Origin of the sequence: Rhizobium sp. WW22, assembly GCF_047041135.1 — a bacterium.
In the GTDB taxonomy this organism is placed as follows: Bacteria; Pseudomonadota; Alphaproteobacteria; order Rhizobiales; family Rhizobiaceae; genus Rhizobium.
In genome coordinates this window covers 1,014,977-1,127,133 of record NZ_CP178198.1, presented here as the reverse complement: position 1 = coordinate 1,127,133, position 112,157 = coordinate 1,014,977, and the positions used below count along the sequence as shown (strand labels likewise).

General features: G+C 59.3%; 115 protein-coding genes, 4 tRNA genes and 3 pseudogenes (2 of these 122 running past the window's edge). 33 read left to right on the top strand and 89 right to left on the bottom strand.

Going from position 1 to position 112,157, the window contains the following annotated elements; genetic code table 11:
• Positions 1–539, bottom strand: the beginning of a protein-coding gene (gene ilvD / locus ACK83U_RS05675; protein ID WP_112415942.1) for a dihydroxy-acid dehydratase. It extends 1,300 nt beyond the left edge of the window; 539 of the gene's 1,839 nt are visible here — the first part of the coding sequence; the start codon lies at positions 537–539; the stop codon falls past the left edge of the window.
• 339 nt (positions 540–878) lie between these two features.
• On the opposite strand from ilvD, the gene msrP reads away from it, so the two are divergent.
• Positions 879–1,829: a protein-methionine-sulfoxide reductase catalytic subunit MsrP gene (msrP, locus tag ACK83U_RS05670; RefSeq protein ID WP_112610051.1), complete on the top strand. Its 951-nt coding sequence runs from the start codon at positions 879–881 to the stop codon at positions 1,827–1,829.
• Positions 1,829–2,482 carry a protein-methionine-sulfoxide reductase heme-binding subunit MsrQ gene (gene msrQ, locus ACK83U_RS05665; RefSeq protein ID WP_112610049.1) on the top strand — a complete coding sequence of 218 codons (654 nt, stop codon included), beginning with the start codon at positions 1,829–1,831 and terminating at the stop codon, positions 2,480–2,482. The genes msrP and msrQ overlap by 1 nt, the downstream gene beginning before the upstream one ends.
• 29 nt (positions 2,483–2,511) lie before the next feature.
• Here the strand turns inward: msrQ and ACK83U_RS05660 are convergent, their stop codons facing one another.
• Genes ACK83U_RS05660 through ACK83U_RS05645 form a run of 4 tightly spaced genes read right to left on the bottom strand, consistent with a single transcriptional unit; the run spans position 2,512 to position 6,152 of the window.
• On the bottom strand, positions 2,512–3,402 hold the full coding sequence (locus tag ACK83U_RS05660) for an HlyD family secretion protein (protein WP_112610047.1): 891 nt from the start codon (positions 3,400–3,402) through the stop codon (positions 2,512–2,514).
• On the bottom strand, positions 3,399–3,608 hold the full coding sequence (locus ACK83U_RS05655; protein ID WP_112610045.1) for a DUF1656 domain-containing protein: 210 nt from the start codon (positions 3,606–3,608) through the stop codon (positions 3,399–3,401). Before ACK83U_RS05655 ends, ACK83U_RS05660 begins: the two co-directional genes overlap by 4 nt.
• Before the next feature lie 4 nt (positions 3,609–3,612).
• Entirely contained in the window at positions 3,613–5,685 is a 2,073-nt protein-coding gene (locus ACK83U_RS05650) for an FUSC family protein (RefSeq protein ID WP_112610043.1), read from the bottom strand.
• A complete protein-coding gene (locus ACK83U_RS05645; protein ID WP_112399790.1) occupies positions 5,682–6,152 on the bottom strand; it encodes a MarR family winged helix-turn-helix transcriptional regulator in 471 nt (156 codons plus the stop codon). The genes ACK83U_RS05650 and ACK83U_RS05645 overlap by 4 nt, the downstream gene beginning before the upstream one ends.
• 178 nt (positions 6,153–6,330) lie before the next feature.
• Between ACK83U_RS05645 and ACK83U_RS05640 the strand changes: the two are divergent.
• A pseudogene (locus tag ACK83U_RS05640) lies at positions 6,331–6,534 on the top strand (DinB family protein); the annotation flags it as partial.
• 26 nt (positions 6,535–6,560) lie between these two features.
• On the opposite strand, the gene ACK83U_RS05635 reads toward ACK83U_RS05640, so the two are convergent.
• The 32 genes from ACK83U_RS05635 to rpsL form a co-directional block, all read right to left on the bottom strand.
• Positions 6,561–6,968 (bottom strand): DUF2809 domain-containing protein, encoded by a 408-nt coding sequence (locus ACK83U_RS05635; protein WP_183710271.1) that lies wholly within the window; start codon positions 6,966–6,968, stop codon positions 6,561–6,563.
• A 170-nt stretch (positions 6,969–7,138) separates the two neighbouring features.
• Positions 7,139–7,561: a 50S ribosomal protein L17 gene (rplQ, locus tag ACK83U_RS05630; protein ID WP_015339614.1), complete on the bottom strand. Its 423-nt coding sequence runs from the start codon at positions 7,559–7,561 to the stop codon at positions 7,139–7,141.
• 47 nt (positions 7,562–7,608) lie between these two features.
• Positions 7,609–8,619: a DNA-directed RNA polymerase subunit alpha gene (locus ACK83U_RS05625; protein WP_112337464.1), complete on the bottom strand. Its 1,011-nt coding sequence runs from the start codon at positions 8,617–8,619 to the stop codon at positions 7,609–7,611.
• Positions 8,620–8,722: 103 nt separating this feature from the next.
• Entirely contained in the window at positions 8,723–9,112 is a 390-nt protein-coding gene (gene rpsK, locus ACK83U_RS05620) for a 30S ribosomal protein S11 (protein ID WP_004118426.1), read from the bottom strand.
• A 131-nt stretch (positions 9,113–9,243) separates the two neighbouring features.
• Positions 9,244–9,612 carry a 30S ribosomal protein S13 gene (gene rpsM / locus ACK83U_RS05615; RefSeq protein ID WP_004118424.1) on the bottom strand — a complete coding sequence of 123 codons (369 nt, stop codon included), beginning with the start codon at positions 9,610–9,612 and terminating at the stop codon, positions 9,244–9,246.
• Between the two features lie 217 nt (positions 9,613–9,829).
• The gene (locus tag ACK83U_RS05610) at positions 9,830–10,480 is read right to left on the bottom strand and encodes an adenylate kinase (RefSeq protein ID WP_112610041.1); all 651 of its coding nucleotides are present in this window, start codon (positions 10,478–10,480) and stop codon (positions 9,830–9,832) included.
• On the bottom strand, positions 10,477–11,817 hold the full coding sequence (gene secY / locus ACK83U_RS05605) for a preprotein translocase subunit SecY (RefSeq protein ID WP_015339610.1): 1,341 nt from the start codon (positions 11,815–11,817) through the stop codon (positions 10,477–10,479). The genes ACK83U_RS05610 and secY overlap by 4 nt, the downstream gene beginning before the upstream one ends.
• A gap of 226 nt (positions 11,818–12,043) precedes the next feature.
• A complete protein-coding gene (gene rplO / locus ACK83U_RS05600; RefSeq protein ID WP_095434669.1) occupies positions 12,044–12,514 on the bottom strand; it encodes a 50S ribosomal protein L15 in 471 nt (156 codons plus the stop codon).
• A 17-nt stretch (positions 12,515–12,531) separates the two neighbouring features.
• A complete protein-coding gene (gene rpmD / locus ACK83U_RS05595) occupies positions 12,532–12,744 on the bottom strand; it encodes a 50S ribosomal protein L30 (RefSeq protein ID WP_007690786.1) in 213 nt (70 codons plus the stop codon).
• Positions 12,745–12,757: 13 nt separating this feature from the next.
• Positions 12,758–13,327 (bottom strand): 30S ribosomal protein S5, encoded by a 570-nt coding sequence (gene rpsE, locus ACK83U_RS05590; protein WP_004118414.1) that lies wholly within the window; start codon positions 13,325–13,327, stop codon positions 12,758–12,760.
• 129 nt (positions 13,328–13,456) lie between these two features.
• Positions 13,457–13,819, bottom strand: coding sequence for a 50S ribosomal protein L18 (gene rplR / locus ACK83U_RS05585; RefSeq protein WP_004118412.1), 363 nt, complete (start codon positions 13,817–13,819; stop codon positions 13,457–13,459).
• A 12-nt stretch (positions 13,820–13,831) separates the two neighbouring features.
• Positions 13,832–14,365: a 50S ribosomal protein L6 gene (gene rplF / locus ACK83U_RS05580; protein WP_015339608.1), complete on the bottom strand. Its 534-nt coding sequence runs from the start codon at positions 14,363–14,365 to the stop codon at positions 13,832–13,834.
• A 41-nt stretch (positions 14,366–14,406) separates the two neighbouring features.
• A complete protein-coding gene (gene rpsH / locus ACK83U_RS05575) occupies positions 14,407–14,805 on the bottom strand; it encodes a 30S ribosomal protein S8 (protein WP_015339607.1) in 399 nt (132 codons plus the stop codon).
• A 12-nt stretch (positions 14,806–14,817) separates the two neighbouring features.
• Positions 14,818–15,123, bottom strand: a complete 306-nt coding sequence (gene rpsN, locus ACK83U_RS05570; RefSeq protein WP_004118406.1) for a 30S ribosomal protein S14 — start codon at positions 15,121–15,123, stop codon at positions 14,818–14,820.
• Between the two features lie 33 nt (positions 15,124–15,156).
• Complete coding sequence (gene rplE, locus ACK83U_RS05565) at positions 15,157–15,714, bottom strand: 50S ribosomal protein L5 (RefSeq protein WP_015339606.1); 558 nt, start codon at positions 15,712–15,714, stop codon at positions 15,157–15,159.
• Complete coding sequence (gene rplX, locus ACK83U_RS05560; RefSeq protein ID WP_015339605.1) at positions 15,707–16,015, bottom strand: 50S ribosomal protein L24; 309 nt, start codon at positions 16,013–16,015, stop codon at positions 15,707–15,709. The genes rplE and rplX overlap by 8 nt, the downstream gene beginning before the upstream one ends.
• Positions 16,016–16,026: 11 nt before the next feature.
• Positions 16,027–16,395, bottom strand: a complete 369-nt coding sequence (gene rplN, locus ACK83U_RS05555) for a 50S ribosomal protein L14 (RefSeq protein WP_003573790.1) — start codon at positions 16,393–16,395, stop codon at positions 16,027–16,029.
• A 225-nt stretch (positions 16,396–16,620) separates the two neighbouring features.
• Positions 16,621–16,860: a 30S ribosomal protein S17 gene (gene rpsQ, locus ACK83U_RS05550; RefSeq protein ID WP_015339604.1), complete on the bottom strand. Its 240-nt coding sequence runs from the start codon at positions 16,858–16,860 to the stop codon at positions 16,621–16,623.
• 12 nt (positions 16,861–16,872) lie between these two features.
• The gene (gene rpmC, locus ACK83U_RS05545) at positions 16,873–17,073 is read right to left on the bottom strand and encodes a 50S ribosomal protein L29 (RefSeq protein WP_007690763.1); all 201 of its coding nucleotides are present in this window, start codon (positions 17,071–17,073) and stop codon (positions 16,873–16,875) included.
• Positions 17,074–17,084: 11 nt separating this feature from the next.
• Positions 17,085–17,498 (bottom strand): 50S ribosomal protein L16, encoded by a 414-nt coding sequence (gene rplP, locus ACK83U_RS05540; RefSeq protein WP_004118395.1) that lies wholly within the window; start codon positions 17,496–17,498, stop codon positions 17,085–17,087.
• Between the two features lie 36 nt (positions 17,499–17,534).
• Positions 17,535–18,260: a 30S ribosomal protein S3 gene (gene rpsC, locus ACK83U_RS05535; RefSeq protein WP_004118393.1), complete on the bottom strand. Its 726-nt coding sequence runs from the start codon at positions 18,258–18,260 to the stop codon at positions 17,535–17,537.
• Entirely contained in the window at positions 18,260–18,649 is a 390-nt protein-coding gene (rplV, locus tag ACK83U_RS05530; protein ID WP_015339603.1) for a 50S ribosomal protein L22, read from the bottom strand. The genes rpsC and rplV overlap by 1 nt, the downstream gene beginning before the upstream one ends.
• 2 nt (positions 18,650–18,651) lie before the next feature.
• On the bottom strand, positions 18,652–18,930 hold the full coding sequence (rpsS, locus tag ACK83U_RS05525; RefSeq protein ID WP_015339602.1) for a 30S ribosomal protein S19: 279 nt from the start codon (positions 18,928–18,930) through the stop codon (positions 18,652–18,654).
• A 15-nt stretch (positions 18,931–18,945) separates the two neighbouring features.
• The gene (rplB, locus tag ACK83U_RS05520; protein ID WP_015339601.1) at positions 18,946–19,782 is read right to left on the bottom strand and encodes a 50S ribosomal protein L2; all 837 of its coding nucleotides are present in this window, start codon (positions 19,780–19,782) and stop codon (positions 18,946–18,948) included.
• Positions 19,783–19,793: 11 nt separating this feature from the next.
• The gene (locus ACK83U_RS05515; RefSeq protein WP_015339600.1) at positions 19,794–20,087 is read right to left on the bottom strand and encodes a 50S ribosomal protein L23; all 294 of its coding nucleotides are present in this window, start codon (positions 20,085–20,087) and stop codon (positions 19,794–19,796) included.
• Positions 20,084–20,704, bottom strand: a complete 621-nt coding sequence (gene rplD, locus ACK83U_RS05510) for a 50S ribosomal protein L4 (protein ID WP_015339599.1) — start codon at positions 20,702–20,704, stop codon at positions 20,084–20,086. The genes ACK83U_RS05515 and rplD overlap by 4 nt, the downstream gene beginning before the upstream one ends.
• A gap of 13 nt (positions 20,705–20,717) precedes the next feature.
• A complete protein-coding gene (rplC, locus tag ACK83U_RS05505) occupies positions 20,718–21,359 on the bottom strand; it encodes a 50S ribosomal protein L3 (RefSeq protein ID WP_015339598.1) in 642 nt (213 codons plus the stop codon).
• A 39-nt stretch (positions 21,360–21,398) separates the two neighbouring features.
• A complete protein-coding gene (gene rpsJ, locus ACK83U_RS05500) occupies positions 21,399–21,707 on the bottom strand; it encodes a 30S ribosomal protein S10 (protein ID WP_003547547.1) in 309 nt (102 codons plus the stop codon).
• Between the two features lie 308 nt (positions 21,708–22,015).
• A complete protein-coding gene (gene tuf / locus ACK83U_RS05495) occupies positions 22,016–23,191 on the bottom strand; it encodes an elongation factor Tu (RefSeq protein WP_015339584.1) in 1,176 nt (391 codons plus the stop codon).
• A 66-nt stretch (positions 23,192–23,257) separates the two neighbouring features.
• A complete protein-coding gene (gene fusA / locus ACK83U_RS05490; RefSeq protein ID WP_112337467.1) occupies positions 23,258–25,357 on the bottom strand; it encodes an elongation factor G in 2,100 nt (699 codons plus the stop codon).
• Positions 25,358–25,387: 30 nt separating this feature from the next.
• The gene (gene rpsG / locus ACK83U_RS05485) at positions 25,388–25,858 is read right to left on the bottom strand and encodes a 30S ribosomal protein S7 (RefSeq protein WP_015339596.1); all 471 of its coding nucleotides are present in this window, start codon (positions 25,856–25,858) and stop codon (positions 25,388–25,390) included.
• 81 nt (positions 25,859–25,939) lie between these two features.
• Positions 25,940–26,311, bottom strand: a complete 372-nt coding sequence (gene rpsL / locus ACK83U_RS05480; RefSeq protein ID WP_003507760.1) for a 30S ribosomal protein S12 — start codon at positions 26,309–26,311, stop codon at positions 25,940–25,942.
• 509 nt (positions 26,312–26,820) lie between these two features.
• Between rpsL and ACK83U_RS05475 the strand changes: the two genes are divergently transcribed.
• The gene (locus tag ACK83U_RS05475) at positions 26,821–27,114 is read left to right on the top strand and encodes a hypothetical protein (protein ID WP_004123433.1); all 294 of its coding nucleotides are present in this window, start codon (positions 26,821–26,823) and stop codon (positions 27,112–27,114) included.
• 115 nt (positions 27,115–27,229) lie between these two features.
• Here the strand turns inward: ACK83U_RS05475 and rpoC are convergent, their stop codons facing one another.
• From rpoC to ACK83U_RS05390, 17 genes are all read right to left on the bottom strand, one after another.
• Complete coding sequence (rpoC, locus tag ACK83U_RS05470) at positions 27,230–31,438, bottom strand: DNA-directed RNA polymerase subunit beta' (RefSeq protein WP_015339595.1); 4,209 nt, start codon at positions 31,436–31,438, stop codon at positions 27,230–27,232.
• Between the two features lie 174 nt (positions 31,439–31,612).
• The gene (gene rpoB, locus ACK83U_RS05465) at positions 31,613–35,755 is read right to left on the bottom strand and encodes a DNA-directed RNA polymerase subunit beta (protein WP_112610986.1); all 4,143 of its coding nucleotides are present in this window, start codon (positions 35,753–35,755) and stop codon (positions 31,613–31,615) included.
• 262 nt (positions 35,756–36,017) lie between these two features.
• Positions 36,018–36,401 (bottom strand): 50S ribosomal protein L7/L12, encoded by a 384-nt coding sequence (gene rplL / locus ACK83U_RS05460; protein WP_112337470.1) that lies wholly within the window; start codon positions 36,399–36,401, stop codon positions 36,018–36,020.
• 58 nt (positions 36,402–36,459) lie between these two features.
• Positions 36,460–36,978, bottom strand: coding sequence for a 50S ribosomal protein L10 (gene rplJ, locus ACK83U_RS05455; protein WP_004123444.1), 519 nt, complete (start codon positions 36,976–36,978; stop codon positions 36,460–36,462).
• Positions 36,979–37,307: 329 nt separating this feature from the next.
• Positions 37,308–38,006: a 50S ribosomal protein L1 gene (gene rplA, locus ACK83U_RS05450; RefSeq protein ID WP_069614843.1), complete on the bottom strand. Its 699-nt coding sequence runs from the start codon at positions 38,004–38,006 to the stop codon at positions 37,308–37,310.
• Between the two features lie 4 nt (positions 38,007–38,010).
• Complete coding sequence (gene rplK, locus ACK83U_RS05445; RefSeq protein ID WP_112337471.1) at positions 38,011–38,442, bottom strand: 50S ribosomal protein L11; 432 nt, start codon at positions 38,440–38,442, stop codon at positions 38,011–38,013.
• Between the two features lie 213 nt (positions 38,443–38,655).
• Complete coding sequence (gene nusG / locus ACK83U_RS05440) at positions 38,656–39,186, bottom strand: transcription termination/antitermination protein NusG (RefSeq protein WP_004123460.1); 531 nt, start codon at positions 39,184–39,186, stop codon at positions 38,656–38,658.
• An 18-nt stretch (positions 39,187–39,204) separates the two neighbouring features.
• Positions 39,205–39,405 carry a preprotein translocase subunit SecE gene (gene secE / locus ACK83U_RS05435; RefSeq protein ID WP_069614841.1) on the bottom strand — a complete coding sequence of 67 codons (201 nt, stop codon included), beginning with the start codon at positions 39,403–39,405 and terminating at the stop codon, positions 39,205–39,207.
• 195 nt (positions 39,406–39,600) lie between these two features.
• Positions 39,601–39,676: transfer RNA gene (locus tag ACK83U_RS05430), tRNA-Trp, on the bottom strand.
• A gap of 213 nt (positions 39,677–39,889) precedes the next feature.
• Positions 39,890–40,735: a 3-deoxy-manno-octulosonate cytidylyltransferase gene (locus ACK83U_RS05425; RefSeq protein WP_412474802.1), complete on the bottom strand. Its 846-nt coding sequence runs from the start codon at positions 40,733–40,735 to the stop codon at positions 39,890–39,892.
• 35 nt (positions 40,736–40,770) lie between these two features.
• The gene (locus ACK83U_RS05420; RefSeq protein WP_112337473.1) at positions 40,771–41,457 is read right to left on the bottom strand and encodes a glycosyltransferase; all 687 of its coding nucleotides are present in this window, start codon (positions 41,455–41,457) and stop codon (positions 40,771–40,773) included.
• 322 nt (positions 41,458–41,779) lie between these two features.
• The gene (locus ACK83U_RS05415) at positions 41,780–42,673 is read right to left on the bottom strand and encodes an NAD-dependent epimerase/dehydratase family protein (protein WP_112610990.1); all 894 of its coding nucleotides are present in this window, start codon (positions 42,671–42,673) and stop codon (positions 41,780–41,782) included.
• Between the two features lie 187 nt (positions 42,674–42,860).
• Positions 42,861–43,358, bottom strand: a complete 498-nt coding sequence (locus ACK83U_RS05410) for an AAA family ATPase (protein WP_112610992.1) — start codon at positions 43,356–43,358, stop codon at positions 42,861–42,863.
• 70 nt (positions 43,359–43,428) lie between these two features.
• On the bottom strand, positions 43,429–44,604 hold the full coding sequence (tuf, locus tag ACK83U_RS05405) for an elongation factor Tu (protein WP_015339584.1): 1,176 nt from the start codon (positions 44,602–44,604) through the stop codon (positions 43,429–43,431).
• Positions 44,605–45,006: 402 nt separating this feature from the next.
• The gene (locus ACK83U_RS05400; RefSeq protein WP_112607070.1) at positions 45,007–45,435 is read right to left on the bottom strand and encodes a DUF3597 domain-containing protein; all 429 of its coding nucleotides are present in this window, start codon (positions 45,433–45,435) and stop codon (positions 45,007–45,009) included.
• Positions 45,436–45,631: 196 nt separating this feature from the next.
• Positions 45,632–45,705: transfer RNA gene (locus ACK83U_RS05395), tRNA-Gly, on the bottom strand.
• A 25-nt stretch (positions 45,706–45,730) separates the two neighbouring features.
• Positions 45,731–45,815 (bottom strand) — tRNA-Tyr (locus ACK83U_RS05390).
• A gap of 198 nt (positions 45,816–46,013) precedes the next feature.
• Between ACK83U_RS05390 and rlmB the strand changes: the two are divergent.
• Positions 46,014–46,921, top strand: a pseudogene (rlmB, locus tag ACK83U_RS05385) (23S rRNA (guanosine(2251)-2'-O)-methyltransferase RlmB).
• 40 nt (positions 46,922–46,961) lie between these two features.
• On the top strand, positions 46,962–47,651 hold the full coding sequence (locus ACK83U_RS05380) for a protease inhibitor Inh/omp19 family protein (RefSeq protein WP_112607074.1): 690 nt from the start codon (positions 46,962–46,964) through the stop codon (positions 47,649–47,651).
• A 58-nt stretch (positions 47,652–47,709) separates the two neighbouring features.
• On the opposite strand, the gene ACK83U_RS05375 is transcribed toward ACK83U_RS05380, so the two are convergent.
• The 3 genes from ACK83U_RS05375 to ACK83U_RS05365 form a co-directional block, all read right to left on the bottom strand.
• Positions 47,710–48,003, bottom strand: a complete 294-nt coding sequence (locus tag ACK83U_RS05375; RefSeq protein ID WP_112607076.1) for a hypothetical protein — start codon at positions 48,001–48,003, stop codon at positions 47,710–47,712.
• 145 nt (positions 48,004–48,148) lie between these two features.
• Entirely contained in the window at positions 48,149–48,418 is a 270-nt protein-coding gene (locus ACK83U_RS05370; RefSeq protein WP_069614918.1) for a hypothetical protein, read from the bottom strand.
• Between the two features lie 133 nt (positions 48,419–48,551).
• Positions 48,552–48,627: transfer RNA gene (locus ACK83U_RS05365), tRNA-Thr, on the bottom strand.
• A gap of 158 nt (positions 48,628–48,785) precedes the next feature.
• Between ACK83U_RS05365 and ACK83U_RS05360 the strand changes: the two genes are divergently transcribed.
• Complete coding sequence (locus ACK83U_RS05360; protein WP_112410567.1) at positions 48,786–49,559, top strand: NAD kinase; 774 nt, start codon at positions 48,786–48,788, stop codon at positions 49,557–49,559.
• A 105-nt stretch (positions 49,560–49,664) separates the two neighbouring features.
• Here ACK83U_RS05360 and prfB read toward each other — a convergent pair.
• The 3 genes from prfB to ACK83U_RS05345 all read right to left on the bottom strand — a co-directional run bounded on the left by prfB (position 49,665) and on the right by ACK83U_RS05345 (position 54,893).
• A protein-coding gene (prfB, locus tag ACK83U_RS05355) for a peptide chain release factor 2 (protein ID WP_112607078.1) occupies positions 49,665–50,796 on the bottom strand; the annotation gives its coding sequence in 2 pieces (ribosomal slippage) (positions 49,665–50,726 and positions 50,728–50,796; 1,131 coding nt in all).
• Between the two features lie 125 nt (positions 50,797–50,921).
• Positions 50,922–53,384: a penicillin-binding protein 1A gene (locus ACK83U_RS05350; RefSeq protein WP_112607080.1), complete on the bottom strand. Its 2,463-nt coding sequence runs from the start codon at positions 53,382–53,384 to the stop codon at positions 50,922–50,924.
• Positions 53,385–53,642: 258 nt separating this feature from the next.
• Positions 53,643–54,893, bottom strand: a complete 1,251-nt coding sequence (locus ACK83U_RS05345; protein WP_412474835.1) for an N-acetylmuramoyl-L-alanine amidase — start codon at positions 54,891–54,893, stop codon at positions 53,643–53,645.
• 642 nt (positions 54,894–55,535) lie between these two features.
• Between ACK83U_RS05345 and ACK83U_RS05340 the strand changes: the two genes are divergently transcribed.
• Positions 55,536–58,421 carry an Rne/Rng family ribonuclease gene (locus ACK83U_RS05340; RefSeq protein ID WP_112607084.1) on the top strand — a complete coding sequence of 962 codons (2,886 nt, stop codon included), beginning with the start codon at positions 55,536–55,538 and terminating at the stop codon, positions 58,419–58,421.
• 184 nt (positions 58,422–58,605) lie between these two features.
• Here the strand turns inward: ACK83U_RS05340 and ACK83U_RS05335 are convergent, their stop codons facing one another.
• A complete protein-coding gene (locus ACK83U_RS05335) occupies positions 58,606–59,763 on the bottom strand; it encodes a pyridoxal phosphate-dependent aminotransferase (RefSeq protein ID WP_112607596.1) in 1,158 nt (385 codons plus the stop codon).
• A 211-nt stretch (positions 59,764–59,974) separates the two neighbouring features.
• Between ACK83U_RS05335 and ACK83U_RS05330 the strand changes: the two genes are divergently transcribed.
• The 6 genes from ACK83U_RS05330 (at position 59,975) to ACK83U_RS05305 (ending at position 64,755) form a co-directional block, all read left to right on the top strand.
• Complete coding sequence (locus ACK83U_RS05330; protein WP_112607086.1) at positions 59,975–60,742, top strand: DsbA family protein; 768 nt, start codon at positions 59,975–59,977, stop codon at positions 60,740–60,742.
• Between the two features lie 122 nt (positions 60,743–60,864).
• Positions 60,865–61,302 carry a type II 3-dehydroquinate dehydratase gene (gene aroQ, locus ACK83U_RS05325; RefSeq protein ID WP_015339571.1) on the top strand — a complete coding sequence of 146 codons (438 nt, stop codon included), beginning with the start codon at positions 60,865–60,867 and terminating at the stop codon, positions 61,300–61,302.
• Positions 61,303–61,326: 24 nt separating this feature from the next.
• Positions 61,327–61,800: an acetyl-CoA carboxylase biotin carboxyl carrier protein gene (accB, locus tag ACK83U_RS05320; RefSeq protein WP_112607088.1), complete on the top strand. Its 474-nt coding sequence runs from the start codon at positions 61,327–61,329 to the stop codon at positions 61,798–61,800.
• Positions 61,801–61,809: 9 nt separating this feature from the next.
• On the top strand, positions 61,810–63,162 hold the full coding sequence (gene accC / locus ACK83U_RS05315) for an acetyl-CoA carboxylase biotin carboxylase subunit (RefSeq protein WP_112337486.1): 1,353 nt from the start codon (positions 61,810–61,812) through the stop codon (positions 63,160–63,162).
• Positions 63,163–63,165: 3 nt separating this feature from the next.
• On the top strand, positions 63,166–63,795 hold the full coding sequence (gene aat / locus ACK83U_RS05310) for a leucyl/phenylalanyl-tRNA--protein transferase (protein ID WP_112607090.1): 630 nt from the start codon (positions 63,166–63,168) through the stop codon (positions 63,793–63,795).
• Between the two features lie 135 nt (positions 63,796–63,930).
• A complete protein-coding gene (locus ACK83U_RS05305) occupies positions 63,931–64,755 on the top strand; it encodes a DUF1062 domain-containing protein (protein ID WP_412474801.1) in 825 nt (274 codons plus the stop codon).
• Positions 64,756–64,821: 66 nt separating this feature from the next.
• On the opposite strand, the gene ACK83U_RS05300 is transcribed toward ACK83U_RS05305, so the two are convergent.
• The 6 genes from ACK83U_RS05300 to ACK83U_RS05275 form a co-directional block, all read right to left on the bottom strand.
• On the bottom strand, positions 64,822–65,262 hold the full coding sequence (locus ACK83U_RS05300; RefSeq protein WP_112607094.1) for a DUF2155 domain-containing protein: 441 nt from the start codon (positions 65,260–65,262) through the stop codon (positions 64,822–64,824).
• 102 nt (positions 65,263–65,364) lie between these two features.
• Positions 65,365–65,763, bottom strand: a complete 399-nt coding sequence (locus ACK83U_RS05295) for an NADH:ubiquinone oxidoreductase subunit NDUFA12 (protein WP_095434555.1) — start codon at positions 65,761–65,763, stop codon at positions 65,365–65,367.
• Positions 65,764–65,869: 106 nt separating this feature from the next.
• On the bottom strand, positions 65,870–66,337 hold the full coding sequence (locus ACK83U_RS05290) for a GNAT family N-acetyltransferase (RefSeq protein ID WP_112607096.1): 468 nt from the start codon (positions 66,335–66,337) through the stop codon (positions 65,870–65,872).
• Between the two features lie 20 nt (positions 66,338–66,357).
• On the bottom strand, positions 66,358–66,861 hold the full coding sequence (locus tag ACK83U_RS05285) for a GNAT family N-acetyltransferase (protein WP_112607098.1): 504 nt from the start codon (positions 66,859–66,861) through the stop codon (positions 66,358–66,360).
• A 3-nt stretch (positions 66,862–66,864) separates the two neighbouring features.
• A complete protein-coding gene (gene gatB / locus ACK83U_RS05280; protein ID WP_112607100.1) occupies positions 66,865–68,370 on the bottom strand; it encodes an Asp-tRNA(Asn)/Glu-tRNA(Gln) amidotransferase subunit GatB in 1,506 nt (501 codons plus the stop codon).
• An 87-nt stretch (positions 68,371–68,457) separates the two neighbouring features.
• Complete coding sequence (locus tag ACK83U_RS05275; RefSeq protein ID WP_015339561.1) at positions 68,458–68,967, bottom strand: GNAT family N-acetyltransferase; 510 nt, start codon at positions 68,965–68,967, stop codon at positions 68,458–68,460.
• A 298-nt stretch (positions 68,968–69,265) separates the two neighbouring features.
• On the opposite strand from ACK83U_RS05275, the gene ACK83U_RS05270 reads away from it, so the two are divergent.
• The gene (locus ACK83U_RS05270; protein WP_015339560.1) at positions 69,266–69,523 is read left to right on the top strand and encodes a YjhX family toxin; all 258 of its coding nucleotides are present in this window, start codon (positions 69,266–69,268) and stop codon (positions 69,521–69,523) included.
• Positions 69,524–69,596: 73 nt separating this feature from the next.
• On the opposite strand, the gene ACK83U_RS05265 is transcribed toward ACK83U_RS05270, so the two are convergent.
• From ACK83U_RS05265 to ACK83U_RS05250, 4 genes are all read right to left on the bottom strand, one after another.
• Positions 69,597–71,606: a DUF4139 domain-containing protein gene (locus tag ACK83U_RS05265; protein WP_112607102.1), complete on the bottom strand. Its 2,010-nt coding sequence runs from the start codon at positions 71,604–71,606 to the stop codon at positions 69,597–69,599.
• 215 nt (positions 71,607–71,821) lie between these two features.
• Positions 71,822–73,303 carry an Asp-tRNA(Asn)/Glu-tRNA(Gln) amidotransferase subunit GatA gene (gene gatA / locus ACK83U_RS05260; protein WP_112607104.1) on the bottom strand — a complete coding sequence of 494 codons (1,482 nt, stop codon included), beginning with the start codon at positions 73,301–73,303 and terminating at the stop codon, positions 71,822–71,824.
• Positions 73,304–73,361: 58 nt separating this feature from the next.
• Positions 73,362–73,649, bottom strand: a complete 288-nt coding sequence (gatC, locus tag ACK83U_RS05255) for an Asp-tRNA(Asn)/Glu-tRNA(Gln) amidotransferase subunit GatC (protein WP_037194314.1) — start codon at positions 73,647–73,649, stop codon at positions 73,362–73,364.
• Positions 73,650–73,735: 86 nt separating this feature from the next.
• A complete protein-coding gene (locus ACK83U_RS05250) occupies positions 73,736–74,446 on the bottom strand; it encodes a metal-dependent hydrolase (protein WP_112607106.1) in 711 nt (236 codons plus the stop codon).
• Positions 74,447–74,651: 205 nt separating this feature from the next.
• On the opposite strand from ACK83U_RS05250, the gene ruvX reads away from it, so the two are divergent.
• Positions 74,652–75,146 (top strand): Holliday junction resolvase RuvX, encoded by a 495-nt coding sequence (gene ruvX, locus ACK83U_RS05245; protein ID WP_041677359.1) that lies wholly within the window; start codon positions 74,652–74,654, stop codon positions 75,144–75,146.
• Here ruvX and ACK83U_RS05240 read toward each other — a convergent pair.
• From ACK83U_RS05240 to ACK83U_RS05215, 6 genes are all read right to left on the bottom strand, one after another.
• Positions 75,083–75,415: a DUF6105 family protein gene (locus ACK83U_RS05240; RefSeq protein WP_041677358.1), complete on the bottom strand. Its 333-nt coding sequence runs from the start codon at positions 75,413–75,415 to the stop codon at positions 75,083–75,085. The genes ruvX and ACK83U_RS05240 overlap by 64 nt on opposite strands.
• Positions 75,412–75,579, bottom strand: a complete 168-nt coding sequence (locus ACK83U_RS05235) for a hypothetical protein (protein ID WP_162531105.1) — start codon at positions 75,577–75,579, stop codon at positions 75,412–75,414. Before ACK83U_RS05235 ends, ACK83U_RS05240 begins: the two co-directional genes overlap by 4 nt.
• 136 nt (positions 75,580–75,715) lie before the next feature.
• Positions 75,716–76,372, bottom strand: a complete 657-nt coding sequence (locus ACK83U_RS05230; protein WP_112607108.1) for a TetR/AcrR family transcriptional regulator — start codon at positions 76,370–76,372, stop codon at positions 75,716–75,718.
• A 153-nt stretch (positions 76,373–76,525) separates the two neighbouring features.
• Positions 76,526–76,825 (bottom strand): type II toxin-antitoxin system RelE/ParE family toxin, encoded by a 300-nt coding sequence (locus ACK83U_RS05225; RefSeq protein WP_112607110.1) that lies wholly within the window; start codon positions 76,823–76,825, stop codon positions 76,526–76,528.
• Complete coding sequence (locus ACK83U_RS05220) at positions 76,815–77,060, bottom strand: type II toxin-antitoxin system ParD family antitoxin (protein ID WP_112607112.1); 246 nt, start codon at positions 77,058–77,060, stop codon at positions 76,815–76,817. Before ACK83U_RS05220 ends, ACK83U_RS05225 begins: the two co-directional genes overlap by 11 nt.
• Positions 77,061–77,145: 85 nt before the next feature.
• Positions 77,146–78,804, bottom strand: coding sequence for an acyl-CoA dehydrogenase family protein (locus tag ACK83U_RS05215; protein ID WP_112607598.1), 1,659 nt, complete (start codon positions 78,802–78,804; stop codon positions 77,146–77,148).
• A 183-nt stretch (positions 78,805–78,987) separates the two neighbouring features.
• On the opposite strand from ACK83U_RS05215, the gene ACK83U_RS05210 reads away from it, so the two are divergent.
• From ACK83U_RS05210 to rpmG, 9 genes are all read left to right on the top strand, one after another.
• Entirely contained in the window at positions 78,988–79,944 is a 957-nt protein-coding gene (locus ACK83U_RS05210) for an aspartate carbamoyltransferase catalytic subunit (protein ID WP_069614943.1), read from the top strand.
• On the top strand, positions 79,941–81,230 hold the full coding sequence (locus ACK83U_RS05205; protein ID WP_112607114.1) for a dihydroorotase: 1,290 nt from the start codon (positions 79,941–79,943) through the stop codon (positions 81,228–81,230). Before ACK83U_RS05210 ends, ACK83U_RS05205 begins: the two co-directional genes overlap by 4 nt.
• A 34-nt stretch (positions 81,231–81,264) precedes the next feature.
• Entirely contained in the window at positions 81,265–81,882 is a 618-nt protein-coding gene (gene plsY, locus ACK83U_RS05200) for a glycerol-3-phosphate 1-O-acyltransferase PlsY (protein ID WP_112414706.1), read from the top strand.
• Positions 81,882–83,030, top strand: coding sequence for a DNA-processing protein DprA (gene dprA / locus ACK83U_RS05195; RefSeq protein WP_112607116.1), 1,149 nt, complete (start codon positions 81,882–81,884; stop codon positions 83,028–83,030). The genes plsY and dprA overlap by 1 nt, the downstream gene beginning before the upstream one ends.
• Before the next feature lie 279 nt (positions 83,031–83,309).
• A complete protein-coding gene (gene topA / locus ACK83U_RS05190) occupies positions 83,310–85,979 on the top strand; it encodes a type I DNA topoisomerase (RefSeq protein WP_112607600.1) in 2,670 nt (889 codons plus the stop codon).
• Positions 85,976–88,354, top strand: a complete 2,379-nt coding sequence (gene rnr / locus ACK83U_RS05185) for a ribonuclease R (protein ID WP_112607118.1) — start codon at positions 85,976–85,978, stop codon at positions 88,352–88,354. The genes topA and rnr overlap by 4 nt, the downstream gene beginning before the upstream one ends.
• 32 nt (positions 88,355–88,386) lie before the next feature.
• On the top strand, positions 88,387–88,842 hold the full coding sequence (locus tag ACK83U_RS05180; protein WP_015339543.1) for a DUF983 domain-containing protein: 456 nt from the start codon (positions 88,387–88,389) through the stop codon (positions 88,840–88,842).
• 306 nt (positions 88,843–89,148) lie between these two features.
• The gene (locus ACK83U_RS05175; RefSeq protein WP_112410585.1) at positions 89,149–90,333 is read left to right on the top strand and encodes an MFS transporter; all 1,185 of its coding nucleotides are present in this window, start codon (positions 89,149–89,151) and stop codon (positions 90,331–90,333) included.
• A 96-nt stretch (positions 90,334–90,429) separates the two neighbouring features.
• On the top strand, positions 90,430–90,597 hold the full coding sequence (gene rpmG, locus ACK83U_RS05170) for a 50S ribosomal protein L33 (protein WP_003547442.1): 168 nt from the start codon (positions 90,430–90,432) through the stop codon (positions 90,595–90,597).
• 816 nt (positions 90,598–91,413) lie between these two features.
• Here the strand turns inward: rpmG and ACK83U_RS05165 are convergent.
• Together ACK83U_RS05165 and ACK83U_RS05160 are read right to left on the bottom strand one after the other, a co-directional pair.
• Positions 91,414–92,787 (bottom strand): PleD family two-component system response regulator, encoded by a 1,374-nt coding sequence (locus ACK83U_RS05165; protein ID WP_412474800.1) that lies wholly within the window; start codon positions 92,785–92,787, stop codon positions 91,414–91,416.
• A 16-nt stretch (positions 92,788–92,803) separates the two neighbouring features.
• Entirely contained in the window at positions 92,804–93,175 is a 372-nt protein-coding gene (locus tag ACK83U_RS05160; protein ID WP_041677854.1) for a response regulator, read from the bottom strand.
• Between the two features lie 131 nt (positions 93,176–93,306).
• Here ACK83U_RS05160 and ACK83U_RS05155 point away from each other — a divergent pair, with 131 nt between their 5' ends.
• A complete protein-coding gene (locus ACK83U_RS05155) occupies positions 93,307–93,615 on the top strand; it encodes a DUF3572 domain-containing protein (RefSeq protein WP_112337507.1) in 309 nt (102 codons plus the stop codon).
• 2 nt (positions 93,616–93,617) lie between these two features.
• Entirely contained in the window at positions 93,618–94,265 is a 648-nt protein-coding gene (locus tag ACK83U_RS05150) for a hypothetical protein (RefSeq protein WP_112607124.1), read from the top strand.
• Positions 94,266–94,282: 17 nt separating this feature from the next.
• Here ACK83U_RS05150 and ACK83U_RS05145 read toward each other — a convergent pair whose 3' ends face one another.
• Positions 94,283–94,861, bottom strand: coding sequence for a GNAT family N-acetyltransferase (locus ACK83U_RS05145; RefSeq protein WP_112607126.1), 579 nt, complete (start codon positions 94,859–94,861; stop codon positions 94,283–94,285).
• A gap of 83 nt (positions 94,862–94,944) precedes the next feature.
• Here ACK83U_RS05145 and ACK83U_RS05140 point away from each other — a divergent pair, with 83 nt between their 5' ends.
• The 3 genes from ACK83U_RS05140 (at position 94,945) to ACK83U_RS05130 (ending at position 98,930) form a co-directional block, all read left to right on the top strand.
• On the top strand, positions 94,945–96,234 hold the full coding sequence (locus tag ACK83U_RS05140; RefSeq protein ID WP_112337598.1) for a DNA polymerase IV: 1,290 nt from the start codon (positions 94,945–94,947) through the stop codon (positions 96,232–96,234).
• A gap of 190 nt (positions 96,235–96,424) precedes the next feature.
• The gene (locus ACK83U_RS05135) at positions 96,425–97,468 is read left to right on the top strand and encodes a GH25 family lysozyme (protein WP_112607133.1); all 1,044 of its coding nucleotides are present in this window, start codon (positions 96,425–96,427) and stop codon (positions 97,466–97,468) included.
• Between the two features lie 190 nt (positions 97,469–97,658).
• Positions 97,659–98,930 (top strand): L,D-transpeptidase family protein, encoded by a 1,272-nt coding sequence (locus ACK83U_RS05130; protein WP_112607135.1) that lies wholly within the window; start codon positions 97,659–97,661, stop codon positions 98,928–98,930.
• A gap of 62 nt (positions 98,931–98,992) precedes the next feature.
• Here the strand turns inward: ACK83U_RS05130 and dnaE are convergent, their stop codons facing one another.
• A complete protein-coding gene (dnaE, locus tag ACK83U_RS05125) occupies positions 98,993–102,487 on the bottom strand; it encodes a DNA polymerase III subunit alpha (RefSeq protein WP_112607602.1) in 3,495 nt (1,164 codons plus the stop codon).
• A gap of 353 nt (positions 102,488–102,840) precedes the next feature.
• Between dnaE and ACK83U_RS05120 the strand changes: the two genes are divergently transcribed.
• Complete coding sequence (locus ACK83U_RS05120) at positions 102,841–103,437, top strand: hypothetical protein (protein ID WP_112607137.1); 597 nt, start codon at positions 102,841–102,843, stop codon at positions 103,435–103,437.
• Positions 103,438–103,513: 76 nt separating this feature from the next.
• Positions 103,514–103,981 (top strand): DUF5680 domain-containing protein, encoded by a 468-nt coding sequence (locus ACK83U_RS05115; protein WP_112607139.1) that lies wholly within the window; start codon positions 103,514–103,516, stop codon positions 103,979–103,981.
• 5 nt (positions 103,982–103,986) lie between these two features.
• Here ACK83U_RS05115 and ACK83U_RS05110 read toward each other — a convergent pair whose 3' ends face one another.
• From ACK83U_RS05110 to proS, 3 genes are read right to left on the bottom strand one after another with little or no spacing between them, the layout of a single operon-like run.
• Positions 103,987–104,670 (bottom strand): ABC transporter ATP-binding protein, encoded by a 684-nt coding sequence (locus ACK83U_RS05110; RefSeq protein WP_112337514.1) that lies wholly within the window; start codon positions 104,668–104,670, stop codon positions 103,987–103,989.
• A 14-nt stretch (positions 104,671–104,684) separates the two neighbouring features.
• Positions 104,685–105,995, bottom strand: coding sequence for a lipoprotein-releasing ABC transporter permease subunit (locus ACK83U_RS05105; protein WP_112337515.1), 1,311 nt, complete (start codon positions 105,993–105,995; stop codon positions 104,685–104,687).
• Positions 105,996–106,021: 26 nt separating this feature from the next.
• Entirely contained in the window at positions 106,022–107,344 is a 1,323-nt protein-coding gene (gene proS, locus ACK83U_RS05100) for a proline--tRNA ligase (protein WP_112607141.1), read from the bottom strand.
• Here proS and ACK83U_RS05095 point away from each other — a divergent pair.
• Positions 107,343–107,606, top strand: a complete 264-nt coding sequence (locus tag ACK83U_RS05095; RefSeq protein WP_146746692.1) for a hypothetical protein — start codon at positions 107,343–107,345, stop codon at positions 107,604–107,606. The genes proS and ACK83U_RS05095 overlap by 2 nt on opposite strands.
• A 375-nt stretch (positions 107,607–107,981) precedes the next feature.
• On the opposite strand, the gene ACK83U_RS05090 is transcribed toward ACK83U_RS05095, so the two are convergent.
• The 5 genes and pseudogenes from ACK83U_RS05090 to nuoN form a co-directional block, all read right to left on the bottom strand.
• Positions 107,982–108,257 carry a DUF1467 family protein gene (locus tag ACK83U_RS05090; RefSeq protein WP_112607143.1) on the bottom strand — a complete coding sequence of 92 codons (276 nt, stop codon included), beginning with the start codon at positions 108,255–108,257 and terminating at the stop codon, positions 107,982–107,984.
• A gap of 149 nt (positions 108,258–108,406) precedes the next feature.
• On the bottom strand, positions 108,407–108,811 hold the full coding sequence (gene mce / locus ACK83U_RS05085; protein WP_112607145.1) for a methylmalonyl-CoA epimerase: 405 nt from the start codon (positions 108,809–108,811) through the stop codon (positions 108,407–108,409).
• A 30-nt stretch (positions 108,812–108,841) separates the two neighbouring features.
• Positions 108,842–110,515: a ribonuclease J gene (locus ACK83U_RS05080; RefSeq protein ID WP_112607604.1), complete on the bottom strand. Its 1,674-nt coding sequence runs from the start codon at positions 110,513–110,515 to the stop codon at positions 108,842–108,844.
• Positions 110,516–110,529: 14 nt separating this feature from the next.
• Positions 110,530–111,294, bottom strand: coding sequence for a biotin--[acetyl-CoA-carboxylase] ligase (locus tag ACK83U_RS05075; protein WP_112607147.1), 765 nt, complete (start codon positions 111,292–111,294; stop codon positions 110,530–110,532).
• Positions 111,294–112,157 (bottom strand): annotated as a pseudogene (gene nuoN, locus ACK83U_RS05070) (NADH-quinone oxidoreductase subunit NuoN) (it continues 578 nt past the right edge of the window). Before nuoN ends, ACK83U_RS05075 begins: the two are co-directional and overlap by 1 nt.

The window sequence follows — 112,157 nt, the reverse complement described above, 5'->3', positions numbered from 1 at the left end:
TCCTCATCGCTGATCTTGTCGTCGGCCGCGGCAACCATGGCGTCGACGAGGTCAAGCGCGACCTTCTTGCCATGGAGAACGACCTTGCCGGCTTCCATCGGGCCACCGGACACGAAGACCGTCGGGATATTGAGGCGCAGCGAGGCCATCAGCATGCCGGGGGTGATCTTGTCGCAGTTGGAAATGCAGACCATGGCATCGGCGCAATGGGCGTTGACCATGTATTCGACGCTATCGGCAATCAGCTCGCGCGACGGCAGCGAATAGAGCATGCCATCATGGCCCATGGCGATACCGTCGTCGACGGCGATGGTGTTGAATTCCTTGGCAACGCCGCCGGCCGCCTCGATTTCACGCGCGACGAGCTGGCCGAGATCCTTGAGGTGAACGTGGCCGGGCACGAACTGGGTGAAGGAGTTGACCACCGCAATAATAGGCTTGCCGAAATCGCTGTCCTTCATACCCGTCGCGCGCCAAAGGCCGCGCGCGCCGGCCATGTTGCGGCCGTGGGTGGTTGTTCTGGAACGATAAGCTGGCATGGTGTCTTCCTCGTCATCCTGGAATTTGCGCGGCGTCGGGCATGGGCCAAAGGTTTCAGGCCAAAGGGGCGCCGGCAACTCCGCTTTTTGGAATTGTCCTAATCCAATCATGCAGTACTGTCACTATCAACTCGGGCGAATCCGGTACGCTGCCGGGCAAAGGCCGCGTCCAGGCAAACAAGTCGCTCGACCAAAGTTGGGAACGGAACAGGCCGATCACAAGCGCACACAAAAAGTTGCTTTCACTTCCGAAGAAATGCCTGCCTAAGAGTGTAACAAAACCTGTGTCCATTGCGTATCGCTCATATCGAAGCTGCTATCGCATAAAGGAATCGTTCCATGGCCGCCTATCGCCCGCCGAAAATCGCATCCTCCGAGATTACACCCCGCTCGATCTATCTGAAGCGCCGCGACTTCCTAACGGCAGCAGGGGCCGGCATCGGCATGGCGGCTATCGGCGGCAAGGCGGCGCTGGCCGAGGCACTGACGGCGACCAAGAGCAATTATACGGTCAATGAGAAGCTGACGCCGATCAAGGATGTCACCACCTACAATAATTTCTATGAGTTCGGCCTCGACAAGGCCGATCCGGCCAACCTCTCGGGCAAATTCAAGCCACGTCCCTGGACAATCAAGGTCGACGGCATGGTCAACAAGCCCGGCACGTTCGATGTCGATGCCTTGATCAAGGAATTTCCCCCGGAAGAGCGCGTCTATCGCATGCGCTGCGTCGAGGCCTGGTCGATGGTCATTCCATGGGACGGCTTCCAGCTCTCCGCCCTGCTCGACAAGGTGGAGCCACAGGGCAGCGCCAAATATGTAGCCTTCGAGACGGTGGTGCGACCTGAAGAAATGCCGGGGCAGTCGGGCCTCCTGCAATCCCTGAACTGGCCCTATGTCGAGGGCCTGCGTCTGGATGAGGCGCGCAACCCGCTGACGCTGCTTGCCGTCGGCCTCTATGGCGAGACCCTGCCCAACCAGAACGGCGCGCCTATCCGGCTCGTCGTGCCCTGGAAATATGGCTTCAAGGGCATCAAGTCGATCGTCCGCATCACGCTCACCGACAAGCAGCCGATCAATACCTGGCAGGCGACGAACAGCCAGGAATATGGCTTCTATGCCAATGTCAATCCAGCCGTCGATCATCCGCGCTGGAGCCAGGCGACCGAACGCCGCATCGGCGAAGGCGGCTTCTTCGGCTCCAACCGCCACCCCACCCTGCCCTTCAATGGCTATGCCGATCAGGTCGCCAGCCTCTATAGCGGCATGGATCTCAGGGTGAATTTCTAATGGCCCTCTCCTTCGCTCTTCCCAAGCGCTGGCAACCCGCCTCCGTCTGGGCGCTCTACTTTGTCGGGCTTTTACCGGCGGCCTGGGAATTCTATCTTGGCGCTACCGATCAGCTCGGCGCCGATGCGGTGAAAACCTTCGAGCTCTTCCTGGGCCTGTGGGCGATCCGCTTCCTACTGCTGACGCTTGCGGTGACGCCGCTTCGCGATCTCTTCGGCTGGAACTATCTGCGCTATCGCCGCGCGCTCGGCCTGCTCTGTTTCTATTACGCCCTGATGCACCTGACCGTCTATATGGTCCTCGACCAGGCGCTCGACGTACATGCCGTCATCGACGACGTGCTGAAGCGGCCCTTCATCATGTTCGGCATGGCGGGCCTCCTCATGCTGTTGGCCTTGGCTGTCACCTCGAACAATTTCTCGATCAAGCGTCTCGGCAAGAAATGGATCTGGCTGCATCGCCTCATCTATATCATCGCCGCCTGCGGTGCTCTGCACTTTGCGCTATCGACCAAGGTGCTGTCGCTGGAGCAGTTCATCTATATCGGCCTGCTGATCGCCATGATCCTCTACAGGTCCTACCGGCCGATCATGATGGAGAGGCGCCGCGCGGGGCGCAAGCCGGCTGCGGCGTCGAGTTCCAGAGCGGCTTGAGACGGCCGCCGTGCCTGTTCCAGTGATGGTTATTCGGCGGCGCTGGCGATCTTTGCCTGGCTCTGTTCCTGCACCTCGACGGTTGCCGTCAGGCCGGCGATCAGTTTCGTGCCGTCGGGAACCTTGTCGAGCGCGATGCGCACCGGCACGCGCTGCGCCAGGCGTACCCAGCTGAAGGTCGGGGTAATATTGGCAAGCAGGCTGCCGGAGGTGCGCTCGCGGTCCTCGATGCCGTAGGCGATGCTCTCGACGTGGCCCGTCAGCTTCTCGGCCTGGCCCATCAGATGGATATGGACCTCATCGCCAATCTGGATGCGCGGCAGCTTGGTTTCCTCAAAATAGCCCTCGACACGAAGGGAATCGCTGTCTATGAGCGCCACCTTCGCAGTGCCCGCAGAGACATAATCGCCCGGACGCAGGCTGAGGTTCGAGATCGTGCCGTTGACGGTGGCGCGAACCTCGGAGCGGTCGAGATTGAGCTGGGCGAGTTCGCGATTGGCGGTCGCCTGACGAACGGCGGCTTCATCCTGCTGCACGGTGGTCAGCGCCTGTTCCTTCTGCTGTAGAGAGGCGGCATCGCCGAGGCGCGCCTGCCGCGCGCTTTCACGCTGGGCCTGATCGAGAGCCGCCTTGCTGCTGGCAAGCGCCGCATCCGCCTGTTCGAGAGCGATGGCAAAGCGATCGCGATCGACGCGGAAGAGGACATCGCCCTTCTTGACGGTCTGGTTGTCCTTGACGAGGACCTCGCTCACCAGGCCGGAGACGTCAGGCGCAATGCCGACGACATCGGCCCTGAGGCGCGCATCGCGCGTCCACGGCTCGTCCATGTAATGGCCCCAGAGCTGGCGGCCGACATAGACGGCGGCAACGACGAAGATGAGAGTGACAGCCACACGGCCGATGAGTTTTAACGCGTTCATGTGAAGTACCAACGGGAGACTGAGGAGACGGCGCCGAGCAGCAGGACATAAAGCGCGAGATCGAAAAGACCGCGATGCCAGACCAGAGTGTAGACTCCGATCCATGCGAGCAGACGTCGAAGGATGATGACGATGAACAAGGTCAAGAGCATGAGAACGAGAAGGCGCGGGATATAGACGCCATAAAGATCGAATTCTGCGGGCATGATATTACTCGGCGGCAATGGGATGTGGTGGGGTTATGTCCGCTACGGGCGGTCGCCAGCTCGCCGGCGGTTCGGAATGCGGGAAGAGCGCCCGGCGAAGGCCGACCAGTGCATCGAGGCTCGCCCGAGCGGATTCTCGCTTTTCCTGCGCAACGGCTTCTAGGCTATGGTCGATCGAGGCGCGCAGGTCATCGGCCGGATCTACGGCCCGTTTTGCCTTCAGCCGCGAACGATAGAAATCCGATACGCCGATGAGCACTTCGCTGACGGATGCAGCGGCAGCCGGTTTCAGCTGGCCACGCTCTTTCTGCAGCATCAGCACGTTGAAGCCGAGACGGACATCGGCATAGCCATCGACCTTCTTCAGCTCTCGGTCCTCAATGCCTGCAAGGCGGGGCACGAGCTGGCCCAGGCGGTCGAGGATGCGGCCGGAGAGCCGTTCATGATCGGCGCGGCGGATACCGGCAGCAGTTTCGGCCAGATCTCTCCAGCCGGCCCGGACCAACCGCCAAGCGGCAAGCTCAGAACCGAAGGGACGGGTAAGCAAGGTCCAGACCAAGGCGAAGCCAACACCGGCCAGAGCGGCGATCGCACTGTTGGTGAAGCTGGCGAAATCGGCGGTGTAACGATCCTGCAGTGCAATGAAACTTGCACCGTTTACCGCCAGCAGCATGCCGAGCATGTTGGTTTGCGGGCGGGTAATCAGCAGCCCCATCACCAGGAAGGGCGGTGCAAAGACCAGCACCAGCATCTCGAAACCGGAAATCGACGGCAGCACCATGAAGATATAGACGGAGGCGATAACCAGGCTCACCGCAGTCCAGATGAACATGGTGGTGATGAAGGGGGCGGGACGATCGAGCGCGGCGAAAAACGAGCAGGCAACGGCCACCATGGCGATGAAGCCGGCACCATCCGCCCAGCCGGAATAGATCCAGAAGAAGCAGGCGACGGCAATCCCGGCGATGACGCTACCGGCAGAGAAGGCAAGTAGGGCGTAATCATAATGCCTGCTGCGACCGACGACATTGCGGTAGCGGAAGGCGGGGCGCCAGGTGCCGACCTGCTGCCCCGAGACGATCTCAGCGCGCAGCGTCAGGCAATCCTGCCACAAGTCGACAATTTCCTTGAGGCGAGCAAGCGCGCTCGACCGGACGAGATCGTCCCAACCGATATCGAGGTCGTGCTCCTGCAACTCCTCGATCTTCCGCGACAAGGTCTCAGCGGTCTCATCGGCCTTGCCACGACCACCCTGCCTCAGCCAGTCGGCCACCTCGTTCAAAACACCGACCAATTCCTGCGGTAACGGCTTGCCACCGGCCTTCAAGGCGTGCAGGCGGTCGGCAAGGGAGGAAAAGAGCGGCAGCAGCATCAGCAGGCGGCCGCGCAGCTCGCGCGAATGTCTCACGATGTCACGGCTGCCGGCATCATAGCGCAACTGGCTGATGACGAGATCCAGGCCGGAAACGTCGGCGGCAAGCTTCTGCCGCTTCAAGGGAGTTGCGGGCGAAGCGCCCTCGCCGCGCAGGATCTCATCCGCCCAGGTGCCTGCGTCATCCAGCCAGGAACCTATGCGCTGACCGAGCACGGTGCCGACGCTGCTCGGAAAGACGACGGCGCTTACCACGCTAGCGCAGACGATGCCGATAATAATCTCCTCGGAGCGGGCAAGCGCCACATCGAAAATGGTTTCGGGCGAGCCGACGGTCGGCAGCGCGATCAGCGGCAAGGTATAGCCGGCCAGCATGAAGACATAGCTGCGAGAGGTGCGATCGAGCATCGAGATGAACAGCAAAGTGCCGGTCCAGAGCGCTACCACGATCGAAAGCAGTTCAGGCGCATTGACGAAGAGTGGGATGAGAATGACCGACGCGGTAGCACCGATAAGCGTGCCGAGCGCGCGGTAAAGTCCCTTGGAACTGGTTGCGCCGGCAAGAGGATTGGCAACCACATAGACAGCGGCCATCGCCCAATAGGGACGCGGCAGATCGAGCGACAAGGCGATGAACAGCGCCATGATCGCAGCAATGAAGGCTTTGACGGAAAATAACCACTCACGCCAGGATGGAACGCTCATGAGACCTTCTCCGGCTCCGGTTCGACGGCCTTGGATGCCTCAAACTCCTCGAAAGCCTTCAGGACGCGAACCGCGGCTTCGATATCCGCAGGGTCGACATTGGCAAGGATCTTGCCACGCAGCTCATCAAGTACGTCTTCCATACGGGAAGCCAGCTTTTCGCCCTCAGGCGTCAGCCACAGGCCCTTCGCGCGCCGATCCGTGGGATCATCCTTGCGGATGACAAGTTCCATGCCTTCGAGCTGATCGATCAGCCGAACCAGAGACGGGCCCTCGATGCCGACACAGGTGGCGAGCACCACCTGCCGCACTCCTCCCCCCAGGCGGCCGATCCAAAGCAGCGGCGCGGCCACCGCCTCGGATATGCCATGGGAGCTCAGCGCAAGATCGACAGCCCGGCGCCATTGGCGGCCGGTGGTCAGCAGATTGGCGGTGAATATACGTTGCAGGGCGTTTGACGAGTTCATGAGAACCTATTAGCACTAAACTAATTAGGATTCAAATTATTATCATCGAAAGCGCTATTCTAAATGGGAAATGCAGCTATGCGCTCAACGATAGCCAAGACAGTAATGAGGTCGAGATTGCAGGCGTGGAGATCGGCCCAGCCACTCGACCCGTCTTTCATCGATCGGCGTTGCTCAGATACCATTCGTCTTCACGGATGGCGACAGAGGCTGCATGACGCGCCAGGAGATGCTCCTTCATGTCGTCACGCATGGAGGCTACCACAGAGGCGAGATCGGTCGACTTCTAGCGCAGCTCTCCATTACACCGCCCTGGGACACGCTTGCCGTTCATCTTCATCGTAGCGAACCCGCGCGCAGGCTGGCTGCGGCGGCTGAATGAGCTCGCGCCCTAGCGGTTTTGGCTTTTCACACCGGTTTGGGTTTCGACAGCGCGCAATCGACCGCCAGCGCCAGCGCAATGCCGGCGGCATAGGCGACGATATTCCACGGCGAGAATACCCTGCCCAGCAACAGGGCTCCGGCGGCAGTCAATCGAAAAGCATCGAGATCAGGCGTGTGCCAAAGCCGGAAAAACTCTACGGCGACCGCGATGAGCAATGCTGCCGCGGCAATCCCAAAACGCACTGGCGACACGAAGATTGCCGCCAGGAGCCAATAGACCATCGCTCCCCATAGGAGCGAGCCGCCATATTTGACGACCACGAAGGGCAGATTGATCGCATAACCATAGCGCCGCAACGCAAGACCGCTGGCGATGGTGACCAGCAGCGCCACGACCAGAAGCAGTCTCCCACGCTTCAATTTTCGCTGCATGTCCCACAACGCTCCCTGCCCTGATGCACCCGAGTCGCCTGCGACTCAGCAAGGCTGCTTACGATACTCCAAAGCATTCAGAGGGATTGAAAGGCCGCTCCCGTAGCACAAACGACAAAAGGCCGGATGATCGCTCATCCGGCCTTTTATATTTAATCCGAAGCTTAGCCTTAAGCGGCTGCGGCTTCTTCTTCAGCAGCAACGCGAGCCTTGTCGGCTGCGCCCTTGGCATTGACGTCACGATCCACGAACTCGACGACTGCGAGAGCGGCATTGTCGCCCTGGCGGAAGCCGGCCTTCATGATACGCAGGTAGCCGCCGTTGCGGGTGGCGTAGCGGGTTGCGATCGCGTCGAACAGCTTCGAAACGACAGCTGCGTCGCGGATCTGCGAGATGGCCTGACGACGAGCGTGCAGGTCGCCGCGCTTGCCGAGGGTTACCAGCTTCTCGACGATCGGACGAATTTCCTTCGCCTTCGGGAGCGTGGTGACGATCTGCTCATGGGTGATGAGCGAAGCCGCCATGTTGGCGAACATCGCCTTGCGGTGGCTAGCGGTTCTATTCAGCTTGCGGCCGGCTTTACCGTGGCGCATGGCTATTCTCCTTCACTTGCAGGCATCGTTCGCCTGCAGTTTGTTGGTTAGTATTGGTCTTCGTAACGCTTGGCGAGATCTTCGATGTTCTCGGGCGGCCATGCCGGCACTTCCATGCCGAGGTGCAGGCCCATGGAAGCGAGAACTTCCTTGATTTCGTTCAGCGACTTGCGACCAAAATTCGGCGTGCGGAGCATTTCTGCTTCGGTCTTCTGAATGAGGTCGCCGATGTAGACGATGTTGTCGTTCTTCAGGCAGTTTGCCGAACGAACGGACAGTTCGAGTTCGTCCACCTTCTTGAGGAGCGCCGGATTGAAAGCGAGTTCGGTAACTGCTTCCTCTTCGGTTTCCTTCTGCGGCTCGTCGAAGTTGACGAACACGCCAAGCTGATCCTGAAGGATGCGAGCCGCGAACGCGACGGCATCTTCACCGCTGATCGAACCATCGGTTTCGATCGACATGCTCAGCTTGTCGTAGTCGAGAACCTGTCCTTCGCGGGTATTTTCAACCTTGTAGGACACCTTCTTGACCGGCGAATAGAGGCTGTCGACCGGGATGAGGCCGATCGGAGCATCTTCCGCACGATTACGCTCGGCGGGCACATAGCCCTTGCCGTTATTGACGGTGAATTCCATGCGGATTTCGGCACCCTCGTCGAGCGTGCAGATGACATGCTCAGGGTTGAGGATTTCGATATCGCCGACCGTCTGGATGTCGCCAGCCGTTACTACGCCTGGGCCCTGCTTGCGGACGACCATGCGCTTGGCATCATCGCCGTCCATCTTGATGGCGATTTCCTTGATGTTCAGCACGATGTCCGTCACGTCTTCCCGGACGCCCGGGATAGAGGAGAACTCATGCAGCACGCCGTCGATCTGCACAGCCGTTACAGCGGCGCCGCGCAGAGAGGACAGCAGAACGCGACGCAGCGCGTTGCCGAGGGTGAGACCGAAGCCACGCTCCAGCGGTTCGGCCACGAGCGTTGCCTTGGTGCGGCCGCTCGAGGTGAACTCGACCTTGTTGGGCTTGATCAGTTCCTGCCAGTTTTTCTGAATCATGTTTTTGCCTTCCGTTCGTTGCCACCATCCAATCGTGGCAACCGAGCTTGAGTAACACCAAGCCGGGCGCATCTACCCCGGCCGGTGTCGTGAGTGGCGATGATCAGACGCGACGCTTCTTGCGCGGGCGGCAACCATTGTGCGGGATCGGGGTCACGTCGCGGATCGACGTGATCATGAAACCAGCAGCCTGGAGGGCGCGCAGAGCGGATTCACGACCGGAGCCCGGACCGCAAACTTCAACTTCCAGCGACTTCATGCCGTGTTCCTGAGCCTTCTTGGCGCAGTCTTCGGCAGCGATCTGGGCAGCGAACGGGGTCGACTTGCGCGAACCCTTGAAGCCCTTGGCACCAGCGGACGACCAGGCAATAGCGTTGCCCTGTGCGTCGGTGATGGTGATCATCGTGTTGTTAAAGGTCGAGTTGACGTGTGCGACGCCCGACGTGATATTTTTACGCTCGCGACGACGAACGCGTACGGCTTCCTTGGCCATGTTAGTCCTTTCTTGGATCTCTGCACCGCCGTAATGCCAGCGGCTACACCGAAGCGGCACCCATGGAGCACCGCTTCAAACTCAAAAGAGGCCGGCGGACCGCCAGCCTCCCAAATCCGGTTGCCCGGAAATTACTTCTTCTTACCAGCGATCGCCTTTGCCGGGCCCTTGCGGGTGCGGGCATTGGTGTGCGTGCGCTGGCCACGAACCGGCAGGCCGCGGCGATGACGCAGACCACGGTAGGAACCCAGGTCCATAAGACGCTTGATGTTCATCGCGGTTTCGCGACGCAGATCACCTTCGACCTGATAGTCACGGTCGATGGTTTCGCGGATCTGCAGAACTTCAGCATCCGTCAACTGGTTGACGCGACGCTCGGCCGGAATACCAACCTTCTCGCAGATTTCCTGTGCAAACTTCGGTCCAATCCCGTGAATGTAACGAAGCGCAATAACTACGCGCTTTGCAGTCGGGATGTTGACGCCAGCGATACGAGCCACGCCTGTTCTCCTTGCATTCCTTTTGCCTTGGCAAAGGGTCTTGTTATGCAGCCCGGGAGCTGCTTGTTCGATGTGTGTCCGCCACATGTCAAAACGACCGTGCTCGGACTTCCCGTTGGAAATCCGCGCCGATCGCATAGCATGTCGCGAGTTGGCGCGGTGTTTAGCGGAATCAGCGCGAAAAAGCAACCGCTCCGGCAAGTTTATTTTAGGCTATCTAGAGCTTAGCCAGGATAGCCTCTATGCTTTCGGTCACATGCTCGATATCGGCCATGCCATCGATGCTCTGCAACTTACCCTTAGCATAGTAGTAACCGATCAGCGGCGACGTCTCCTTGTAGTAGACTTGGAGGCGAGTCGCCATGGTTTCAGCATTATCGTCAGGGCGGCGCTTGAAATGGGTCGAGCCGCATTTATCGCAGACACCGGCATTTGCAGGAACCTTGTCAGTGTCGTGATAGACGCTGCCGCAGTTCGAGCAGGAATAGCGGCCGGAGACGCGGCGAATCAGTTCGGCATCATCGACCTTCAACTCAATCACAACGGAGAGGTCGAGGCCCTTCGCATTGAGCATTTTTTCGGTGGCATCGGCCTGCACCAAGGTGCGCGGAAAGCCGTCGAGGATGAAGCCCCTGACGCAATCCGGTTGATCGATGCGCTCGGAAACGATCGCATTCACGATCTCATCCGAAACAAGCTTGCCGGCGTCCATGACAGCCTTGGCGCGCTTGCCGACTTCCGTGCCGGCCTGAACGGCCGCGCGCAACATATCGCCCGTGGAAAGCTGCGGAATGCCGTGCTTTTCCACGATGCGCTGGGCCTGGGTCCCCTTACCTGCTCCCGGCGGCCCTAAAAGTATGAGTCTCATCGCCCCCTCTTTCCTCCACGCAACTTCGATTTCTTGATCAGGCCTTCATATTGCTGTGCGATCAGGTGACCCTGAATCTGCGCCACCGTATCCAGCGTTACGCTAACCACGATCAGAAGCGAAGTGCCACCCAGAGACAAGGGAATACCGGTCTGGGATACGAGAATTTCGGGCAGGATGCAGACGAAGACAAGATAGATCGCGCCGATGACCGTGATGCGGGTCAGCACGTAATCGATATATTCGGCGGTGCGCTCACCCGGACGAATACCCGGAATGAAGCCGCCGTGCTTCTTCAGATTGTCGGCCGTGTCCTTCGGATTGAAGACGAGAGCCGTGTAGAAGAAGGCGAAGAAGGCAATCAGAGCGCCGTAAAGCACCATATAGACAGGCTGGCCGTGGCCGAGTGCCGCAACGATCGAGGTAACCCAGGTCGGGAGCGCCGTATTGTTGCCGAGGCCCGCAACGGTTGCCGGCAGCAGCAGCAGCGACGACGCGAAGATCGCCGGGATGACGCCCGAAGTGTTGAGCTTCAGCGGCAGGTGCGACGTATCGCCCTGGAACATGCGCGTGCCGACCTGGCGCTTCGGATACTGGATCAGAAGGCGACGCTGCGCGCGCTCGACGAAGACGATGAGTGCGATGACCAGAATGGCGACGATCAGCACGGCGAGAATGAGCGGCGTGGAAAGCGCGCCGGTGCGGCCGAGTTCGAGCGTACCGGCAAGCGCAGTCGGGAGACCTGCAGCGATACCCGCGAAAATAATCAGCGAGATGCCGTTGCCGATACCGCGCGACGTCACCTGCTCACCAAGCCACATCAGGAACATTGTGCCGCCGAGCAGCGTGATGACGGTGGAGATGCGGAAGAACCAGCCGGGATCAACGACGACGCCGTTGCCGTGCTCAAGGCCGATCGCAATGCCATAGGCCTGCAATGCGCCGAGCAGCACCGTGCCGTAGCGGGTGTACTGGTTGATGATCTTACGGCCCTGCTCGCCTTCCTTCTTCAGGTTTTCGAGCGACGGGACGACCGAGGTCATCAGCTGAACGATGATCGAGGCGGAGATATAAGGCATGATGCCGAGCGCGAAGATCGCCATCCGCTGCACAGCGCCGCCCGAGAACATGTTGAAGAGGCCGAGAATGCCGCCCGACTGATTCTGGAAAGCCTGGGCGTAAGCGGCAGGATTGAGGCCAGGAAGCGGAATGTGGGTGCCGAGCCGGTAGACGAGGAGAGCACCGAGCGTAAACCACAGGCGCTTCTTGAGATCCTCGGCTTTGGCAAAGGTCGAAAAATTGAGGTTGGACGCCAATTGTTCCGCTGCAGAAGCCATGCAAATCTCCGCATCACCAATTCCGGCATAGTCGGCCGAGTCCGGAATCGGTCTGTAAATTGTTCAAAAGCCGGGCTTCGGACGGATTGCGCAGCAATCGGGCGCCTCACCCTTGGTTCCCGTTATCGATCGGAAAGACACTTGCCGCATCGATCAGATTCGTGAGGCTCACATATGGGAGCAAAATCGCCCGAAGTGAAGTCACTTCGGGCGATTATTGATAATATTATTCTGCAGCGGCAGCGAGCAGCTTAACGGAGCCGCCAGCCTTTTCGATCTTCTCGACTGCAGACTTGGAAGCGCCTGCAACTTCAAGAGCAAGCTTCGCCTTCAGTTCGCCGTCCGAGAGAACACGAACGCCGTCCTTGACGCGGCGAATAACGCCGGCAGCCTTGAGAGCCGCTGCATCAACGGTGTTCTTGGCATCGAGCTTGCCGGCATCGACGGCAGCCTGGATGCGTGCCAGCGATACGACGACGTAGTCGGATGCGAAGATGTTGTTGAAGCCGCGCTTCGGCAGACGACGGTAGATGGGCATCTGACCGCCTTCGAAGCCGTTGATCGCAACGCCCGAACGGGACTTCTGACCCTTCACACCACGGCCACCGGTCTTACCGGAGCCGGAGCCGATGCCGCGGCCGAGGCGCTTGCGGCTGTGGGTCGAGCCTTCGTTATCCTTGATTTCATTCAGTTTCATAGCGAATTACCTCCGGCTCACTTCTCGTCGACAACGCGAACGAGATGCTGGACAGCACGGATCATGCCACGAACAGCCGGAGTATCTTCCAGCGTGCGGCGACGGTGCATCTTGTTCAGTCCGAGACCGATCAGCGTCTTCTGCTGAACATCCGGACGGCGGATCGGGCTGCCAATCTGCTCGACCGTAACGGTCGCCTTAGCTTCAGCCTTCTTGGTCGTCTTGGCCATAGGTCAAACTCCCTTATTCTTCGGAGGCGTTGCCCGAAGCGGCGCGGCGAGCCTGCAGGGTGGCATACTTGATGCCGCGCTGAGCTGCGATGTCCTTCGGGTGAACCTGGTGCTTCAGGGCGTCGAACGTGGCGCGAACCATGTTGTACGGGTTCGACGAACCGGTCGACTTGGCAACGACGTCATGAACGCCGAGCGTTTCGAAAACGGCGCGCATCGGGCCACCGGCGATGATACCGGTACCGACCTTGGCCGAGCGCAGCAGAACCTTGCCGGCGCCATGACGGCCATGAACGTCGTGATGCAGCGTACGGCCGTCGCGCAGCGGTACGAAGATCATGTCGCGCTTCGCGCTTTCGGTTGCCTTGCGGATAGCTTCCGGCACTTCACGTGCCTTGCCATGACCGAAGCCTACGCGGCCCTTCTGGTCGCCGACGACGACGAGAGCGGCGAAGCCGAAGCGACGGCCACCCTTAACAACCTTGGCGACGCGGTTAATCGCGACCAGCTTGTCGACGAATTCGCTATCGCGCTCTTCACGGCTCTGACGGTCTTCCCGCGGAGCCCTCTTTTCCTGTGCCATGTCCTCTTCCTTTTTCTTTTCCGGGTGCAATCGGCAAACAAAACGAAGACCGCATGCCTTCCCTTGCGGGAAACCTGCGGTCCGGTGAATATCCGGCCGGCATCCTGGGATCGCCGGCCGGAAATCTGATTAGAAGGTCAGGCCGCCTTCGCGGGCTGCTTCAGCCAAAGCCTTGATACGGCCGTGGTAGATGAAAGCGCCGCGATCGAACACGACTTCCTTCACGCCGGCCTTGGAGGCGCGCTCTGCAACGAGCTTGCCAACGAGGGCTGCGGCTGCGGTATCGGCACCGGTCTTCAGAGAACCGCGCAGATCCTTGTCGAGGGTGGAGGCAGCCGCGAGGGTCTTGCCAGCCACGTCATCGATGACCTGGGCGTAGATGTTCTTCGACGAGCGATGAACCGACAGGCGCGGACGGCCATTGGCCACCGACTTGATTTGGCGGCGCACGCGGTTGGCGCGACGCGCAAGTGCTTCTTTCCTGCTAGCCATTTCGCGTGATCCTTACTTCTTCTTGCCTTCTTTGCGGATGATCCGCTCTTCGGCATACTTAACACCCTTGCCCTTGTAGGGCTCGGGGCCGCGGTATTCGCGGATTTCAGCGGCAACCTGGCCGACCTGCTGCTTGTTGATGCCGGTGACGACGATTTCCGTCGGCTTCGGCACAGCGATCGAGATACCCTGCGGCGGCTCATAAACCACGTCGTGGCTGAAGCCGAGCGCAAGCTGCAGGTTCTTGCCCTGCATGGAGGCACGGTAGCCGACGCCGTTGATTTCGAGCTTGCGCTCGTAGCCGTCCTTAACACCCTTGAGGATGTTCTCGATCATCGTGCGGGACATGCCCCACTTTGCGCGAGCATCCTTGGAGTCGTTGAGCGGCGTCACGACGATTGCATTGTTTTCCAGCTTGAGACCGATTTCGTCGTTAGCGACGAAAAACAGCTCGCCCTTGGGGCCCTTGGCGGTCACTTTTTGGCCATCAACCGTGGCCGTGATCCCTGCAGGTACCTGAACGGGCTTCTTACCGATACGAGACATTTTTCAAACCTGTCTGTTTCGAAGGAGATTTCTGTTCGATCTTAGAAGACCGAGCAGAGAACCTCACCACCAACATTCTGTTCGCGAGCCTGGTGATCGGCCATCACACCCTTCGGAGTCGAAAGGATGGTGATGCCGAGGCCGTTCGCGACCTGCGGAATGGACTTGACCGAGACATAAACCCGGCGGCCCGGCTTAGACACACGGCCGATCTCACGGATCACCGATGCGCCTTCGTAGTACTTGAGTTCGATGTTGAGCTCAGACTTGCCGTTGCCGAAATCGACGACGGAGTAGCCACGGATGTAGCCTTCAGCCTGGAGTACATCGAGAACGCGTGCACGGAGCTTGGACGCAGGCGTCGAAACCGACGACTTGCGGCGCGAAGCGCCATTGCGGATGCGGGTGAGCATATCGCCCAAAGGATCAGTCATAGACATCTAATCTGCTCCTTACCAGCTGGACTTGACGATGCCCGGCACCTTGCCGAGATTGCCGAGTTCACGCAGCGCGATACGCGACATGCGCAGTTTGCGGTAGTAGGCGCGCGGACGGCCAGACACTTCGCAACGATTGCGAATACGGGTCTTCGATCCATCGCGCGGCAGCGATGCCAGCTTCAGAGTGGCCTTGAACCGGTCTTCGATCGAGAGAGACTGGTTCATGATGATTGCCTTGAGAGCAGCCCGCTTCGCGGCCTGGTTGGCAACCGTATTGCGGCGGCGCTTGTTCTTTTCAACTGCGCTTGTCTTCGCCATATCAGGGTTCCTTTTCTACGCTCGTCGTTACGGTTATTGACGGAACGGGAAGTTGAACTCTGTCAGAAGAGCCCGTGCTTCGTCGTCGGTCGTCGCCGTCGTGCAAACGATGATGTCCATGCCCCACATCTGATCAACCTTGTCGTAGTTGATCTCAGGGAACACAATGTGCTCCTTGATGCCCATGGCAAAATTGCCACGACCGTCAAAGCTCTTCGGGTTCAGGCCGCGGAAGTCGCGAACGCGCGGAAGCGCGATGTTGACCAGACGATCCAGGAACTCATACATGCGGGCGCCGCGCAGGGTAACCTTCGCGCCGATCGGCATATTTTCGCGGACCTTGAAGCCAGCGATGGAGTTGCGTGCGCGGGTGATGACCGGCTTCTGGCCAGCGATGGCCGCCAGGTCGGCAGCAGCAACGGTCGGCTTCTTCGAATCAGCCGTCGCTTCGCCAACACCCATGTTGATCACGATCTTGTCCAGCTTCGGGATCTGCATCTCGTTAGCGTAGGAGAACTTCTCCTGCATGGCTGCACGGATGCGAGCAACGTATTCTTTCTTGAGCCGCGGCTCGTACTTTACCTCAGCCATCGATCACTTCTCCCGAGGTCTTCGCCACGCGGACCTTCTTGCCATCTACAACCTTGAAACCGACACGGGTCGGCTTGCCGTCCTTGTCGACGATTGCCAGGTTGGACAGGTGAAGCGAGGCTTCCTTGCTGATGATGCCGGCTTCCTGGTTCTGCGTCTGGCGCTGATGGCGCTTGATGACGTTGACGCCACGAACGACCGCACGGTCTTCCTTCGGCAGCACTTGAATGACTTCGCCGGTACGGCCCTTGTCCTTACCGGTCAATACGACAACCTTGTCGCCTTTACGGATCTTCTGCATCGCTCCGCTCCTTACAGTACTTCTGGAGCCAGCGAGATGATCTTCATGTGGTTCTTGGCGCGAAGTTCGCGCGGAACCGGTCCGAAGATGCGGGTGCCGATCGGCTCTTTCTTGTTGTCGATGAGGACTGCTGCGTTGGTATCGAAGCGGATGACGCTGCCATCCGGACGACGGATGTCCTTGGCGGTACGAACGACGACCGCCTTCATCACGTCACCCTTCTTCACACGGCCGCGCGGAATAGCTTCCTTGATCGAAACGACGATAACGTCGCCGATCGAGGCATACTTGCGCTTCGAGCCGCCCAGCACCTTGATGCACATGACACGACGTGCGCCGGAATTATCCGCCACGTCGAGGTTTGTTTGCATCTGAATCATGTCAGGTCGCCTTCTTGTTGTTACCGGAATGGTTGGGCCAATAGACCCCCTACCCCGGCTTATGGACTAGTGTCTTGTCTGATTATGCCTGGCTTCGCGACCACAAGGATCGTCTCTGCCGGCCATCAATAAAGCAAAAGAACGCCCGTTCTCGAGCGTCCTGCTTCCAAGCTCGTGCTTCATACAGATATTTCGCCCAAGCGCAAGGGCCTGAGCGAAATTCTGTTACTTGGACTGGGCGGAAATGACCGTCCAGGTCTTGTCCTTGGAGATCGGCGCGCATTCCTCGATGGAAACGACGTCGCCGGTCTTGTACTGATTGTTTTCGTCGTGAGCCTTGTACTTCTTGGAACGACGAACGGTCTTCTGGAGCAGCGGGTGAGCGAAACGACGCTCAACGCGGACAACTACCGTCTTCTCGTTCTTGTCGCTGACCACGACGCCCTGCAGAATGCGCTTCGGCATGTTATTTTTCCTTTAGGCCTTTGCTTCTGCCGCCTTCTGGCGGGCAATGGTTTTTACGCGAGCGATGTCCTTGCGGACTTCGTTGATGCGCGAGGACTTCTCGAGCTGGCCGGTCGCCTTCTGAAAGCGCAGGTTGAACTGCTCCTTCTTCAGCTTGGCAAGCTCGTCCTTGAGTTGGTCGGCGCTCAGGGCGCGAACATCTGCGGCTTTCATGAGCTTCTTCCTTACTCTGCAATGCGCTGAACGAAGCGCGTCTTGACCGAGAGCTTGGCAGCGCCGAGGCGCAGAGCCTCACGAGCGATCTCTTCGCTCACACCGTCGATCTCGAACATCATACGGCCGGGCTTGACCTTGCATGCCCAGTATTCGACAGAGCCCTTACCTTTACCCATACGGACTTCGGTCGGCTTTGCGGTTACCGGAACATCCGGGAACACGCGGATCCATACACGGCCGGCGCGCTTCATATAGCGCGTGATCGCGCGGCGAGCCGCTTCGATCTCACGAGCGTTGACGCGGTTGGGCTCCTGCGACTTCAGGCCGAATTCGCCGAACGCCAGATCAGAACCACCCTTGGCAACGCCCTTGATGCGGCCCTTGAATTGCTTGCGGTACTTCGTACGCTTTGGCTGCAACATTTTCTTATTCTCCGAACTTATCTGCCACGTACGCTATCAAGCGTTGTCGCGGCGACGGTCTCTATCGCGATCGCGGCTAGCCGGACCCTGGGCGTCGCCTTCGAGCGCGCGGCGTTCGGAGGCCATCGGATCGTGCTCAAGGATTTCGCCCTTGAAGATCCAGACCTTGATGCCGCAGATACCGAAAGCGGTTTCTGCTTCAGCCGTACCGTAGTCGATGTCGGCGCGCAGCGTGTGCAGCGGCACGCGACCTTCACGGTACCATTCCGTACGAGCGATTTCAGCACCGCCGAGACGGCCGGCGCAGGTGATCTTGATGCCTTCGGCGCCAAGACGCATCGCGGACTGAACGGCGCGCTTCATGGCGCGACGGAAAGCAACACGGCGTTCCAGCTGCTGAGCGATCGACTGGGCAACCAGCGTCGCGTCGATTTCCGGCTTGCGAACTTCAACGATGTTGAGGTGCGTTTCGGAATTCGTCATGTCCGATAGCTTCTTGCGGAGCTTGTCGATGTCAGCGCCCTTCTTGCCGATGATCAGGCCCGGACGAGCCGAGTGGATCGTGACGCGGCACTTCTTGTGCGGACGCTCGATGACCACCTTGGAGATACCAGCCTGCTTCAGTTCGTTCATAACGAACTTGCGCATCTTCAGGTCTTCGTGGAGGAGCTGGCCGTACTCGGCATTGTCCGCAAACCAGCGGCTATCCCAAGTGCGGTTGATGCCAAGACGAAAGCCGATTGGATTGATTTTCTGACCCATTATGCGGCCTCCTCTTGAGCTTCCACTTCACGAACGACGATCGTCAGGTGTGCGAACGGACGCTCGATGCGAGATGCGCGGCCACGGCCACGAGCGTGAAAACGCTTCATGACGATCGACTTGCCGACGTAAGCTTCCGCTACGACCAGCGAGTCAACGTCGAGATCGTGGTTGTTCTCTGCATTGGCGATCGCAGATTCGAGCGTCTTCTTGACGGCTCCTGCGATGCGCTTGCGCGAGAATTCCAGCTCTGCGAGCGCGCGATCAACCTTCTTGCCGCGGATCGAAGCCGCGACCAGGTTGAGCTTCTGCGGGCTGACACGGAGCGTGCGCGCAACTGCCTGCGCTTCATTGTCCTTCAGCCGGCGTTCGGTTTTTGCCTTGCCCATTGTTACTTCCTCTTCGCCTTCTTGTCCGCACCGTGACCATAATAGGTACGGGTCGGGGCGAACTCGCCGAACTTGTGTCCGACCATGTCTTCATTGACGCTGACCGGAATGTGCTTGCTGCCGTTGTAGACACCGAAGGTGAGACCAACGAACTGCGGCATGATGGTGGAGCGACGGCTCCACATCTTGATTATTTCGTTACGTCCGCCTTCACGCACCTTCTCAGCCTTCTTGAGAAGATAGCCGTCAACAAACGGACCTTTCCATACTGAACGAGCCACTTGAGACTTCCTCTCTTACTTCTTGCGCTGATGGCGCGAGCGCATAATCATCTTGTCGGTCGACTTGTTCGACCGCGTACGCTTGCCCTTGGTCGGCTTGCCCCATGGGGTCACCGGATGGCGACCACCGGAGGTGCGGCCTTCACCACCGCCGTGCGGATGGTCGACCGGGTTCATGACAACGCCGCGGTTATGCGGCTTCTTGCCACGCCAACGCGAACGACCGGCCTTACCGTCGTTGATGTTGCCGTGATCCGGGTTCGAAACCGCACCGATCGTTGCGAGGCAGGTGCCGTGCACGAGGCGCTGTTCGCCCGAGTTCAGGCGAAGGATCGCCATGCCCTGGTCACGACCGACGAGCTGAGCATAGGAACCGGCGGAGCGAGCGATCTGGCCACCCTTGCCCGGCTTCATTTCCACATTGTGGATGATGGAGCCGACCGGGATGAACTGAAGCGGCATGGTGTTGCCCGGCTTCACGTCCACTGCCTTTTCCGAAGCGATGACCTTGTCGCCCGAAGCAAGACGCTGCGGAGCAATGATGTAGGCCAGTTCGCCGTCCGTGTACTTCACCAGAGCGATGTAAGCGGTACGGTTCGGATCGTATTCGATACGCTCGACGGTTGCCTCGACGTCGAACTTGCGACGCTTGAAGTCGACCAGACGATAGCTGCGCTTGTGACCACCGCCCTGGAAACGGACGGTGATACGGCCAGTGTTGTTACGGCCACCCTTGGAGGTGAGACCTTCGGTCAGCGACTTGACCGGCTTGCCCTTGTAGAGCGAGGAGCGATCGACAATGACCAGCTGACGCTGGCTCGGGGTCGTCGGATTGAATGTTTTCAATGCCATTTTCTTATTCCTCAGAGACCGGTGGAGACGTCGATCGACTGGCCTTCGGCGAGCGTCACAACAGCCTTCTTCACGTCCTTCTGCTTGCCGACGAGACCCTTGAACCGCTTGGTCTTGCCGAGGCGCAGCAGAGTATTAACGGCCGTAACCTTGACGCCGAAGAGCGCTTCGACGGCAGCCTTGATTTCCGGCTTCGTCGCGGTCTTAGCAACGTTGAAAACAACCTGGTTATTGTCCGAAAGCAGCGTGGACTTTTCGGTGATCGCAGGAGAAACGATCACATCGTAATGGCGAAGATCCGTCACTTGAATCGCTCCTCTAGAGCTTCAACTGCAGCCTTGGACAGCACGAGCTTGCCGCGGCGCAGGATGTCGTAAACGTTGATGCCCTGAACCGGCAGAACATCGATATTCGGGATGTTCTGGGCTGCGAGCTTGAAGTTGCTGTCGAGTTCAGCACCGCCGATGAACAGAGCGTTCGTCAGGCCGAGCGTCTCGAAAGCGCCAGCGAGTGCCTTGGTCTTGGCTTCGGTAGCGACGAGATTGTCGATAACAATCACGTCTTCAGCCTTGAACTTGGCCGAGAGAGCGTGACGCAGGCCGAGGGCGCGAACCTTCTTCGGCAGATCATGCTCGTGGCTGCGGGCGACCGGGCCGTGAGCCTTACCACCGCCGCGGAACTGCGGAGCGCGAGCCGAATGGTGACGAGCGCGGCCCGTACCCTTCTGCTTGTACATCTTGGCGCCGGTGCGCGCTACGTCCGCGCGGCCCTTTGCCTGATGCGTGCCCTGCTGCTTCTTGGCAAGCTGCCAGCGAACGACGCGAGCGAGAATGTCTTCACGCGGCTCGAGGCCGAAAATCGCATCAGAAAGGGAAACCTTCCCGGCGTCTTTGCCCTCGAGGGTCTTGACGTTGAATTCCATTGGTTTGGCTCCCTTACTTCGCTGCCGACTTGACGGCGTCGCGCACGATGATCCAGGCACCCTTGGAGCCGGGAACCGCACCCTTGACCAGGATCAGACCACGATCTTCGTCGGTCGATACCACTTCAAGGTTCTGCGTCGTAACGCGCGTCTGGCCCATGTGACCAGCCATCTTCTTGTTCTTGAACACCTTGCCCGGGTCCTGGCGCGAACCGGTCGAACCATGCGAGCGATGCGAAACCGACACACCGTGCGTGGCGCGCAGACCGCCGAAACCGTGACGCTTGATGGCGCCGGCAAAGCCCTTACCGATCGTCGTGCCGGTCACGTCGACGAGCTGACCCGCCGTGAAGTGACCTGCGTTGAGCTCGGTGCCGACTTCAAGCAGATTGTCTTCCGTGACACGGAATTCTGCGAGCTTGGCCTTCGGCTCTACGCTTGCAACGGCGAAATGGCCGCGAAGAGCCTTCGTCGTGTTCTTAACCTTAGCCTGGCCGGCACCGAGCTGAACTGCGGTGTAGCCATTCTTTTCAACTGTGCGCTGGGCTACGACCTGGCAGCCATCCAAACGCAATACGGTAACCGGGACATGCTCGCCGGCGTCGTTATAGACGCGGGTCATTCCCACCTTCTGTGCAATCACACCTGAACGCATCGGTTCAATCCTTCTCACTCAGCTCGAGGACCGGAGGTCTCAGAGCTTGATCTCAACATCGACACCGGCGGCGAGATCGAGCTTCATCAGCGCGTCTACCGTCTGCGGGGTCGGGTCAACGATGTCGAGGAGGCGCTTATGCGTGCGCATCTCGAACTGCTCGCGGCTCTTCTTGTCGATGTGCGGGGACCGGTTTACCGTAAACTTCTCGATACGAGTCGGAAGCGGAACGGGGCCCCGGACGCTTGCACCGGTGCGCTTCGCCGTCGACACGATCTCGCGCGTGGAAGCATCGAGAATCCGGTGATCGAACGCCTTCAGGCGAATGCGGATATTTTGGCCGTTCATTCGACGTTATCCTTGTGTTTGTTATCTCGCGTGCCTTTCGAAAAGGCACGGTTTGTTCTGTTTCCTAAGGCGGACCACCGGTTTCAAAGATCGAGAGGGACGCCGGCTACGGCATCCCTATCCACTCTTTAGGCCTTTCGGCCCACCTTATTGTTAATTTCATTGGCCACTTCGTCATCCGAAGCAGCGCGCAAATCGCGCTCGCGCGCCATTTGCAACATTTCTATGTCATAAGCAAGCGGCTAGTGCCGCTTGCATCATAATATTGTCATCGAATCGGCCACTCGGATGGAGTGGCCGTCTTCGAATTACTCGACGATGGATGCAACGATGCCAGCGCCGACGGTACGGCCGCCTTCGCGGATTGCGAAGCGAAGCTTTTCTTCCATCGCGATCGGAACGATCAGCTCAACGGCAACCGTGACGTTGTCGCCAGGCATAACCATTTCCGTGCCTTCCGGAAGCGTCACGATGCCCGTCACGTCAGTCGTACGGAAGTAGAACTGCGGACGGTAGTTCGTGAAGAACGGCGTATGACGGCCGCCTTCTTCCTTCGTCAGGATGTAGGCTTCAGCCATGAACTTCTTGTGCGGCTTCACCGAACCCGGCTTGCACAGGATCTGACCACGCTCGACGCCGTCACGGTTAACACCGCGAACCAGCGCGCCGATGTTGTCGCCGGCCTGGCCCTGGTCGAGCAGCTTGCGGAACATTTCAACGCCGGTCACCGTCGTCTTCGACGTCGGACGGATGCCGACGATCTCGACTTCTTCACCAACCTTGACGATACCGCGCTCGACGCGGCCCGTCACAACCGTACCACGGCCGGAGATCGAGAACACGTCTTCGATCGGCATCAGGAACGGCTGGTCGATCGGACGCTCAGGCGTCGGGATGTAGGCGTCAACCTGAGCCATCAGCTCGCGGATCGCATCTTCGCCGATCTTCTTGTCCGAATCTTCAAGGGCTGCAAGCGCCGAACCCTTGACGACCGGGATATCGTCGCCCGGGAAGTCGTAGGACGACAGAAGTTCGCGAACTTCAAGCTCGACGAGCTCGAGAAGCTCGGCGTCGTCAACCTGGTCGACCTTGTTCAGGAACACGACGATCGCCGGAACGCCAACCTGGCGAGCGAGCAGGATGTGCTCGCGCGTCTGCGGCATCGGGCCGTCGGCGGCAGAGCAAACCAGGATCGCGCCGTCCATCTGAGCGGCACCCGTGATCATGTTCTTGACGTAGTCGGCGTGGCCGGGGCAGTCAACGTGCGCATAGTGACGGTTCGGCGTCTCGTATTCAACGTGGGCCGTCGAGATCGTGATACCACGAGCCTTCTCTTCCGGAGCCGCGTCGATCTGGTCGTACGCCTTGAACTCGCCGAAGTACTTCGTGATCGCTGCCGTCAAGGACGTCTTGCCGTGGTCAACGTGACCGATCGTACCGATGTTAACGTGCGGCTTATTGCGCTCAAACTTACTCTTTGCCATTTTCGGCTCTCCGTTTTCCTGTCCCCTGAGGGATCAATTCTTGTTATCGGTCAATTGGTATTCCGGTCACTTCTGACCGGAATACTTTGCCTGGATTTCCTGTGCGACGTTCGACGGAACCGGCGCGTAATGATCGAAGGTCATCGTGTACTGTGCACGGCCCTGAGACATCGAGCGCAGGTTATCGACGTACTTGAACATGTTCGCCAGCGGGACATTCGCGTTGATGACAACAGCGATACCGCGGCTTTCCTGGCCCTGGATCTGGCCACGACGCGAGTTCAGGTCGCCGATGACGTCGCCGACGTAATCTTCCGGCGTCACGACTTCGACCTTCATCATCGGCTCGAGGAGCTGGGCACCAGCTTCGCGGGCTGCTTCACGGAAGCAAGCGCGGGAAGCGATTTCGAAGGCCAGAACCGACGAGTCAACATCGTGGAAGGCGCCGTCGATGAGCGTCGCCTTGACACCGAGCATCGGGAAGCCAGCCAGCGGACCAGAAGACAGGACGCTTTCGATACCCTTCTGAACACCCGGGATGTATTCCTTCGGAACAGAACCGCCGACGATCTTGGACTCGAACTTGAAATCGTCGCCGTCCGGGTTCGGTTCGAACACGATCTTGACGCGAGCGAACTGACCGGTACCACCCGACTGCTTCTTGTGGGTGTAGTCCTTTTCCGTCTGGCGTGTGATGGTTTCGCGGTAAGCAACCTGCGGCGCACCGACAGTCGCTTCAACCTTGAATTCACGACGCATGCGGTCGACGATGATGTCGAGGTGAAGTTCACCCATGCCGGCGATGATGGTCTGACCCGATTCCTGGTCCGTCTTCACGCGGAAGGACGGATCTTCAGCAGCCAGACGGTTGAGCGCGAGGCCCATCTTTTCCTGGTCGCCCTTGGTCTTCGGTTCGATCGCGATCTGGATGACCGGCTCGGGGAATTCCATGCGTTCAAGGATAACCGGCTTCAGCGGATCGCAGAGCGTATCGCCAGTCGTGGTTTCCTTGAGGCCGGCCAGAGCAACGATGTCGCCAGCAAAGGCTTCTTCGATGTCTTCACGCGAGTTCGAGTGCATCTGCAGCATACGGCCGACGCGCTCGCGCTTGTCCTTGACCGTGTTGATGACCGATGCGCCTTTTTCGAGCTTGCCGGAGTAGATGCGGGCGAAGGTGAGCGAACCGACGAAGGGGTCGTTCATGATCTTGAATGCCAGCATGGACAACGGCTCGCTGTCGTCGGCGTGACGTTCGATTTCGGCTTCCGTCTTGAAGTCGATGCCCTTGATCGCCGGAATGTCGAGCGGCGACGGCAGGTAATCGACAACGGCGTCGAGCAACGGCTGAACACCCTTGTTCTTGAAGGCGGTGCCACAGAACATCGGATGGAACTTGACGTCGATCGTGCCGCGACGGACGAGCGCGCGGATCTGATCGTTGTCAGGCAGATTGCCTTCGAGGTAGGCTTCTGTCGCGGCTTCGTCGATCTCGACAACGGTCTCGATCAGCTTTTCGCGGTATTCAGCAGCCTTGGCCTTCATGTCTTCCGGGATTTCGACGACGTCCCACTGAGCGCCGAGCGATTCGTCGCGCCAGATGAGAGCATTCATCTCGATCAGGTCGACGACGCCCTTGAATTCGGTTTCAGCACCGATCGGCAGCTGCATGACAACAGCCGTCGCGCCGAGGCGGGTCTTGATCATCTCGACCGAGCGATAGAAGTCAGCGCCGGTCTTGTCCATCTTGTTGCAGAAGATCATGCGCGGAACATGATACTTCTCAGCCTGACGCCATACGGTTTCCGTCTGTGGCTCAACGCCGGCATTGGCGTCGAGCAGAGCGATGGCACCGTCGAGAACGCGCAGCGAGCGCTCGACTTCGATGGTGAAGTCGACGTGGCCGGGGGTGTCGATGATGTTGAAGCGGCGGGTCTTGCCGTCGCGGCCCTTCCAGAAGGTGGTCGTAGCAGCGGAAGTGATCGTGATGCCACGCTCCTGCTCCTGCTCCATCCAGTCCATGGTGGCTGCGCCGTCGTGCACTTCGCCGATCTTGTGCGACTTGCCGGTGTAGTAAAGAATACGCTCGGTGGTCGTGGTCTTGCCGGCGTCGATATGCGCCATGATACCGAAATTGCGGTAGTCTTCGATTTTATATTCGCGAGCCATAATGGACTGCCTTTCCGAAACCGTTCGGGATTACCAGCGATAATGCGAGAACGCACGGTTGGCATCAGCCATCTTGTGCGTGTCTTCGCGCTTCTTGACGGCAGCGCCGCGGTTGTTGGAGGCATCGAGAAGTTCGCCGCAGAGACGATCGACCATGGTCGTCTCGTTACGCTTGCGAGCAGCGGTGATCAGCCAGCGGATGGCCAGAGCCTGACGGCGCTCAGGACGCACATCGACCGGAACCTGGTACGTAGCACCACCAACGCGGCGCGAGCGGACTTCAACGTGCGGAGCGATGTTATCCAAAGCCTGATGGAACACGCCGAGCGGCTCCTGCTTTGCCTTGCCCTGCACGGCGTCAAACGCGCCATATACGATGTTTTCAGCTACGGACTTCTTGCCGTCGAGCATGATGGCATTCATGAACTTGGTTACGACCAGATCGCCGAACTTCGGGTCCGGGTTGATCTCGCGCTTTTCTGCTCTGTGACGTCTGGACATATAACTTCTCGTCTCTCAACTTTTGCGACGCTTCACCACGCGGAGAACCTCGCGCAGCGCCGGAATATCTAAAAATCCGAATTACTTCGGACGCTTTGCACCGTACTTCGAACGGCGCTGCTTGCGGTTCTTGACACCCTGGGTATCGAGAACGCCGCGGATGATGTGGTAGCGAACACCCGGAAGGTCCTTAACGCGGCCGCCACGGATCATGACGACGGAGTGTTCCTGAAGGTTGTGACCTTCACCGGGGATGTAACCAATGACTTCGAAGCCGTTGGTCAGGCGGATCTTTGCGACCTTACGCAGAGCCGAGTTCGGCTTCTTCGGCGTCGTGGTGTAGACGCGGGTGCAAACGCCGCGCTTTTGCGGGTTCTCCTGAAGAGCGGGAACCTTGTTACGCTTTACCTGCGCCTGGCGAGGCTTGCGGATCAGCTGGTTTACGGTAGGCATTCAACCATCCCTTGTAAATCTATCTCGACACCCTTACGGGCATGACTTTCGCCGTCACCGGCACCGACACACGTTCGTCTCAATGCGCAAAACGTGGCCCGATCCGCTCTCGCAGATGGACCACAGAAAAGCAGAGGACACCAAAAGTGGCGTCGTGCGTGCAGCATTCGTGTCTTCAACGTGCGTTTAGAACCTTGTTTGAGGTGAACTCCAGGGCGCGTCGCCCCGAATAGCCATGCCTCACATGGGTTCCGATGGCGGCGGTACTACTGGTTTCCCGCCGGTTCGTCAAGGCCGGTTAAGAAATTATCTTTGTCATAAAGCCCGGAAACCCCGGCCAAACCAGCCATTTGGCGCATTGGATACGGAAATGCCGCCCCTTCCGCAAGATGGACTTTGGTATTTCGACAAAATCCCTATAAGGAATCACGGAAGAATATTTTCATCCGACGGACCCGCGCGGCAAAAAGGAATCGCCGGGTCGATTCGATACTCCCGAAGGAAGATCCATGATTACTGCGCCAGACAACGACAACAATTCAGACGGTCCCATGGTCTTCATCATCATCGGCAAGGGCTACGAGACCGATGGCGGCGAAGGCATCGACTTGCATGTCATGCTGAAAGCCCCTGACGACGATACCGCCGTGCGCGAGGCGCTGAACGCGCTGGCCGAGGAAGGCTTCATCGAGGCCGATCTCGACCAGATCGGGCTCTTGACGGATATACCAGACGAAGAGCCGCATGCCTCCGCCTACCAAGGCGCGCTCGAAGGTGAAGTCGCGATTATCCGCTTTCGCTGATTGGCCGACCGCCAGCGGAGGCGGCCTCCCCTCGCCTCATCGATTTTATCATCGCATAAAAAGAAACCGCCCGGATCGCTCCGGGCGGTTTTGATTTTTCACATTCGCTACCGGTTTATTCGGCCGGGCTGTTCTCGCTGGCGAGATCCTGCAGCATCGGTGTTGCGACGCCGGCATCCGTGCCCTTGCGGCGCTCTTCAAGGATGAGCTCGTCGCGGGCCGTAGCTATACGGCGGATCTGCGTCATGGTACCGCCCGTACCGGCCGGGATGAGGCGGCCGACGATGACGTTTTCCTTCAGGCCCTGCAGACCGTCGGTCTTGCCGGCAATTGCAGCTTCGGTGAGCACCTTCGTCGTTTCCTGGAAGGATGCGGCCGAGATGAAGGACGGCGTCTGCAGCGATGCCTTAGTGATCCCAAGCAGAACCGGATCGCCATAAGCAGGCTTCTTGCCTTCTTCGATCAGGCGATCGTTGTTGTCGTCCAGCTCGATACGGTCGACGTTGTCGCCGACGATGTACTGGCTGTCGCCCGCATCGGTGATTTCCACCTTCTGCAGCATCTGACGGACAATCACTTCGATGTGCTTGTCGTTGATGACAACGCCCTGCAAGCGGTAGACTTCCTGGATTTCGTTGACCAGGTAGGAAGCCAGAGCTTCCACGCCCTTGATCGCCAGGATGTCGTGCGGAGCCGGGTTACCGTCGAGGATGTAATCACCCTTTTCGATATAGTCGCCTTCCTGAAGGTGGAAGGGCTTGCCCTTCGGGATCAGGTATTCGACCGGCTCGACACCGTCTTCCGCCGGCTCGATGATGACGCGACGCTTGTTCTTGTAGTCGCGGCCGAGGCGGATCGTACCATCGATCTCTGCGATGATGGCGTGGTCCTTCGGACGACGAGCTTCGAACAGTTCGGCAACGCGCGGCAGACCACCGGTAATGTCCTTGGTCTTGGCGCTTTCCAGCGGCGAACGGGCGAGAACGTCACCCTGCGACACCTTCGTACCCGGCTCGACCGACAGGATCGCGTCGACCGAGAGAAGGAAGCGGGCTTCGCCACCACGCGACAGCTTGGCAATATTGCCGCTGGCGTCCTTGATGACGATCGCCGGCTTCAGATCAGAGCCGCGCGGCGTCGAGCGCCAGTCGATAACCTGACGCTTGGTGATACCGGTGGATTCGTCCGTCGCTTCGAGAACCGAGAGACCGTCGACGACATCTTCGAAGTGAACCGTACCGGCCACTTCCGTCATCATCGGACGGGTATAGGGGTCCCACTCCGCCAGACGCTGACCGCGCTTCACCTTGTCGCCGTCGTCGACATACAGCTTCGAGCCGTAAGCGACGCGCTGCGAGGAGCGTTCGACACCACGTTCGTCCAGGATCTGGACCGTCATGTTGCGGCCCATGGCAACCAGGTTGCCGTCGGAGTTGCGCAACATGTTGCGGTTCTTGATCTGAACCGTGCCTTCATACGAAGCTTCCAGGAACGACTGGTCGACCACGGTCGCCGTGCCGCCCAAGTGGAAGGTACGCATGGTCAGCTGGGTGCCCGGCTCACCGATCGACTGAGCGGCGATGACGCCGACAGCTTCACCGATGTTGACAGGCGTACCGCGAGCAAGGTCACGACCGTAGCAGACCGAGCATACGCCCGTCTGGATTTCGCAGGTCAGGGCCGAACGGATGCGGATCGACTGGATACCAGCCTTCTCGATCTCGATGACATCCGGTTCCAGGATCATCTTGCCGGCATCGACGATGCGCTCACCCGTGACCGGATGATCGATATCGTCCAGGGCCGTACGGCCGAGGATGCGGGCGCCGAGCGAGGCGACGACCTGACCAGCATCGACGATGGCGGTCATGGTGAGGCCGTTTTCGGTACCGCAATCGACGTGCGTGACGATGCAATCCTGCGCGACGTCGACAAGACGGCGGGTCAGGTAACCGGAGTTCGCGGTCTTCAAGGCGGTGTCGGCGAGACCCTTACGGGCACCGTGCGTCGAGTTGAAGTACTCGTTAACGGTTAGGCCTTCCTTGAAGTTCGAGATGATCGGCGTCTCGATGATTTCGCCCGACGGCTTGGCCATGAGGCCGCGCATGCCGCCCAGCTGGCGCATCTGGTTCGGCGAACCACGGGCACCAGAGTGGCTCATCATGTAGATCGAGTTCATCGGCTTCTGGCGACCGGTCTTCTCGTCGAATTCAACGGCCTTAATGCGGGCCATCATTTCTTCGGCGACCTTCTCCGTGGCCTTACCCCAGGCGTCGACAACCTTGTTGTACTTTTCGCCCTGGGTGATGAGACCGTCGTTGTACTGCTGCTCGTATTCCTTCACGAGCGCTTCGGTATCGCCGACGATCTTAACCTTGGTATCCGGAATGACCATGTCGTCCTTGCCGAACGAAATGCCGGCGCGGCAGGCATGCGAGAAGCCGAGCTGCATGATGCGGTCGCAGAAAATGACCGTGTCCTTCTGGCCGCAATGGCGGTAGACCGTGTCGATCATCTTGGAGATGTTCTTCTTGGTCATTTCCTGGTTGCAGATGTCGAAGGTCACCTTGCCATGCTTCGGCAGGAGTTCACCGATCAGCAGACGGCCGGGGGTCGTTTCATAGATCTTCGAATAGGGCTTGCCATCTTCGCCGATCGACTTGAAGCGGCCACGGATCTTCGAGTGCAGCGTCACGACCTTGTTTTCAAGCGCGTGATGCAGCTCACCGAGATCCGAGAAGGCCATGCCTTCGCCCGGTTCGTTCTGGTTCAGGATCGACAGATAGTACAGGCCGAGAACCATGTCCTGCGAGGGAACGATGATCGGCGCGCCGTTTGCCGGATGCAGAATGTTGTTGGTCGACATCATCAGCACGCGGGCTTCCAGCTGGGCTTCCAGCGAGAGCGGCACGTGAACGGCCATCTGGTCACCGTCGAAGTCGGCATTGAAGGCCGTGCAGACGAGCGGGTGCAGCTGGATGGCCTTGCCTTCGACCAGAGTGGGTTCGAAGGCCTGGATGCCCAGGCGGTGCAGCGTCGGTGCGCGGTTCAGGAGAACCGGATGCTCGCGGATGACCTCGTCCAGGATATCCCAGACTTCCGGCTTTTCCTTTTCGACCAGCTTCTTGGCCTGCTTGACGGTCGAGGAGTAACCCTTCGCGTCGAGGCGGGCATAGATGAACGGCTTGAACAGCTCGAGCGCCATCTTCTTCGGCAGACCGCACTGGTGCAGCTTGAGTTCCGGACCGGTCACGATAACCGAACGGCCGGAATAGTCGACGCGCTTGCCAAGCAGGTTCTGGCGGAAGCGGCCCTGCTTGCCCTTGAGCATGTCGGACAGCGACTTCAACGGACGCTTGTTGGCGCCGGTGATGACGCGACCACGACGGCCGTTGTCGAACAGCGCATCGACAGATTCCTGCAGCATGCGCTTTTCGTTGCGGATGATGATGCCCGGAGCGCGCAGTTCGATGAGGCGCTTCAGACGGTTGTTACGGTTGATGACGCGGCGATACAGATCGTTCAGATCCGATGTCGCGAAACGGCCGCCATCCAGCGGAACCAGAGGACGCAGGTCCGGCGGGATGACCGGGACGACCTTCATGATCATCCATTCCGGACGGTTGCCTGACTCCATGAAGTTCTCGACGATCTTCAGGCGCTTCATCAGCTTCTTCTGCTTGAGATCCGACGTGGTGTCGGCAAGCTCGGAACGCAGGTCGCCGGCGATCTTTTCGAGGTTCATGCTGGCCAGCATCTCGTAGATCGCTTCAGCGCCGATCATGGCGGTGAACTGGTCTTCGCCATATTCGTCGACTGCGAGCATATACTCTTCTTCCGAGAGAAGCTGGTGCTCCTTAAGAGCAGTCAGGCCCGGCTCGGTGACGATGTAGTTTTCGAAGTAGAGCACGCGCTCCACATCCTTCAGCGTCATGTCGAGCAGCGTCGAAATGCGCGAAGGCAGCGACTTCAGGAACCAGATGTGGGCAACGGGAGCGGCGAGCTCGATATGGCCCATGCGCTCACGGCGAACGCGCGACAGCGTGACTTCGACGCCGCACTTTTCGCAGATGATGCCCTTGTACTTCATGCGCTTGTACTTGCCGCACAAGCATTCGTAGTCCTTGATCGGTCCAAAGATTCGTGCGCAGAAAAGACCATCGCGTTCCGGCTTGAACGTACGATAGTTGATCGTTTCCGGCTTCTTGATCTCGCCATAAGACCAGGAAAGAATCTTCTCCGGCGACGCAATCGAAATCCGGATGGAATCGAAATTCTGCGCAGGCACCTGCGGATTGAAAAGATTCATGACCTCTTGGTTCATGCCTATCTCCTTTAGGGGCGAAACGCCCTCGAATTGCGAACAGTGCCGGCAAATCCCGGGAACCGGACTGACGCTTTAAAACCGCCTTGCGGCGCCATGCATCCGAAGGGACGCCAACGGCGCTGCAATATTCCAAGCGGTGCGCGCTGACTGGCAGCGCGCACCCGCAGGCTATTACTCGGCTGCGTCCGGAAGCTGGCTTGCCGTCTGCAGATCGTCGACCTTGGAGTTTTCCAGTTCGACGCTGAGGCCCAGCGAGCGCATTTCCTTGACGAGAACGTTGAAGCTTTCCGGAATGCCCGCCTCGAAGGTGTCGTCGCCACGAACGATGGCTTCATAGACCTTGGTGCGGCCGGCCACGTCGTCCGACTTGACCGTGAGCATTTCCTGCAGCGTGTAGGCTGCACCATAAGCTTCGAGCGCCCAGACTTCCATTTCGCCGAAGCGCTGGCCGCCGAACTGCGCCTTACCGCCCAGCGGCTGCTGGGTAACGAGCGAGTACGGACCGATCGAACGGGCATGGATCTTGTCGTCGACAAGGTGGTTCAGCTTCAGCATGTAGATGTAGCCAACCGTGACCTGGCGGTCGAACTGCTCGCCGGTACGACCGTCGTACAGCGTCGACTGACCGGTCTGCTTGAGACCCGCCATTGCCAGCATGTGGTTGACGTCAGCTTCGCCAGCGCCGTCGAAGACCGGGGTCGCGATGGACACGCCACGCTTCCATTGATCGGCCAGACGCAGCACCGACGCATCGTCATACTCGTGAACGTCGTCGCTCTTCGGACCGTCGCCGACGACCAGATCGATCGTCTTGCGCAGAGGCTCGATGTTGCCGCTCGCCTTGTAGGCTTCGATCAGTTCGCCGATCTGACGACCCATGCCGGCGCAAGCCCAGCCAAGGTGCGTTTCGAGAATCTGACCGACGTTCATACGCGAGGGAACGCCCAGCGGGTTCAGCACGATATCAACATGCGTACCGTCTTCCAGGAACGGCATGTCCTCGACCGGAACAATGCGCGAGACCACGCCCTTGTTCCCGTGACGGCCTGCCATCTTGTCGCCCGGCTGGATCTTGCGCTTCACAGCGACGAAGACCTTGACCATCTTCATGACGCCCGGAGGCATTTCGTCGCCGCGCTGGACCTTTTCGACCTTGTCCATGAAGCGCTGTTCGAGGCGCGACTTGGATTCGTCGTACTGGCCACGCAGGGCTTCAAGCTCGCTCTGGACCTTTTCGTCCTCGACGGCAAACATCCACCACTGCGAACGCGGATACTCGGAAACGACGGCGTTCGACAGTTCCGTGCCCTTCTTGAAGCCCTTCGGACCAGCAAGAGCAACCTGACCGCGCAGCATCTCGACCAGACGGCCGTAGACGTTACGGTCGAGGATCGCCTGTTCGTCGTCGCGGTCCTTGGCAAGGCGTTCGATCTCTTCGCGCTCGATCGCCATGGCACGTTCGTCCTTTTCGACGCCGTGACGGTTGAAGACGCGAACTTCGACGACCGTACCGTAGGTGCCGGGCGGCATGCGCATGGAGGTATCGCGAACGTCCGATGCCTTTTCACCGAAGATGGCGCGCAGGAGCTTTTCTTCCGGCGTCATCGGGCTTTCACCCTTCGGCGTGATCTTGCCGACGAGGATATCGCCCGGCTGAACTTCGGCGCCGATGTAAACGATGCCGGCTTCGTCCAGGTTCTTCAGCGCTTCTTCCGAAACGTTCGGAATGTCGCGGGTGATTTCTTCCGGACCGAGCTTGGTGTCGCGCGCCATCACTTCGAATTCTTCGATGTGGATGGAGGTGAACACGTCGTCGGCAACGATACGCTCGGAGAGCAGGATCGAGTCTTCGTAGTTATAGCCGTTCCACGGCATGAACGCGACGAGCACGTTGCGGCCGAGAGCCAGATCGCCGAGGTCGGTCGACGGACCGTCCGCCAGGATGTCGCCCTTGTTGACCACGTCACCGACGGTGACCAGCGGACGCTGGTTGACGCAGGTGTTCTGGTTCGAACGCTGGAACTTCATCAAGCGGTAGATATCGACGCCGGACTTCGACGGATCGAGGTCTTCGGTGGCGCGGATAACGATACGCGTTGCGTCGACCTGGTCGACCACGCCGCCGCGGCGGGCGCCGATGGCAGCACCGGAGTCACGCGCGACGACCGGCTCCATGCCGGTACCGACGAACGGGGCTTCGGCACGCAGAAGCGGCACGGCCTGACGCTGCATGTTCGAGCCCATGAGAGCGCGGTTGGCGTCGTCGTTTTCCAGGAACGGGATCAGAGCGGCAGCAACCGAAACCAGCTGCTTCGGCGAGACGTCCATCAGGTTGATGTTGTCGCGCGGAGCGAGCATGACTTCGCCGGCATGACGGCAAACGACGAATTCCTCGATGAAGGAGCCGTCGGCGTCGAGCTCGGCATTGGCCTGAGCAACGTAGTACTTCGCCTCTTCCATGGCGGAGAGGTAGAGCACGTCGTTGGTCACCTTACCGTCGATGATACGCCGATAAGGGCTTTCGATGAAGCCGTACTTGTTGACGCGGGCAAAGGTCGCCAGCGAGTTGATAAGACCGATGTTCGGACCTTCCGGCGTTTCGATCGGGCAAATACGACCGTAGTGCGTCGGATGAACGTCACGGACTTCGAAGCCGGCGCGCTCGCGGGTCAGACCGCCCGGACCGAGAGCCGAAAGACGGCGCTTGTGGGTGATTTCCGAAAGCGGGTTCACCTGGTCCATGAACTGCGACAGCTGCGAGGAGCCGAAGAATTCGCGGACGGCAGCAGCAGCCGGCTTTGCGTTGATCAGGTCCTGCGGCATGACGGTGTCGATTTCGATCGAGGACATACGTTCCTTGATCGCACGCTCCATGCGCAGCAGACCCAGACGATACTGATTTTCCATCAGCTCGCCGACCGAACGGACGCGGCGGTTGCCGAGGTTGTCGATGTCGTCGATCTCGCCCTTGCCGTCACGCAGCTCGACAAGCATCTTGACTACGGCCAGGATGTCGTCCTTGCGCAGGATGCGAACGGTGTCTTCGACATCGAGGTCGAGGCGCATGTTCATCTTCACGCGGCCGACGGCGGAGAGATCGTAACGCTCCGCATCGAAGAACAGCGAGTTGAACATGGCTTCGGCCGATTCCATGGTCGGTGGCTCACCCGGACGCATGACGCGGTAGATGTCGAACAGAGCGTCCTGGCGGTTTTCGTTCTTGTCAGCCGACAGCGTATTACGGATGTAGGCGCCGACATTGATGTGGTCGATGCCGAGGATCGGGATCTCGTCGAAGCCGGCCTTCAGGATGACAGGCAGGGTCTTCTCGTCGATTTCGTCGCCGGCTTCGAGATAGATCTCGCCGGTCTGGAAGTTGACGATGTCTTCTGCCAGGAACAGGCCGTACAGCTCTTCGTCGGTCGCCTTCAGAGCCTTGAGGCCCTTGTCCTGCAACTGACGCAGCAGGCGCGGCGTGAGCTTCTTGCCGCCTTCGACCACGACTTCGCCGGTGTCGGCGTCGATCATGTCTGTAACGGTCTTGGCGCCCTTCAGCGTTTCCGCCTTGAAGGGGATGCGCCAGCCATCGCCGGAGCGCTCATAAAGCGACTTCGTGTAGAAGGTCGACAGGATTTCTTCGCCGTCCATGCCGAGTGCCATCAGCAGCGACGTCACCGGAATCTTGCGGCGACGGTCGATACGGGCGTAGACGATGTCCTTGGCGTCGAATTCGATGTCAAGCCAGGAACCGCGATACGGAATGACGCGAGCGGCAAAGAGCAGCTTGCCGGAAGAATGGCTCTTGCCCTTGTCGTGATCGAAGAAGACGCCCGGTGAACGGTGCATCTGCGACACAATCACGCGCTCGGTGCCGTTCACGATGAACGTACCGTTGTTCGTCATGAGCGGCATGTCGCCCATGTAGACGCTTTGTTCCTTGATGTCCTTGATGGACTTCGCGCCCGTATCCTCGTCGATATCGAACACGATCAGACGGAGGGTCACCTTCAGCGGCGCTGCATAGGTCAGGTCGCGCTGGCGGCACTCGTCGACGTCGAACTTCGGCGGCTCGAATTCATAGGAAACGAACTCCAGCATAGAAGCGCCGGAGAAGTCGGTGATCGGGAAAACCGACTTGAAGACGGCCTGAAGACCTTCGTCCGGGCGGCCGCCCTTGGGTTCTTCGACCATGAGAAACTGATCGTAGGACGCCTTTTGAACCTCGATGAGGTTCGGCATCTCTGCGACTTCGGGAATCTTACCAAAAAACTTGCGTACGCGCCTGCGACCGTTGAACGAAAGGGTCTGAGCCATCGTCGCTCCTTTAAAATCCTGCACCCGGGCCTGCAACGGACGGGAATCGCTGGCCAGGCGACCCCATCAATCAATGAGTAGTTCAATCTCGTCTATCTAACCGAAAACCGCTCAGCCGGATTGCGTCGCGGTTCGGTTTGAGACCATCCTCTTGAAGAACCCATTACCCAAAAGCCGTTTTGCCCGCGGCTTTTGGGTAATTCGTTCAGAAAAACGGCAAATGGGAGGTAGCAAAAAGCCACCTCCCAAAGCAGTTTCAAGCTTACTTAACGTCGACCTTAGCGCCGGCGTCTTCGAGCTTCTTCTTGATGTCAGCAGCTTCAGCCTTGGAAACAGCTTCCTTGACAGCCTTCGGAGCGGCTTCAACGAGATCCTTGGCTTCCTTGAGGCCCAGGCCGGTGATGGCGCGGACTTCCTTGATGACGTTGATCTTGTTCGCGCCGGCATCCGTGAGGATGACGTCGAACTCGGTCTTTTCTTCTTCAGCAGCTGCAGCAGCGCCGCCAGCACCACCGGCAACGGCAGCAACAGCTACCGGAGCAGCGGCGGAAACGCCCCACTTTTCTTCGAGAAGCTTGGACAGTTCTGCGGCTTCGAGAACGGTCAGCGAGGAGAGGTCGTCTACGATCTTTGCGAGATCAGCCATTTTTGTAGTTCCTTTTGTTCGGTTCGAACTGGTTGGTTATGAACAGCGAAAAACCGCCTTACGCGGCTTCGTCCTTCTTGGCGTAGGCCGAGAACACGCGAGCAAGCTGACTTGCCGGCGCTGCAACAACACCTGCGATGCGGGTAGCCGGAGTCTGGATCATGCCCAGCAGCTTCGCGCGCAGCTCGTCCAGCGAAGGCAGGGTCGCGAGCGACTTTACACCTTCGGCGTTGAGCGTTGTTGTTCCCATGGCGCCGCCCAAGACAACGATCTTGTCGTTGCCCTTGGCGAAATCCACGACGACCTTCGGAGCGGTAATCGGATCAGTGCTGTATGCGATCAGCGTCTGACCGGTGAAGAGATTGGAAATCCCTTCCGCATCCGTGCCCTGAAGAGCAATTTTGGCCAGGCGGTTCTTCGCGACTTTGACGGTGCCGCCAGCAGCGCGCATCTTGGAACGAAAATCGTTCATCTGAGCGACTGTAGCACCAGCATAGTGGGCCACGACAACCGAACCAGAAGCCTTGAAGACTTCGTTCAGTTCCGTGACGAATTCGCGTTTTTCCGCTCTTTCCACTGCTTTTCTCCAGTTGACAGGACCGGATTAACGGGCCTGCCGGGTTGCCTTTTGCCTCCTGGGATCAATGAGATCCCAAGCGACGCTTGAGGATCCTGTCCCCTCGCGCTCGAGCCTGACGGCTCCAAGGCACAAGGCATCCAAGGCTCGAACCGAGTTCATCGAAGCAAAGCTTCTTCAAAATTCGGGTCTTACCCGTCTCATGCAGGCTTGAGTGATTAAGGGATAACCACCTGCAATCTCGGACAGGAATTCCGGATTTCTCCGGAAATCCCGGCCCCGAAGGACCGGGAATTCTTAAACGCCGGGCACAACGCCCGGCATAATCATTAGGCGCTCGGCGCCGTAACCGTCGACGGCTCGATCTTGACACCCGGACCCATGGTCGAGGAGATCGCTACGCGCTTGACATAGTTGCCCTTGGCACCAGCCGGCTTCGCCTTGATGACCGCATCAGCGAATGCGCGGATGTTTTCTTCCAGAGCCTTGGCGTCGAACGAAGCCTTGCCGATACCGGCATGGACGATGCCAGCCTTCTCGACGCGGAACTCGACAGCGCCGCCCTTGGAAGCTTCGACGGCACCCTTGACGTCCATCGTAACAGTGCCAACCTTCGGGTTCGGCATCATGCCGCGCGGGCCGAGAACCTTACCGAGACGGCCGACGAGCGGCATCATGTCCGGGGTGGCGATGCAGCGATCGAAATCGATCTTGCCGCCCTGAACGATTTCAACCAGGTCTTCAGCACCGACGACGTCTGCGCCAGCAGCCTTGGCTTCATCGGCCTTGGCGCCGCGAGCGAAGACGGCAACGCGAACCGTACGGCCGGTGCCGTTCGGCAGGTTAACAACGCCGCGAACCATCTGGTCGGCGTGACGCGGGTCAACGCCGAGGTTCATCGAGATTTCGACGGTTTCGTCGAACTTGGCGACGGCACGTTCCTTGACCATGTTGATGGCCAGATCCAGAGCATAAAGCTTGGTCGGATCAACGCCTTCACGAATCTTCTGAATACGCTTTGCTACCATGATCTTAGCCCACCACTTCCAGGCCCATCGCGCGGGCAGAGCCCTCGATCATGGCCATTGCGCCTTCGATATCGGCCGCATTCAGATCCTTCATCTTGGCTTCGGCGATCGACTTGATCTGAGCCTTGGTGAGCGAACCAGCCTTGGAACCCTTACCCGGGGTCTTCGAACCGGACTGGATCTTGGCTTCCTTCTTCAGGAAGTAGCTGACCGGCGGCTGCTTCATGATGAAGGTGAAGGACTTGTCCTGGTAGTAGGTGATGACGACCGGGATCGGCATACCCTTTTCCATTTCCTGCGTGGCGGCATTGAACGCCTTGCAGAATTCCATAATGTTAATGCCACGCTGACCAAGCGCAGGACCGATCGGCGGCGACGGATTCGCCGAGCCGGCCTTGACCTGCAGCTTGAGCTGGCCTGCAACTTTCTTAGCCATTTCTCTCTGCCTTTCTATATGACCGGTTGCCCGGCCCACTATGCCGGATCGCTCCGGCGGCTGCGGTTGCGTGGTGCGGATCACCAGGTCCGGCTAAGACCCTACCCTTCCACGCGGATTGCGGCTTGGCCGCGAGACATAAGCAAGCATTTGCTTACATCCAAACTCGAACGAAAGGCTAGCCGCCAGGCCAACCTTTCGTAGAAATCGCAATCAGACCTTCTCGACCTGGCTGTATTCCAGCTCGACCGGCGTAGCACGGCCGAAAATCGACACCTCCACCTTCAGGCGCGAACGCTCTTCGTCCACATCCTGAACCGTGCCGTTGAACGAAGCGAACGGGCCATCGGAGACGCGGACCTGCTCGCCGATCTCGAAGGATACGGAAGCCTTCGGCCGCTCGACGCCTTCCTGGACCTGGCCGAGAATACGCTCGGCTTCATAATCCGGAATCGGAACGGGCTTATTGTCGGAGCCGAGGAAACCAGTGACCTTCGGCGTATTCTTGATCAGGTGGTAAGCTTCATCCGTCAGGTTGGCGCGCACAAGCACGTAACCCGGGAAGAACTTGCGCTCGCTATCGACCTTGCGGCCGCGACGAACTTCAACAACCTTTTCGGTTGGCACAAGGATCTTTTCGAACAGATGCTCGAGACCCTTCTGCCTGGCCTTCTCCTCAATGGATTCAGCCACCTTCTTTTCGAAATTAGAATAAGCGTGGACGATGTACCAACGTGCCGCCATGTTCATCTCCACCCGATATCAGTTGCCGGTATTCAGCACATAGCTGAGAATCCAGCCAATAAGCTGGTCGGCAGCAAAGAAAAACAGCGAGGCGAAAACGACCATGACGAGCACCATCACCGTCGAGATCATCGTCTCGCGACGCGAGGGCCAAGTGATTTTCGACGTCTCGGAGCGCACCTGCCGCAGAAACGCTAGTGGATTCGTTTTGGATGCCATTGACTGCCCACGCAATTACGGCGCGTAAAGCTGAAACTATCAGCCCCACGCACCGCGTGTCTGTTGAACCCTACATAAACACCGATTCCCAATTTAACAAGAGGCAATACGGCGCTTTCTAAAATTTGCCGACAATCCGGCATAACCCTCAACCAGAGAAGCTGCGAAACGACGCGCCAGTCAAATCAAGGAAAATGGCAGGGGCAGCAGGGCTCGAACCTACGACCTGCGGTTTTGGAGACCGCCGCTCTACCAACTGAGCTATACCCCTTCTTCCTTCGAATATTCACTTCAAGCGGTGGACCGCTTGAGCAGTTCGAAGACTTGGCGCTCCCTTTAAGGCGGGACGAAACGATTGGCAAGAGCGTTTTTTGCTTTTTCCCAATCGGACCTGCAACTTCACATGGGACATGCCCGTGCGGACAGACCTGCCGGACAGGCAAAGCCGCCGCGAACGCTATGGAAAGGATGCCCCTCACCCTCGTTACTCTCCGGGAGAACCTTTCGGCTTGCGCTTGAGAAATTTCGGCCGGAGACGGCGCATGAAGTTATCCGCAGAGCGAATCACATTGGTCAGGGAGATCAGCTTGTCTATTTCGGCATCGGTATTGCCGAGCCGTTCCGACAAAACTTCGGCTGCGGCCAAAGCAATTTCGGCCGGAGGCACCTCCGTGAAGCGCTGGGCAAGGCTGATATAGGGGTTCAGCGCGACCCCGCCATGGATGGTGATCTTTCCAAGGCGGGCAAAGAGACGAAGAAAGGTCTGCTCGAAGCTCCAGTCATGGGCGGAAACCACCCTCCACTTCTGACTGCGCCTGGCCGAGAAGCCGGCAAGCACGATCGCGCCGGGCAATTTCAGATCGCTGAGCCAAAGCGCCATGGCAAAGCCGCTCGTCGGCGTCTTGCCTTCCGTATAGAAATCCGAGCAGAAGCCCACGAGGTCGAGGTGGCCGGTCGGCGCGCCTTGGAAGTCGGCGGCCGGATTGAGCTTCTCTTCCAGTCCAAGGCGTATGTTCATGATGCCGAGGAAATATTCCTTCGGAAAGAATTTGACCACTTCGCCCACCTCGCCGCGATAGACGATGTTGGCGCCGCGCGGCTGGCCGCGCGAGACTAGCAGCGAGTGCCCGTGGAACGGGCGATCCAGAACCTTGTAGACCTTGTTGAAGAAGACGAAGAGCGCCGTCTCAGGAAACTGCGTCTGCAGGCTTGCGATATCGACCGCGTCGCTGTTAGCGACCAACACGATATGTGAGAAACCCGCCAGCACCTTGTGCCATTCGTCGGTGCCATTCAGGCCGGCTGCGGAACCCGCAGCCGGAAGGCCCACATCAACGGCACCTGACGCTCTTTGGTCTAATTCCTTCATTTCTGTTGGACGTGCAGCATCCGGTCGCGCATGGCGAACCATTCTTCAGCGTAATCGTCGTTGCGATATTCATCGAAATAGGGGCCGCCATCGGTGAAATGCACCAGCTTGGCATCGTCGCGGTAATCATATTCGTTGACGAGATAGTTCCAGACAACCGGCACCTCGCCGATCTGATCGTCGTTCTCCAGCCACTTGAACTGATGAAGCTGAAGGCCCGTTGCCGTATTGACGAAATCCTTCGACAAAGCCGTGCACTTGGCATTGTTGAACAGGATCATGCTCGACCAGTTCTTCTTTTCATACTTCGTCTGCGTCTGCCCGAGGAATTTGGTCTCGATCTTCGGCTGGTAGTCGTGCTTGACGCACATGGCGGCATAGCGATCGTCACGCAAGGCCCAAAGCTCGGCAATATCGGCGCGCGCGAGCATGTCGCAATCCATGAAGATGCTCCAGCCCTGGTAATCGCTGAGGTAAGGCACGAGGAAGCGCGAGAAGGAAAACTCGGTCGATTGCAGCGGGTTGCGCTCGCGCGTGAAGATGCCCTCGAGATTATTGAGCACGATCGGCGAGAACACCACCGGAATAGACGAGCGTTCGATGATGCTCTGGGTCAGGACGTGGTAGGCCACGACCTCCTTGGAATCGAACCCGACGAAAATACGTGCAACATTATCCTTCATGATACCTCCGAAACGGCTGGTTTGTTTTGAATCAGCCGGCAAATTATCTTTCGCCGTGACGCAAGCAAGGCTCAATTCATCGCATGAAGCCTATCGGCTGCGGGATGAGGGTTCAACACATGTGCCCGAATACGCCGCACGACGCGCTGCAATCTACGGGAGATGCCGCGAACCTGATCCTACTTAAAGAAACAAGGATATTTGTCGAGTGTTTGCGGAAGCATTTTTGGTTATGCTGCGTAACAAATGGAGAGATTTCCGCTTGTCCCTCTCCCGGGCGCGCCAGAGAGCGGCGCCCGGGGTATTTCTTAGGCTTTACGCCTCAGACCTTCACATATTTCCGCCAGTCGTGCTCTTCCTTGAAGCCCAGGACCTCGCGGATCTTGCGATTGGACAGCAAGCCCTCATATTCGCCGATCTCGCGCGTGAACGGGACGTTCGGAAAGTGCTTGGCGGCCAGCTCTCGCGATGGCGTATTGGCCGATACCGTGTCGTTGGCGGCATTGAACACCTGGAAGCCGAGGCCGCTCTTCTCGATGCAGAGATGGACGATCTGGCCGAGGTCGCGGGCGTCGATATAGCTCCAGGCGATGCGCTTGCGGATTTCGCTGTTGGCGAAAAACTCGGGGAACCGCTCATATTCATGCGGCTCGATGACATTGCCGATGCGCAGCGCATAGATGTCGATACCGAAACGCTCGGCGAAAGCCCGAGCGGTCTTCTCATTCACGACCTTGGACAGACCGTAGGAATCCATCGGGTTGACATCATAGTCTTCTTCCAGCGGGAACTGATGGAAGTCGCGATGGCCTTCGGCAAAGCAGACGCCATAGGTCGTCTCGCTGGAGGCGACAATGATCTTCTTGACGCCAAGCTTCGCGGCCGCCTCGATGACATTGTAGGTGCTCATCGTGTTGACGCGGAATGTCTCGTTGTCGGGCTTGATCAGCATTCGGGGAATAGCGGCGAAATGCACCACAGCGTCGAAAGGCTGCACACCCTTGCCTTGATCGAGATCCGGAAAATCGCGGTGCATGCTAAGGACATTATAGACCTGTCCCGCATCGGTGACATCGGCCTGCAGGTTGGTGACGCCAGGGCTGTTCAGTGGCACGAGATCGACATTGTGGACCTCATAGCCGGCATTGACCAGCCAAGGAACCGTGTGACGTCCAGCCTTGCCGCTGCCGCCCGTGAACAAAATACGTTTCTTCATGAAATCTCCTCCAGATAAAATCGAGCGATACATAGGCCCTTGCTTCCATTTCGCAAGACACGGCTTGGTGAGCTGACGCTTTCTCGGCAAAATAAGGGAATCGAGACGGCCGACTTGCCCAAGAGGCCAATGGCAACTGGGATCACGTCACCACTCGGTGATGAAGGGTTTGGGGCTACCGGAACAGCTATTTCAGCACGACATCCGCGCTTTGCCCGATCGAAAGATTGCTCGTGTCCAGGATCTCGCAGCCATTTGTCTGAGCTTCGCGGCGCAGGTAGGCTGCCCAGTTCATCATATTCGCATCGGCAAGTTCCGGCTGGCCTCGCTCGACGGACAAACGATGTGTCCTCGTTGCATCATCGCAATCGACCAATATGAGGCGATAGTCATCGATATCGGCGGCGGCCGCTGCCTCCTTGATGAAGGATGGCCGCATCTGCCCCTCGAGAAGAGTGGCCCTACCTTTCCGCACCTGTGGCGCAAGCCGCGCCAGCCATTCCAGGGTCTTATCCCGCTGCCAGCCCTCGGGCGAACCGTGATCGCGGATCATGGCGTCAAGCGACGGCACGCCGATACTGTCGAAATGATGGACGGCTGATGTATAGGCATGGTCCTTGGCGATCGCCTGCGCGATCGCGGTCTTTCCCGAGCCCGAAGCCCCGGTCAGAATGATCAGGCTCATGCAATACCTCCGAATGCGAAAAGGCCCCGCTGTTTCCAGCGGGGCCTCTTATAAAGGAATAATCCGAAGATTACTCGACGATGGATGCAACGATGCCAGCGCCGACGGTACGGCCGCCTTCGCGGATTGCGAAGCGAAGCTTTTCTTCCATCGCGATCGGAACGATCAGCTCAACGGCAACCGTGACGTTGTCGCCAGGCATAACCATTTCCGTGCCTTCCGGAAGCGTCACGATGCCCGTCACGTCAGTCGTACGGAAGTAGAACTGCGGACGGTAGTTCGTGAAGAACGGCGTATGACGGCCGCCTTCTTCCTTCGTCAGGATGTAGGCTTCAGCCATGAACTTCTTGTGCGGCTTCACCGAACCCGGCTTGCACAGGATCTGACCACGCTCGACGCCGTCACGGTTAACACCGCGAACCAGCGCGCCGATGTTGTCGCCGGCCTGGCCCTGGTCGAGCAGCTTGCGGAACATTTCAACGCCGGTCACCGTCGTCTTCGACGTCGGACGGATGCCGACGATCTCGACTTCTTCACCAACCTTGACGATACCGCGCTCGACGCGGCCCGTCACAACCGTACCACGGCCGGAGATCGAGAACACGTCTTCGATCGGCATCAGGAACGGCTGGTCGATCGGACGCTCAGGCGTCGGGATGTAGGCGTCAACCTGAGCCATCAGCTCGCGGATCGCATCTTCGCCGATCTTCTTGTCCGAATCTTCAAGGGCTGCAAGCGCCGAACCCTTGACGACCGGGATATCGTCGCCCGGGAAGTCGTAGGACGACAGAAGTTCGCGAACTTCAAGCTCGACGAGCTCGAGAAGCTCGGCGTCGTCAACCTGGTCGACCTTGTTCAGGAACACGACGATCGCCGGAACGCCAACCTGGCGAGCGAGCAGGATGTGCTCGCGCGTCTGCGGCATCGGGCCGTCGGCGGCAGAGCAAACCAGGATCGCGCCGTCCATCTGAGCGGCACCCGTGATCATGTTCTTGACGTAGTCGGCGTGGCCGGGGCAGTCAACGTGCGCATAGTGACGGTTCGGCGTCTCGTATTCAACGTGGGCCGTCGAGATCGTGATACCACGAGCCTTCTCTTCCGGAGCCGCGTCGATCTGGTCGTACGCCTTGAACTCGCCGAAGTACTTCGTGATCGCTGCCGTCAAGGACGTCTTGCCGTGGTCAACGTGACCGATCGTACCGATGTTAACGTGCGGCTTATTGCGCTCAAACTTACTCTTTGCCATTTGAATGCTTCCTGTGAACGTAATGAGTGACCCCGGCGAACCGGTTTAGTGCCGCCGTTTAAGGCTTTCATCGCATTTGCGCAAGACTTAATTGCAGGCCCTATTCCGGGCGAAGCCTGGCCGATGGCGGATGATCTCAAGCCATCAACATTCCTTCGCCGCGTAAGGTTCGCCGGCCGATCCGGAAAGACAAAAAAGCATTTGCCGGTTCAGGCGCTTACATAGGGAGACACGGCGAAGAAATCCAGTGCCGCTAGAGGGGTAGGCATTCGTACGATCTCGAACGCAAAGCGCCCTCTCCCGGCAGGAAAGGGCGCAGAATTATCAAACCACAATCAATCGTCGCTTGTCACGATGCATCATTCGACGCAGCCGATCGGAGACGCCGAAGCTTTGCAGCGATCAGTCGAGAAGATCAGCCGGCACCTTGCCGCCATTGTCCGCAAGCTTCTTCAGAAGAGCCTTGTGGAGGAACATGTTCATCTTGGCGGAATCGCCAGCATCACCGGTATAGCCAAGCTCCTGCGCCAGTTCCTTGCGCTCGGAAAGGCTCGCATCCATGCCAAGCGCCTTCATCAGGTCGACGATCGAATGTTTCCAGTCGAGCTTCTGGCCGCTTTTCTTGACAGCAGCATCGAGGATGGAGGCGATATCCACCGGCGCGGACGGTGCGCTGGTAGCAGGCGAGGTTGCTGCCGTCGTCGCTGAAGGAGCTGGCGTCGGCGCAGGCGCCGGATTGGCAGTTGCGGCTGTCGTCGTCGGTGCCGGAGCAGCCTCGGCAGCCTTTGCCTGTCCCCAGATTGCACCCTTGATCTTGTCGAAGATACCCATTTGCGCTCTCCCGTTTCGGTTGCCTGAGCAATATGTATCGCTCGCGCAAATATAAGCAACCCTTCATGTCAAATATGCAAAGGCAGAAGCCAACACGCCGAGACCGAAGCCGCCATCAGGACCGACAAGCATGCAAGGCACAATATCCTCTTCGCTTTAACGAAGAACGATGAAGATGCTAACAAACTGAAATTCTTGGAGCGGGTAGCGGGAATCGAACCCGCGTATTCAGCTTGGAAGGCTGCTGCTCTACCATTGAGCTATACCCGCGGGATGGTCAAGATCCGGCACGGAATGGTGGAGGGAGTTGGATTTGAACCAACGTAGGCTGAGCCAACGGATTTACAGTCCGTCCCCTTTAACCACTCGGGCATCCCTCCAGTATTCCGACTGGATCTTGCGACCAAGCTTGTCAGACCGTGGCGTCGCCGCCGTGATCTGCGCCGCGTATATGGCCGGACCACTTCCGTCTGTCAACACAAGGAATTGCCAAAAATGACAAAAAAATTTCAGCCTGTGGGAAAAGCCCGGCACTGAAAGAGGCTAGGCGCTTGCGGACGCGCTGGTTATAAAGCCGCATGAGCAAAGATAAAATTTCCGGCCGCGCCGGCCCAGACAGCACCTCCGACGACAAGTCGGCCAAGGACACGCTTACGCCACCCTGCGTCGCGCGCATCGCGATGCCAAGCGCGAGCGCGGCGAAATCCCGACGCCGACGCCGCAGAAGCGCAAGAAGACTGGTGCGGACGATTGGAAGCCGCCGGCGCTCGCACCCGACCAGGTCTTTCTCTATGGCCTCCATACGGTCCGCGCGGCGCTTGCCAATCCCGAGCGCAAGAACATCAAGCTGTCGACGACGCAGAATGCGCTGGTGCGGCTTGAGGTCGGCCCGGCCGACCAACTCGGCATTCCCGTCGAGATCGTCTCGCCGCAGGATATCGATAAGGTGCTCGGCCCGGAAGCGATTCACCAAGGCGTCATGCTGGAAACGCGCCCCCTGCCCGTGCGCCGTCTCGAGGCATTGAAGGACAGCCCGTTGCTACTGGTCCTCGATCAGGTGACGGACCCGCACAATGTCGGCGCCATCATGCGCTCGGCCGTCGCTTTCGATGCGGGCGCCGTCATCACGACACAACGCCACAGCCCGACCGAATCAGGCGTGATGGCAAAATCGGCCTCGGGCGCGCTGGAACTCATACCTTATATACAGATCACCAATCTCGCCGACGCACTCGGCGAGCTGCACCGGCTCGGCTTCACGACCATCGGGCTTGATTCGGAAGGTCCGGCACCGCTGGAAGGCACCTTCAGCGGCGACAAGATCGCCCTCGTGCTCGGCTCCGAGGGCAAGGGCCTGCGCCAGAAGACACGGGAGACGGTGAATGCGCTCGCTCGGCTCGATATGCCGGGCGCCATCAAGTCGCTCAATGTCTCGAATGCTGCCGCGATCGCGCTATATGCGACGCGGTCCTATCTCAAATCATAGTGGCGCCCTTGGCGGCCGCAGCACGTTGGGAGAATTTGCTTTGATCCGTCTTCTTGGTCCTGCGGCGGTTGCCGCCGCCCTTGCTTTGGCCATAGTCCAGCCGGCGCGCGCCGCCGATGACGAAATGATCCAGGCGCAAGCAGGCGTCTGGCTGGTTGCGCCTGAAAGCGGCGCCAAGGGCTGCCGCCTCACCTTCGGGACGAATACGGTCTCCGGCGGCTACGAGATTACAGGGGCGGATGCATGTGCGACGCCGCTCCCCGCCCTTACCGCCGCCAAGATCTGGAATTTCACCGATGATGGCGCGCTGGCGATCACGGACGGTGGGGGCAAGCCGCTCATGCGCTTCCAGCAGGAGGAAGGCTCGCCGTGGGAAAGCGAAGGCGGCGATCGGACCTGGCTGCTGCCGGCGCTCGGCGTTGTCGATCACGTGCCGACTACCGAAAGCCTTGCAGGCACGTGGCGCATCCAGACGCCGGACGGCAAGCCCATCTGCGATATCACGCTCACAACCGACAAGGATCAGGACGGCACCGCCAAGATGTCATCCAGCGGCAACTGCGCCGGCGAAGTCGGCGACCTCAAGCTTTCCCTGTGGGCGACAGAAGGGTTCGGACTTGTCATGCTGGGCAGCGATGGCTCCTCGCTCTCTTTTGATATGAAGCCCGACGGCAGTTTCCAGAAGTCCGAGGAAGAGGAAGGCGAGCCGTTGCTGCTGGTCCGCAAATAGGTTGGTTGAAGCATATCGAAGCACGCTCACCGCGAGCGCTAAATCAAGCGCGTAATGCTCATCGCACGATCATCGGCGCCCGATGCCAGGCCGATTGGCGCCAAAGCACCCTCTCGGTAACCGGGCAGCCGTCCTGCAGCTTCGCCCAGGAGGTGACATTGAGGTTCATCTCGCATTGCGCGAGGTAGCTCCGCCCCCCGACGGTCATACAGGCGACCTCGCCGACCGCATGCTGCTTTCCATCCGCATTTTTACAGTAGCAGTTTCCACCAGCTAACACTGATGCGCCTGTAAACGCCGTGATCACGACAACCGGCAATCCCAAGGCGGCATGCCGCGATATCCCGCGCATGGACGTATCCTCTCCACCATTGACGGATGAAGTGTATGCCGATTTCTGGCGTTGTAAATGCATCTGCAATCCCGAGCAGGCAGGCGAATGGATGCATGAAGAACCGGGGGCGATTTGATGCGCTCACCAAGACCTATCGGCAGGCTCAGTGAACCATAGGGTCCGCTTCATCGAAGAACGACCTGATGCCATCGCGGGCGATCGTCGCCAGGAACTCGTCGAATGCCTCGCGATCGGTCGCGAAGGGCTCTTCCCATTCGATCAGATCCTCTTCCGGCGTGATTACCTCCATCCGCCAGTCGGCATTGGTGCCGGCCGGGCGAAAGATATCGACCAGGACGGTCACGCCATCGTCGGTGAATTCACCCGAAAGCTCGGAGTGTTCGAGTTTAGGCTTCTTGGGCTTGCTCGGCATAGGGTTCCAGGCACACGAATATAGGATTGATGACTGTTACGAGCGTTCGGAGCCCGTTAGCAACGAGATATTATGTCGTTGTCGCCGGTTTTCCATACCGGAGATGAAACGATCGACGATATTCAAGAAAAAATGGTGCCCCCGGCAGGGTTCGAACCCGCGACCCCCTGATTACAAATCAGGTGCTCTACCAACTGAGCTACAAGGGCGTATAGGCATGCCAAATAACAGACTTTGAAATCCTGTAAAGGGAAAATCGGTCGATCCACGTTAAAGCTGGGGATCGACCGATTCACCAGTTCGCGCGAAACGTCTTGTCGCGACAAGGGAATAACATTACGAAGAATCGCTATTCAGGGGACATTGCATGTCGCGCAATCTTCAATCCGTTTGTTTTCTCGCCTCCACCGCGCCAGAGGCTCAAGCGGCGCAGGAAGAGCTTATTGGCCTCTACGGCCAGACATCGCAGGAAGATGCGGATATTGTCGTGGCTCTCGGCGGCGATGGTTTCATGCTGCAGACGCTGCACAAGACGATGAATACCGGCAAACGCGTCTATGGGATGAATCGCGGCTCCATCGGCTTCCTGATGAACGACTACCGCACGGACGGTTTGGCTGAGCGCATCGAAGCAGCCGTCGAAAACGCGTTTCACCCCCTGCAGATGACCACACGCAATGCCGACGGCAGCTCCTGCGTCGCGCTCGCCATCAATGAAGTGTCGCTGTTTCGTCAATCCTATCAGACGGCAAAGCTTAAGGTGGAGATCGACGGGCGGGTCCGCCTGCCGGAACTGATCTGCGACGGGCTGATGGTAACGACGCCGGCGGGCTCCACCGCTTACAATCTTTCCGCCCATGGCCCGATCCTGCCGCTGGAAGCGCCGCTGCTTGCCATGACGCCCGTCAGCGCCTTCCGCCCCCGCCGCTGGCGCGGCGCGCTCCTTCCCAACAGAGTGACGGTCGACATCACCGTGCTTGAGGCAGAGAAGCGCCCCGTCAATGCCGCCGCAGACAATACCGAAGTCAAATCGGTTCTCGGCATTCAGATTCGCCAGAGCGAGGATACGACGGCCCGCATTCTCTCCGATCCGGACAGGTCATGGTCGGACAGGATCCTGGCAGAACAGTTTTCGGATTGACCGAGCTATCTGCATCAGGCCCAAGAGACCGGAAGCAGCCGGCCAGAATGCACCATGAAAAAAGCCCCGTCTCCGGGGCTTTTCTATGCATGAAAGGATGCGACCTTATTCGACGTCGTCGACGACGGCATCGGCAGCACCGCTGATGCGATGCGCTAGGGCTGCTTCCATGAACTCATTGAGATCCCCGTCCAGGACGTCGCTCGGCGCCGTGCTGGAAACGCCGGTGCGCAGATCCTTGACCAGCTGGTAAGGCTGCAGGACGTAGGAGCGGATCTGATGACCCCAGCCGATATCCGTCTTGGAGGCGGCTTCGGCATTGGCGGCCTCTTCCCGCTTCATCAATTCGGCCTCGTACATGCGGGCACGCAGCATGTCCCACGCCTTGGCGCGGTTCTTGTGCTGCGAGCGTTCCTGCTGGCATTGCACGACAATCCCGGTCGGGATGTGCGTGATACGCACGGCCGAATCGGTTGTGTTGACGTGCTGACCGCCGGCGCCCGACGAGCGGTAGGTATCGATGCGGCAATCGCTTTCGTTGATCTCGATCTGGATCGAGTCGTCGACGACCGGGTAGACCCAGATCGATGAGAATGACGTGTGACGGCGCGCGTTGCTGTCATATGGCGAAATGCGCACGAGGCGATGCACGCCCGATTCGGTCTTCAGCCAGCCATAGGCATTGTGGCCTTTGACGAGCAGCGTTGCAGACTTGATGCCGGCTTCTTCGCCGTCATGGACTTCCAGCAGCTCCACCTTGAAGCGCTGGCGTTCGGCCCAGCGGGTATACATGCGCAGGAGCATGTTCGCCCAGTCCTGGCTCTCGGTGCCGCCGGCGCCGGAATGGACTTCGAGGTAGGTATCGTTCGAGTCAGCCTCGCCCGACAGCATGGCTTCCACCTGCCGGCGGGCGGCTTCCGCCTTCAAGCCCTTGAGCGCTTCTTCAGCCTCGCGGACGACATCGGCGTCGCCCTCTTCTTCGCCAAGCTCGATCAGCTCGACATTGTCGGCAAGCTGCTGCTCCAGCGCGCGCACGCCACTGATGCCGTCGTCAAGCTGCTGGCGCTCGCGCATCAGCTTCTGCGCCTCAGAAGCGTCGTTCCAGAGGGTCGGATCCTCTGACTTGTTATTCAACCAGTCCAGTCGTCTTACCGCCTGGTCCCAGTCAAAGATGCCTCCTCAGCAGGGTGATAGCCTGCTTGGTTTCATCGACTACTTTCTCGATTTCGGCTCGCATAATCCCACTTCTTCAGTTCACCGCTCAAGACAGCGGTCATCCAATTCAAAGAGTGCTGGTGACATAGATATACATGCCGCTGGTGTAAAGCCCCGCGGCATGTCGATCAGACAAATAGGGTCAGATCAGAAGAGACCGCCGGATCCGGAGGTGACCGCCTGGTTCGCCTGCGGCGAAGTCCTGAGGATTTCCTCAGGCGCCACCTGCGCCGCGGCATCGCCGCCGCCGATGACCTGCAGGCTGGTAGCCGGGCCGGAGCCGGGCTTGAAGGCTTCCATAATGGCATTCGGCTCGCCGGGCTGTGCGGCCATGCCGGTCGCGCGGTTGACCGCAACCATCGTCATGCCGGCCGGAACCTGGAACTTCTCAGGCGCCTCATCCTTGGTGGCGGCCTGCATGAACTCGTTGAAGATCGGCGCGGCAAGGGCGCCGCCGGTGCCGCCGCGGCCGAGCGGGGTCGGCGTATCGTAGCCGATGTAAAGGCCGGCGACGAGGCTCGGCGTGTAGCCGACGAACCAGGCATCCTTCTCATCATTGGTGGTGCCGGTCTTGCCGGCGACATCGGTATTGAGCTTGATCTTGCCGGCGGCCGTGCCGCGGATGATGACGCCCTGCATCATCGACGTGACCTGATAGGCCGTCATAGGATCGAGCACCTGCTCGCGATTGTCGGCGATGACAGGCTCGTCCTGATTCTGCCAGGCGCTAACGTTGCAACTGTCGCAGACGCGTTCCTCATGCTTGAAGATGGTCTTGCCGTAACGGTCCTGGATGCGGTCGATGAGCGTCGGCTTGATCTGTTTGCCACCATTGGCCATGACCGAATAGGCCGAAACCATGCGCAGCACCGTCGTTTCGCCGGCGCCGAGCGACATGGCAAGCACGGGGTTCATATGGTCGTAGATACCGAAGCGCTCGGCATATTCGGCAACCAACGGCATGCCCATATCGGAAGCGAGACGCACCGTCATGAGGTTGCGCGAGTGTTCGATGGCGAAACGAAGCGTATGAACGCCACCACCCTCGCCTTCGTAGTTCGTCGGCTTCCAGACATCGCCATTGCTCAGCGTGATCTGCAGCGGGTCGTCCAGAATGACGGAGGCCGGTGTATAGCCATTATCCATGGCGGCCGCGTAGACGAAAGGCTTGAACGACGAACCGGGCTGCCGCTTGGCCTGCGTTGCACGGTTGAATTCGGACTGCGCGTAGGAGAAGCCGCCGACCATGGCGAGTACGCGGCCGGTATGCGGGTCCATGGCAACGAGACCGCCCTGCACCTTCGGCGGCTGGCGCAGACGGTAGCTGCTCGAATCGGCATTACCGGTCTTTTGCACGTAAATCACATCACCGGGGCTCAATACGCCGCTCGGCGATTTGGCCGACTTGCCGCCGGCCGAGCGATAGGCCCAGCGCATGTCGGCGGGGGAGATCGTGCCGCGTGTCCGCTCCGTCGATACCTTGCCGGCGGCATCGACGCGCGGCTGCAGGCCGATATCAACGCCTTGATCCGATACGGAAAGGACGACGGCGACCCGCCATTCCGGCACGTCGCTCAGGCTTGGAACCTTCGCGAGCTCGACGCCCCAATCCTGTGAGGTGGCAATCTGCTTGAGCGGGCCGCGATAGCCGCGGCGCTCGTCATAATCGATCAGACCATCCTGAAGGGCCTTGCGAGCTTCGAGCTGCATCTGCGGATCGAGCGACGTACGAACGGAAAGGCCACCTTCGTAGAGGGTCTTCTCGCCATATTGGTCGATCAACTGGCGGCGAACTTCCTCGGCAAAATAGTCGGACGCGAAGAGCGACGGGCCGCTCTTCGGCGGCACGACGCCGAGCGGCTGCTTCTTCGCCTCTTCACCGTCGCTCTGGCTGACATAGCCATTCTCGACCATGCGATCGATCACCCAGTTGCGGCGGGTGAGCGCTGCTTCGGCGCGGCGGAAGGGATTATAGTTCGACGGCCCCTTGGGGAGCGATGCCAGATAGGCCGATTCGGCGATGGTCAGTTCGTTGACCGACTTGTCGAAATAGGTGAGCGCAGCGCCGGCGATGCCGTAGGAATTCAGGCCGAAATAGATTTCGTTCAGGTAAAGCTCGAGGATCTTGTCCTTGCTGTAGGCCTGCTCGATGCGGAAGGAGAGAATCGCTTCTTTGATCTTGCGGTCGAAAGTCTGGTCGGCGGACAGCAGGAAGTTCTTGGCGACCTGCTGCGTGATGGTGGACGCGCCGACGAAGCGGCGGCCGGAACCGATATTCTGCAGATTCACGGCCACGGCGCGGATAAGACCGCCGACATCAACGCCGGGATGGTTGTAGAAATTCTTGTCTTCCGCCGAAAGGAAAGCCGCCTTGACGCGATCGGGAATGGCCTGGATCGGCACGAAAAGCCGGTTCTCGCGCGAATATTCCTTCATCAGCGCGCCGTTGCCGGCGTGGATGCGCGTCGTGACCGGCGGCGCGTATTTGGCAAGCACCTCGTAATCGGGCAGTTCCTTCGAGACCACGCTCAGATAGATGGCAGCCGCAGCCGCCACACCCAGAAACAGGAGGCAGCCCAGGCCAAAGAAATATCCAATCAGTCTGATCATCTGATACTACCGGTGCTTGTTCTTCATGCGGCACGTGCGCGAGATCATCGCATAATCACGGGCGTTTTGCACGCTCGCGGCGTGAATGCAAGACGGCAATGGGACAAAGCCGTGCTTCATACGCGAGCAAATGATACTTCGCTGTAACGGCGGGAATGTGAGCAAAATAGGGCCCGACGCCAGCATTCCAATTTCATCCAGTCCTAAAGTACATCGCTGTTACATGGAAGCCACGACGGATCGTCCAATCCGAAGCCATCAGCCGCCATTGGCGATGATGGCCACGCGATATTGCTTCACCGCCTCCGTCAAACGATCGGCGACCTTCTCCCGCCAATTGGCATCGAGCAGCAGCTTTTCATCCTCCTTGTTGGAGAGAAAACCGAGCTCGAGCAGGATCGAGGGCACGTCGGGCGCAGTCAGCACCTGGAAACCCGCATGGCGATGCGGATTGTTGATCATGGCGATCTGGCCGTTGAACGAGGACAATACATCCTGCGCCAGCGAAATGGAGAAGGCTTGAGTCTCGCGGCGTGTCAGATCCATGAGAATATCATTGACGGCGGCCGGCTGCGTCTGAGCCTCGGCGCCGGCGATCTGATCGGAATTGTTTTCACGATCGGCCACCTCGCCGGCAAGACGGTCCGATGCCTTGTCCGAGATGGTATATACGGTCGCGCCGCGGATATCCTTCTGCTTCAGCGTATCGGCATGCAGCGAGATGAAGAGCGAAGCGCGATTCTGCCGGGCGATGGTCACGCGTTCGGACAGCGAGAGATATTGATCCTTATCGCGTGTCAGGAAGGCCTTGATGCCGGGCTGCGCATTCAGCTTGTCGGCAAACATCTTCGCAAATGCGAGCGTAATGTCCTTTTCCTGCGTGACGCCGTCCGTGCCGGTCGCGCCGGCATCGATACCGCCGTGACCGGCATCGACCGCAACGAGGAAGACATTCGGATCGGCTTTCTGCGCCGGCTCGACCGGACCGACGTCCTTGGCGGTATCGTCGCTCGTCCAGCTCTGCTTATTTACAAGCTCGGCAAATTGTTCGGCAGGCAGCATCTCGGCATCCAGCACGAGGCGCTGCCCCTTGCCGCTCTCATCGGCCTGAACCTTGGCCGTGACCAGCTTAACCGGTTTCTTTGCCGTCAGCACGATACGGGCGCTGTCCGCATCCATCGTGCCGTAGCGAATATCCTTGAAGAGGCCGGTCGGCTTCAGACTGCCGGCGGGGAAGCCGAATGCAGTTGATGGGAGATCGACGACGACACGGACGGGATTGTCAAGGTAGTGAACCGTGAAGGTGGGAGCCCGGTCCATGTCGATGACGATACGCGTGCGGGCATCGTCGCCGGCGATGCGGGCGCCATAGGCAAGCACAGAAGCATCCGCCGCCGCTGCGGGCGCAAATGCAGAAACCGAAACGAGAATCACCAGAGCAAAGGCCGCTGCCGCAAATCGCAAAGCCCTCACGCCACTCTCCGCCACATGCCGCAATCCCTTTACCAAGTGCCCAACGCGCCCCATATTGGTTTCGGCGTTGTTTTTGAAGTGCCAATAACGGGAACCAGGTTTGACCTGATGGCTGCATCGGTGATGCGCCGGGAGACGAATCGACAAGACATCCTCCCGCGTCCTCATCATCCGACGAATCCATCAATATTATGGCATACTTGGCTTTTCCCTTGCTATTGTGACAGATAAAACATACAACGCATATTAGGGTAGAAGTGTTGACGGGATAGAGTCGTCGCAAAGGCAGCCGCCTCGAGTACCAGGCGCCAATAAGCGGCATTCATCCGCCGTCTGCAGTACTTCTGCTCGAAACAGTGGATATCTGAATTTCCGGCTTCAAACGGGAAATTCATCGGTGGAAAGCCACCAAACGCTCTTTAGAGAGCACCTTCATCGGACCCATTTGTGGGTCTAAGGCATAGTCGATCTCGCTTGGTTACGGATGTTACCGCAGCAGCTTTTTCAGAAAGTCAACAGACCCCAGGGATATGATGCCCCGGCTGCCGTCTGGATGCTGTCATCGCCGAACCAATCGCGACTTTCATTATCCGGCGCAACAATTGCGGATCACATCCGGCCTGTCCCAGTGACAGGAAGGCCCCCATCCGATTGTCTGCGCCGAGGAGCACAGCTTTCATGGCAGACAAAATGCTTATCGATGCGTCTCACGAGGAAGAGACGCGCGTCGTTGTCGTTCGCGGGAACCGCATAGAAGAATTTGACTTCGAGTCCCAGCACAAGAAGCAGATCCGCGGCAACATCTATCTTGCAAAGGTAACGAGGGTCGAGCCCTCGCTTCAAGCCGCTTTCGTTGACTACGGCGGCAACCGGCACGGCTTCCTGGCCTTTGCGGAAATCCATCCCGATTACTATCAGATCCCGCTGGCCGACCGGCAGGCGCTTTTGAAGGCTGAGGCCGAAGAGCATCGCCGCGACGACGACGTCGAGCATGTCGAAACGGCGCTCGATCTTTCACAGCAGGAACAACCCGATATCGGCATTGTCCCGGCGCAGGCCGAAGAAGCCGCAGTGCCGGCCGCAATCGCGGAACAGACTCCTGCTTCGGAGGCTGTCGAAGCCACCGAAAAGGCAGCGCCTGCCAAGAAGGCAAAGCCGCGCCGCAGCCGCAAGAAGGCCGCAGTTGAAGAAGCCCCCGCCCCTGAAGCGACGGACGCAGTCGATGCGCCGAGCGAGGACGAAGAAGGACCGTCGGGCGAAATGGCGGCGATGGTTGAAACCGATTCGATCTCGGAAGACGTCGCGACCTCCAAGCGTCGCCGCGATGACGACGACGATGATGATGACCATGAAGAGGAAGTGATCGAATCCGTCGGCGCCGAAGACGCGATGGAAGAAGTTCCCGATCGCGCCCAGCGCAAGCCGCGCAAGCAATACCGTATCCAGGAAGTCATCAAGCGCCGCCAGATTCTACTGGTTCAGGTGGCGAAGGAAGAACGCGGCAACAAGGGTGCGGCACTCACCACCTATCTTTCGCTCGCAGGCCGCTATTCGGTTCTCATGCCGAACACGGCGCGCGGCGGCGGCATCTCCCGCAAGATCACCAATCCGCAGGACCGCAAGCGCCTGAAGGAAATCGCCAAGATGCTCGAAGTGCCGCAGGGCATGGGCGTCATCCTGCGTACTGCCGGTGCCAACCGCACCAAGGTCGAGGTCAAGCGCGATTTCGAATATCTGATGCGCCTGTGGGAAAACGTCCGCACGCTGACGCTGGCATCGACGGCTCCTTGCCTCGTCTACGAAGAAGGCAGCCTGATCAAGCGCTCGATCCGCGACCTCTACAACAAGGATATCAGCGAGATCATCGTCTCTGGCGAGGAAGGCTATCGTGAAGCGAAAGACTTCATGAAGATGCTGATGCCGAGCCACGCCAAGGTGGTTCAGCCGTACCGCGACATCCATCCGATCTTCTCGCGTTCCGGCATCGAAGCGCAGCTCGACCGCATGCTGCAGCCGCAGGTCACGCTGAAGTCCGGCGGCTACCTGATCATGAACCAGACGGAAGCGCTGGTTTCGATCGACGTCAACTCCGGCCGCTCGACCCGCGAACATTCGATCGAGGACACCGCGCTCCAGACGAATCTCGAAGCAGCCGACGAAGTGGCTCGCCAGCTTCGCCTGCGCGACCTTGCCGGCCTGATCGTCATCGACTTCATCGACATGGAAGAAAAGCGCAACAATCGCGCCGTCGAGAAGAAGCTGAAGGAATGCCTGAAGAATGACCGCGCCCGCATCCAGGTCGGCCGCATCTCGCATTTCGGCCTTCTGGAAATGTCGCGCCAGCGCATCCGCGCTTCGGTTCTCGAAAGCACGACGCAAATCTGCTCGCATTGCGGCGGCACGGGTCACGTTCGCTCGCAGTCTTCCGTTGCCCTGCATGTCCTGCGCGGCATCGAGGAATATCTGCTCAAGAACACGACGCACGACATCACCGTGCGCACGACGCCGGACATTGCGCTCTATCTGCTCAACCACAAGCGCCAGACGATCATCGATTACGAAAGCCGCTTCGGCGTCGCGATCCTCATCGATGCCGACAATGCCGTTGGCACGCAGCACTTCGCGATCGACCGTGGCGAGCCGGTCGCCAATCCGGTGAAGATCGAAAGCCTGTTCAACTTCGCAGCCATTCCGGACGATGATGACGACGATATCGTCATCGAAGCCGATGAGGATGAAGACGAAGAGTTGGAAGAAAAGGCTGCAAGCGCCGAGCAGCAGCCTGCCGCTCGCTCTGAAAGCAATGATGGCAACCGCAAGCGCAAGCGCCGTCGTCGGCGTCGTGGCCGCGGCAATGATAACCAAGCCGCTCCTGCTTCCGAAGACGGCTCCACGGCCGATATCGCCGATGATGGAGACGAAGGCGACGATGACGAGGATGATGCCGGCGCAGATAACGCTGCATCCGCTGGCGGCGACGATGACGCGCAGCAGAAGCGCAAGCGCCGTCGCCGCGGCAAGCGTGGTGGCCGGCGTAATCGTGAAAACGAAGGCAACGAACAGGCCGCTGCAGGCGAGGAAACCGGTTCCGACGAAGCTGATGAGAATGATGCCGAAGACGGCGACGAAGCAACCGTAACGGTGGCCGAGATCGCGGTCGCCGAAGGCGAAGCTGCCGTCGAGGCGCAGCCCGCCATGGCAGCGGTCGAAACCGCAGCAGCCGTCACCGAAGACATCAAGCCCGCCAAGGGCCGCGGTCGTCGCAAGGCAAAGGCCATCGAGGCATCGCCCGTCGAGACGCCCGCGGTTGACGAAGCGCCGGCAGCGGATGTCGAAATCGAAGCGGTCGCCGAGACCACCGAAGCTTTGGACAATTCGGCGGAAGCGGCAACGCCCGAAGCGACTGAGGATGCAGTCAAGCCGGCCCGAGCCAATCGCGAATCGAACGTTTCCTCCTCTGCTCCAGTGGTAAAATCCACTCGCACCAATGAAGGTGGCGAGAGCGACGGAGAGTCGGCGAAGCCGAAGAAGGCCGGCTGGTGGCAGCGCCGCGGCTTCTTTTAAGAAAACCGACTGAGAATAATTTGACAAAAATCCGGCCGTGGCGACGCGGCCGGATTTTTCGTTTCCGTTGCACGATTTATTCGTCAGTCATGCCCAAGCACTGAACAGATCGAGGCCAAAGCGTACAGCTCGTCGACTTGCGAAAGCACTTTCGCAAGCTCGCACAAGCTGTTTATTGCGGATTCTATTTCAGCCACGCCGCCATGCGTTCGGTGGCTTCCTCGATCTCGGCATTCGAGCCGGCATAGGAGAAGCGCATCGCGCGATGTCCTTCAACGGGATCGAAATCGAGGCCGGGCGTGGCGGCGACATTGATTTCCGCCAGCATCTTTTGCGCGAAGACCATGCTGTCGTTCGTGAAGCGGCTGACATCGACATAGGCGTAGAAAGCGCCATCCATGGGCGAGGCAATGTGAAAGCCGATTTCCGGCAGCCGGCGCATGAGGAAATCGCGGTTGCGGCCGTAGCTCTCACGATAGACATCCAATTCGGCACCTGCGCCGAGCGCTGCCTCGGCGGCGATCTGCGACAATTCCGGCGCGGAGATATAAAGGCTCTGGGCCACACGTTCGACGGGGCGGACCAGCCGCTCCGGCAAGACCATCCAGCCGATGCGCCAGCCGGTCATGCAATAATATTTCGAGAAGGAATTGATGACGATCGCCTCGTCCGTCAGTTCCAGCGCGCTCGTCTCCTCGCCGACGAAGGTCAGCCCGTGGTAGATTTCATCGGAGATGAAGGCGATGGAGCGATCGGCGCAATAATCCGCCAGCGCCTTCAAAGCCGCCCTGCCCGTCACCGTGCCTGTGGGATTGGCTGGGCTTGCCAGCAGCACGCCCTTCAGTCGCTTACCGCTCGCCGCTTGTGCTGCCTCCAAGCTCTCGGGCGTGAGTGTAAACTGCGTCTCCTCGGTGACCGGAACCTCGACGACATCGAGACCGAGTGCGGCAAGGATGTTGCGATAGGCCGGATAGCCCGGCCGTGCGATGGCGACGCTGTCGCCGGCATCGAACAAAGTCAGAAAGGCAAGGTTGAAGCCGGCCGACGATCCGGTCGTGATCGCAATGCGCTTCGGATCGATGCTGAGGCCGTGGTGTGCCTGGTAATGGGTGGAAAGTGCCTGCCGCAGGGCTAGAGTGCCGAGCGCATCCGTATAGCCGATGCGGCCATGGCCGAGAGCCGCACGCGCAGCCTCCAACGCCGCCTGAGGTGCGGGATGAGACGGCTGTCCGACGGCCATGGAAATGACCGCATGTCCGGCTTGGCGTCTCCGCGTCGCTTCCGCCAGTACATCCATGGCATGGAAGGGTTCGACGTCGCTGCGCTTGGATAGGGAAAACAAGGTCAATTCTCTCTCGGATCGGATAGGCAAGCGACATTTGCAGCAATATCGGCTCGTTCACAATCCTGCGATTGCGGCTTTGTCGTGAAAATTCCTGTTTCTGGAAATAAGGACGCACCGTAAATTGTCGATGCCTATTTGCGGATGTTAACCCGACGATGCTATGGCGCATCCGAGAATGACGTCTCCGATCAGATCCAACGAGGACCCAATGACCTTTTCTCTCAAAAGCCTGCTGACGGTTTCGGCGATTGCCCTGACAGCGTCCTTCGCCACAATCCAGCCGGCCGCGGCGCTGGACGACCAGCAGAAGAAGGAGATCGGGAATTTCATCAAGGAGTATCTCGTCGAGCATCCGGAGGTGCTGCTGGATGCGCAGGCGGCGCTCGAAAAGAAGCAGGACGAAGCCCGGATCGCACAGTCGTCGCAGGTGATCACACAGAACAAGGACGCGATCTTCAATTCCAAGGATGATGTCGCCATCGGCAATCCGAAGGGCGATATCACCGTTGTCGAGTTCTTCGACTATAACTGCACCTATTGCCGGCATGCGCTTGGCGACATGGACAAGCTCCTGCAGCAGGACAAGAATGTTCGCTTCGTGCTGAAGGAGTTCCCGATCCTTGGCCAGGATTCGGTAGCAGCCTCCCGGGTTTCCAGCGCGTTCCGCCTGCTCGCACCGGAAAAATATGCCGAATTCCATCATAAGCTGCTGGGCAGCGACGGCCGCGCCTCCGAGGACACGGCCATCGATGTCGCCACCTCGCTTGGTGTCAGCGAAGCGGCCATCCGCGCCGAAATGGCAAAAGCGCCGAATACCGCCATGATCAAGGCCACCTACCAGCTTGCTACCGATCTCGGCGTCAACGGCACACCCGCCTACGTCATCGGCAACGAGATGATTTCCGGCGCGGTTGGCCTCGATGCCATCAAGGAGAAGATCGCCAACGTACGCAGTTGCGGCAAGACGAGCTGCTGAGCGGCGCAAAAATGCCAAAATCGCGGCGTTTCCACATCTAGAGGCGCGCAACCTTCTCACCGGGGCTTTCCTATAGGGCCTCGGGAGTCTATAGGTTGCGCTGCACTTTGACGGAACCACTGATGGCGCAAACTATTTTCGTCCTTAACGGACCCAATTTAAATGCTCTCGGCAAGCGCGAGCCGGGCATCTATGGCGGCAAGACGCTCAAGGATATCGAAGCCGACTGCAAGTCCGTCGGTGAAAGCCTGGGCTTCGTTGTCGATTTCCGGCAGAGCAATCACGAAGGCGTGCTGGTGGACTGGATCCATGAAGCCGGCGACAAGGCCGTCGGTGTCGCGATCAATCCCGGCGCCTACGGTCACACGTCGATCGCCTTACACGATGCGATCCGCGCCATCTCCATTCCCGTCGTGGAGGTGCATATTTCAAACATCCACGCACGCGAAGAATTCCGGCACAAATCGATGATCGCGCCCGCTGCAAAGGGCATGATCTGCGGTTTCGGACCTCATAGCTACATCCTGGCGCTGCAAGCGCTAAAATCCATCACCCAATAACAAAAATACAGGGCAAGAAATCCAATGGCTGAAAAGAAATCGGGTATCGACCAGGCGCTGATTCGCGACCTCGCCAATATTCTCAACGACACGGATCTGACCGAGATCGAAGTCGAACAGGAAGATTTGCGCATCCGCGTGTCGCGCGCCGGCGCGACGCAATATGTTCAGGCGCCGATTGCCGCCCCGGTCGCCTATGCCGCTCCCGCCGCCGCTGCAGCAGCACCGGCCACTGCTGCTCCGGCAAGCAACGCCCGCAATCCCGACAACGTCGTCAGCGCGCCCATGGTCGGCACTGCCTACCTGGCGCCGGCACCGGGCTCTGCTGCCTTCATCCAGGTCGGCGCGTCCGTCAAGGAAGGGCAGACGCTGCTCATCATCGAAGCCATGAAGACGATGAACCAGATTCCCGCGCCGAAGTCCGGAACGGTGACTGAAATTCTCGTTCAGGACGGTCGTCCGGTCGAGTACGGCGAAGCCCTGGTCGTCATCGAGTAAGGTCGGCCCATGCCCATTATTTCGAAGATTCTCATAGCCAATCGCGGAGAGATCGCTCTGCGCGTGCTGCGCGCCTGCAAGGAGCTTGGCATTGCGACCGTTGCGGTGCATTCGACCGCTGACGGCGACGCGATGCATGTGCGTCTGGCGGATGAAAGCGTTTGCATCGGCCCGCCGCCGTCGCGCGACAGCTATCTCAACATCCACCAGATTGTTGCCGCCTGTGAAATCACCGGCGCGGACGCCGTGCATCCCGGCTATGGCTTCCTTTCGGAAAACGCCAAGTTCGCCGATATTCTCGATGCACACGGCATCACCTTCATCGGTCCGACGGCGGAGCATATCCGCATCATGGGCGACAAGATCACTGCCAAGACCACGGCGCAGCAGCTCGGCATTCCGGTTGTCCCCGGCTCCGACGGCGAAGTGAAGACCGAGGCGGATGCGCTGAAGACGGCGCGCGAAATCGGCTATCCGGTTCTCATCAAGGCAACCGCCGGCGGCGGCGGCCGCGGCATGAAGGTTGCCCGCACGGAAGAGGACCTGATCGAGGCATGGTCGACGGCCCGCACGGAGGCCGCAGCAGCCTTCGGCAACGAATCCGTCTATATGGAAAAATATCTCGGCAAGCCGCGCCACATCGAAATCCAGGTTTTCGGTGACGGTGAAGGCAACGCCATCCATCTCGGTGAACGCGACTGCTCACTGCAGCGCCGCCACCAGAAGGTCTGGGAAGAAGCCAACTCCCCGGCACTCAACGTCGAACAGCGCATGAAGATCGGCCAGATCTGCGCCGACGCGATGAAGAAGCTGAAATATCGCGGCGCCGGCACTATCGAGTTCCTTTATGAGAACGGCGAGTTCTATTTCATCGAAATGAACACGCGCCTGCAGGTGGAACATCCGGTCACGGAAGCGATCACAGGCATCGACCTCGTGCACGAGCAGATCCGCGTCGCTTCCGGCGGTGGTCTTTCGGTCACGCAGGATGAGGTGCATTTCCAAGGCCATGCCATCGAATGCCGCATCAATGCCGAGGACGCGCGTACCTTTGTCCCCTCGCCCGGCACGATCACCCATTTCCATGCGCCTGGCGGCCTCGGAGTCCGTATCGATTCCGGCGCCTATCAGGGCTACAAGATCCCTCCCTATTACGACAGCCTCATCGGCAAGCTGATCGTGCACGGGCGCACCCGCGTCGAATGCATGATGCGCCTGCGCCGCGCGCTGGACGAATTCGTGGTGGATGGCATCAAGACCACCCTGCCGCTCTTCCAGGATCTAGTTTCCAACCAGGATATCGCCAACGGCGATTACGATATCCACTGGTTGGAAAACTACCTGGCAAACACATCGGCCTAGCCAATGCCCGGAGCGCGCGGCAGACATCCCGGCGTTACCCCGGAGATCCTGCTGCGCGCCTATTCCATCGGGCTTTTCCCGATGGCCGAATCGGCTGATGACCCGGAAATCTTCTGGGTCGAGCCGGAACTGCGAGGTATAATGCCCCTGGATACGTTTCACGTCTCCAAGAGCCTCGCCAAGAAAATCCGTCAACACCCCTTCGACATCCGTTTCGATAGCGATTTTGAGGCGGTCATCGCCGCCTGCGGCGAACAGACGAGCGATCGCCCCAGCACCTGGATCAACGAGACGATCCGCTCGCTCTACGCCACCCTGCACCACATCGGCCATGCCCATTCCGTCGAAGCTTGGGAAGGTGACCGGCTGGTCGGCGGTCTCTATGGCGTCTCCCTGGGATCCGCCTTCTTCGGTGAAAGCATGTTTTCTCGCCGCACGGATGCTTCCAAGATCTGTCTTGTCTATCTGGTGGAGCGCCTGCGCGAACGCGGCTTCACCCTGCTCGATACGCAATTCACCACCGAGCATCTGAAGACATTCGGCGCCATCGACGTGCCGAAGGATGCCTATGCGAAGATGCTGGAAAAGGCGATGGAATCGCCCAATCTCAGCTTTTCCGACGATCCGCCCTGAGCGTTTTGGGACCACTTCAAATTCCGATTGTGGTCTGCTATCCCTTCACGCGAAGAGCATTGGTGCACAGAGGTTCCACTTTGCCGTCGTAAATACCGGTCTCATCCAAATCACCCCGTGCCTCAGGGCGGCAAGATGCCGTCCGATGCATGTTCATGTCCATCGGGTGATGGCCTGAGACCGGTTTGGCATTGTCAAAACGCGCCTAATGCAGCCGCCGCTGTCTCAGCTCTTCAGCCGTCCCGCAATATCGCCACACCGCGCCCTAAAGGGGCTTGTCTCACTGCCAGCTTGGTGGACTTCCAGACGGAAGACCAAGACGGTATGTGCAATATTCTTCAGGTCCGTTGGACCCTTACGCCCAAAACATCGCCTCAGCCGTGGATCGCCTGCAGCGGCTGCGGATGCCAGAAACCCTTCAGATCGAGCGGCAAGATCCGGCTCAACGCCAATGGCAAGCGGCTCGATGCCTGGCTTGTCTATAAGTGCATCGATTGCGACAAGACATGGAACCGAACGCTCTTCGAGCGCCGGACCGTTCAAGACCTTGGCCCGTCCACGCTCGAGGCGCTGCAGCGCAGCGATCCGGATTGGGTGCAAGCGCAAGAGTTCGATCTTGATGGATTGAAGCGGAAAGCAAAACGTATCGACGAGCCGCCCGACGTTATCCTCCGGAAGCAGACGATACGTGCGGCAAGCGGCTGGACCTTGCTTGATATCGAGATATCAGCCGAATTCCCGGTGAACCTTCGCTTTGATCGGCTGCTTGCATCGGAGTTGGCGATCTCGCGCTCGCGGCTTCAGGCCCTCCGTGACGGAGGCAAGTTGAGAGCCCATCCGGACCGCAACGACGTCTTTCGTCACAAGGTCAAAGACGGCGTGAGGATCATTCTTGACTTGTCGGAGATTGCCGATCGTCAGGCGATAGGTGAATCCGCCGCCAATTCGGATAACGGTTAAGACGATGCCCGCGGGAGCAAGGCTTCTGCGGGCACATAACCCTACTGTGAATGTCTCGAAGACCGATTACTTCGCGCCAGCGGTATCCGGCGCCGGAACGTCGGACTTTTGCTTGCACTCTTTCAGCCAGACGTCATAGATCGGATGCTCGACGGCGTTGAGGCCGGGGCTATCGGCAAACATCCAGCCGGTGAAGATACGGCGGATACGGCGATCGAGGGTGATCTCGTCGACTTCGACGAAACCGTCTACCTTCTGCTGCTCGGTATCGTCTCGCGAATAGCAGGCGCGCGGCGTCACCTGCAGCGCGCCGAACTGCACGGTTTCGTTGACATAGACATCGAAAGTGGTGATGCGTCCGGTGATCTTGTCGAGGCCGGAGAAAACGGCGACCGGATTTGCGATGCGGGCGGCCTCGGTGGTGGAAGCTGCCAAGATGCCGGCGACGAGAGCAATGCCGGCCACAGCCATTGCACGCAAAGAAGCGCTCCGCGTGAAAACCATCATATCCGCCACTCTCCGCTTGGTCTCGGTCAAGGCGCCGAGCAAAAGCCGGCCTATGTCGCGCCTAAAGCCCAATTGTGGCCAAAGGACGAGCCGGCTTCTCGCTTAGTTGCCCGGGGTCCAGGCGTCGTAGTCGCCGGTCACGCGCGGACGCTCGCCGGCAACGGCGAGAGAGCCCGGCGGGCGGTAAGCCTGCGGCGAACCTGTGGGATTGGCACGATGTTCCTTCTGCCATTCCTTGGCGACATAGTTTTCCTTGGTCGGCGGAACGTCGGTGCGATGATGCATCCAGCCGTGCCAACCCGGAGGAATGGCGGAGGCTTCCGCATAGCCCTTGTAGATCACCCAGCGTTTCGGGAGGCCGTAGGAAGACATGCCGCCTTCGTAATAGACGTTGCCGAATTCATCCTCGCCGACACGCTTGCCAAAGCGCCAGGTCGCGAAGCGCGTTCCCAAAGTTTGGCTGTTCCACCAAGTGAAGGTCTGTACGATGAAATTCCACATGTCTTTTCCTCGATACCCGCTGAGGGGCGAGCGATACCAGAATTCGATAGTTTGCTTATGCCGCCCCTAGGCCTGCTTGTCCAGTGATTCCAGCGGGCAAAAGGCTTCATTTCAATAGCATCTTGAAGCCCAGATGCGTCGGCTTGAAACCCAGTCTCTCATAGAAGCGATGCGCGTCCTTGCGGGCATTATTCGATGTCAACTGAATCATCCGCATCCCGCGGCTTTTTGCCTCGTCGATGCAGAAATTGATCATGGCGGCACCGATCCCCTGCCCGCGCATATCGGCGCGCGTCTGGACCGCTTCGATGATCATGGCAGAGCCGCCCCGCCCGGTCAGCGTCGTCGTGATCATCGTCTGGAACGTCCCAACCACTTCGCCGGCGCGTTCGGCGACATAGAGCGTCTGCTCCCGCGACGCCGCGATGGTGCGAAACGCATGGAGGTAATCGTCATAGGCAGACGGGTCGGTCGTATCGCCATGGCCACCCACGGCGTCGGCGGCAAATAGACCGATCAGGGCGCGAAGGTCGGCTTCTTTCGCTTCGCGGATTAGCAGGCGGGCGGCTTCCATGAACGGTCTCGTCTATTCTTTCAGTGGGCCGTCAACGGCTTCTCGAAAATCAGCGCCGGAATGCCCGAATGCCCATTGCCGCAGTTTTCCGTGCGACCGACCTCGACAAAGCCATGAGCCTTGTAGAAAGCAATTGCCGGCTCGTTCTGCGGATCGACCTCAAGGCGCATGATCTCGGCGTCGGGAAAGCAGGTCTCCAGCTCAGCAAATATGTCTCGGCCGATACCCTCACGCTGATGCTTTGGGCTGACATAGAGCATGTAGAGCATGACGGTTTTTGTCATCTCCTTGGACATGGCGGCATAGCCCATGCCGCCAATGGTCCTGCCGTCGTCGGCCACCAGGAATTCCGAGTTCTTGTTCGCCAGCCGCGCCTTCAGCGAAGCCGGCGAGTGCCAGGAAGCGTGCAGCTCGCTGACCTTTTCCGGCCCGTAGATCCGGTCATAGGTCGCGTGCCAAGCTTCGCCGAGCAGAGCGCGGACCTTTTCCAGGTCCTGCTCGCTGGCGGTGCGGACGAAGAACACTGACTATTCCTCTTCGATGCCGAGCTTGGCCTTGACCAGCGCCTGCACGGCCTGCGGGTTGGCCTTGCCGCCCGTCGACTTCATCACCTGGCCGACGAACCAGCCGGCAAGCGTCGGCTTAGCCTTGACCTTGGCAACCTGATCCGGATTGGCGGCGATGATCTCGTCCACGGCCTTTTCGATCGCGCCGGTGTCGGTGACCTGCTTCATGCCGCGGGCTTCAACGATCTCGGCAGGATCGCCGCCCTCGTTGAGCACGATTTCGAACAGATCCTTAGCGATTTTGCCGGAAATGGTTTCGGCCTTGATGAGGTCGATGATCGCGCCGAGCTGGGCGGGCGAAACCGGAGTCTCTTCAATGTCTTTGCCGATTCTGTTCAGAGCGCCTAGGAGGTCGTTGATGACCCAGTTGGCAGCCATCTTGCCATCGCGGCCGGCGGCAACCGCTTCGAAATAATCGGCGATGGCCTTTTCCGAGACGAGCACGGAGGCGTCATAGATCGAGAGACCGAGTTCACGGACGAAACGTTCTTTCTTGTCGTCCGGCAGCTCAGGCAGATGCTCGGCAAGCTCCGCGACGAAGGCATCGTCGAATTCGAGCGGCAGGAGATCCGGATCGGGGAAATAGCGGTAGTCATGCGCATCTTCCTTGGTGCGCAGGGATCGAGTCTCGCCCTTGTTCGGATCGAACAGGCGGGTTTCCTGGTCGATCGTGCCGCCATCTTCCAGAATGCCGATCTGGCGGCGTGCTTCAACTTCGATCGCCTGACCGATGAAGCGAATGGAGTTGACGTTCTTGATTTCGCAGCGCGTGCCGAACTCGCCGCCCGGACGGCGCACGGAAACGTTGACGTCGGCGCGCATCGAGCCTTCGTCCATGTTGCCGTCGCAGGTGCCGAGATAGCGCACGATCGAGCGCAGCTTCGTCATATAGGCCTTGGCCTCGTCAGCCGAGCGGATGTCCGGCTTGGAGACGATTTCCATCAGCGCGACGCCTGAGCGGTTTAGATCGACATAGGACATCGTATTATGCTGATCGTGCAGCGACTTGCCGGCATCCTGCTCCAGATGCAGGCGCTCGATGCCGATCTCGATGTCTTCGAACTGGCCCTGACGATCGGGGCCAAGGGAGATGACGATCTTGCCCTCGCCGACGATCGGATCCTTGAACTGAGAGATCTGATAGCCCTGCGGCAGGTCGGGATAGAAATAGTTCTTGCGGTCGAAGATCGAGCGATTGTTGATCTGCGCCTTCAGGCCGAGACCCGTGCGCACGGCCTGCTTCACGCATTCCTCGTTGATGACGGGCAGCATGCCAGGCATGGCGGCATCGACCAGCGAGACGTTGGAATTCTGCGGCTTGCCGAACTCCGTCGAGGCGCCGGAGAAGAGCTTGGACTTGCTCAGCACCTGGGCGTGGACTTCCATCCCGATAACGACTTCCCAATCACCGGTGGCACCGGGAATGAAGCGTTTCGGATCTGGCGTACGGACGTCGACAATGGTCATGGGAAGCTCTTGTATAATGCTGTTTTCTGCTTTGGTGAGGTAGAGCAATTGACGAGGCGGCGCAAGGCTTTCGGCATCGCCTGCGTGCTATATGCCCGGTCCGTAAGCGCCATCGCTGTCGTCGACCAGCGATTTCGAAAGCCCGACAGTCGGCACGTCGCTGTCGAGCTTGGGGGAATAGACGATCGACAGCCAGCGGATTTCATAGCCGCGCGCCCTGAAGAAGGCGATGGCATCGGTGTTGCCCGCATGGCTCTGCAATGAAACCTTCTCCAGTCCCTGCCCGCGCACATCCGCTTCGATCCGCGCCAAAAGCGCCGTGCCGAGGCCGCGTCTGACGAAATCCGGATCGATCCAGAAATCGGAAATCGCCTCGTCCAGCGCCTCGCGCGCTGCCCATCCCACAGCCTCGCCGTTGAGCTCTATGACTGATATCGTCAGCCAGAGATTGCGGGTGAAATTTTCAAAGGCTTCGCTGGCACTCTCCAGCAGTTCACCCGTGCCGCCGATCGCGCTCATCGCCTTCTGCCAGGAGCGCAGGCCGATGCTCGCCAATACCGCAGTTTCACCTTCATGGGCATTGCGAATGTGGATCATCAGGCCCCCGCTATTTGGAGATAGTAAAGCACCCATAGAAAGCATTTGCCAGCGGCGAGATTGGCAAACAGCTACGAAGCAAAACGCATCGAAAGGGTTGAACTTGACGACGTGGCGCAACCTGCTTTAGAGAGAAACATCAACGGAGTTTTGATGTCTAACTTTTGTCAGTCCCGGTAGAGGCCCCGCTCGCAAGTCTTCTTGCGTGCCGGGCCTGAAAAACGAAGCCCCGACTTCCCCAAGGGAAGGCTCGGATCGTTTTTGTGCGCCCTTTGGCGCTATACGGATTCTGACAACAATGGACATTTCCCGCGCGGAACAGCGCATTCTCCACCTGCTCGCCCAAGGCGGGCGCATCGAAATCGAACGCAGCGACAATAAGAAGATCGAGACAGTCTACTGCTTTACGCGAGATGGCTGGGTCTACCCCGATTTCGACCTCGACCTCTTCCGACGGCTGAAGCGCCTCAAGGCGATAAAATCCACCGACGGCCATCCCTATCGCATCAGCGAAAAGGGATTGCGGCTGGTGAGGGCGCAGTTGAACAATCGATAAGCCGGACACGAGAGCCGCCGAATGAGGCGGCTCTCGTCGGGCGATACCATTCGGAAAAGAAAGCCCTGGGCGATCAGAAGGTGCGGATGATCTCCGCCACGTCATTACCGCGGCGATCGCTTTCTGCCTGCACCGCATCGCGCCTTTCGTTCATGGCGGCGATTTGATCCTCACTATCCGCCAGAGCCTTCAAATAGCGTTTCTTCAGATCGCTATTGTCAGGTACGGCACCGAGATTCTGTCTTATCCGTTCTTGTTCGCTGGTGGTCTTCTCGATCTCGCTGTCGAGCCGCTCCAGATCGTTCTGGACGGCAACCTGCCTCTTGCGCGCATCTGCGAGGTTTGTGAGCTTATCCGTAAGTGCCTTGTCATGTGCCGAAGCCGACCATCCCAGCAGCATGTCCGGTTCGGCATCGACCAGAGCATAACTGCTGCTCTGAAGCTGCTCGTCGACTGCGGTCAACACTTTCTCCGTGCCTGCCGGCACGATCGCCTTGAGCCGCTGGTGCGTTGCCGTCTTGCCGAAACCTTCAGATGAGGAGAATGACCAGCCATCCCGGATCGGATGCTCGATGACAACAGTCCGTTCGCCGTCCAGCGCGCCCGATACGGTGTATGTTGTCGTCTGGCGATATTTGACGGTGGCATTCATCACGCCATCGACAACCTTCAGCGAGGCAATCTCCTCCGTTGGCGTCTGCTGCTCGCTGATCGTAACCTTGCGATCGGTCGCGAAGCTGGCGAGGCGCGTGTCGTCCTCCGGCAGTGCCGACATCTGGGAATCGCCGACATAGCCCGCCTTGCCGTCATAGAGCGTCAGAATTCCCGCCGGCATGCTGACGCCGGTGGTATTCTTGAGCATCACGGCAGCTATGGGATTGCGATAGGCGCTGCCGGACCGATACATGTCCACCATGTCGGCTTCCACATCCGCGTCCATGATCGGCACCGACAAGGTATCGCCATTGGCCAGATCGTAGGTCCCCGGAAGCTCGAAAGTGGCAGAAATGTCGCTTTCGGTCGCCGTGGCCGGGACTCCGGCGGCAACCTGCATCGGCTCCGCCGGCCGCGCCAATTCATCGGCCTCATAGGCCTGAGCGTCGGCCATCTTTCCGCCTATGCTCTTCATCGCTCGTCGCGGGGCGGGCATTGCCGGCGCCTCGGCACCAGAAGCGAGACGCCGCCTGTTTGAGAGATCGCCGCTGTCGGGATCGGGGACATTGTTCGACGCCGTGTTGACCGGCACCTCCTGCCGCTCGCGCCAATAGAGCTGGTGCAGACCCTGCTTCAGCGTGACCGGTTCGGCCGAGGTCAGCGTCAACTTCACGCCTTTCCAGTCTTCACCGCTGGCATTTTCCAGCACCGTCCACGCCTGCAGGCGCGCCTTGTCATTTCCGTCGATGACGACCTTGTAAGCCGTTTTCCAGATGGGAGACGGCACGACATAGGTCAGGCCGACGGCGCTGCCGTCCTTCACACCGTTCACCTTGATATCGATGGTGCGTGTGCGATCGTTCTTGCCGTGGGCGATGGCCGCCGCTGCTTTGGCGATCTTCGCTCTCAGTTCGGCATCCTCAAGCCGGACGGATGCGTCCTCGCCCAGTGCCAGCGTCTCCACTGCGCCATCCCTATCGATAACGGTGAGCAGGTAAGCCGCTGCTTTATCGCCGGACTTTCTCGTCTCGATACCGAGAATATTTCCCTCGACGGTCTTTCCCCCGCTGGTGACGGACACCCTGGCGCCCTGCATTGATGTCAGAAGCGACGGCACGGACGAAAGCGCTTCGGGCGTGAACGGCAGGCCCTTGAAGGTCTCCTGCAACGGCTGCGGCCCCGCCAGCGACATGCCGGCCACCGAGCCCGCCGACCCATTCACCACAAGGCTCTTCAAGATATCATCGACTTGATCGAGCGGTACCTCGATCCGGATCATGCCGTCGCCATTGATATTGGCAGATCTGGAAACCTGGGCCAGACCGCCAGAGGACAAGGTGATGGATCGAATGGCCCAGTTGTCGGCCGCCAGCGCAATCGCTGGAAAGGATGCGCTGAGGAGCAGGATCGCCGTGACTTGCTTGAGCATGAAGAGACCTTCCGATTCGGTTGCAGAGGACGAGACCAAACGGCCGGCTGCAATTTATGATCGTATTTCGGTCCAAAGTGTGATGGCGCGCGGGCGGAATATTGGCACATGAAAAAGGGCCGTCCGGATTTCCGGACGGCCCTTTTTCTATTGGCTTTAAACTCCGCGAAACTTGACGAGATCGCTCATCAAGCCCGCTCGTCCGAGTGTGGCGCTTACCACCACTTCGCCGGCGTGAACTTACCGGCGGCCTGTTCGATGACGTGGGCGGTTTTGAAGAGGGTTTCTTCTTCGAACGGCTTGCCGATGAGCTGCAGGCCGAGCGGCAGGCCCTTCGGGTCGAGGCCAGCGGGGACAGCAATGCCGGGCAGGCCGGCCATGTTGACCGTCACCGTGAAGATATCGTTCAGGTACATCTTCACCGGATCGGACGCGAGGTCCTCGTCGGCGATGCCGAAGGCCGAGGATGGCGTGGCGGGCGTGAGGATCGCGTCGACACCGGCGTTGAAGGCCAGTTCGAAGTCACGCTTGATCAGCGTGCGAACCTTCTGCGCGCGCAGATAATAGGCGTCGTAGTAGCCGGCCGAGAGAACATAGGTTCCGATCATGATGCGGCGCTTCACTTCCTGGCCGAAGCCGGCAGCGCGCGTCTTTTCATACATGTCGACGATATCCTTGCCGTCGACGCGCAGGCCGTAGCGGACGCCGTCGTAGCGGGCAAGATTCGAGGAGGCTTCGGCGGGCGCAACGATGTAATAGGCCGGCAGCGCGTATTTCGTGTGCGGCAGGGAGATGTTGACGATCTCGGCGCCGGCATCCTTCAGCCAGGCGATGCCCTGCTGCCAGAGCGTCTCGATCTCTTCCGGCATGCCATCAACGCGGTATTCGTTCGGAATACCGATCTTCATGCCCTTCAGCGACTGGCCGAGCGAAGCTTCGTAATCCGGCACCGGCAGGTCGACGGAGGTCGTATCCTTGGCATCGACGCTTGCCATCGACTTCAGAAGGATGGCGGCATCGCGCACGTCGCGGGCGATCGGGCCGGCCTGGTCGAGCGACGAGGCGAAGGCGACGATGCCCCAGCGCGAGCAGCGGCCATAGGTCGGCTTGATGCCCACGGTGCCGGTGAAGGCGGCCGGCTGGCGGATGGAGCCGCCGGTGTCGGTAGCGGTCGCTCCTGCGCAGAGATGCGCGGCAACGGCTGCAGCCGAACCGCCGGACGAGCCGCCCGGAACCAGCTGCTGGTTCGAACCCTCGGCACGCCAGGGGTTGATCACCGGGCCGTAGTAGGAGCTCTCGTTAGAGGAGCCCATGGCGAACTCATCCATGTTGAGCTTGCCCAGCATGACGGCGCCGTCATTCCAGAGGTTTTGCGTGACAGTCGATTCATAACGCGGCTTGAAGCCGTCAAGAATGTGGCTGCAGGCCTGGGTGTGGATGCCTTCGGTGCCAAACAGATCCTTGATCCCGAGCGGTATACCTTCGAGCGCGCCGGCGTTGCCGGCGGCGAGACGGGCGTCCGAGGCCTTGGCCATCTCGCGCGCCTTGTCGGGCGTAACAGCGATATAGGCATTGATCTGACCGTTGGTCGCATCGATCGCCGAGATATAGGCCTCGGTCAGTTCAGTGGCGGTAATCTGCTTGGCGCGCAGCTTGTCGCGGGCTTCGGCAATGGTCAGGCTGGTCAGTTCGCTCATTTTGTTTCGCTTCAGATCTGGAATTGGGCAACGGGTCGGAAAGGGCTCGAGGGAACCGTTATTCGACGACTTTGGGCACCAGGAAGAAATTCTGATCGGTATTCGGCGCATTGGCGACGATGTCGGCGGCCTTATTGCCATCCGTCACTTCATCGGCACGCTTCTTCATCGCCATCGGGGTTACCGAGGTCATGGCCTCGACGCCATCGACATTCACTTCGGAAAGCTGCTCGACGAAGCCCAGAATGCCGTTAAGCTCGCCCATCATCCGCTGTGCTTCGTCTTCATTGACGGCGATACGGGCAAGATGGGCGACGCGTTTGACAGTAGCGAGATCGACGGACATGGCATTCTCCGGATAGCAAGATTACCCACCGAAGTGGATTTGCTTCACGCTATAAAGGCCATGCCCGCCATACGCAACGGGTATCGTCAGGCAGAAATGCTCTCGCCCGCCTTCGGCGCCGCAACCGCCGTCTTCGAGCCTTCCATGCCGGCGATGAACTTTTCCGGCGTCTGGTCGATGATTGGGAAAGTGCCGTAGTGGCAGGGAATGGCCGTCTTGAAGTTGAAGAAGCGCTGGCAGGCGAGTGCGGCCACGGCACCGCCCATGGTGAAGCGGTCGCCGATCGGCAGGATGCCGATATCGGGCTGATGCAGTTCGTTGATGAGGGCCATGTCCGAGAAGATGTCGGTATCGCCCATGTGGAACAGCGTCGGCTCGTCGTCGAAATGCAGCATCAGGCCGTTCGGGTTGCCGAGCGCGTGGGAAACGCCGTCTTCGGTGATCTGGGCGGAGGAATGCAGCGCATTGGTAAAGGTGGCCGAGAAGCCGCCGAGGCCGACGGTGCCGCCGGTATTGCCCATTTCCAGCTTCTCGACGCCCTTGGTGCTGAGCCAGGAAGCGAGATCGGCATTCGCGAGCACGACCGCGCCGGTGTCCTTGGCGATCTGAACCGTGTCGCCGACGTGGTCGGCATGGCCGTGCGTCAGCAGGATGTGGGTCACGCCCTGCGCAACGTCCTTGATGTTGAGACCGGCGGCCGCAAAGGAAGAATTGTAAGACAGAAATGGATCGATCAGTATTTTTGCCTTGGCCGTTTCGATACGAAAAGCGGCATGGCCGAGCCAGGTGATCTTCATTGGATTTCTCCTTATGACTTGATTTGAAATGAAAGGCTGGTGTCTGGAGCATTTCCGATGGAAACGCTCCTTCTATTGGCTCTTCCGCATTTCCGCAGGCAAAACCGCTGTGCGCTTTTGCTGGAAATGCTCTAGGAGATATCCCAAACCGCAGCAAAGAAAAGCGGTTAGGACTTCAATTTGTTTTGACGAGAGCGAGACCCTGATGACGACGCTGACCATCGAAGACCTAGCCGTGATGCTCCTGCCCGGCCAGCCGATTGCCGGTCTCGATCTCGGCACGAAGACGATCGGGCTTGCGATGTCCGATCTCGGGCGGCGCTTTGCCACGCCTCGCCCGGTCCTCAAGCGCGTGAAATTCACCCAGGATGCCCAAACATTGCTTGCTTTCGCCGAGAAGGAAAAGGTCGCAGCCTTCGTCATAGGGCTTCCGATGAATATGGATGGCTCTGCCGGACCGCGCGTGCAGGCAACGCGCGCCTTCGTGCGAAGCATGGCGGAAAAGACCGCCCTACCCTTCGTCTTCTGGGACGAGCGGCTCTCGACCGTTGCCGCCGAGCGAGCGCTTCTGGAAATGGACGTCTCACGGGCCAAGCGCGCCGAACGGATCGACTCGGCAGCGGCAAGCTTCATTCTTCAGGGAGCGTTGGATAGGCTGTCGGCACTCGGAAGAGCGACCTTGCCCGACCTCGATGCCTGACGGCGCCTCCACCATTCCATGATGGCAGCGCGGCGGCGGAAGCCGAAAATCGCGAAGACGAGCAGGCTGTCGAAGGCGATCGCACGGGCTACCAGCGGCGGGATGGTTTCCGGCGGAATGCCGAGAATCTTGCCGTAAATGTCGAATACGAGGTCATGCATCTGCCGCGTCAGCATGAAGATGCCGAAGCTCATGTCGTAGTACGACAGGTAATACCATGCCCCGAGAAACGAGACCGGTCCGGCCCAGCAAATCAACAACCACTTCATGCGGTACCCCTTCGACGCTGAAATTGCGTCGTGCCAGCCGAAAGGACGAGCCAGTTCGACAGCGCCATGGCGCTCAAGACCATCGCGGGCAGCGTGATATCTAGTGCGAGCACAGCGAAGAACATCACCGCCGTCACGAGAAACACGAATTTAGTGGGTTTCAACCCCATGGCTGCACGCTTGATGGTTAACTAATCATCTTCCAACAGTGACGAGTTAACCGCTGCGACGCAACGTAAACCATTTGTTAAGGTTAATGGCGGAGCGAGCCTGTGGATATCCGCTGCCCCGTGGTCGATATCAGCCGTAGACGCCGCGCACGATCCGCTTCAAGGCCGTTGCCGCCTTCTCCCAATCCTTTGCATTTTTCAGCGCAAGACCGGCGCATTGGTCGCTGACAGCCGCGGCCAGGACGATATGCTGGATGGCCGCAAAGATCATGGCATTGACAGCCTGGGCATCGACACCCTTGGGGGGCATGAGCGAGCCGCGCATGCGCTCAATCCAGCCGGCGAGCGCCTTGGATCGGGCCTCGGACAGTCGGCGCACCTGCTCGCTGTTTTCCGAGACTTCCCAGGCGACGATGCGGCGCATGAGGGGATCAGCGCGCAAAGCATCGAGAAACAGCATCGAAAGCCGCTCCATCAGGTCCCCATAGGTCAGAAGGAACATGCCGCCGGTGTCGTCGGGAATGCGATCGGTGACCCAGCTGCCGAGATCGGTGCCGATGGCCTCCACAAGGCCATTCAAGCCGCCGTAGTAGCGGTAAATCAGCTGCTTGTCGCAGCCGGCGCCGCGAGCGACCGCATTGATACCGAAATTCTGGAACCCCTCCTCCGCCAGAAGCCGTTTGGCGGCGTCCAGGATTGCCTGCTCAGTCGCGGCGCGATTGCGCACGCGCTTTTCGACGACAGGCATTTCCAAAGGGATTTTAACGGCAGCGTTCGCGGGGGCCATCGACTCGACTCCAATCTGTCACCGGGCGGTGAATAACAAGCCAAGTCGCCCTAAACAACAAAGCCGTCAGGCCTCTGTCCGTCAAAACGCGCGAATCCACAGATTAGAGGAACTGACCAAACCACACTGTCGTTTCGGACGCCAGACATCTCTTCAAAGATGCCGACCGACATCCATTCGCCGGTGCAATATACGAATGATCGCGATTTCACCATCCCGCAAAAGATAGTAGATCACATGGGACCCTACGGCATATTTGAAATAGCCGTCGCGGATGTCGGTCGCGCGGCCAATTTTCACACCGGATGCCAATCCCTCGAAAGCCCCGACGATTTCGGCATGGTAGATCTCGGCCTGTCTTACAGACCAGTTCTCGACCGTATATCGCCAGATACCTTCAAGATCGGCCAACGCAAGCGGGGAAAGACCATACTTGCGGGACCTATTCACCATAGGTCGTGCGCATTCGCTTGAGGAATGCGACGTTATCGAAGGAAGCAACCTCCCCAGATTCCTCACCGGCGATCAACGCACTCTGCAGAGCCTTGGCCTTTGCCTCGTGCTCTTCAAGCAAGCGCAAACCTGCGCGAACAACGTCACTGGCAGAGCCATACCGGCCTGTCTTTATCTGTGCCTCGATGAAGGCGCTGAAATGATCCCCCAGCGAGATGGATGTGTTGCGAGCCATGAAGCCCTCCTTGCCGATACCAATAGATAATAAATATTGGTATCGCATCAATCAAGGATGCCGCGACAGAGCCGCTGGCGCAGTGCTATGTCGCAGGCGGATACAATAGATCGACGATGTAGCTGGCATCGAAGCGCGAATCGAGCATGCCATAGGTGGCGCGCCAGCCGCCAGCAAGACGGGTTTCAATGAAGGCATCGGCGATCTTGCCGGCTCCGAGGCGATAAAGCTCGGCGGCCCCGGCCGCGAGCGCCATCTGTTCCACCAGCAGGCGGGCAGCGCCCTCGTCCTGCTCGCAAAGCGCCATGGCAGCACGCAGGACATCGATGGTCTTCTTGCCGGCCGGGCCGAGATCGCGGGCGAGACCGGCAAAGACGGTCTCGAACAGGTCCCTGCCCCGGTTCAACACGCGCAGGACGTCTAGCGCCATGACGTTGCCGGAGCCTTCCCAGATCGCATTGACGGGGGCTTCGCGATAATGGCGGGCAATCGGGCGCTCTTCGATGTAGCCGCTGCCGCCGATGCACTCCATGGCCTCATAGATCAGCGCGGGCGCGATCTTGCAGCACCAATATTTGGCGACCGGCGTCATGACGCGGGCATAGGCCGCATCTTCCGTGCTGCCGCTGGCCTTGTCGAAGGCCTCGGCCAGGCGGAAGGCGAGTGCAGTCGCGGCGGCGACATCGAGCGCCATATCGGCAAGCACGCGCGTCATGATCGGCTGGTTGACCAGCATCTTGCCGAAGACGCTGCGGCCGCGCGCATGGTGCACGGCTTCGGCGAGCGAGGCGCGCATGATGCCGGCGGATGCCAGGGCGCAGTCGAGTCGCGTCAGCGTCACCATGTCAAGGATGGTGCGGATGCCGCCATCGGGTGCTCCGAGCAGGAAGCCGAACGTATCGGTGAACTCGACCTCGGAGGAGGCATTCGATCGGTTGCCGAGCTTGTCCTTGAGCCGCTGGAAATGCAGGCCGTTGGCCGAACCATCTTCCAAAAGACGCGGCACCAGGAAGCAACCCATGCCGTCCTTGGTTTGCGCAAGCATGATGAAGGCGTCACTCATCGGCGCCGACATGAACCACTTGTGGCCTGAAAGCCTGTAGATCCCATCGCTGACCTTATCGGCACTCGTCCGGTTGGCACGCACATCCGTGCCGCCCTGCTTTTCCGTCATGCCCATGCCGATAGTGACGGCGCTCTTCTGCATGGCGGGCTTGTTGGACGAATCGTACTTACGCGAGAGAATCTTCGGTGCCCAATCCTTCTGCACCGCCGGCGAGGCCATCATGGCGGCAACCGAGGCACTGGTCATCGTGAGGGGGCAGAGGTGGCCGCATTCGAGCTGCGCCGTCAGATAGAAACGGGCGGCGCGCACTTTGTGCGAATGACCCTTTGCTTCAGGGTCAGCCTGCGCATCCCAGATCGAGGAATGCAGGCCCATCGCCATGGAGCGACGCATCAGCGCGTGCCAGGCAGGGTGAAACTCCACGACATCGAGACGCTCGCCGCGCGGGCCATGGGAGCGCAGTTGCGGCGCGCCTTGGTTTGCCATGCGCGCCAGTTCCTGGGCCTCGTGCGAGGTGACGAAACGACCATGCTGCTCCAGTTCTTCCCGTATCGAACGCGGCAGGCCGGAGGTGAGATCGACGATCAGCGGATCGGAACGATAAGCATTGATGCCGGTCCAGAGGCTCGGCTGGTTCAGGTCGGCAAAGGGGTCGTCAGTCCGGGTCGCTTGGGTCATGAATCGCTTGTAGAACAAGTGGGTTGCAAAGGGAAACTGGAGTTACGTCTCCCACCGGCATCGCTCCTGTAGCGGGATTCGGGCGAAATTGCATGGGGAACAAACGGCCTCGGCACATACCCCCGCTTGCCCCATCGGCGCTCCCTCTTTATAGACCGCCTGACGAAATCCGGAGGCAGGTTCATGGTCTTCTTTCCCCACCGCCACCTCATTGGCATCAAGGGCCTCACCGAGCAGGATATCACCTATCTTCTCGACAAGGCCGACGAGGCGGTCAAGATCAGCCGCCAGCGCGAGAAAAAGACATCGACGCTTCGCGGGCTGACGCAGATCAATCTCTTCTTCGAAGCATCGACGCGCACGCAATCCTCCTTCGAGTTGGCCGGAAAACGGCTGGGCGCCGATGTGATGAATATGTCGGTCGGCAACTCGTCGGTCAAAAAGGGCGAGACGCTGATCGATACGGCGATGACGCTGAATGCCATGCGGCCCGACGTGCTTGTCATCCGCCATTCGAGCGCAGGCGCTGCCGCGCTCTTGGCGCAGAAGGTCTCCTGCTCCGTCGTCAATGCCGGCGACGGCCAGCACGAGCATCCAACCCAGGCCCTGCTCGACGCGCTGACGATCCGCCGCGCCAAGGGCAAGCTCTCGCGCATCATCGTCGCCATCTGCGGCGACGTGCTGCATTCGCGCGTCGCCCGCTCCAATATCCTGCTTCTCAACGCCATGGGTGCACGCGTCCGCGTCGTCGCACCCGCCACGCTGCTGCCGGCCGGCATCGCCGACATGGGCGTTGAAGTCTTCCATTCGATGAAAGAAGGGCTGAAGGATGCCGACGTTGTAATGATGCTGCGGCTGCAGCGCGAGCGTATGTCCGGCGCCTTCGTGCCTTCGGTGCGCGAATATTATCACTTCTACGGACTCGACGCCGAAACGCTCAAGGCCGCCAAGGAGGATGCTTTGGTCATGCATCCGGGGCCGATGAACCGCGGGGTGGAAATCGCCTCCGAAGTAGCGGACGGCCCGCAAAGCGTCATTGCCGAACAGGTCGAGATGGGCGTCGCCGTCCGCATGGCCGTGATGGAAACCCTGCTCGTTTCACAGAACCAGGGACCTCGCACCGAGGGAGTGGGCGCATGAGCAACTCGATCGTCCTTCAGAATGTCCGCATCATCGATCCCTCGCGCAATCTCGATGAGATCGGCGCGATCGTCGTCGAAGACGGTGTCATCGTAGCCTCCGGCAAGGATGCGAAGAGCCGCGGCGTACCCAAGGGCGCGACCGTTCGCGACTGCAATGGGCTTGTCGCCATTCCCGGCCTGGTCGATGCGCGCGTCCATGTCGGCGAGCCTGGCGGCGAACATCGCGAAACGATCGCGTCTGCCAGCCGCGCGGCAGCGGCCGGCGGCGTCACTTCTTTCATCATGATGCCGGACACGGACCCGGTCATCGATGATATTGCCCTTGTCGAATTCGTCAGGAAGACGGCGCGCGATACGGCCGTCGTCAATGTCTATCCGGCAGCGGCTCTCACCAAGGGGCTGGCCGGCGAGGAGATGACGGAAATCGGCCTGTTGCGCGAAGCCGGAGCCGTCGTGTTTACCGACGCGCATTCCAGCGTCCACGATAGCCAGATTCTGCGCCGAGTGATGACCTATGCGCGCGAATTCGGCGCGGTGATTTCCTGCGAGACACGTGACAAATATCTCGGCGCAAACGGCGTGATGCATGAAGGACTGCTTGCAAGCTGGCTCGGGCTCTCAGGCATTCCGAAGGAAGCCGAACTCATTCCGCTCGAGCGCGATCTTCGCATCGCGGCGCTGACGCGCAGCCATTATCACGCTGCTATGATCTCCGTGCCGGAATCGGCCGAGGCAATCCGCCTCGCCCGCTCGCGTGGCGCCAAGGTCACCTGCGGCATCTCCATCAACAATCTGGCGCTCAACGAGAACGACATCGGCGAGTACCGGACCTTCTTCAAGCTCTACCCGCCGCTGCGCTCCGAGGATGACCGCACAGGCATGATCGAGGCGCTGGCCGACGGCACGATCGACATCATCGTCTCCTCGCATGATCCGCAAGATGTGGATACGAAACGCCTGCCGTTCGGCGAGGCAGAGGACGGTGCGGTCGGGCTGGAAACGCTGCTTCCGGCAGCGCTCCGGCTCTATCATAGTGGCCAAGTCAGCCTGATGCGGCTCATCGATGCGCTCTCGACGCGGCCGGCACAGATCTTCGGGCTGTCCGCCGGCACACTGAAGCCCGGCGCCAAAGCGGATATCGCTCTCGTCGATCTCGACGAGCCTTGGCTTGTCGCAAAAGACATGCTTTTGTCGCGCTCGAAGAATACGCCCTTCGAAGACGCGAGAATGAGCGGCCGGGCGGTTGCAACCTATGTCGCCGGCAAGCTGGTTCACAGTCTCTAAGGCAAGCGCCAGGGTTTACGGAGAATAAGACGCGATGGCTGATTTCTGGACTTGGCAGCTTACCCTGCAGACCGCGCTGGCCGCGCTTGTCATCGGCTATCTGCTCGGCTCCATTCCCTTCGGCCTCCTGCTGACCCGCATGGCCGGGCTCGGCGACGTGCGCAACATCGGTTCGGGCAATATCGGCGCGACCAACGTGCTGCGCACCGGCAACAAGGGGCTTGCAGCCGCAACCCTGCTGCTCGATGCCTTCAAGGGCACGGCCGCCGTGCTGATCACCGCGCATTTCTTTGGCGAGGATGCCGGTGTTCTTGCCGGCTTTGCCGCCTTCATCGGTCACATCTTCCCTGTCTGGATCGGCTTCAAGGGCGGCAAGGGTGTCGCTACCTATCTCGGCATCCTGCTCGGGCTTGCACCGTTGATGGCCCTGATCTTTGCCATCGTTTGGCTGGCGATCGCCTTTACCACCCGCTATTCCTCGCTTTCCGCACTGGTTGCAACTCTTGTCATCCCGGTTGTATTGTGGATATTGGGGGCCGATAAGATCGCCGCCGTCATGGCGCTGATGACCGTCATCTCCTGGTACAAGCATAGGGCCAATATTGCCCGGCTGACCGCGGGAACGGAAGGCAAGATCGGAGCAAAGGGATAATGGACACAGGCAGCGCAAGACGGACGGGAGTTGCGCTGACCGAAAAACAAAGGATCGCCTGGCTCAGGCTCATCCGTTCGGACAATGTCGGTCCGTCCACCTTTCGTGACCTCATCAATCACTATGGTTCGGCTGAAGCGGCTCTGGCTGCGCTTCCGGAGCTTTCGCAGCGCGGCGGCTCGACGCGCGCGATCCGCATTGCCGATGAGCGGGATGCCCTGCGGGAGCTGGAGGCAGCGCACCGCTTCGGCGCACGCTTCATCGGCATCGGTGAGCCGGACTATCCCCCTGCCCTTCGCGAGATCGATGGCGCGCCGCCGCTGCTTGCCGTCAAAGGCAACATGTCCGTAGCTACGAGGCCGGCCATCGGCATGGTCGGCTCACGAAATGCCTCGATCAGCGGCGCCAAATTCACCGCCATGATTGCACGCATCTGCGGCGAGGCCGGTTATGCGGTGGTTTCCGGTCTGGCACGCGGCATCGATACGGCCGCCCATCGCGCAAGCCTCGTCACCGGCACGATCGCCGCCATGGCTGGTGGCCTCGACCAACCCTACCCGCCCGAGAATATCGGCCTGCTCAAAGACATATGGGACGGCAACGGGCTTGCCGTCAGCGAAATGCCCTTTGGCTGGGAGCCGCGAGCGCGCGACTTTCCGCGCCGTAATCGCCTCATCGCTGGCATCTCGCTCGGTGTCGTGGTCGTCGAGGCGGCAACCCGCTCCGGCTCGCTGATCACGGCGCGCCTTGCCGGCGAATTCGGCCGGCTCGTCTTTGCCGTTCCCGGCTCGCCGCTCGATCCGCGCTGCGAAGGAACGAACGGCCTGCTGAAAGATGGCGCGATGATCGTCACGATACCGGACGATGTCGTCGAAGCGCTGCGGCCGCTCGCCGAGCCGGATCTCTTTCGCCCGCGCCCCGCAACGGCACCCATCGAAAGAAGCAAGCCGCTCTCCACGCCGCCCGATGATGCAGAGCGCGACCATATCGTCGAGGCGCTAGGGCCGACGCCCGTCGAGATCGACGATATCGTCCGTCACACCGGCTTGTCGATATCGGCCGTTCATTCCGTTCTTCTCGAACTCGACATGGCCGGCCGGCTGCATCGGCATCCCGGCGGACTGGTGTCGATCTCCATGCTGGATTGAAAACTGTGATACGCGTACCGATTCTAAGCATTGCATCGCCGCGCCAAGCGCAAAAATCGCATTACAGCGCCGCGCGTCACATATGACGCGCAAAGGTCGCTGTAACACGTTAGAGGTGCTGCATAATTTTATGCTTCAATCGATTCCGATTTAAGGAATTATGCAATAGCCTCTTGACCGCGACGATTTCCCTGTCCATGTCGGAAGGCCGGGAAGACGGAAAAACCCGGTATCTCCCGCGTCTTATACCGGCGCGACCTCTTATTCAGAGACTTGATGATGAACGTTGTAGTGGTGGAATCGCCTGCCAAGGCCAAGACAATCAATAAATATCTGGGACCCGGATATAAGGTTCTTGCATCCTTCGGCCATGTGCGTGACCTGCCCGCCAAAGACGGTTCGGTGCTGCCGGACCAGGATTTCGAAATGCTGTGGGAAGTCGATGGTGCCTCGCAAAAGCGCATCAAGGACATTGCCGACGCGATGAAATCCTCCGACGGCCTGTTTCTCGCGACCGACCCCGATCGTGAGGGTGAAGCCATTTCGTGGCATGTGCTCGATCTGTTGAACAAGAAGCGCGTTATCAACGGCAAGCCGGTGAAGCGCGTGGTGTTCAACGCCATCACCAAGAAGGCCGTGCTCGACGCCATGGCCGACCCGCGCGACATCGACGTGCCGCTGGTGGACGCCTATCTCGCCCGCCGCGCGCTTGACTACCTCGTCGGCTTCAACCTGTCGCCGGTTCTGTGGCGCAAGCTGCCGGGCGCCCGGTCGGCCGGCCGCGTGCAATCCGTGGCGCTTCGCCTCGTCTGCGACCGAGAATCCGAGATCGAACGCTTCATCTCGGAAGAATACTGGAACCTTTCTGCGATCCTGAAAACGCCACGCGGCGATGAATTCGAAGCCCGCCTGGTCTCTGCCGACGGCAAGCGCCTGCAGCCGCGCGCGATCGGCAACGGCGAAGAGGCCGGCAAGCTGAAGGCGCTGCTCGAAGGTGCCTCCTATGTCGTTGACACGGTCGAGGCAAAGCCGGTCAAGCGCAATCCGAGCCCACCCTTCACCACTTCGACGCTGCAGCAGGCTGCCTCCTCGAAGCTCGGCTTCTCGGCCTCGCGCACCATGCAAGTGGCGCAGAAGCTCTATGAAGGCGTCGATATCGGCGGCGAAACCGTTGGTCTCATCACTTATATGCGTACCGACGGCGTTCAGATGGCGCCGGAAGCGATCGATGCGGCACGCCACGCCATAGCCAACCAGTTCGGCGACCGTTACCTGCCGGAAAAGGCACGTTTCTATTCCACCAAGGCTAAGAATGCCCAGGAAGCGCACGAAGCGATCCGTCCGACCGATTTCGATCGCGTGCCGGATCGCATCCGCAAATTCCTCGATGACGATCAGCTGAAACTTTACGATCTGATCTGGAAGCGCGGCATCGCCAGCCAGATGGCATCGGCCGAAATCGAGCGTACGACGGTCGAGATCCTCGCTGACAATGCCGGCAAGAAGGCCGGCCTGCGCGCCGTCGGCTCTGTCATCCGTTTCGACGGCTTCATCGCCGCCTATACCGACCAGAAGGAAGACGGCGAGCAGAGCGACGACAGCGAAGAAGGCGGCCGCCTGCCAGAGATCAACGCACGCGAAAATCTCGCCAAGCAGAAGATCAATTCGACCCAGCATTTCACCGAGCCGCCGCCGCGCTACTCGGAAGCATCGCTGATCAAAAAGATGGAAGAGCTTGGTATTGGCCGCCCCTCCACCTATGCCGCGACGCTCGCAACGCTGCGCGACCGCGATTATGTGACCATCGACAAGCGCAAGCTTGTGCCGCAGGCCAAGGGACGGCTGGTTACAGCCTTTCTCGAAAGCTTTTTCACCAGATATGTCGAATACGACTTCACGGCCGATCTGGAGGAGAAGCTTGACCGCATCTCCGCCGGCGAGCTGAACTGGAAGGACGTGCTTCGCGATTTCTGGCGCGATTTCTTCGCACAGATCGAAGACACAAAGGAACTGCGCGTCACCAATGTTCTGAATGCCCTGAACGACGCATTGGCGCCGCTCGTCTTCCCGAAGCGCGAAGACGGCAGCGATCCGCGCATCTGCCAAGTATGCGGCACGGGTAACCTCTCGCTGAAGCTCGGCAAATACGGCGCCTTCGTCGGCTGCTCGAACTATCCGGAATGCAATTATACCCGCCAGCTTTCGTCGGAAGGCGGCGCGGAGGCTGAATCCAACGGATTGAACGAACCGAAAGCGCTCGGCACCGATCCGGTGACCGGTGAAGAGCTGACGCTGCGTTCGGGCCGCTTCGGTCCCTATATCCAGCGCGGCGACGGCAAGGATGCCAAGCGTGCATCGCTGCCGCGCGGCTGGAAGCCGGAGGATATCGATTATGAAAAGGCGATGGCGCTGATCTCGCTGCCACGCGACATCGGCAAGCACCCCGAAACCGGCAAGATGATTTCTTCCGGCATCGGCCGCTATGGACCATTCCTGTTGCACGACGGCAGCTACGCCAACCTCGAAAGCGTCGAGGATGTCTTCACCGTTGGTCTGAACCGCGCCGTCACCGTTCTTGCCGAAAAGCAGAGCAAGGCAGCCGGTGGAGCGCGCGGCGGAACACCCGCAGCGTTGAAGGATCTCGGCGCGCATCCGGATGGCGGCGGCTCGATCACCGTTCGCGACGGCAAGTACGGCCCCTACGTCAATTGGGGCAAGGTCAATGCGACTTTGCCGAAGGGGACGGATCCGCAGGCGATCACCGTCGAGGAAGCCCTAGCTCTGATCGCAGCGAAGGCCGGCAAGAGCGGCAGCACCACCAAGAAGGCACCCGCCAAGGCAAAGGCCGCGGCAGCCGGCGCAAAAGCCACGAAAACGACTGCCAAGCCGAAGGCTGCTGCAAAGAAGCCTGCGGCCAAGACGGCGGCGAAAAAGAAGAGTGCAGAGTGAGCAGAGAACCGCGCGGCAGGAACCCATCGTCGGAACGGCGTTCCGGTAAGCCCGGCCGCGCCAGCAAGGCAGGCGGCGAGGTTGAGCCGATGATGGCAATTATCCACGGCGAGCTGCCGCCGCGCGAGGTCATCCTGCGCTTCATCGCCGATCATCCGCAACAGGCTTCCAAGCGCGAACTCGCCAAGGCCTTTGGCCTAAAAGGCGAGAGCCGCGTCGCGCTAAAGGAACTGCTGCGCGAGCTTGAAGAAGAAGGCATGGTGCAGAAGAGCCGTAAGTCTCTCATCCGCCCTGGCGCGCTGCCGCCGATTGCCGTTCTCGATATTACGACGCGCGACAAGGACGGCATGCTGATCGGCCGCCCCGCCGAATGGGCCGACGAAAACGGCGTCGCGCCCGCAGTCATGATCAAGCAGTCCTCCTCGCCCGCCGGTCGCAACGGCAAGGGCAAGGCGCCGGTCGCCGGCATGGGCGACCGCATTCTTGCGAAGATCTTCTCGGCCGTCGATCGCGGCGGCCCAGCCTATACGGCTCGCATCATCAAGGTCATCGACAAGCGGCAGGGCGCCTCCATGGGCGTCTTCCGCGAAACGCCGGGCGGCGGTGGCCGGCTGATGCCCATCGAACGGCGCGGCGAGGAAATGGTCATTGACCCCGATTATACCGGCGGCGCCAAGGATGGCGATCTGGTCGAGGTCGAAGTGGCGCGTCTCGGCCGCTTCGGTCTGCCGCGCGCCAAGGTTCTGTCTGTTGTCGGTTCTGTTGCCTCGGAAAAAGCGATCTCGATGATCGCCATTCATGCACATGGTATTCCGCATGTCTTCCCCGTCGCAGTCATTGCGGAAGCCGATGCGGCCAAGCCCGCCACCATGTCCCATCGCGAGGATTGGCGCAGCCTGCCGCTGATCACCATCGACCCGGCCGATGCCAAGGACCATGACGACGCCGTCTATGCCGAGATGGACCCCTCGCCCGACAATCCGGACGGCGTGATCGTCACCGTCGCCATCGCCGACGTCTCCTGGTACGTGCGTCCGAACTCGCCGCTCGACCGCGAGGCGCTGAAGCGCGGCAATTCGGTCTATTTCCCCGACCGCGTCGTGCCGATGCTGCCCGAGCGCATCTCCAACGATCTCTGCTCGCTCAAGGAAGGCGTCGACCGCCCTGCCCTCGCGGTTCGAATGGTCTTCTCCAAGGAAGGCCGCAAGGCTGGGCATACCTTCCATCGTGTTATGATGAAGAGCGCTGCCAAGCTTTCCTACCAGCAGGCGCAGGCTGCGATCGACGGCAAGCCCGACGACAAGACCGGACCGATGCTGGAGCCGATTCTCAAGCCGCTCTGGCACGCCTATGAGATTTTGAAAAAGGGCCGCGACCGGCGCCAGCCGCTCGAACTCGATATGCCCGAGCGCAAGATCCTGCTGAAGCCGGATGGCACCGTCGATCGTGTCTTCGTGCCGCCGCGCCTCGATGCGCACAAGCTCATCGAAGAAATGATGATCCAGGCGAACGTTGCTGCGGCCGAGACGTTGGAAAAGCGCAAGCAGGTGCTGATGTACCGTATTCACGATGGACCGACGCTCGCCAAGCAGGAAATCCTGCGCGAATTTCTGGCCACCCTCGGCATTTCGCTTGCCAAGGGCGGCAATGTGCGCGCCAATAGCTTCAACGGCATTCTGGCGAAAGCCGAGGGTACGGCGCATCAGACCATGGTCAACGAGATGGTGCTGCGCTCACAGAGCCAGGCGATCTATAGCCCCGACAATATCGGGCATTTCGGCCTGAATCTGATGAAATACGCCCACTTCACCTCGCCCATCCGTCGCTATGCGGATCTGATCGTGCATCGCGCGCTGGTCGGCTCGCTTGGCCTCGGCGAAGGTGCGATCACGCCGGAGGAAGAAGCTTCGCTCGACGATATTGCAGCCGAAATCTCGACCTTCGAGCGCCGCGCTATGGCCGCGGAGCGCGAGACGGTGGACCGGCTCATTGCCCACCACCTCGCCGGTCGTGTCGGCGCGGAGTTCGAGGCGCGCGTCGGCGGCGTCACCAAGTCGGGGCTTTTTGTCACCCTGCCGGACTATGGCGCCGACGGTTTCATCCCTATATCTACGCTCGGCACCGATTACTTCATCTACGACGAGGCCCATCAGGCGCTGACAGGGGAAAGAACGGGGCTAGGATTTCGTCTCGGCGACGATGTAACGGTGAGGCTGGCGGAAGCCGTGCCACTTGCCGGAGCGCTGCGCTTCGAAATGCTGAGCGATGGCAAGCCGATGCCGACGGCGGTGCGTTCCTTTCATAAGGCCACCCGCCGCAACAAGAGCCAGGCGCGCAAGGCACCGGGCACGAGACCGCCGCGCGGCCGCAGATAAAGAACGGCTGCCGGCACGGAGGAAGCGCATTCATGACGGGCAGCCCATCCGACTCCCCCATCCGCTTCGGTGGCTCAGACGAAAGCGAACGTCCGCTCGGACGCTCGATTCTACGCGGCATGCTGAACCGCTGCCCGCGCTGCGGCACCGGCAAGCTCTTTCGCGCCTTTCTGAAGCCAGTCGACCGATGCGCGGTCTGTGATGAAAATATCTCTCATCAGCGAGCCGACGACCTGCCGCCCTATCTGGTGATCCTGGTTCTCGGCCACCTGATCGTCGGCGGCTACATGCTGACGGATATGACCTTCAAGCTGCCACTCTGGGCGCATCTTGCCATTTGGGCACCCATCACCATTATCGCGGCACTTGCCATCATCCAGCCGATCAAGGGCGGCGTCATCGGCCTGCAATGGGCGCTGCGCATGCATGGCTTCGGTGGCCATGACGACACCCCAGAGGAATGGGATCAAGGAAACGGCCGGTCGTGACCATGCTATCCGGTTCATGCCGCCGGTCTCTATCGTTGGCAGAGATTGCTTCCGCGCATTGCGCTGCTATATCGGAAACCGCAGAGGTTTTGTCGCTTAATCGTGCTTCAGACGAACTGCTTTGCCGGCAACCGCTTGACATGAGCAGCATTTCTTGTCTGAACATGCCGCGCGTCATAGGGACTACTCCGGAGGGTGTGATCGATCACATGAAAGCCGACCCGTCACCTGAATTTGGCCGAGCCGTGGCTTCCTGTGCTCCACATTGCGATCGATTCGCGCGCCTCATGCCCCAGGGATTTTTTTATGCTTGAACCGACGAACGACAAGGCCGGCCACGTCGAAGAAATTCACTGGCCTTCGCTCGTCGCAGCCATTACCTCCGTATCCGCCGTTGGCATCGCCATCGGGCTGGGACTGCCGCTTCTGAGTATCATTCTCGAAAAGCGCGGTGTTCCCTCGAGCCTCATCGGCCTCAACACGGCCATGATGGGCGTCGCCTCGATGCTGGCAGCGGTCGTTACGACCAAGCTCGCGCATCGCTTTGGCGTCGTGCAGACAATGATCTGGGCGGTTTTCCTATCGGCTCTGAGTTCACTCGGTTTCTACTATGCGGAAAATCTGCTTCTATGGTTTCCGCTGCGCATCGTCTTCCATGGGGCGACGACAACGCTCTTCATCCTGTCGGAATTCTGGATCAACGCCGCCTCGCCGCCTTCCAAACGCGGATTCGTGCTCGGTCTCTATTCCACCGTCTTCTCTCTGGGATTTGCGGCCGGCCCCCTCGTCTTTTCCGTCGTCGGCAGCGAAGGCCTGATGCCCTTCCTCATCGGCGCCTGCATCATACTGGCCGCCTCCATCCCGATCTTCATTGCGCGAAACGAGAGCCCGATCGTCGACGAGAAGCCGGAACTGCATTTCGTGCGCTACATCTTCCTCGTGCCGACGGCCACGGCTGCGGTCTTCGTGTTTGGTGCGGTTACCGTCGGCGGCGGATCGCTCTTCACCAGCTATGCAACCCGCCTCGGTTTCAACGAATCACAGGCGGCACTGCTGCTGACCGTCATGGGTGTGGGCAACTTCGTGTTCCAGATCCCGCTCGGGCTGCTTGCCGACCGCATGCGGGACAAGCGGCCGCTGCTGTCGATCATGGCCACGATCGGGTTTGTCGGAGCGCTCCTGCTACCGTCGCTGTCATCGAACTGGATCATTCTTGCCATCATCCTGCTCTTCTGGGGTGGCTGCGTTTCCGGCATGTATACGGTCGGCCTCAGCCACCTCGGCACGCGATTGACCGGCGTCGATCTCGTCGCCGCCAATGCGGCCTTCGTTTTCTGTTACGCCGTAGGCATGGTCCTCGGGCCGCCGACGGTCGGCACGGCCATGGATGTCGCCAATCCCAGCGGCTTTGCCTGGGCCGTGGCGTTTTTCTTCGGTCTTTATGTCCTGCTTTCGGGGATACGACTGCTTTTCATGGGCAACAGAGGTTGACTTTTCGGGCGCGATTTGTATTTTCGCGCCAGAATTCGCCGTGGACCTCCGCACTGGCCGTCCACGGCGTTCATTTTTATTAAAGGCAGGACGACCATGGCCAAGGCTACCACCATCAAGATCAAGCTGCTGTCGACGGCCGACACCGGTTTCTTCTACGTCACGACGAAGAACAGCCGTACGATGACGGACAAAATGACGAAGACGAAGTACGACCCGGTTGCTAAGAAGCATGTCGAGTTCAAGGAAACGAAGATCAAGTAAGTTTCCTAAACTTCAGGTTACAAAAAGGCGCGACCTTCGGGTTGGCGCCTTTTTTTGTTTTATAAACCTCATCTCGATCGCCGTCCGATTTTGCAATAGCGGTTGGAAACGCCTCAGTCGAACAATGCCTTGCCGGCACGGCAAAGAAAAACGCCGCCCTTCAGAAAGAAGAGCGGCGCTTTGAATGGGGGTCGGCTAGCCTGCAAAACGGCACGAGGAACCGTTATCTTCTGCCTGCCAGCCGACCGACCCCACGACCCAGGAGATGCGGCGGACCTGAGCATCATGGGGTATCTCGGATACCCTAATCGGTTGTCTGTATACGGGACTAAATTCGCGCGAAATCAAAAGAAAATCAACAAATTCTTAATGATAAAAATGCCTGTCTGCCCGCATGGTTAAAATTCATGACTTTGACGGAAAAGAATGCCCGATAGCATTAACGAAAAATGGTCAAGAAATTATCAAGAATAAAGAGAGATTTCCTCTCTCGCTAGAAAATATACAATACAGATACTAAAGTAAAATTGAATATTCAATTTAGTTTCAATCAAGCTCCTGCCCTTCCAGCTCCCACCTGACCACCAAGCCACGAACAAGATAAAAACATATAGTAATATAATACGAATATTTCGCCTTGGGGCAGAAAGTGAGAATTTATTCCGAAAATTAAAGTATAAGTATTCTTATTTCTTTGAACCAGAACTCAAGTGGCTGTGGAGGTGAGATAAAGAACGGGAAGAACTGAATCGCGGTTCAAAAACCTGGAAGCTACCTCAGTATCGATGGGTAATTGCCATTTTCGGCCGTTTACCCCTATGCGGCTGAAGCTACGACCCTGTTGCGGCCTGCCCTTTTGGCTTCGTAAAGCGCAAGATCGGCCTGTTTCATCAACTGCTCCGGCGTATCGATCGTCTCCAAACGGCACGAAATTCCGAAGGATGCGGTAATGTTAAGCGCCACACCAGTGTCGCGTAGTTTCACAGGCATATTTTCTACCGCAGCGCGTAGACGTTCTGCGACGGCTGCGGCGATATCGGCGGGCGTATCCGGCATGACGACTACGAATTCCTCACCTCCGTAACGACAGGCAAGATCGGCGCCGCGCACCGTTGAGCGGATCCGTGCGGCAAACTCCTTGAGAACTTCGTCGCCGGCATCGTGACCATGGGTGTCGTTTACGGTCTTGAAGCGGTCTATGTCGGTGATCAGAATCGAGAGCGGCCTGCCCCGTGCCAGGGATCGATCAAAAAGCACCTTTAAGTGATTGTCGAGGTAGCGCCTGTTGTGCAGGCCGGTGAGCGCGTCGGTGACGGCAAGCTCGATCGTCTGCTGTACGCTGGCACGCAAACGGTCGTTATAGCGTTTGCGGCGGATCTGCGTGAGGCAGCGAGCCACGAGCTCGTTCGGATCGATCGGCCGGACGATATAATCATTGACGCCGAGATCCAGCGCGCGAACGATCATGTCATCGGCCCCCTGCTCCGTCACCAGCAGCACTGGCAGGAAGCGCGTACGCTCCAGCGAGCGCAGCTGCGAGCAAAGCCTCAGCGGATCATAATCGTCGAAATTAGAATTGACGATGACAAGCTCGAACGGCCGTTCGGCCGCTTCGAACAAAGCCGCCTGCGGATCGGACATCGCAATGACCTGGGCAATCGGCTTCAGCGTTCGGATAATCCGCTCCTGCGAATTGGCGCGGCCGTCGACCAGCAGCACCTGGCCGGCTTCCTCGGAACGACCTTCTCCGGAGCGCATCAGATCGCCGATGCCGAAGTTGCGCGCGGTCTCGTTGCGCATATGCAGCTCGTCACTCAATGTCTTCAGGCGAAGCAGGCTCTTGACGCGCGAAATCAGCTGGAGGTCATTGACCGGCTTCGTCAGGAAATCGTCGGCACCGGCCTTCAGACCACGCACGCGGTCGGCAGGTTGATCGAGCGCCGTCACCATGACGACCGGGATATGCGCAGTTCGGGCATCGGATTTCAGGCGTTCACACACTTCGAAGCCGTCCATGCCGGGCATCATAATATCGAGAAGGATCAGATCGACCTGCGCGCTCGCGCAAATGGCGAGCGCCTTCAAGCCGTCCTCAGCTGTCAACACTTCGAAATATTCGGCAAGCAGCCGCGCTTCCAGAAGTTTTACGTTGGCCGGAATATCGTCCACTACTAGGATGCGTGCGGTCATCAGCTGCTCCCCATCATCAGGCGTCGCCCAGATAGGTTTTAATGGTCTCAATGAATTTCGGCACTGAAATCGGCTTCGAGACATAGGCCTCGCAGCCACCCTGGCGAATGCGCTCCTCATCGCCCTTCATGGCGAAGGCCGTGACTGCGATCACGGGGATCATGTGCAGGTCGTCGTCTTCCTTCAGCCACTTGGTGACCTCCAGACCGGAGACCTCCGGCAGCTGAATATCCATGAGAATCAGATCTGGACGGTGCTTGCGCGCGAGATCGAGCGCTTCCATGCCATTGCGGGTCTGGATCGTTGTGTAGCCGGAGGCTTCGATCAGATCGCGAAAGAGCTTCATATTCAGCTCATTGTCTTCTACAATCATTACCTGCTTAGCCATGGAACGCTGCCCCTGCATCCGGTATTGCATCCATTCTCTCGAAATATAGGGTCGCGAGGAACCGATTCCAGAAATAGTTGAATCGCAAATTACCGGCATTTGGTTGAAAAATAGGTAACTCACCCTTCAAAATGCAAAGTAACTTCAAGAACCCGAAGAAGAGCGCGGCCAACCCGCAAGAGACTGCTATTGCCGTACTCGGCTGGCTCGCCAATGAACCCGATATGTTTGGCCGCTTCCTGGCGCTCACCGGCGTGGAGCCGGCGCAGGTGCGCAACGCCATCAACGAGCCCGCCTTCCTTGCTGGCATGCTCGATTTCCTCATGAACCATGAACCGACATTATTGGCCTTCTGCGAGGCCAGCGGCATTCCACCGGAGGCCGTCGCCGCCGCGTCGGCGCATTTTTCGCCGCCCGGCCTTGCCTCTGGAGAATACTGATTATGGATGCCCCGATCGAATTCGACGTATCGCATATCCAACTTCAGGAACGGCCATTGATCGTCTGCGATGTCGATGACGTTGTTCTGCATTTCTTTGCGCCCTTCCTGGCCTTCATCGACGCCGAAGGCCATGAATTCCTCCCGCGCTCCTTCCGGCTGACGGGCAACATCGTTTCCAAGGCCAATGGCTCCGCGCTGGAAGAAAAGGATGTCCGCCGGCTGATCGAGGCGTTCTTCGAGGCGCAGGAGCAATGGCAGACGCCTTTCGATCGCGTGGTGGACACGCTCGCCACGTTTTCGAAAGATGCCGATATCGTTTTCCTGACAGCCATGCCGCCGCAGTTCTGGGAGCAGAGGCGGCGGCTCCTCGACAGGCTTGAGCTTGACTATCCGTTGCTCGCGTCGCTGCAGCCGAAGGGGCCGATCGTACGCTCGCTGCATCGACAGCGCGAGATGCCCGTCGCCTTCGTCGACGACATGGCCCACAACCTGCATTCGGTCAGCGAATATGTTCCGGGATGCCTCCTCATCAATCTGAAACCGGCCTCCATCGTTCACCGCATGGCGCCCGCCGTCGCCGCTGGTATTCCGGAAGCCAATGAATGGGGCCAGGCAGCACCGCTGATCCAGGCTCATATCGCACGCTGACGTCATCCTACCTACCCTCAAAGAGCGAGGCGCATCAGAGGCCTGCCGTCCTTCCGCTTCGCAACTTCAGAAAATCCGGCGGCCTCGAATATGCGCTGCGAGCCGACATAGAGACCGACCGATTTCGACTGCTTCGTGCGCTCGATCGGGCAGCCCTCCAGCAGCCGCGCGCCGGAAGCACGGGCGAAATTCACGGCCTCCGACAGCATGCGATGGCTATACCCCTTGCCGCGATCCTTTGAATTTATGAAGAAGCAACTTACCGCCCAAACAGTGCTGTCTTCCGCATCGGCTGGATCGAGCGGACGAGACACCGTTTTCGGCGAGTTCCATTGCGGCAGCTCTGCACGCGGACCAACCTGCACCCAAGCGATCGGTTGCCCATCAATGTAGCCTAGGAGACCGGGCGGCGGCCCAGCCGAGATTCGCTCCTGGATCAACTGCTTCTTTGCTGCCGCATCCATCGTCTTGCGCTGCGATGTCGCGACACGGAAATGAGTGCACCAACAGCCATAGCAGGCACCGCTTGGTCCAAATAGTGTCTCGAAATCGCCCCAGCGATCCGGCGTCAATGCCTGCACGACTAAGTTCTGCACTCGCGCCTCCCCGGCAGTTTTCCAGCTTGAGACTCGCGAGCTTAGATCATAAAGTGGCGATGTTCAATTTTTGTTCTCACTCGATGACCCATGCGCCCGATAAGATTTCCGGCTTCTGTCGCGATTGTTTGAGCGAGCAATCGGCCACGCGCACGCGCTGCCGGAGCTGCGGAAGCCCTCGCCTCGTTTACCACCGGGAACTCTACGCACTGACGCTGGCGCATATCGATTGCGATGCCTTTTATGCCTCCATCGAGAAACGTGACAATCCGGAGTTGGCCGACAAGCCCGTCATCATCGGTGGCGGCAAGCGCGGCGTCGTCTCCACTGCCTGCTATATCGCCCGCATCCATGGAGTGCGCTCCGCCATGCCGATGTTCAAGGCGCTGGAAGCGTGCCCGCAGGCCGTCGTCATCCGGCCGAACATGGAGAAATACGTGCGCGTCGGCCGCGAGGTCCGTGCGATGATGCAGGACCTGACACCGCTGGTGCAGCCGCTTTCGATCGACGAGGCCTTTCTCGAGCTAGAGGGCACGCAGCGGCTGCATCACGATCCGCCGGCGCGCATCCTCGCCAAGTTCGTCAAGCGCGTCGAGCAGGAAGTCGGCATCACCATCTCCGTCGGCCTTTCCTATTGCAAATTCCTCGCCAAGGTTGCCTCCGATCTACAGAAGCCGCGAGGCTTCTCCGTCATTGGCAAGGAAGAGGCGCTCTCCTTCCTGGAGCCACGATCGGTCACCACCATCTGGGGAGTAGGCAAGGCCTTTGCCGCTACGCTCGAAAGCGACGGTATTCGCACCATCGGCCAATTGCAGGCCATGGAGGAAGGTGACCTCATGCGCCGTTATGGCGTCATCGGCCAGCGACTTTTCCGTCTCTCGCGCGGGATCGACGACCGAACCGTGCATCCCAATGAAGCGGCAAAGAGCGTGTCTTCCGAAACCACCTTCTTCGAAGACATCTGGCGCCATGAAGATCTCGTGCCGATCTTGCGCGATCTCTCCGAGAAGGTTTCCCGGCGTCTGAAGCGCAGCGGCATTGCTGGCCAGACCGTCGTGCTGAAGCTGAAGACCGCAGACTTCAAGATTCGCACGCGCAATCGTCGGCTGGAGGACCCAACCCAACTCGCGGACCGGATTTTCCGCACCGGACTGCGGCTGCTCGAACCTGAAACCGACGGCACGAAATTCCGTCTCATCGGCATCGGGGTTACCGATCTTGGCGATGCCGGGCGCGCAGATCCGCCCGATCTTATCGACGTTCAGGCCATGCGACGGGCCGCCGCGGAAGCAGCTATGGACAAGCTCCGAGAAAAATTCGGCAACAAGACAGTCGAAACCGGCTACACGTTCGGCGATAAAAACCATAAATAACAACTATTTAGCAAAAGTCACCGGATGGTGATTTTTGGCTGCATTGCAAATAATTGAACGACGTGCGCGATTCTTTAGCGCGAGAAAGCTCGGATTCAAACTTTCTTGGTAAATTTCCATTAGGACTTGGATTCTGTAACTTTCCGGCGGCGTGAACTCGTCGCCTCCAGTGTTTTGCGTACGGGTTCCTATGCGTCTATCGGCTGTATCGACCATTCTTCTCGCCTGCCTGACAATTTCAGGCTGCGCCGCCCGAGGTGAGCGCGAAGCCGCGCAAGCCGCCCCGCCTTCGAAAGAATTGACCGGTTCCATCACAAAGACCAGTAGGGTCGTGCCTTCGGTCGAAATCGGCGAAACCGTTTCGCGCGTCGAGCGGCAGCAGGCGCTCGCAGTCGCGATGCCGACGAATCTCCGGCCTGAGGGCCTTATGCCCTCCGACCAGAGCGGCGACGATGACGCGCCAGTCCCGCTGCAACGACCGCTCGCCATGCTCTCGCCATCGAATCCGGTGCCCCGCGCCCTGCGGCAGCAGCCGATGCGGATCTACAGCCATCGCTTCCGCGATGCCAAGCCGATCAACTTCGGTACATCAACCTCGCCCCGGAAGCTCGCTGTCCATGGCGTCGACGTCTCTCGCTGGCAGGGCGACATCGACTGGGATACGCTGCGCACGCAGGGTGCGAACTTCGTCTACATCAAGGCAACGGACGGCGGCGATCACATCGATCCCATGTTCAAGAAGAACTGGCGGGCTGCCCAGCAGGCCGGCCTGAAACATGGCGCCTATCATTTCTTCTACTGGTGCCGGACTGCCGGAGAGCAGGCCGACTGGTTTATTCGCAACGTGCCGAAGGAAGCCGGAGCCCTGCCGCCGGTCATCGACGTGGAATGGAACGGTGAGTCAAGTTGCAAGCGGCGGCCCTCGCGCGAGCAGGTTCTCGCCAAGATGCAGGTCTTCATGGACAAGCTGGAAAAGCATTACGGCCAGCGTCCGATCGTCTACACGGCTCCGGACTTCTATCGCGACAATCTGAGTGGCGAGCTGCTCAACTATCCCTTCTGGCTGCGCGCCGTGGCTCAACATCCGTCCAAGGTCTATCCGGGCCGTAAATGGCTGTTCTGGCAATATTCCGGCTCCGGTGTATCCCACGGCGTCGAAGGCAAGATCGACCTCAACGCTTTCCACGGCAGCGAGCAGGACTGGCACAACTGGGTTGCCTCCAGCGTCCACTGATTCCCCGTTAGCTCAAGATTTCAATCATCGCCGAAGCAGAGTTTGAACGCTCCGCTTCGGCGATGCCGCATTGGGCGTTCGGCGAACTCACGCTTTCATGGACGCAGAAAGGCATGAGTCTTCGGCAAGTCTTCCTTAAACTTCCAAGTCTAACCTCAGGTACAACGAGTATTGCGTTTTGGTTGTGTCTATGAAGCCATTTTTGTTGCTGGGGCTCGCGCTGGTGTCAGCCACCGCCCTTTTCCATCCCGTCTTTGCTGCGCCGGATACCCGCACCCTGCAGATCGTGGTGTCGAAGGACAAGCAGTCGCTCGCGGTCTATGACGGCGATAAGGTAATCGCGACTTCGAAGGTTTCCACCGGCAAGCGCGGCCACACGACCCCCAGCGGCATCTTCTCCATTCTGGAGAAGAAGGTGTATCACGAATCCAATCTCTATTCGGCCTCGCCCATGCCTTTCATGCAGAGGCTGACCTGGTCGGGGATCGCGCTGCACGAATCCAATTCCGTCCCGAATTATCCGGCATCGCATGGCTGCGTGCGGATGCCGAAGGCCTTTGCGAAGACGCTTTATCAAATGACCGAGCGCGGCGTGCATGTCGTCATCGCCGATCAGCCGCTAGTGCCGCAGCCATTTGAAAACGCGATGCTGTTCCAGCCGCTGCCAGCTCCACCGCCGGCGCTGTTTTCCGGCATCGAACTCCGTCCGATGACTGCAAGCTTCCTGCCGCAGGCACAACAGCTGCAGGTGGCGACGAACGACGTGACGTCGATCCAGATACCGAAGGCGCGGGAGACTCTGGCGCCACCGGCCGATCCCGCTCCGCTCAGCATCCTCATCACCCGGCGGGGCTTGCGCGAAAACGTGCGCGACCTTCAGGGCATCCTGAACGGGATGGGCTTCATCACGGGAACGCCCGACGGCATGCTGGGGCCTGCGACAGTGCAGGCGATCGAGGACTTCAAGAAGGCGCATGACATCAAGACGACGGGCGGCCTCGTCAGCCCCGCGCTGATGAAGGCAGTCTATGCCGCGGCCGGCAGGGGCGAACCGCCGAACGGCGCGATCATGGTCCGGCAGAACTTCAAACCGCTGTTCGAAGGACCGGCCATCATTGCAGAGCCGCAGGAGGCGCTCGGCGTACATTTCTTCACCGCCAATGCGATCGACCGGATCAGCGGCAAGGCCGACTGGTTCGGCATGACGCTCGAGGAAGATCTGAGCAAGCAGACGAAGAAGCGCTACGGCATCACCAGCGAGGAACAATCGCAATCGTTCGACGCAGCCGGACAGGCGCTCAATCGCATCACCATCCCTGACGATATCCGTCACCGCATCGAGGATCTGCTGACCGCGGGATCGTCGCTGACGATTTCCGATACCGGCGTCGGACCGGAAACCGGCAACGAGACCGATTTCATCACCCTTACCAACAACGGCGCGCTGGGTAAAAAGGGCTAGAGCCTTTTTGTTTTTACGCAATTCCGGACGGAAAACCGCTATACACTTTTCCCGGAATTGCTTCAGACCAGCTCCACGTCGATCACGCCCGGCGCCGTGCGCAATGCGGCGGCGATTTCAGGCGTAATGCGATATTTCTCCGGTAGCGCCACCTCGACCTCTCGCAACCCCTCTTCCTTGATGACAATGAAGGAAACGAGGCCGTCGCCTTTCGTGTTCAGATGCGCGGCAACGGCTTTCAGCGGGCCGGAATCGCGGACATAGACGCGCAGCGCCTTCTGCATCTGCAACGACTTCTCTTCCAGCGACTGTGCTGTCTGCAGGCGCAGGCTGATACCCTCGGGGCGCTCGTCCGCCTGAGCCGTGATCACGAAGGATTTGCCGACTTCGAGAACGTCGCGATACTGGTTGAGCGTTTCAGAGAAAAGCACGGCTTCGAACTGGCCGGAAGCATCCGAAAAGACGAAGATGCCCATCTTGTTGCCGGTGCGCGTCTTGCGCTCCTGCTTCGAGATGACAGTGCCGGCCAAGCGACCGTTGCTGGCGCCTTGCTTCACCGCCGCGGAAAAATCGGCGAAGGGCTGCACCCGCATCTTGTCGAGCACGCTCTTATAAGTATCGAGCGGATGTGCCGTCAGATAGAAACCGAGCACCTGGAATTCGCGCAGCAGACGCTCCGAGGCGAGCCACGGCGTATAGGGCGGAAACACGATTTTTTCCGGACCGGAGGCAGCACTTCCGAACATGTCATGCTGGCCGCTGCGCTTGTTTTCCTGCGCCACCTGGGCATAGCCCATGACGCGGTCCAAGCCGGCAATCAGCTGCGCACGGTCGATTTCGAAGCAATCGAAAGCACCGGCGCAGATCAGGCTTTCCAGAACGCGGCGGTTGATCTGCTTGGGATCGATGCGCAGGCAGAAATCCTCGATGCTGGCAAAGGGCTGATCGCCGCGCACCTCGACGATATGGTCGACGGCGGATTCACCGACGCCCTTGATGGCGGCCAGTGCATAATAGATGCGGTTTTCGCCCGTTTCAAAATGGCGGAATGAGGTCTGCACGGAAGGCGCGATGACCTCGATGCCCAGCCGCTTGGCGTCCTGACGGAAGTCGTTGACCTTCTCGGTATTGGACATATCGAGCGTCATCGACGCGGCCAGGAACTCCACTGGATAGTGCGCCTTCATATAGGCGGTCTGGTAGGAGACGATGGCGTAGGCGGCGGCGTGCGACTTGTTGAAGCCGTAATTCGCGAATTTGGCGAGCAGATCGAAGATGACATCGGCCTGCCCCTTCGACACGCCGTTCTTGATGGCACCGTCGACGAAGCGCTCGCGCTGCTGGTCCATCTCCGCCTTGATCTTCTTACCCATGGCGCGGCGCAGAAGATCGGCTTCGCCGAGCGAATAGCCCGAGAGCACCTGGGCGACCTGCATCACCTGCTCCTGATAGACGATAACGCCCTGAGTTTCCTTCAAGAGATAGTCGATCTTCGGGTGGATCGATTCGATCTCTTCCTCGCCGTGCTTGCGGGCATTATAGACCGGGATGTTCTCCATCGGACCTGGACGATAAAGCGCCACGAGCGCGATAATATCCTCGATGCAGTCCGGCCGCATGCCGATCAGCGCCTTGCGCATGCCCGCACTTTCCACCTGGAACACGCCGACCGTCTCACCGCGCGAGAGCATATCGTAGGTCTTCTTGTCGTCGAGCGGGATGCTGGCAAGATCGATCGAGATACCGCGTTTCGCGACGAAATCGACCGCCGTTTTCAGGACGGTCAGCGTCTTCAGACCGAGGAAGTCGAACTTCACCAGGCCGGCTTGCTCCACCCATTTCATGTTGAACTGGGTGACGGGCATGTCGGAGCGCGGGTCGCGATACATCGGCACGAGCTTCGATAGCGGGCGGTCGCCGATGACGATACCGGCGGCATGTGTCGATGCGTGGCGATAGAGGCCTTCGATCTTCTGGGCGATATCGAGAAGACGGGCGACAACCGGCTCCTTGTCCGCCTCCTCCTGCAAGCGCGGCTCCTCCTCGATCGCTTTGCTCAGCGGGGTCGGATTGGCGGGATTGTTCGGCACCAGCTTGCAGATCTTATCGACCTGGCCATAGGGCATTTCCAGCACGCGGCCAACATCGCGCAAGGCGGCGCGTGCCTGCAGCGAACCGAAGGTGATGATCTGCGCCACCTGCTCGCGGCCGTATTTGGCCTGCACGTAGCGAATCACCTCTTCACGCCGGTCCTGGCAGAAGTCGATATCGAAGTCTGGCATGGAGACGCGTTCCGGGTTGAGGAAGCGCTCGAACAGCAGCGAGAAGCGCAGCGGATCGACGTCGGTGATGGTAAGGGCGTAGGCGACCAGCGAACCCGCACCGGAACCGCGACCGGGGCCGACAGGGATATCGTGGCGCTTGGCCCATTTGATGAAATCGGCAACGATCAGAAAGTAGCCGGGAAACTTCATGCGCTCGATGACGCTCAGTTCGAATTCCAGCCGATCGCGATAGTCCTTCTCCTCGTAACCCGGTGCCATACCAAGCGAGGTTATGCGCTGCTCGAGGCCCTCTACCGCCTGAGCGCGCAGCTCGGCCGCCTCGGCGCGCCCGGCCTCTTCAGGGTCGTCAGTCGCCCCGGTAAAGCGCGGCAGGATCGGCGAGCGGGTCTTCAACACGAAGGAGCAGCGGCGAGCGATTTCGACCGTGTTGTCAAGCGCTTCCGGCAAGTTGGCGAAAAGCTTTGCCATGTCTGCGCGGCTCTTCAGATAGTGATCCGGCGTCAGGCGAAATCGCGTATCGTCCGAGACGATGGCATTGTGGGCCACCGCCATCAAGGCGTCATGCGCATCGTAATCGTCCCGCGTCGGGAAAAAGGCTTCGTTGGTGGCAACAAGCGGGATCTCGTGCTCGTAAGCCAGCTTGATCATCTTTTGCTCGTGACGACGATCATAGGTGCCGTGGCGCTGCAATTCGACATAGAGCCTGTCATCGAACAGCTGCTTCAGTCTCAACAACCGGGAGAGCGCCTGTGCGGCATGCCCTTCTTTCAAAGCCATATCGACCGGGCCGGTGAGCGAACCGGTGAGCGCGATCAACCCTCCCGTACCGATCTCATCCAGCCATGAGGCTGCGATGTGAACGGCGCTGTTGCCCTCGCCGCCGAGATAGGCCCGACTGACGAGATCGACGAGGCGCTCATATCCCCGCTCGGTCGCGGCAAGCAGCACGATGGATGGCATCTTCGCCAAAGCTTGCTGCGGCCCGCGCTTCTCGCTCTCGCCGCCATCCTCCATATCGATCGATACCTGACAGCCAATGATCGGCTGCAGCCCTTCATCCATCGCCTTCTGCGAGAATTCCAGGGCGACGAACAGATTGTTCGTATCGGTAATCGCAATGGCCGGCTGACTGTCCCCGGCAGCCTTGGCCAATATCTTCTTGAGCGGCAATGCGCCCTCTAGCAGAGAATAGGCGGAATGAACCCTGAGGTGCACAAACTCCGGCATTTCGCCGACCGGCGCTGCCACGCCGCTGCCACCTGCATCCGCCATTTCATACCCTTCCGCACGCCTGAATGAATCAGCGACATTTTCGGCATTGCGGACCATAAAGTCCAGAAGTTGCTCCCATCAAATATGGGAACAGCATGTGCAAACGGGGATAAAACTTACATCGCCATCATGATGAGGGAAAAGCTGGTGACGAACATGACGATGGAAGTGAATGCTGCAACGTCTCGAATAATGTCGGTCATTTAGGCGCTCCTTACTCGTTATGTTTTCTTTTTGTTCCATTTTTGTTCGAGAGTCAATAGAAGCATCAGTAAATTTCATCAGAGAACTTTTTAGCCCGCGATGGACGCCCGCGCGGCCCGGCGCTATGCAGAGGCAAACCGGGGGTCACGATGAAGTCACTTGGCTGCGCTCTCATTCTTCTTTTGACCGCAATCGCGGCTCGCGCCGAAGACACCATTGCTTCCGACCGCATCATCGACGCGGCGATCGGCGATTGGAACAAGGACGGCAAGCCGGACCTTGCATTACTGGTGACGATGCCGCCGAATGACGAGGCAGATTATGAGATCGGGATCTACATCTATCTCCGCGACAAGGAGCACGAGCTACTGAAGCTTGCCGCCGCCGCCCCTGATAAGGTATGGGGCCGCGCTGAGCCTGGCGGCATCTACGGCCAGGAACCATCGATCGCCGCACTGCCGAGCGGTTCAATCGCGATCACCTCGCAGAACGATGCGATCGGGCGCGACCGATGGCATCAGACTTTGACGCTTGCCTATCGCAACAGCGCATTTTTGGTTGCCGGCTATAGTTACGATTTTCGTGACAACCTCGAACCCGGTAACAGCTATAGCTGCGATTACAACGTCCTGACCGGCAAGGTGACCAAGGACGACAAGATACTAAAGGCCGATGCCAAGACCATCAGCATACAGGACTGGCAGGATGATATCGGCCAGAAGGCCTGCGAAAGCAGCCATCGCTAGCAAATGTTCTCTTTTTGTTCTTTACAAATCTCGCATTGAATGGCATCTTGGCCGCTTACCAAAATTGGAGAGGGTCATGCCGGATCTTGCCGAGCTGAACGATTTTATTGTCGTCGCCAAAGCCGAAACCTATGTCGGTGACGGCGAGAAGCTGCCATCCTGCCGTAGCGGCTCGCATGACATTGGCTATGCGAGCGGGCGCTGGCGCTATCTCGACAGCTACTTCGGCGGCACGGACTTCGCCGGACAAGAGCTCGTATGGCATGACGGCGAGCCGGTATGGGCCATGAACTATTTCGGCCATATCGTCGAACACGACCTGATCGACGGAACGCGCGCCGGCATGGTGATCAAGGCGGCCCTCCTGCGGCTCTATCTTGACGAAAGGCGCTTTCTCGGCGGCTTCGAGTTCGAGCATGCCTATGGGCTTTACATCGATGAAAACATTGGCGACTGCCACCATTTCAGCGGCTACGAAGCTATCATCGTTAGCGAACGCAAGGCTTACGAACTGGATTATCGCGGCGGCCTGATCATCCCGTAAAAGGATCAGACCTCCACAACCTTGCCTTCGCTCAAGGTAACACGGCGATCCATGCGGGCAGCGAGTTCGTGATTGTGCGTGGCGATCAGGGCCGCAAGACCGGATTGGCGCACCAGCGCCTCCAGTGCATCGAAGACGTAATGCGCGGTCGCCGGATCGAGATTGCCGGTGGGCTCATCCGCCAGCAGCACCAGCGGGGCATTGGCGACGGCCCGCGCGATTGCGACGCGTTGCTGCTCGCCGCCGGACAATTCGGCGGGGCGATGATCACCGCGATGGCCGATACGCATGTAGTCTAGAAGCTGAGCGGCTCGCTCGCTGGCATCCTTCCGCGAAAGGCCGGAAATGAGCTGCGGCATCATGATATTCTCAAGCGCCGAGAATTCCGGAAGCAGGTGATGGAACTGATAGACGAAGCCGATCTCGCTGCGGCGCACGGCCGTACGTCTATCGTCAGACAAGTCCTCACAGGCCTGACCGTTGACGAGCACTTCGCCGCCATCCGGATGCTCAAGCAGCCCGGCCACATGCAGAAGCGTTGATTTACCTGTGCCTGACGGCGCGACGAGCGCAACAATCTCGCCGCTGTGCAGCGTGAAATCCGCCCCCTTCAAGATCGACAGCCGCGTCTCGCCCTGCCCGTAGTGACGCTCCACGCCAGAGAGCTGGAGAACGACGTTGCGTTTCATCAAATGAAATATCCTTATTCGTAGCGCAGCGCCTGCACCGGATCGAGCCGCGAGGCCCGCCAGGCGGGAAAGATGGTGGCAAGGAAGGACAGAGTGAGTGCCATCACGATGACGGAGATGGTCTCACTGAGATTCATCTGGGCCGGCAATTTGCTGAGGAAATAGACCTCCGGATTGAAAATCACGGTGCCGGAAATCCAGGAGAAGAACTGGCGGATGGACTCGATATTGAGACAGACCAGGACACCGAGTATGACGCCGGCGAACGTTCCAACGACGCCGATCGCCGCCCCCGTCATGAAGAAGATGCGCATGATCGCGCCCGACGTCGCCCCCATAGTCCGCAGGATGGCGATGTCGCTGCCCTTGTCCTTCACCAGCATGATCAGGCCGGAAATGATATTCAGCGCGGCAACGAGAACGATCAGCGTCAGGATCATGAACATCGTGTTGCGCTCGACCTGGAGGGCTGAGAAGAAAGTGGCGTTGACCTGCCGCCAGTCCGTCAGGAAAATCTGTCGCCCCGCCGCCTCTTCGATCTTCGGCCGCAATTGATCGACTTCATCCGGATTGGTGACGAAGAGCTCGATCTTCTCGACAATGCCCTCGGCATTGAAAAAGACCTGCGCCTCCTCCAGCGGCATGAAGACGACGGAAGAATCATATTCCGACATGCCTACTTCGAAGATACCGGAGATCGTGTATGCCTTGACGCGCGGGTTGACGCCGAAGGGCGTGACGTCGCCATCCGGTGCCGTAAGGGTGATCTGATCGCCGACCGTCAGTCCCAGCTGCCGGGCCAACCGGCTGCCGACAAGAACGCCCTGTCCGGAAGCAAAGCCGACAATGTCACCGGAAACGATGTGATCGGAGACCGATTTGAGCTTGGTCAGATCTTCCGAACGGATGCCGCGGACCAGCGCGCCAGTGCCGGAGCCGCCGCGGCCGGAAGCAAGTGTTTCGCCCTCGACGAGCGGCAGGGCCATGGTGACGCCGGGAACGGCAGAAAACTTCTTTGCCAGATCAGCATAATCGTTCAACGGCGAATCAATCGGCTGCACGACGACATGACCGTTGAAGCCGAGAATCTGCTTGAAGAGCTCGGCGCGGAAACCGTTCATCACGGCCATGACGATAATCAGGGCAGCGACACCGAGCATGATGCCGACCAACGAGAAGCCGGCAATTACCGAAATCGAGGCCTCCTTGCGCCGGGAGCGCAGATAGCGCCAAGCGACGAGCCGTTCGAAACCGGAGAACGGGCGAGACGATGGGCCGGCCTTGAACGAATTTTCCTGCTGTTCCACTGCCGCGCTCACCGCCATTCGCCTTTCATCCTTTGTATCGTCAATCAGCCTGCCAGCCGATTGATCGCTGCCTCGACCGTCATCGTCTCGCGAGCGCCGGTCTTACGGTCCTTCACTTCCACTTCGCCGCTCGCGATCGAACGCGGGCCGACGACGATCTGCACGGGCACACCGATCAGATCGGCGGTCGCGAACTTCGTTCCGGCGCGCTCGTCGCGATCGTCGTACAGCACGTCCTTGCCGGCCTTCGACAGCGCGGCATAAACCGTTTCGCAAGCTTCGTCACAGGCCCGGTCCCCGGCCTTCATGTTGATCACCACGACATCGAACGGCGCGACCGAGGCCGGCCAGATGATTCCGTTCTCATCATGCGATGCTTCGATGATGGCGGGAACAAGGCGTGTCGGGCCGATACCGTAAGATCCCATGTGGACAGCATGTTCCTTGCCGTCAGGACCCTGCACCTTCGCGCCCATCGGCTCGGAATACTTGGTGCCAAAATAGAAGATATGGCCGACCTCGATGCCACGCGCAGACAGGCGATCCCCTTCGGGAATAGCGTTGAAGGCGGCTTCGTCATGCATTTCCGAGGTTGCGGCATAGACCGAGGTCCACTTGTCGAAAATCCCCTTCAGGCCGGCGGCATCATCGAAATCCGTGTCTTCGCCCGGAATGTCGAAATTGACGAAATCCTTATGGCAGAAAACTTCGGACTCGCCGGTATCGGCAAGAATGATGAACTCGTGACTGAGATTGCCGCCGATAGGACCGGTATCCGCACGCATCGGGATTGCTCTCAGGCCGAGCCGATTGAAAGTGCGCAGATAAGCGGCGAACATCTTGTTATAAGATTGCACGGCGCCTTCCTGCGTCAGATCGAAGGAATAGGCATCCTTCATCATGAATTCGCGCGAGCGCATCGTGCCGAAACGCGGACGGATTTCGTCGCGGAACTTCAGCTGGATGTGATAGAGATTCAATGGCAAGTCCTTGTAGGACTTGATGTAAGACCGAAAGATGTCGGTGACCATCTCCTCGTTGGTCGGACCATAAAGCATGGGCCGATCCTGCCGGTCCTTGATGCGCAGCATCTCCTTGCCATAGGCGTCATAACGGCCGCTTTCCTGCCAAAGCTCGGCCGACTGCAGTGTCGGCATCAACAGCTCGATGGCGCCGGAACGGTTCTGTTCCTCGCGGATGATCTTATTGACCTTGTCCAGTACGCGCTTGCCCAGCGGTAGCCAGGAATAGATACCCTGCGACTGCTGCCGGATCATGCCGGTGCGCAGCATAAGCCGATGGGAAACGATTTCAGCCTCCTTGGGATTTTCCTTCAGGATGGGCATGAAGTAACGAGACAGACGCATGACGCTTGTTCCAGATGGTTTGACGTTCCGCTCGCGGCGGAATCGTTGGCAAATTATGTACTGGAGGCAGTTCATAACTGCTTCGGCGAAGGAAGGAAACCCGCATTCTTCAACAGAAGATTTTGGTAAAAGCCCGGAAATGCAAGGGAAAGCGCCTATTTCGGCTGGTTCGAAAAAGCACACATTTATAAGGATTTACGGCAAAAATCCGCTAACAGAAAAATTCTGCGCGACTGTAGCAAAAAAGCAAAAAAAAGGATGACAAAGCTCAATGTTTGAGCTAATTTCAGCTCACAAAAGAGGCAGGAAGGCTAAATTCTTGTCGTTTCGCGGTCAAGTCTTGGGAGGATCAGATCTTAGGCGCGCTAGCTCGCTGCCCCGGTAACGGATAAGGATCACGCGATACTTTAAAACAAGGCTTATGGCCTTGTTTTTTTTTGCTTTCTCAGCTCGATCTATTACAGATCAGTCCAATTGCGAGAAAGTGTCTTCCACCTTTCGGCAGAACAACTCAAATGTCGTCCGGGATTTGATGCGCCATGCACATGACAGACGTGTGACGAATTGATGGCGATTGCGAGGCGCAAGCAAAGAGACGGCTCAAATGATTGATCCGTGTCCTACTGCGCCCTTTCCATCAATTGTAGTTCGGCACGAACCTTGGAATGGAATCTATGCTCAGCCCGAAATAATGCGATGCAACATACCAAGTGGCGTACACGAGAGCCGACACCAGCGTCGTGATGAGAACCACTCGCCAAGCGCGGAATTTCGTCGGTGCACTTTCGACCGTACCTAGAATCACATGCTCGTCTTCGGCCTGGGTGCGCAGACCGAACGGCAGGACGGCAAAAAGCGTAATCCACCAGATGACGAAATAAACGGCGAAACTGGCGATGATCTGCTGTGCCATTATGCTCCCTTCGAGACGAGCCCGCTCGTCTCCTCCTCTTCCAAACTGCTTATAGGGGCAAAACAGTTGTCTTTCAAAGCGCAGATCAGCGCACTTTAAAGCGGATTCAGATTCTGGGCCAGTTCCGGCAAAAATCATCCCGCTCCGTGTCACACCTGCTCAAGCTCGATAAGCGTTCCGAAGAAATCCTTCGGATGCAGGAAGAGCACGGGCTTGCCATGCGCGCCGATCTTCGGCTCGCCATTGCCGAGCACGCGTGCTCCCGACGCGACAAGTTTATCGCGAGCCGCGAAGATATCGGCGACCTCATAACAAATGTGGTGCATGCCGCCATCCGGGTTCTTGGCCAGGAAGGCAGCGATAGGCGAGGCTTCGCCCAGCGGCTCCAGCAGTTCGACCTTGGTATTCGGCAGCTCTACGAAAACGACGATAACGCCGTGTTCCGGCAGTGTCTGCGGCTGAGATACCGTAGCACCGAGCGTTTCACGATAGGCCTTAGAAGCCGCCGCAATATCCGGCACGGCTATCGCGATATGATTGATCCGTCCCAGCACGATACTCTCCTCCCCGATCGGCCGTTGAACTCAGCCGCCGGTTCGCGTCACGAACACGGTCACCATCGGCTTCTTGCCCCAGCCCTGATTGGCGGCGGCGCGCACCGCGCGGCGTACCGCCTCCTGCAGCATATTCAGATCCTTGCGGCGAGCGCGCGGAATGCTTTCGATGGCGCTGACGATGGCATCGAAGAGCGTGTCCTCCATCTCCTCACCTTCATCATCATAGGCCGGCAGGCCGATCGGCACGAGATCAGGGTCACCGACGATGTCGTAACGGGCATCGAGCACGACATTGACGGCGACATGGCCGACATAGGAAAGCTTCTTGCGCTCGCCGATGCCCATCTCGTCGAAATCGCCGATCAGAATACCGTCCTTGAAGATGCGCCCATGCGGGGCCTCGCCGATCACCTCGACCGGACCGGGCGCAAGGCGCACGACATCGCCGTTGCGTACGCGCGGCACGGTGGCAATGCCACTCTGTTCGGCCAATTCCTTATGGGCGGTCAGGTGCGTCGCCTCGCCATGCACGGGGATGACGACCTTCGGGCGCGTCCATTCATACATCTTCTGCAATTCGTTGCGCCGAGGATGGCCGGAGACGTGCACGAGCGCCTCAGCATCCGTCACCACATGAACGCCCTGTTCGATCAGACCGTTCTTGATGTCCTGAATGGCCTTCTCATTGCCGGGAATGGCGCGCGAGGAAAAGACGACGATATCGCCAGCCGCCAATGCGACGTTGCGCATCTCGTCCCGGGAGAGCTTGGCAAGCGCTGCGCGCGGCTCACCCTGGCTGCCGGTCAAGATCACCACGACCTTGTCGCGCGGGATATAGCCATATTCGTCTTCAGCGATGAAAGGCTTCATGCCTTCCATCAGGCCGATGTCGCGGGCGACGTCGACGACACGTTTCAGCGAGCTGCCAAGCAGCAGTATTTCGCGGCCGGCAGCTTCGGCAGCTTCGGCAATGGTTCGGATGCGGCCGACATTCGACGAGAACGTCGTGATCGCCACCCTGCCCTCGGCATCCTCGATGATCTTGCGCAGGCTTTCCGAGACGTCCTTTTCCGAAGGCGAAACGCCGTCGCGCAACGCGTTGGTGGAATCGCACATCAGCGCCAGCACACCCTCTTCACCGAGCTGGCGGAAGCGGGTCTCGTCGGTCAGCGGCCCAAGCGACGGCTCGTGATCGATCTTCCAGTCACCAGTATGAACGACATTGCCGAGCGGCGTGCGGATCATCAACGACATCGGCTCGGGGATCGAGTGGTTGACGGCCACGCCTTCGATCTCGAACGGGCCGACATTGATGCGGTCGCCGGCCTTGAACAGCGTCACCGGGATCTCGCCCATCGATTTCTCGTAATCGCGCTTTGCTTCGAGAAGACCGGCGGTAAAAGCCGAGGCGTAGATCGGAACGTTCAGCCCGGGCCAAAGATCATTAAGCGCGCCGTAGTGATCCTCGTGCGCGTGGGTGATGATGATGCCCTTGAGGTTCTTGCGTTCCTTGGCGAGGAAACGGATATCCGGCAAGATGAGATCGACACCCGGCAGATCCGGCCCCGGGAAGGTGACGCCGCAATCGACCATGATCCACTGGCGCTGCTCAGCCGGACCGTAGCCGTAGAGCGCGAGATTCATGCCGATTTCGCCGACGCCGCCGAGTGGCAGAAACACCAGTTCGTCTTGCTTCGCCATCTGATCCCCAACCATTATCTAAAGAAAACGTCGCCCGCCGCGATCGGCATAATCCTGCCGTCCTCGGTTTCGAGCATCAACAAGCCATTATCATCGATTCCCGAGAAATGGCCCAAAATCGAGCGATCCGGCAAGTTTACCGTGATCTTTTCCCCGATGCCGCACGCAAATTCACGCCAGCGCGCGGTGATCTCGCGAACGCCCTTACCACGGCTCCAGACGTAGAGCGCCTCCGACATCGCGGCATAAAGATGGGCAAACAATTCCTCCGGCGACACCATGGAACCCTGCTGCCTCAGGCATGTAACCGGATACATCGGATTGTCAGGCATCACGGCAATGTTGATGCCGATGCCGATGACGAGCGCATACCGGCCGTCCGGCAGCGCTTCGCCCTCGATCAAGATGCCGCAGGTCTTCTTGCGACCGATCAGGATATCGTTCGGCCATTTGATCTCGACCGGCTCGGCGGCGAGCGGCAGCACGCCGCGTACCGCCTGATGCACGGCGAGCGCCACCGCAAGCGGCAGAGAGCCAAGGCGGTCCATGGGAGCGGGATCGATCAGAAGAAGAGATGCGTAGAGATTGCCGGCTTCCGACACCCAGGGACGACCGCGGCGACCACGTCCCCCCGTCTGGCGCTCAGCGGTGACCCAAAGGTTTCCAGGGTCGCCTGCGCGCGCCCGCTCGAGGCAGACGCTGTTTGTGGACGAGGTTTCCTGAAGGGCATCATGCCGGAAGTCGGCGAGCGACTTCCGGCTATTCATGTCAGACGCCATCAAAACAGCGTCGCAGCGGCCAGATCGGCAGCACCACCGATTGCGCCGCCGAAGAAGACATAGGCGATGACGAACAGACCGGAGAGACCGAAGACGAGGCGCAGCGAACCAGCCGTGCGGGCGAATTCATCCTTGGCTTCATCGAACCACATCACCTTGATGACGCGCAGATAATAGTAAGCGCCGACGACCGAAGCCAGAACGCCGATGATGGCGAGCGCATAGAGATGCGCCTGGATGGCGGCGACGAAGACGAAGTACTTTCCGAAGAAGCCTGCGAGCGGCGGGATGCCGGCCAGCGAGAACATCACGCGGTCAGGACAACCGCCATAAAGGGATTGGTCGTCGAAAGCCCGGCGAGATCGTCGATGTTTTCGACCTGACGGCCATCCTTGCGGCGCATCGCCATTATGATGGCGAAGGAGCCGAGCGTCATGACCATGTAGATGACCATGTAGAGCATGACGCCGGAGACGCCGGTCTTGGTGCCGGCGGCGAGGCCGACAAGCGCATAGCCCATGTGACCGATCGACGAATAGGCCATCAGTCGCTTGAAGTTGCGCTGACCGATCGCCGCGAACGAGCCGAGCAACATCGAGGCGATCGAGATGAAGACGATGATCTGCTGCCAGTCGGCAAGCACCGGATGGAAAGCCGTGACCACGATGCGGGTCAGGATAGCCATGGCGGCAACCTTTGGCGCAGCCGCGAAGAAGGCTGTGACCGGGGTCGGCGCACCTTCATAGACATCGGGCGTCCACATGTGGAACGGCACGGCGGAAATCTTGAAGGCGAGGCCCGCAAGCACGAAGACCAGACCGAAGACGAGGCCGAGCGAACGGGTTTCGGCGCTGAGTGCGGTC

Excerpts from the sequence above, each read along its gene's own strand:
- gatA (WP_112607104.1), bottom strand. The coding sequence starts at position 73,303 with ATGAGCGAACTGACCAGCCTGACCATTGCCGAAGCCCGCGACAAGCTG.
- secY (WP_015339610.1), bottom strand. The coding sequence starts at position 11,817 with ATGGCTTCTGCAGCGGAACAATTGGCGTCCAACCTCAATTTTTCGACC.
- ACK83U_RS05090 (WP_112607143.1), bottom strand. The coding sequence starts at position 108,257 with ATGGCACAGCAGATCATCGCCAGTTTCGCCGTTTATTTCGTCATCTGG.
- fusA (WP_112337467.1), bottom strand. The coding sequence starts at position 25,357 with ATGGCTCGCGAATATAAAATCGAAGACTACCGCAATTTCGGTATCATG.
- ACK83U_RS05115 (WP_112607139.1), top strand. The coding sequence starts at position 103,514 with ATGCCGGATCTTGCCGAGCTGAACGATTTTATTGTCGTCGCCAAAGCC.
- ACK83U_RS05120 (WP_112607137.1), top strand. The coding sequence starts at position 102,841 with ATGAAGTCACTTGGCTGCGCTCTCATTCTTCTTTTGACCGCAATCGCG.
- rpsE (WP_004118414.1), bottom strand. The coding sequence starts at position 13,327 with ATGGCACAGGAAAAGAGGGCTCCGCGGGAAGACCGTCAGAGCCGTGAA.
- rpsL (WP_003507760.1), bottom strand. The coding sequence starts at position 26,311 with ATGCCTACCGTAAACCAGCTGATCCGCAAGCCTCGCCAGGCGCAGGTA.
- rpsH (WP_015339607.1), bottom strand. The coding sequence starts at position 14,805 with ATGTCTATGACTGATCCTTTGGGCGATATGCTCACCCGCATCCGCAAT.
- ruvX (WP_041677359.1), top strand. The coding sequence starts at position 74,652 with ATGACGACGCTGACCATCGAAGACCTAGCCGTGATGCTCCTGCCCGGC.
- ACK83U_RS05105 (WP_112337515.1), bottom strand. The coding sequence starts at position 105,995 with ATGGCGGTGAGCGCGGCAGTGGAACAGCAGGAAAATTCGTTCAAGGCC.
- rpsJ (WP_003547547.1), bottom strand. The coding sequence starts at position 21,707 with ATGAACGGCCAAAATATCCGCATTCGCCTGAAGGCGTTCGATCACCGG.
- ACK83U_RS05210 (WP_069614943.1), top strand. The coding sequence starts at position 78,988 with ATGGTCTTCTTTCCCCACCGCCACCTCATTGGCATCAAGGGCCTCACC.
- ACK83U_RS05205 (WP_112607114.1), top strand. The coding sequence starts at position 79,941 with ATGAGCAACTCGATCGTCCTTCAGAATGTCCGCATCATCGATCCCTCG.
- rpmG (WP_003547442.1), top strand. The coding sequence starts at position 90,430 with ATGGCCAAGGCTACCACCATCAAGATCAAGCTGCTGTCGACGGCCGAC.
- rplF (WP_015339608.1), bottom strand. The coding sequence starts at position 14,365 with ATGTCTCGTATCGGTAAGAAGCCCGTTCAGGTACCTGCAGGGATCACG.
- dnaE (WP_112607602.1), bottom strand. The coding sequence starts at position 102,487 with ATGGCGGATGCAGGTGGCAGCGGCGTGGCAGCGCCGGTCGGCGAAATG.
- ACK83U_RS05350 (WP_112607080.1), bottom strand. The coding sequence starts at position 53,384 with ATGATCAGACTGATTGGATATTTCTTTGGCCTGGGCTGCCTCCTGTTT.
- ACK83U_RS05155 (WP_112337507.1), top strand. The coding sequence starts at position 93,307 with ATGCAAAGTAACTTCAAGAACCCGAAGAAGAGCGCGGCCAACCCGCAA.
- rpsG (WP_015339596.1), bottom strand. The coding sequence starts at position 25,858 with ATGTCCAGACGTCACAGAGCAGAAAAGCGCGAGATCAACCCGGACCCG.
- tuf (WP_015339584.1), bottom strand. The coding sequence starts at position 44,604 with ATGGCAAAGAGTAAGTTTGAGCGCAATAAGCCGCACGTTAACATCGGT.
- secE (WP_069614841.1), bottom strand. The coding sequence starts at position 39,405 with ATGGCATCCAAAACGAATCCACTAGCGTTTCTGCGGCAGGTGCGCTCC.
- ACK83U_RS05645 (WP_112399790.1), bottom strand. The coding sequence starts at position 6,152 with ATGAACTCGTCAAACGCCCTGCAACGTATATTCACCGCCAATCTGCTG.
- gatC (WP_037194314.1), bottom strand. The coding sequence starts at position 73,649 with ATGTCCGTCGATCTCGCTACTGTCAAACGCGTCGCCCATCTTGCCCGT.
- ACK83U_RS05265 (WP_112607102.1), bottom strand. The coding sequence starts at position 71,606 with ATGCTCAAGCAAGTCACGGCGATCCTGCTCCTCAGCGCATCCTTTCCA.
- ACK83U_RS05140 (WP_112337598.1), top strand. The coding sequence starts at position 94,945 with ATGACCCATGCGCCCGATAAGATTTCCGGCTTCTGTCGCGATTGTTTG.
- rpoC (WP_015339595.1), bottom strand. The coding sequence starts at position 31,438 with ATGAACCAAGAGGTCATGAATCTTTTCAATCCGCAGGTGCCTGCGCAG.
- rplV (WP_015339603.1), bottom strand. The coding sequence starts at position 18,649 with ATGGGCAAGGCAAAAACCGAACGCCGGCTGAAGGACAATGAAGCGCAG.
- ACK83U_RS05635 (WP_183710271.1), bottom strand. The coding sequence starts at position 6,968 with ATGCAGCGAAAATTGAAGCGTGGGAGACTGCTTCTGGTCGTGGCGCTG.
- ACK83U_RS05295 (WP_095434555.1), bottom strand. The coding sequence starts at position 65,763 with ATGTGGAATTTCATCGTACAGACCTTCACTTGGTGGAACAGCCAAACT.
- ACK83U_RS05415 (WP_112610990.1), bottom strand. The coding sequence starts at position 42,673 with ATGAAGAAACGTATTTTGTTCACGGGCGGCAGCGGCAAGGCTGGACGT.
- accC (WP_112337486.1), top strand. The coding sequence starts at position 61,810 with ATGCCCATTATTTCGAAGATTCTCATAGCCAATCGCGGAGAGATCGCT.
- ACK83U_RS05150 (WP_112607124.1), top strand. The coding sequence starts at position 93,618 with ATGGATGCCCCGATCGAATTCGACGTATCGCATATCCAACTTCAGGAA.
- ACK83U_RS05650 (WP_112610043.1), bottom strand. The coding sequence starts at position 5,685 with ATGAGCGTTCCATCCTGGCGTGAGTGGTTATTTTCCGTCAAAGCCTTC.
- ACK83U_RS05610 (WP_112610041.1), bottom strand. The coding sequence starts at position 10,480 with ATGAGACTCATACTTTTAGGGCCGCCGGGAGCAGGTAAGGGGACCCAG.
- rpsN (WP_004118406.1), bottom strand. The coding sequence starts at position 15,123 with ATGGCGAAGACAAGCGCAGTTGAAAAGAACAAGCGCCGCCGCAATACG.
- ACK83U_RS05175 (WP_112410585.1), top strand. The coding sequence starts at position 89,149 with ATGCTTGAACCGACGAACGACAAGGCCGGCCACGTCGAAGAAATTCAC.
- ACK83U_RS05075 (WP_112607147.1), bottom strand. The coding sequence starts at position 111,294 with ATGGCGTCTGACATGAATAGCCGGAAGTCGCTCGCCGACTTCCGGCAT.
- rpsQ (WP_015339604.1), bottom strand. The coding sequence starts at position 16,860 with ATGCCGAAGCGCATTCTGCAGGGCGTCGTGGTCAGCGACAAGAACGAG.
- rplC (WP_015339598.1), bottom strand. The coding sequence starts at position 21,359 with ATGCGTTCAGGTGTGATTGCACAGAAGGTGGGAATGACCCGCGTCTAT.
- ACK83U_RS05135 (WP_112607133.1), top strand. The coding sequence starts at position 96,425 with ATGCGTCTATCGGCTGTATCGACCATTCTTCTCGCCTGCCTGACAATT.
- dprA (WP_112607116.1), top strand. The coding sequence starts at position 81,882 with ATGGACACAGGCAGCGCAAGACGGACGGGAGTTGCGCTGACCGAAAAA.
- ACK83U_RS05400 (WP_112607070.1), bottom strand. The coding sequence starts at position 45,435 with ATGGGTATCTTCGACAAGATCAAGGGTGCAATCTGGGGACAGGCAAAG.
- rpmC (WP_007690763.1), bottom strand. The coding sequence starts at position 17,073 with ATGAAAGCCGCAGATGTTCGCGCCCTGAGCGCCGACCAACTCAAGGAC.
- msrQ (WP_112610049.1), top strand. The coding sequence starts at position 1,829 with ATGGCCCTCTCCTTCGCTCTTCCCAAGCGCTGGCAACCCGCCTCCGTC.
- ACK83U_RS05290 (WP_112607096.1), bottom strand. The coding sequence starts at position 66,337 with ATGGAAGCCGCCCGCCTGCTAATCCGCGAAGCGAAAGAAGCCGACCTT.
- msrP (WP_112610051.1), top strand. The coding sequence starts at position 879 with ATGGCCGCCTATCGCCCGCCGAAAATCGCATCCTCCGAGATTACACCC.
- ACK83U_RS05360 (WP_112410567.1), top strand. The coding sequence starts at position 48,786 with ATGTCGCGCAATCTTCAATCCGTTTGTTTTCTCGCCTCCACCGCGCCA.
- ACK83U_RS05250 (WP_112607106.1), bottom strand. The coding sequence starts at position 74,446 with ATGAAGATCACCTGGCTCGGCCATGCCGCTTTTCGTATCGAAACGGCC.
- ACK83U_RS05375 (WP_112607076.1), bottom strand. The coding sequence starts at position 48,003 with ATGCGCGGGATATCGCGGCATGCCGCCTTGGGATTGCCGGTTGTCGTG.
- ACK83U_RS05300 (WP_112607094.1), bottom strand. The coding sequence starts at position 65,262 with ATGATGGTTTTCACGCGGAGCGCTTCTTTGCGTGCAATGGCTGTGGCC.
- ACK83U_RS05305 (WP_412474801.1), top strand. The coding sequence starts at position 63,931 with ATGCCGTCCGATGCATGTTCATGTCCATCGGGTGATGGCCTGAGACCG.
- rplA (WP_069614843.1), bottom strand. The coding sequence starts at position 38,006 with ATGGTAGCAAAGCGTATTCAGAAGATTCGTGAAGGCGTTGATCCGACC.
- ACK83U_RS05160 (WP_041677854.1), bottom strand. The coding sequence starts at position 93,175 with ATGGCTAAGCAGGTAATGATTGTAGAAGACAATGAGCTGAATATGAAG.
- accB (WP_112607088.1), top strand. The coding sequence starts at position 61,327 with ATGGCTGAAAAGAAATCGGGTATCGACCAGGCGCTGATTCGCGACCTC.
- rplB (WP_015339601.1), bottom strand. The coding sequence starts at position 19,782 with ATGGCATTGAAAACATTCAATCCGACGACCCCGAGCCAGCGTCAGCTG.
- ACK83U_RS05420 (WP_112337473.1), bottom strand. The coding sequence starts at position 41,457 with ATGAAGGATAATGTTGCACGTATTTTCGTCGGGTTCGATTCCAAGGAG.
- tuf (WP_015339584.1), bottom strand. The coding sequence starts at position 23,191 with ATGGCAAAGAGTAAGTTTGAGCGCAATAAGCCGCACGTTAACATCGGT.
- ACK83U_RS05655 (WP_112610045.1), bottom strand. The coding sequence starts at position 3,608 with ATGCCCGCAGAATTCGATCTTTATGGCGTCTATATCCCGCGCCTTCTC.
- ACK83U_RS05220 (WP_112607112.1), bottom strand. The coding sequence starts at position 77,060 with ATGGCTCGCAACACATCCATCTCGCTGGGGGATCATTTCAGCGCCTTC.
- ACK83U_RS05240 (WP_041677358.1), bottom strand. The coding sequence starts at position 75,415 with ATGAAGTGGTTGTTGATTTGCTGGGCCGGACCGGTCTCGTTTCTCGGG.
- ACK83U_RS05180 (WP_015339543.1), top strand. The coding sequence starts at position 88,387 with ATGACGGGCAGCCCATCCGACTCCCCCATCCGCTTCGGTGGCTCAGAC.
- ACK83U_RS05080 (WP_112607604.1), bottom strand. The coding sequence starts at position 110,515 with ATGGCGAAGCAAGACGAACTGGTGTTTCTGCCACTCGGCGGCGTCGGC.
- rplR (WP_004118412.1), bottom strand. The coding sequence starts at position 13,819 with ATGGCTAGCAGGAAAGAAGCACTTGCGCGTCGCGCCAACCGCGTGCGC.
- ACK83U_RS05410 (WP_112610992.1), bottom strand. The coding sequence starts at position 43,358 with ATGAGCCTGATCATTCTGACCGGGGCTTCGGGCTCGGGAAAGACCGCG.
- rpsK (WP_004118426.1), bottom strand. The coding sequence starts at position 9,112 with ATGGCCAAGGAAGCCGTACGCGTTCGTCGTCGCGAGCGTAAAAATATC.
- gatB (WP_112607100.1), bottom strand. The coding sequence starts at position 68,370 with ATGACCATTGTCGACGTCCGTACGCCAGATCCGAAACGCTTCATTCCC.
- ACK83U_RS05110 (WP_112337514.1), bottom strand. The coding sequence starts at position 104,670 with ATGAAACGCAACGTCGTTCTCCAGCTCTCTGGCGTGGAGCGTCACTAC.
- proS (WP_112607141.1), bottom strand. The coding sequence starts at position 107,344 with ATGCGTCTGTCTCGTTACTTCATGCCCATCCTGAAGGAAAATCCCAAG.
- rpmD (WP_007690786.1), bottom strand. The coding sequence starts at position 12,744 with ATGGCCAAGACGACCAAGAAGGCTGAAGCTAAGGCGACCGTTACGGTC.
- rplL (WP_112337470.1), bottom strand. The coding sequence starts at position 36,401 with ATGGCTGATCTCGCAAAGATCGTAGACGACCTCTCCTCGCTGACCGTT.
- ACK83U_RS05625 (WP_112337464.1), bottom strand. The coding sequence starts at position 8,619 with ATGATTCAGAAAAACTGGCAGGAACTGATCAAGCCCAACAAGGTCGAG.
- aat (WP_112607090.1), top strand. The coding sequence starts at position 63,166 with ATGCCCGGAGCGCGCGGCAGACATCCCGGCGTTACCCCGGAGATCCTG.
- ACK83U_RS05225 (WP_112607110.1), bottom strand. The coding sequence starts at position 76,825 with ATGGTGAATAGGTCCCGCAAGTATGGTCTTTCCCCGCTTGCGTTGGCC.
- ACK83U_RS05095 (WP_146746692.1), top strand. The coding sequence starts at position 107,343 with ATGACGCTTGTTCCAGATGGTTTGACGTTCCGCTCGCGGCGGAATCGT.
- ACK83U_RS05130 (WP_112607135.1), top strand. The coding sequence starts at position 97,659 with ATGAAGCCATTTTTGTTGCTGGGGCTCGCGCTGGTGTCAGCCACCGCC.
- rplK (WP_112337471.1), bottom strand. The coding sequence starts at position 38,442 with ATGGCTAAGAAAGTTGCAGGCCAGCTCAAGCTGCAGGTCAAGGCCGGC.
- rplQ (WP_015339614.1), bottom strand. The coding sequence starts at position 7,561 with ATGCGCCACGGTAAAGCCGGCCGCAAGCTGAATAGAACCGCTAGCCAC.
- rplO (WP_095434669.1), bottom strand. The coding sequence starts at position 12,514 with ATGAAACTGAATGAAATCAAGGATAACGAAGGCTCGACCCACAGCCGC.
- rplP (WP_004118395.1), bottom strand. The coding sequence starts at position 17,498 with ATGTTGCAGCCAAAGCGTACGAAGTACCGCAAGCAATTCAAGGGCCGC.
- topA (WP_112607600.1), top strand. The coding sequence starts at position 83,310 with ATGAACGTTGTAGTGGTGGAATCGCCTGCCAAGGCCAAGACAATCAAT.
- rpsC (WP_004118393.1), bottom strand. The coding sequence starts at position 18,260 with ATGGGTCAGAAAATCAATCCAATCGGCTTTCGTCTTGGCATCAACCGC.
- ACK83U_RS05215 (WP_112607598.1), bottom strand. The coding sequence starts at position 78,804 with ATGACCCAAGCGACCCGGACTGACGACCCCTTTGCCGACCTGAACCAG.
- ACK83U_RS05330 (WP_112607086.1), top strand. The coding sequence starts at position 59,975 with ATGACCTTTTCTCTCAAAAGCCTGCTGACGGTTTCGGCGATTGCCCTG.
- rplD (WP_015339599.1), bottom strand. The coding sequence starts at position 20,704 with ATGGAATTCAACGTCAAGACCCTCGAGGGCAAAGACGCCGGGAAGGTT.
- ACK83U_RS05370 (WP_069614918.1), bottom strand. The coding sequence starts at position 48,418 with ATGCCGAGCAAGCCCAAGAAGCCTAAACTCGAACACTCCGAGCTTTCG.
- rpoB (WP_112610986.1), bottom strand. The coding sequence starts at position 35,755 with ATGGCTCAGACCCTTTCGTTCAACGGTCGCAGGCGCGTACGCAAGTTT.
- rplX (WP_015339605.1), bottom strand. The coding sequence starts at position 16,015 with ATGCAGAAGATCCGTAAAGGCGACAAGGTTGTCGTATTGACCGGTAAG.
- ACK83U_RS05275 (WP_015339561.1), bottom strand. The coding sequence starts at position 68,967 with ATGATCCACATTCGCAATGCCCATGAAGGTGAAACTGCGGTATTGGCG.
- ACK83U_RS05230 (WP_112607108.1), bottom strand. The coding sequence starts at position 76,372 with ATGGCCCCCGCGAACGCTGCCGTTAAAATCCCTTTGGAAATGCCTGTC.
- plsY (WP_112414706.1), top strand. The coding sequence starts at position 81,265 with ATGGCTGATTTCTGGACTTGGCAGCTTACCCTGCAGACCGCGCTGGCC.
- ACK83U_RS05270 (WP_015339560.1), top strand. The coding sequence starts at position 69,266 with ATGGACATTTCCCGCGCGGAACAGCGCATTCTCCACCTGCTCGCCCAA.
- ACK83U_RS05660 (WP_112610047.1), bottom strand. The coding sequence starts at position 3,402 with ATGAACGCGTTAAAACTCATCGGCCGTGTGGCTGTCACTCTCATCTTC.
- rplN (WP_003573790.1), bottom strand. The coding sequence starts at position 16,395 with ATGATTCAGATGCAAACAAACCTCGACGTGGCGGATAATTCCGGCGCA.
- nusG (WP_004123460.1), bottom strand. The coding sequence starts at position 39,186 with ATGGCGGCACGTTGGTACATCGTCCACGCTTATTCTAATTTCGAAAAG.
- rplE (WP_015339606.1), bottom strand. The coding sequence starts at position 15,714 with ATGGCTGAGGTAAAGTACGAGCCGCGGCTCAAGAAAGAATACGTTGCT.
- ACK83U_RS05340 (WP_112607084.1), top strand. The coding sequence starts at position 55,536 with ATGGCAGACAAAATGCTTATCGATGCGTCTCACGAGGAAGAGACGCGC.
- ACK83U_RS05475 (WP_004123433.1), top strand. The coding sequence starts at position 26,821 with ATGATTACTGCGCCAGACAACGACAACAATTCAGACGGTCCCATGGTC.
- aroQ (WP_015339571.1), top strand. The coding sequence starts at position 60,865 with ATGGCGCAAACTATTTTCGTCCTTAACGGACCCAATTTAAATGCTCTC.
- ACK83U_RS05165 (WP_412474800.1), bottom strand. The coding sequence starts at position 92,787 with ATGACCGCACGCATCCTAGTAGTGGACGATATTCCGGCCAACGTAAAA.